The 115,343-nt window shown below is 37.6% G+C and carries 114 protein-coding genes, 9 tRNA genes, 4 rRNA genes, 1 riboswitch and 1 other annotated feature (2 of these 129 only partly in view); of the genes, 24 read left to right on the forward strand and 103 right to left on the reverse strand.

What is annotated here, in order from left to right:
- The 4 genes from QA539_RS09675 to QA539_RS09690 all read right to left on the reverse strand — a co-directional run.
- A protein-coding gene (locus tag QA539_RS09675; RefSeq protein ID WP_419895148.1) for a pyrimidine-nucleoside phosphorylase crosses the window boundary here: on the reverse strand, positions 1 to 474 show its 5' end (the start). Its footprint begins 828 nt before the window's first position; only the first 474 of its 1,302 coding nucleotides appear in the window; its start codon is at positions 472 to 474; the stop codon falls past the left edge of the window.
- A 54-nt stretch (positions 475 to 528) separates the two neighbouring features.
- Positions 529 to 1,191 (reverse strand): deoxyribose-phosphate aldolase, encoded by a 663-nt coding sequence (deoC, locus tag QA539_RS09680; RefSeq protein ID WP_219493226.1) that lies wholly within the window; start codon positions 1,189 to 1,191, stop codon positions 529 to 531.
- Positions 1,192 to 1,271: 80 nt separating this feature from the next.
- Positions 1,272 to 2,201 (reverse strand): sugar-binding transcriptional regulator, encoded by a 930-nt coding sequence (locus tag QA539_RS09685; RefSeq protein WP_219493227.1) that lies wholly within the window; start codon positions 2,199 to 2,201, stop codon positions 1,272 to 1,274.
- An 83-nt stretch (positions 2,202 to 2,284) separates the two neighbouring features.
- On the reverse strand, positions 2,285 to 2,737 hold the full coding sequence (locus tag QA539_RS09690) for a Dps family protein (RefSeq protein WP_219493229.1): 453 nt from the start codon (positions 2,735 to 2,737) through the stop codon (positions 2,285 to 2,287).
- Positions 2,738 to 2,854: 117 nt separating this feature from the next.
- On the opposite strand from QA539_RS09690, the gene QA539_RS09695 reads away from it, so the two are divergent.
- Positions 2,855 to 3,535 carry a hypothetical protein gene (locus QA539_RS09695; protein WP_283722204.1) on the forward strand — a complete coding sequence of 227 codons (681 nt, stop codon included), beginning with the start codon at positions 2,855 to 2,857 and terminating at the stop codon, positions 3,533 to 3,535.
- 44 nt (positions 3,536 to 3,579) lie between these two features.
- Here QA539_RS09695 and QA539_RS09700 read toward each other — a convergent pair whose 3' ends face one another.
- Complete coding sequence (locus QA539_RS09700) at positions 3,580 to 4,845, reverse strand: MFS transporter (RefSeq protein ID WP_219493232.1); 1,266 nt, start codon at positions 4,843 to 4,845, stop codon at positions 3,580 to 3,582.
- 320 nt (positions 4,846 to 5,165) lie between these two features.
- Between QA539_RS09700 and QA539_RS09705 the strand changes: the two genes are divergently transcribed.
- Positions 5,166 to 6,215, forward strand: coding sequence for a 2,3-butanediol dehydrogenase (locus QA539_RS09705; RefSeq protein WP_419895149.1), 1,050 nt, complete (start codon positions 5,166 to 5,168; stop codon positions 6,213 to 6,215).
- A 40-nt stretch (positions 6,216 to 6,255) separates the two neighbouring features.
- Here QA539_RS09705 and QA539_RS09710 read toward each other — a convergent pair whose 3' ends face one another.
- From QA539_RS09710 to QA539_RS09720, 3 genes are all read right to left on the reverse strand, one after another.
- The gene (locus QA539_RS09710; RefSeq protein ID WP_419895150.1) at positions 6,256 to 6,750 is read right to left on the reverse strand and encodes a universal stress protein; all 495 of its coding nucleotides are present in this window, start codon (positions 6,748 to 6,750) and stop codon (positions 6,256 to 6,258) included.
- 52 nt (positions 6,751 to 6,802) lie between these two features.
- On the reverse strand, positions 6,803 to 7,753 hold the full coding sequence (locus QA539_RS09715; RefSeq protein ID WP_419895151.1) for an LCP family protein: 951 nt from the start codon (positions 7,751 to 7,753) through the stop codon (positions 6,803 to 6,805).
- 122 nt (positions 7,754 to 7,875) lie between these two features.
- Positions 7,876 to 8,490 carry a GNAT family N-acetyltransferase gene (locus QA539_RS09720; RefSeq protein ID WP_419895152.1) on the reverse strand — a complete coding sequence of 205 codons (615 nt, stop codon included), beginning with the start codon at positions 8,488 to 8,490 and terminating at the stop codon, positions 7,876 to 7,878.
- Between the two features lie 139 nt (positions 8,491 to 8,629).
- Here QA539_RS09720 and QA539_RS09725 point away from each other — a divergent pair, with 139 nt between their 5' ends.
- Positions 8,630 to 9,067 carry a MarR family winged helix-turn-helix transcriptional regulator gene (locus QA539_RS09725; RefSeq protein ID WP_219493239.1) on the forward strand — a complete coding sequence of 146 codons (438 nt, stop codon included), beginning with the start codon at positions 8,630 to 8,632 and terminating at the stop codon, positions 9,065 to 9,067.
- Positions 9,068 to 9,101: 34 nt separating this feature from the next.
- On the opposite strand, the gene nhaC is transcribed toward QA539_RS09725, so the two are convergent.
- The 4 genes from nhaC to QA539_RS09745 all read right to left on the reverse strand — a co-directional run bounded on the left by nhaC (position 9,102) and on the right by QA539_RS09745 (position 13,841).
- Positions 9,102 to 10,547, reverse strand: a complete 1,446-nt coding sequence (nhaC, locus tag QA539_RS09730; protein ID WP_419895153.1) for a Na+/H+ antiporter NhaC — start codon at positions 10,545 to 10,547, stop codon at positions 9,102 to 9,104.
- A 147-nt stretch (positions 10,548 to 10,694) separates the two neighbouring features.
- On the reverse strand, positions 10,695 to 10,844 hold the full coding sequence (locus QA539_RS09735; RefSeq protein ID WP_219493241.1) for a hypothetical protein: 150 nt from the start codon (positions 10,842 to 10,844) through the stop codon (positions 10,695 to 10,697).
- 483 nt (positions 10,845 to 11,327) lie between these two features.
- Positions 11,328 to 12,764: an EVE domain-containing protein gene (locus QA539_RS09740; RefSeq protein ID WP_219493242.1), complete on the reverse strand. Its 1,437-nt coding sequence runs from the start codon at positions 12,762 to 12,764 to the stop codon at positions 11,328 to 11,330.
- Positions 12,765 to 12,881: 117 nt separating this feature from the next.
- Positions 12,882 to 13,841 (reverse strand): YeiH family protein, encoded by a 960-nt coding sequence (locus QA539_RS09745; protein ID WP_283722212.1) that lies wholly within the window; start codon positions 13,839 to 13,841, stop codon positions 12,882 to 12,884.
- Positions 13,842 to 13,979: 138 nt separating this feature from the next.
- Between QA539_RS09745 and QA539_RS09750 the strand changes: the two genes are divergently transcribed.
- Both QA539_RS09750 and QA539_RS09755 read left to right on the forward strand, forming a co-directional pair.
- Complete coding sequence (locus QA539_RS09750) at positions 13,980 to 14,597, forward strand: thermonuclease family protein (protein ID WP_419895154.1); 618 nt, start codon at positions 13,980 to 13,982, stop codon at positions 14,595 to 14,597.
- A gap of 42 nt (positions 14,598 to 14,639) precedes the next feature.
- Positions 14,640 to 14,739, forward strand: a riboswitch (SAM riboswitch).
- A gap of 68 nt (positions 14,740 to 14,807) precedes the next feature.
- A complete protein-coding gene (locus QA539_RS09755) occupies positions 14,808 to 15,074 on the forward strand; it encodes a hypothetical protein (protein WP_219493246.1) in 267 nt (88 codons plus the stop codon).
- Between the two features lie 38 nt (positions 15,075 to 15,112).
- Here the strand turns inward: QA539_RS09755 and QA539_RS09760 are convergent, their stop codons facing one another.
- Entirely contained in the window at positions 15,113 to 16,147 is a 1,035-nt protein-coding gene (locus QA539_RS09760) for a LysM peptidoglycan-binding domain-containing protein (RefSeq protein WP_219493247.1), read from the reverse strand.
- Positions 16,148 to 16,594: 447 nt separating this feature from the next.
- On the opposite strand from QA539_RS09760, the gene trhA reads away from it, so the two are divergent.
- Positions 16,595 to 17,263 carry a PAQR family membrane homeostasis protein TrhA gene (gene trhA, locus QA539_RS09765; protein WP_419895155.1) on the forward strand — a complete coding sequence of 223 codons (669 nt, stop codon included), beginning with the start codon at positions 16,595 to 16,597 and terminating at the stop codon, positions 17,261 to 17,263.
- A 37-nt stretch (positions 17,264 to 17,300) separates the two neighbouring features.
- Here trhA and QA539_RS09770 read toward each other — a convergent pair whose 3' ends face one another.
- Entirely contained in the window at positions 17,301 to 18,047 is a 747-nt protein-coding gene (locus QA539_RS09770) for a TcaA NTF2-like domain-containing protein (protein WP_219493249.1), read from the reverse strand.
- Between the two features lie 261 nt (positions 18,048 to 18,308).
- Between QA539_RS09770 and QA539_RS09775 the strand changes: the two genes are divergently transcribed.
- Positions 18,309 to 18,479: a hypothetical protein gene (locus QA539_RS09775; protein ID WP_219493250.1), complete on the forward strand. Its 171-nt coding sequence runs from the start codon at positions 18,309 to 18,311 to the stop codon at positions 18,477 to 18,479.
- 53 nt (positions 18,480 to 18,532) lie between these two features.
- Here QA539_RS09775 and QA539_RS09780 read toward each other — a convergent pair whose 3' ends face one another.
- Positions 18,533 to 18,784: a hypothetical protein gene (locus tag QA539_RS09780; protein ID WP_101039928.1), complete on the reverse strand. Its 252-nt coding sequence runs from the start codon at positions 18,782 to 18,784 to the stop codon at positions 18,533 to 18,535.
- Between the two features lie 25 nt (positions 18,785 to 18,809).
- On the reverse strand, positions 18,810 to 19,808 hold the full coding sequence (locus QA539_RS09785) for a Rho termination factor N-terminal domain-containing protein (protein ID WP_419895156.1): 999 nt from the start codon (positions 19,806 to 19,808) through the stop codon (positions 18,810 to 18,812).
- Positions 19,809 to 20,110: 302 nt separating this feature from the next.
- On the opposite strand from QA539_RS09785, the gene nrdD reads away from it, so the two are divergent.
- Together nrdD and nrdG are read left to right on the forward strand one after the other, a co-directional pair.
- Positions 20,111 to 21,946: an anaerobic ribonucleoside-triphosphate reductase gene (gene nrdD, locus QA539_RS09790; protein WP_419895606.1), complete on the forward strand. Its 1,836-nt coding sequence runs from the start codon at positions 20,111 to 20,113 to the stop codon at positions 21,944 to 21,946.
- Positions 21,943 to 22,425: an anaerobic ribonucleoside-triphosphate reductase activating protein gene (nrdG, locus tag QA539_RS09795; RefSeq protein ID WP_419895157.1), complete on the forward strand. Its 483-nt coding sequence runs from the start codon at positions 21,943 to 21,945 to the stop codon at positions 22,423 to 22,425. Before nrdD ends, nrdG begins: the two co-directional genes overlap by 4 nt.
- A 27-nt stretch (positions 22,426 to 22,452) precedes the next feature.
- On the opposite strand, the gene QA539_RS09800 is transcribed toward nrdG, so the two are convergent.
- The 4 genes from QA539_RS09800 to QA539_RS09815 are packed head-to-tail and all read right to left on the reverse strand — an operon-like array spanning position 22,453 to position 25,315.
- On the reverse strand, positions 22,453 to 23,181 hold the full coding sequence (locus QA539_RS09800; RefSeq protein WP_219493253.1) for a class I SAM-dependent methyltransferase: 729 nt from the start codon (positions 23,179 to 23,181) through the stop codon (positions 22,453 to 22,455).
- 12 nt (positions 23,182 to 23,193) lie between these two features.
- The gene (locus tag QA539_RS09805) at positions 23,194 to 23,970 is read right to left on the reverse strand and encodes an alpha/beta fold hydrolase (protein WP_419895158.1); all 777 of its coding nucleotides are present in this window, start codon (positions 23,968 to 23,970) and stop codon (positions 23,194 to 23,196) included.
- Positions 23,971 to 23,981: 11 nt separating this feature from the next.
- Positions 23,982 to 24,695, reverse strand: a complete 714-nt coding sequence (locus QA539_RS09810) for a hypothetical protein (RefSeq protein ID WP_419895159.1) — start codon at positions 24,693 to 24,695, stop codon at positions 23,982 to 23,984.
- Positions 24,692 to 25,315 carry an HAD family hydrolase gene (locus tag QA539_RS09815; RefSeq protein WP_419895160.1) on the reverse strand — a complete coding sequence of 208 codons (624 nt, stop codon included), beginning with the start codon at positions 25,313 to 25,315 and terminating at the stop codon, positions 24,692 to 24,694. The genes QA539_RS09810 and QA539_RS09815 overlap by 4 nt, the downstream gene beginning before the upstream one ends.
- A gap of 70 nt (positions 25,316 to 25,385) precedes the next feature.
- Between QA539_RS09815 and QA539_RS09820 the strand changes: the two genes are divergently transcribed.
- Positions 25,386 to 25,925 carry an NUDIX hydrolase gene (locus tag QA539_RS09820; protein WP_283722214.1) on the forward strand — a complete coding sequence of 180 codons (540 nt, stop codon included), beginning with the start codon at positions 25,386 to 25,388 and terminating at the stop codon, positions 25,923 to 25,925.
- Here the strand turns inward: QA539_RS09820 and QA539_RS09825 are convergent.
- The 13 genes from QA539_RS09825 to pta all read right to left on the reverse strand — a co-directional run bounded on the left by QA539_RS09825 (position 25,881) and on the right by pta (position 37,811).
- On the reverse strand, positions 25,881 to 26,825 hold the full coding sequence (locus tag QA539_RS09825; protein ID WP_101039940.1) for a FecCD family ABC transporter permease: 945 nt from the start codon (positions 26,823 to 26,825) through the stop codon (positions 25,881 to 25,883). The genes QA539_RS09820 and QA539_RS09825 overlap by 45 nt on opposite strands.
- Positions 26,815 to 27,660 carry a heme/hemin ABC transporter substrate-binding protein gene (locus QA539_RS09830; RefSeq protein WP_419895161.1) on the reverse strand — a complete coding sequence of 282 codons (846 nt, stop codon included), beginning with the start codon at positions 27,658 to 27,660 and terminating at the stop codon, positions 26,815 to 26,817. The genes QA539_RS09825 and QA539_RS09830 overlap by 11 nt, the downstream gene beginning before the upstream one ends.
- 64 nt (positions 27,661 to 27,724) lie before the next feature.
- Complete coding sequence (argS, locus tag QA539_RS09835; protein WP_219493264.1) at positions 27,725 to 29,380, reverse strand: arginine--tRNA ligase; 1,656 nt, start codon at positions 29,378 to 29,380, stop codon at positions 27,725 to 27,727.
- On the reverse strand, positions 29,380 to 29,787 hold the full coding sequence (locus tag QA539_RS09840; protein ID WP_219493266.1) for a DUF1934 domain-containing protein: 408 nt from the start codon (positions 29,785 to 29,787) through the stop codon (positions 29,380 to 29,382). The genes argS and QA539_RS09840 overlap by 1 nt, the downstream gene beginning before the upstream one ends.
- Positions 29,788 to 29,968: 181 nt before the next feature.
- Entirely contained in the window at positions 29,969 to 30,469 is a 501-nt protein-coding gene (locus QA539_RS09845) for a YwhD family protein (RefSeq protein ID WP_219493267.1), read from the reverse strand.
- A gap of 11 nt (positions 30,470 to 30,480) precedes the next feature.
- Positions 30,481 to 31,776 carry an HD domain-containing protein gene (locus QA539_RS09850; protein ID WP_219493269.1) on the reverse strand — a complete coding sequence of 432 codons (1,296 nt, stop codon included), beginning with the start codon at positions 31,774 to 31,776 and terminating at the stop codon, positions 30,481 to 30,483.
- A 165-nt stretch (positions 31,777 to 31,941) separates the two neighbouring features.
- Positions 31,942 to 32,697, reverse strand: coding sequence for a 2-keto-4-pentenoate hydratase (locus QA539_RS09855; RefSeq protein ID WP_419895162.1), 756 nt, complete (start codon positions 32,695 to 32,697; stop codon positions 31,942 to 31,944).
- Between the two features lie 11 nt (positions 32,698 to 32,708).
- Positions 32,709 to 33,188: a GNAT family N-acetyltransferase gene (locus tag QA539_RS09860; RefSeq protein WP_015912328.1), complete on the reverse strand. Its 480-nt coding sequence runs from the start codon at positions 33,186 to 33,188 to the stop codon at positions 32,709 to 32,711.
- Between the two features lie 72 nt (positions 33,189 to 33,260).
- Complete coding sequence (locus QA539_RS09865) at positions 33,261 to 34,376, reverse strand: peptidogalycan biosysnthesis protein (RefSeq protein WP_419895163.1); 1,116 nt, start codon at positions 34,374 to 34,376, stop codon at positions 33,261 to 33,263.
- Between the two features lie 10 nt (positions 34,377 to 34,386).
- On the reverse strand, positions 34,387 to 35,499 hold the full coding sequence (locus tag QA539_RS09870; RefSeq protein WP_419895164.1) for an ATP-grasp domain-containing protein: 1,113 nt from the start codon (positions 35,497 to 35,499) through the stop codon (positions 34,387 to 34,389).
- Between the two features lie 163 nt (positions 35,500 to 35,662).
- Positions 35,663 to 35,992, reverse strand: coding sequence for a DUF1450 domain-containing protein (locus QA539_RS09875; protein ID WP_086039284.1), 330 nt, complete (start codon positions 35,990 to 35,992; stop codon positions 35,663 to 35,665).
- 5 nt (positions 35,993 to 35,997) lie between these two features.
- Positions 35,998 to 36,822, reverse strand: a complete 825-nt coding sequence (locus QA539_RS09880; RefSeq protein WP_120785955.1) for a lipoate--protein ligase family protein — start codon at positions 36,820 to 36,822, stop codon at positions 35,998 to 36,000.
- Positions 36,822 to 37,811, reverse strand: a complete 990-nt coding sequence (gene pta / locus QA539_RS09885) for a phosphate acetyltransferase (protein ID WP_099482339.1) — start codon at positions 37,809 to 37,811, stop codon at positions 36,822 to 36,824. The genes QA539_RS09880 and pta overlap by 1 nt, the downstream gene beginning before the upstream one ends.
- 151 nt (positions 37,812 to 37,962) lie before the next feature.
- Between pta and hemQ the strand changes: the two genes are divergently transcribed.
- Positions 37,963 to 38,712: a hydrogen peroxide-dependent heme synthase gene (hemQ, locus tag QA539_RS09890; RefSeq protein WP_219493274.1), complete on the forward strand. Its 750-nt coding sequence runs from the start codon at positions 37,963 to 37,965 to the stop codon at positions 38,710 to 38,712.
- Between the two features lie 36 nt (positions 38,713 to 38,748).
- On the opposite strand, the gene QA539_RS09895 is transcribed toward hemQ, so the two are convergent.
- The 4 genes from QA539_RS09895 to QA539_RS09910 all read right to left on the reverse strand — a co-directional run bounded on the left by QA539_RS09895 (position 38,749) and on the right by QA539_RS09910 (position 42,580).
- Complete coding sequence (locus tag QA539_RS09895) at positions 38,749 to 39,789, reverse strand: ferrated catecholamine ABC transporter substrate-binding lipoprotein SstD (protein ID WP_099482410.1); 1,041 nt, start codon at positions 39,787 to 39,789, stop codon at positions 38,749 to 38,751.
- A gap of 92 nt (positions 39,790 to 39,881) precedes the next feature.
- Positions 39,882 to 40,688, reverse strand: coding sequence for an ABC transporter ATP-binding protein (locus QA539_RS09900; protein ID WP_099482409.1), 807 nt, complete (start codon positions 40,686 to 40,688; stop codon positions 39,882 to 39,884).
- Positions 40,681 to 41,634 (reverse strand): iron chelate uptake ABC transporter family permease subunit, encoded by a 954-nt coding sequence (locus tag QA539_RS09905; protein ID WP_219493275.1) that lies wholly within the window; start codon positions 41,632 to 41,634, stop codon positions 40,681 to 40,683. The genes QA539_RS09900 and QA539_RS09905 overlap by 8 nt, the downstream gene beginning before the upstream one ends.
- Positions 41,627 to 42,580: an ABC transporter permease gene (locus tag QA539_RS09910; RefSeq protein ID WP_158552827.1), complete on the reverse strand. Its 954-nt coding sequence runs from the start codon at positions 42,578 to 42,580 to the stop codon at positions 41,627 to 41,629. The genes QA539_RS09905 and QA539_RS09910 overlap by 8 nt, the downstream gene beginning before the upstream one ends.
- A gap of 179 nt (positions 42,581 to 42,759) precedes the next feature.
- On the opposite strand from QA539_RS09910, the gene QA539_RS09915 reads away from it, so the two are divergent.
- The gene (locus QA539_RS09915; protein ID WP_219493276.1) at positions 42,760 to 44,112 is read left to right on the forward strand and encodes an APC family permease; all 1,353 of its coding nucleotides are present in this window, start codon (positions 42,760 to 42,762) and stop codon (positions 44,110 to 44,112) included.
- A gap of 181 nt (positions 44,113 to 44,293) precedes the next feature.
- Here QA539_RS09915 and QA539_RS09920 read toward each other — a convergent pair whose 3' ends face one another.
- From QA539_RS09920 to QA539_RS09935, 4 genes are all read right to left on the reverse strand, one after another.
- Complete coding sequence (locus QA539_RS09920; protein WP_419895165.1) at positions 44,294 to 45,751, reverse strand: APC family permease; 1,458 nt, start codon at positions 45,749 to 45,751, stop codon at positions 44,294 to 44,296.
- Positions 45,752 to 45,902: 151 nt separating this feature from the next.
- Positions 45,903 to 46,265: a DUF423 domain-containing protein gene (locus QA539_RS09925; RefSeq protein WP_120785942.1), complete on the reverse strand. Its 363-nt coding sequence runs from the start codon at positions 46,263 to 46,265 to the stop codon at positions 45,903 to 45,905.
- A 19-nt stretch (positions 46,266 to 46,284) separates the two neighbouring features.
- Entirely contained in the window at positions 46,285 to 46,593 is a 309-nt protein-coding gene (locus QA539_RS09930; protein WP_419895166.1) for a DUF5327 family protein, read from the reverse strand.
- Positions 46,590 to 47,249, reverse strand: a complete 660-nt coding sequence (locus QA539_RS09935; protein WP_419895167.1) for a uracil-DNA glycosylase — start codon at positions 47,247 to 47,249, stop codon at positions 46,590 to 46,592. The genes QA539_RS09930 and QA539_RS09935 overlap by 4 nt, the downstream gene beginning before the upstream one ends.
- A gap of 95 nt (positions 47,250 to 47,344) precedes the next feature.
- On the opposite strand from QA539_RS09935, the gene thiD reads away from it, so the two are divergent.
- The 5 genes from thiD (at position 47,345) to QA539_RS09960 (ending at position 50,902) form a co-directional block, all read left to right on the forward strand.
- The gene (gene thiD / locus QA539_RS09940; protein WP_283722222.1) at positions 47,345 to 48,175 is read left to right on the forward strand and encodes a bifunctional hydroxymethylpyrimidine kinase/phosphomethylpyrimidine kinase; all 831 of its coding nucleotides are present in this window, start codon (positions 47,345 to 47,347) and stop codon (positions 48,173 to 48,175) included.
- Positions 48,176 to 48,418: 243 nt separating this feature from the next.
- Positions 48,419 to 48,775 carry a YojF family protein gene (locus QA539_RS09945; RefSeq protein ID WP_211517734.1) on the forward strand — a complete coding sequence of 119 codons (357 nt, stop codon included), beginning with the start codon at positions 48,419 to 48,421 and terminating at the stop codon, positions 48,773 to 48,775.
- 13 nt (positions 48,776 to 48,788) lie between these two features.
- On the forward strand, positions 48,789 to 49,451 hold the full coding sequence (gene bshB2, locus QA539_RS09950) for a bacillithiol biosynthesis deacetylase BshB2 (RefSeq protein WP_211517738.1): 663 nt from the start codon (positions 48,789 to 48,791) through the stop codon (positions 49,449 to 49,451).
- A 13-nt stretch (positions 49,452 to 49,464) separates the two neighbouring features.
- Positions 49,465 to 50,343 carry a GTP cyclohydrolase FolE2 gene (folE2, locus tag QA539_RS09955; RefSeq protein ID WP_419895168.1) on the forward strand — a complete coding sequence of 293 codons (879 nt, stop codon included), beginning with the start codon at positions 49,465 to 49,467 and terminating at the stop codon, positions 50,341 to 50,343.
- Between the two features lies 1 nt (position 50,344).
- Positions 50,345 to 50,902, forward strand: a complete 558-nt coding sequence (locus QA539_RS09960; RefSeq protein WP_413475371.1) for a sugar O-acetyltransferase — start codon at positions 50,345 to 50,347, stop codon at positions 50,900 to 50,902.
- 16 nt (positions 50,903 to 50,918) lie between these two features.
- On the opposite strand, the gene QA539_RS09965 is transcribed toward QA539_RS09960, so the two are convergent.
- Both QA539_RS09965 and tadA read right to left on the reverse strand, forming a co-directional pair.
- Positions 50,919 to 51,788, reverse strand: coding sequence for a Cof-type HAD-IIB family hydrolase (locus QA539_RS09965; RefSeq protein ID WP_120785935.1), 870 nt, complete (start codon positions 51,786 to 51,788; stop codon positions 50,919 to 50,921).
- 63 nt (positions 51,789 to 51,851) lie between these two features.
- Complete coding sequence (tadA, locus tag QA539_RS09970) at positions 51,852 to 52,337, reverse strand: tRNA adenosine(34) deaminase TadA (protein ID WP_419895169.1); 486 nt, start codon at positions 52,335 to 52,337, stop codon at positions 51,852 to 51,854.
- A 72-nt stretch (positions 52,338 to 52,409) separates the two neighbouring features.
- Between tadA and QA539_RS09975 the strand changes: the two genes are divergently transcribed.
- Both QA539_RS09975 and QA539_RS09980 read left to right on the forward strand, forming a co-directional pair.
- Positions 52,410 to 53,009 (forward strand): deoxynucleoside kinase, encoded by a 600-nt coding sequence (locus tag QA539_RS09975; RefSeq protein WP_219493286.1) that lies wholly within the window; start codon positions 52,410 to 52,412, stop codon positions 53,007 to 53,009.
- A gap of 1 nt (position 53,010) precedes the next feature.
- Positions 53,011 to 53,667: a deoxynucleoside kinase gene (locus QA539_RS09980; protein ID WP_283722227.1), complete on the forward strand. Its 657-nt coding sequence runs from the start codon at positions 53,011 to 53,013 to the stop codon at positions 53,665 to 53,667.
- A 49-nt stretch (positions 53,668 to 53,716) separates the two neighbouring features.
- Here the strand turns inward: QA539_RS09980 and QA539_RS09985 are convergent, their stop codons facing one another.
- From QA539_RS09985 to QA539_RS10005, 5 genes are all read right to left on the reverse strand, one after another.
- Positions 53,717 to 54,409: an HAD family hydrolase gene (locus QA539_RS09985; protein WP_283722228.1), complete on the reverse strand. Its 693-nt coding sequence runs from the start codon at positions 54,407 to 54,409 to the stop codon at positions 53,717 to 53,719.
- A gap of 90 nt (positions 54,410 to 54,499) precedes the next feature.
- Entirely contained in the window at positions 54,500 to 55,534 is a 1,035-nt protein-coding gene (locus tag QA539_RS09990) for a PTS transporter subunit IIC (RefSeq protein ID WP_241427463.1), read from the reverse strand.
- A gap of 91 nt (positions 55,535 to 55,625) precedes the next feature.
- On the reverse strand, positions 55,626 to 56,696 hold the full coding sequence (locus tag QA539_RS09995) for a branched-chain amino acid aminotransferase (protein WP_283722229.1): 1,071 nt from the start codon (positions 56,694 to 56,696) through the stop codon (positions 55,626 to 55,628).
- Positions 56,697 to 56,888: 192 nt separating this feature from the next.
- Positions 56,889 to 57,842: an NAD-dependent epimerase/dehydratase family protein gene (locus QA539_RS10000; protein ID WP_120785931.1), complete on the reverse strand. Its 954-nt coding sequence runs from the start codon at positions 57,840 to 57,842 to the stop codon at positions 56,889 to 56,891.
- A 174-nt stretch (positions 57,843 to 58,016) separates the two neighbouring features.
- Entirely contained in the window at positions 58,017 to 59,207 is a 1,191-nt protein-coding gene (locus tag QA539_RS10005; protein ID WP_413475376.1) for a glycine C-acetyltransferase, read from the reverse strand.
- A 159-nt stretch (positions 59,208 to 59,366) separates the two neighbouring features.
- Here QA539_RS10005 and QA539_RS10010 point away from each other — a divergent pair, with 159 nt between their 5' ends.
- Genes QA539_RS10010 through QA539_RS10020 form a run of 3 tightly spaced genes read left to right on the forward strand, consistent with a single transcriptional unit; the run spans position 59,367 to position 62,870 of the window.
- Positions 59,367 to 60,545, forward strand: a complete 1,179-nt coding sequence (locus tag QA539_RS10010; protein ID WP_419895170.1) for an amidohydrolase — start codon at positions 59,367 to 59,369, stop codon at positions 60,543 to 60,545.
- On the forward strand, positions 60,526 to 61,698 hold the full coding sequence (locus QA539_RS10015) for an amidohydrolase (protein WP_423245827.1): 1,173 nt from the start codon (positions 60,526 to 60,528) through the stop codon (positions 61,696 to 61,698). The genes QA539_RS10010 and QA539_RS10015 overlap by 20 nt, the downstream gene beginning before the upstream one ends.
- A complete protein-coding gene (locus QA539_RS10020; protein WP_419895172.1) occupies positions 61,698 to 62,870 on the forward strand; it encodes a M20 metallopeptidase family protein in 1,173 nt (390 codons plus the stop codon). The genes QA539_RS10015 and QA539_RS10020 overlap by 1 nt, the downstream gene beginning before the upstream one ends.
- A 54-nt stretch (positions 62,871 to 62,924) precedes the next feature.
- Here the strand turns inward: QA539_RS10020 and tuf are convergent, their stop codons facing one another.
- The 29 genes from tuf to QA539_RS10165 form a co-directional block, all read right to left on the reverse strand.
- Positions 62,925 to 64,112 (reverse strand): elongation factor Tu, encoded by a 1,188-nt coding sequence (gene tuf / locus QA539_RS10025; protein ID WP_144781510.1) that lies wholly within the window; start codon positions 64,110 to 64,112, stop codon positions 62,925 to 62,927.
- Between the two features lie 144 nt (positions 64,113 to 64,256).
- Positions 64,257 to 66,338: an elongation factor G gene (fusA, locus tag QA539_RS10030; RefSeq protein ID WP_419895173.1), complete on the reverse strand. Its 2,082-nt coding sequence runs from the start codon at positions 66,336 to 66,338 to the stop codon at positions 64,257 to 64,259.
- Positions 66,339 to 66,445: 107 nt separating this feature from the next.
- Positions 66,446 to 66,916, reverse strand: a complete 471-nt coding sequence (gene rpsG, locus QA539_RS10035) for a 30S ribosomal protein S7 (RefSeq protein ID WP_015912362.1) — start codon at positions 66,914 to 66,916, stop codon at positions 66,446 to 66,448.
- Between the two features lie 109 nt (positions 66,917 to 67,025).
- Positions 67,026 to 67,445: a 30S ribosomal protein S12 gene (rpsL, locus tag QA539_RS10040; RefSeq protein ID WP_015912363.1), complete on the reverse strand. Its 420-nt coding sequence runs from the start codon at positions 67,443 to 67,445 to the stop codon at positions 67,026 to 67,028.
- Positions 67,446 to 67,531: 86 nt separating this feature from the next.
- Positions 67,532 to 67,789, reverse strand: a complete 258-nt coding sequence (locus QA539_RS10045; protein WP_219493300.1) for a ribosomal L7Ae/L30e/S12e/Gadd45 family protein — start codon at positions 67,787 to 67,789, stop codon at positions 67,532 to 67,534.
- A gap of 463 nt (positions 67,790 to 68,252) precedes the next feature.
- Positions 68,253 to 71,864 carry a DNA-directed RNA polymerase subunit beta' gene (rpoC, locus tag QA539_RS10050; RefSeq protein ID WP_419895174.1) on the reverse strand — a complete coding sequence of 1,204 codons (3,612 nt, stop codon included), beginning with the start codon at positions 71,862 to 71,864 and terminating at the stop codon, positions 68,253 to 68,255.
- A 103-nt stretch (positions 71,865 to 71,967) separates the two neighbouring features.
- Complete coding sequence (gene rpoB, locus QA539_RS10055) at positions 71,968 to 75,510, reverse strand: DNA-directed RNA polymerase subunit beta (RefSeq protein ID WP_219493303.1); 3,543 nt, start codon at positions 75,508 to 75,510, stop codon at positions 71,968 to 71,970.
- A gap of 192 nt (positions 75,511 to 75,702) precedes the next feature.
- Positions 75,703 to 76,299, reverse strand: coding sequence for a class I SAM-dependent methyltransferase (locus QA539_RS10060; RefSeq protein ID WP_423245828.1), 597 nt, complete (start codon positions 76,297 to 76,299; stop codon positions 75,703 to 75,705).
- 112 nt (positions 76,300 to 76,411) lie between these two features.
- Positions 76,412 to 76,777 carry a 50S ribosomal protein L7/L12 gene (rplL, locus tag QA539_RS10065; RefSeq protein ID WP_015912367.1) on the reverse strand — a complete coding sequence of 122 codons (366 nt, stop codon included), beginning with the start codon at positions 76,775 to 76,777 and terminating at the stop codon, positions 76,412 to 76,414.
- Positions 76,778 to 76,832: 55 nt separating this feature from the next.
- Positions 76,833 to 77,351 carry a 50S ribosomal protein L10 gene (gene rplJ / locus QA539_RS10070; RefSeq protein ID WP_419895175.1) on the reverse strand — a complete coding sequence of 173 codons (519 nt, stop codon included), beginning with the start codon at positions 77,349 to 77,351 and terminating at the stop codon, positions 76,833 to 76,835.
- Positions 77,352 to 77,388: 37 nt separating this feature from the next.
- Positions 77,389 to 77,514 (reverse strand) — a sequence feature (ribosomal protein L10 leader region).
- Positions 77,515 to 77,560: 46 nt separating this feature from the next.
- Positions 77,561 to 78,256 carry a 50S ribosomal protein L1 gene (gene rplA / locus QA539_RS10075; RefSeq protein ID WP_015912369.1) on the reverse strand — a complete coding sequence of 232 codons (696 nt, stop codon included), beginning with the start codon at positions 78,254 to 78,256 and terminating at the stop codon, positions 77,561 to 77,563.
- A 106-nt stretch (positions 78,257 to 78,362) separates the two neighbouring features.
- Positions 78,363 to 78,785, reverse strand: a complete 423-nt coding sequence (gene rplK / locus QA539_RS10080; RefSeq protein WP_041636217.1) for a 50S ribosomal protein L11 — start codon at positions 78,783 to 78,785, stop codon at positions 78,363 to 78,365.
- Positions 78,786 to 78,933: 148 nt separating this feature from the next.
- Positions 78,934 to 79,479 carry a transcription termination/antitermination protein NusG gene (nusG, locus tag QA539_RS10085; RefSeq protein WP_086043520.1) on the reverse strand — a complete coding sequence of 182 codons (546 nt, stop codon included), beginning with the start codon at positions 79,477 to 79,479 and terminating at the stop codon, positions 78,934 to 78,936.
- Positions 79,480 to 79,492: 13 nt separating this feature from the next.
- Complete coding sequence (secE, locus tag QA539_RS10090) at positions 79,493 to 79,672, reverse strand: preprotein translocase subunit SecE (RefSeq protein WP_086039301.1); 180 nt, start codon at positions 79,670 to 79,672, stop codon at positions 79,493 to 79,495.
- A 142-nt stretch (positions 79,673 to 79,814) separates the two neighbouring features.
- On the reverse strand, positions 79,815 to 80,441 hold the full coding sequence (locus QA539_RS10095; protein WP_219493307.1) for a hypothetical protein: 627 nt from the start codon (positions 80,439 to 80,441) through the stop codon (positions 79,815 to 79,817).
- 75 nt (positions 80,442 to 80,516) lie between these two features.
- Positions 80,517 to 81,035 carry an NYN domain-containing protein gene (locus QA539_RS10100; protein ID WP_283722235.1) on the reverse strand — a complete coding sequence of 173 codons (519 nt, stop codon included), beginning with the start codon at positions 81,033 to 81,035 and terminating at the stop codon, positions 80,517 to 80,519.
- The gene (gene rlmB / locus QA539_RS10105; protein WP_283722236.1) at positions 81,035 to 81,778 is read right to left on the reverse strand and encodes a 23S rRNA (guanosine(2251)-2'-O)-methyltransferase RlmB; all 744 of its coding nucleotides are present in this window, start codon (positions 81,776 to 81,778) and stop codon (positions 81,035 to 81,037) included. Before rlmB ends, QA539_RS10100 begins: the two co-directional genes overlap by 1 nt.
- Positions 81,765 to 82,175: a Mini-ribonuclease 3 gene (locus QA539_RS10110; protein ID WP_219493311.1), complete on the reverse strand. Its 411-nt coding sequence runs from the start codon at positions 82,173 to 82,175 to the stop codon at positions 81,765 to 81,767. Before QA539_RS10110 ends, rlmB begins: the two co-directional genes overlap by 14 nt.
- On the reverse strand, positions 82,168 to 83,562 hold the full coding sequence (cysS, locus tag QA539_RS10115) for a cysteine--tRNA ligase (RefSeq protein ID WP_419895176.1): 1,395 nt from the start codon (positions 83,560 to 83,562) through the stop codon (positions 82,168 to 82,170). The genes QA539_RS10110 and cysS overlap by 8 nt, the downstream gene beginning before the upstream one ends.
- Entirely contained in the window at positions 83,546 to 84,199 is a 654-nt protein-coding gene (cysE, locus tag QA539_RS10120; protein WP_219493313.1) for a serine O-acetyltransferase, read from the reverse strand. The genes cysS and cysE overlap by 17 nt, the downstream gene beginning before the upstream one ends.
- Positions 84,200 to 84,436: 237 nt before the next feature.
- On the reverse strand, positions 84,437 to 85,891 hold the full coding sequence (gene gltX, locus QA539_RS10125) for a glutamate--tRNA ligase (RefSeq protein WP_419895177.1): 1,455 nt from the start codon (positions 85,889 to 85,891) through the stop codon (positions 84,437 to 84,439).
- A 17-nt stretch (positions 85,892 to 85,908) separates the two neighbouring features.
- Complete coding sequence (gene ispF, locus QA539_RS10130; protein WP_147404566.1) at positions 85,909 to 86,388, reverse strand: 2-C-methyl-D-erythritol 2,4-cyclodiphosphate synthase; 480 nt, start codon at positions 86,386 to 86,388, stop codon at positions 85,909 to 85,911.
- Positions 86,385 to 87,065, reverse strand: coding sequence for a 2-C-methyl-D-erythritol 4-phosphate cytidylyltransferase (ispD, locus tag QA539_RS10135; protein ID WP_419895178.1), 681 nt, complete (start codon positions 87,063 to 87,065; stop codon positions 86,385 to 86,387). Before ispD ends, ispF begins: the two co-directional genes overlap by 4 nt.
- Positions 87,058 to 88,107, reverse strand: coding sequence for a PIN/TRAM domain-containing protein (locus QA539_RS10140; RefSeq protein ID WP_219493317.1), 1,050 nt, complete (start codon positions 88,105 to 88,107; stop codon positions 87,058 to 87,060). The genes ispD and QA539_RS10140 overlap by 8 nt, the downstream gene beginning before the upstream one ends.
- Positions 88,108 to 88,119: 12 nt before the next feature.
- Positions 88,120 to 89,481: a DNA repair protein RadA gene (gene radA / locus QA539_RS10145; protein ID WP_219493319.1), complete on the reverse strand. Its 1,362-nt coding sequence runs from the start codon at positions 89,479 to 89,481 to the stop codon at positions 88,120 to 88,122.
- A 223-nt stretch (positions 89,482 to 89,704) separates the two neighbouring features.
- Positions 89,705 to 92,131: an ATP-dependent Clp protease ATP-binding subunit gene (locus tag QA539_RS10150; RefSeq protein ID WP_219494863.1), complete on the reverse strand. Its 2,427-nt coding sequence runs from the start codon at positions 92,129 to 92,131 to the stop codon at positions 89,705 to 89,707.
- Between the two features lie 9 nt (positions 92,132 to 92,140).
- Entirely contained in the window at positions 92,141 to 93,145 is a 1,005-nt protein-coding gene (locus QA539_RS10155; protein WP_118003427.1) for a protein arginine kinase, read from the reverse strand.
- Positions 93,135 to 93,521, reverse strand: a complete 387-nt coding sequence (locus QA539_RS10160) for a UvrB/UvrC motif-containing protein (RefSeq protein ID WP_219493322.1) — start codon at positions 93,519 to 93,521, stop codon at positions 93,135 to 93,137. Before QA539_RS10160 ends, QA539_RS10155 begins: the two co-directional genes overlap by 11 nt.
- Before the next feature lie 10 nt (positions 93,522 to 93,531).
- The gene (locus QA539_RS10165; RefSeq protein ID WP_219493324.1) at positions 93,532 to 93,993 is read right to left on the reverse strand and encodes a CtsR family transcriptional regulator; all 462 of its coding nucleotides are present in this window, start codon (positions 93,991 to 93,993) and stop codon (positions 93,532 to 93,534) included.
- A 184-nt stretch (positions 93,994 to 94,177) separates the two neighbouring features.
- Between QA539_RS10165 and QA539_RS10170 the strand changes: the two genes are divergently transcribed.
- The gene (locus QA539_RS10170; protein ID WP_120786885.1) at positions 94,178 to 95,386 is read left to right on the forward strand and encodes a NupC/NupG family nucleoside CNT transporter; all 1,209 of its coding nucleotides are present in this window, start codon (positions 94,178 to 94,180) and stop codon (positions 95,384 to 95,386) included.
- A gap of 83 nt (positions 95,387 to 95,469) precedes the next feature.
- On the opposite strand, the gene QA539_RS10175 is transcribed toward QA539_RS10170, so the two are convergent.
- From QA539_RS10175 to pdxS, 3 genes are all read right to left on the reverse strand, one after another.
- Entirely contained in the window at positions 95,470 to 96,096 is a 627-nt protein-coding gene (locus QA539_RS10175; RefSeq protein WP_219493328.1) for a nitroreductase family protein, read from the reverse strand.
- 102 nt (positions 96,097 to 96,198) lie between these two features.
- Positions 96,199 to 96,759 carry a pyridoxal 5'-phosphate synthase glutaminase subunit PdxT gene (pdxT, locus tag QA539_RS10180; RefSeq protein WP_219494864.1) on the reverse strand — a complete coding sequence of 187 codons (561 nt, stop codon included), beginning with the start codon at positions 96,757 to 96,759 and terminating at the stop codon, positions 96,199 to 96,201.
- A 1-nt stretch (position 96,760) separates the two neighbouring features.
- Positions 96,761 to 97,648, reverse strand: coding sequence for a pyridoxal 5'-phosphate synthase lyase subunit PdxS (gene pdxS, locus QA539_RS10185; RefSeq protein WP_413475389.1), 888 nt, complete (start codon positions 97,646 to 97,648; stop codon positions 96,761 to 96,763).
- 104 nt (positions 97,649 to 97,752) lie between these two features.
- Here pdxS and QA539_RS10190 point away from each other — a divergent pair, with 104 nt between their 5' ends.
- Entirely contained in the window at positions 97,753 to 99,087 is a 1,335-nt protein-coding gene (locus QA539_RS10190) for a PLP-dependent aminotransferase family protein (RefSeq protein WP_219493329.1), read from the forward strand.
- A gap of 105 nt (positions 99,088 to 99,192) precedes the next feature.
- Here the strand turns inward: QA539_RS10190 and rrf (QA539_RS10195) are convergent.
- The 23 genes from rrf (QA539_RS10195) to tilS all read right to left on the reverse strand — a co-directional run.
- Positions 99,193 to 99,307 (reverse strand): 5S ribosomal RNA (gene rrf, locus QA539_RS10195).
- 211 nt (positions 99,308 to 99,518) lie between these two features.
- Positions 99,519 to 102,447: ribosomal RNA gene (locus QA539_RS10200) — 23S ribosomal RNA — on the reverse strand.
- A gap of 137 nt (positions 102,448 to 102,584) precedes the next feature.
- Positions 102,585 to 102,661: transfer RNA gene (locus tag QA539_RS10205), tRNA-Ile, on the reverse strand.
- A gap of 96 nt (positions 102,662 to 102,757) precedes the next feature.
- Positions 102,758 to 104,311 (reverse strand): 16S ribosomal RNA (locus tag QA539_RS10210).
- A 129-nt stretch (positions 104,312 to 104,440) separates the two neighbouring features.
- Positions 104,441 to 104,516, reverse strand: a tRNA-Ala gene (locus tag QA539_RS10215).
- Between the two features lie 12 nt (positions 104,517 to 104,528).
- A tRNA-Pro gene (locus tag QA539_RS10220) sits at positions 104,529 to 104,602 on the reverse strand.
- Between the two features lie 13 nt (positions 104,603 to 104,615).
- Positions 104,616 to 104,692, reverse strand: a tRNA-Arg gene (locus QA539_RS10225).
- A gap of 17 nt (positions 104,693 to 104,709) precedes the next feature.
- Positions 104,710 to 104,798 (reverse strand) — tRNA-Leu (locus tag QA539_RS10230).
- A gap of 15 nt (positions 104,799 to 104,813) precedes the next feature.
- Positions 104,814 to 104,888, reverse strand: a tRNA-Gly gene (locus tag QA539_RS10235).
- A 20-nt stretch (positions 104,889 to 104,908) separates the two neighbouring features.
- Positions 104,909 to 104,981 (reverse strand) — tRNA-Lys (locus tag QA539_RS10240).
- A 5-nt stretch (positions 104,982 to 104,986) separates the two neighbouring features.
- Positions 104,987 to 105,062: transfer RNA gene (locus tag QA539_RS10245), tRNA-Thr, on the reverse strand.
- An 11-nt stretch (positions 105,063 to 105,073) separates the two neighbouring features.
- Positions 105,074 to 105,149, reverse strand: a tRNA-Val gene (locus QA539_RS10250).
- Positions 105,150 to 105,161: 12 nt separating this feature from the next.
- A 5S ribosomal RNA gene (rrf, locus tag QA539_RS10255) occupies positions 105,162 to 105,276 on the reverse strand.
- The 16S, 23S and 5S rRNA genes sit together here with 9 tRNA genes alongside, the layout of an rRNA operon.
- Before the next feature lie 270 nt (positions 105,277 to 105,546).
- Entirely contained in the window at positions 105,547 to 107,034 is a 1,488-nt protein-coding gene (gene lysS, locus QA539_RS10260; protein WP_219493331.1) for a lysine--tRNA ligase, read from the reverse strand.
- 1 nt (position 107,035) lies between these two features.
- On the reverse strand, positions 107,036 to 108,040 hold the full coding sequence (dusB, locus tag QA539_RS10265; RefSeq protein WP_419895179.1) for a tRNA dihydrouridine synthase DusB: 1,005 nt from the start codon (positions 108,038 to 108,040) through the stop codon (positions 107,036 to 107,038).
- A gap of 10 nt (positions 108,041 to 108,050) precedes the next feature.
- Positions 108,051 to 108,524 carry a 2-amino-4-hydroxy-6-hydroxymethyldihydropteridine diphosphokinase gene (folK, locus tag QA539_RS10270; RefSeq protein WP_219493333.1) on the reverse strand — a complete coding sequence of 158 codons (474 nt, stop codon included), beginning with the start codon at positions 108,522 to 108,524 and terminating at the stop codon, positions 108,051 to 108,053.
- On the reverse strand, positions 108,525 to 108,887 hold the full coding sequence (gene folB, locus QA539_RS10275; protein ID WP_219493335.1) for a dihydroneopterin aldolase: 363 nt from the start codon (positions 108,885 to 108,887) through the stop codon (positions 108,525 to 108,527).
- The gene (gene folP, locus QA539_RS10280; RefSeq protein WP_219493337.1) at positions 108,877 to 109,665 is read right to left on the reverse strand and encodes a dihydropteroate synthase; all 789 of its coding nucleotides are present in this window, start codon (positions 109,663 to 109,665) and stop codon (positions 108,877 to 108,879) included. The genes folB and folP overlap by 11 nt, the downstream gene beginning before the upstream one ends.
- A 111-nt stretch (positions 109,666 to 109,776) precedes the next feature.
- Positions 109,777 to 110,709: a cysteine synthase A gene (cysK, locus tag QA539_RS10285; protein ID WP_419895180.1), complete on the reverse strand. Its 933-nt coding sequence runs from the start codon at positions 110,707 to 110,709 to the stop codon at positions 109,777 to 109,779.
- 93 nt (positions 110,710 to 110,802) lie between these two features.
- A complete protein-coding gene (gene hslO, locus QA539_RS10290) occupies positions 110,803 to 111,678 on the reverse strand; it encodes an Hsp33 family molecular chaperone HslO (protein ID WP_219493340.1) in 876 nt (291 codons plus the stop codon).
- A 62-nt stretch (positions 111,679 to 111,740) separates the two neighbouring features.
- The gene (gene ftsH, locus QA539_RS10295; RefSeq protein ID WP_413475481.1) at positions 111,741 to 113,813 is read right to left on the reverse strand and encodes an ATP-dependent zinc metalloprotease FtsH; all 2,073 of its coding nucleotides are present in this window, start codon (positions 113,811 to 113,813) and stop codon (positions 111,741 to 111,743) included.
- A 106-nt stretch (positions 113,814 to 113,919) separates the two neighbouring features.
- The gene (gene hpt, locus QA539_RS10300) at positions 113,920 to 114,459 is read right to left on the reverse strand and encodes a hypoxanthine phosphoribosyltransferase (RefSeq protein WP_283722615.1); all 540 of its coding nucleotides are present in this window, start codon (positions 114,457 to 114,459) and stop codon (positions 113,920 to 113,922) included.
- Position 114,460: 1 nt separating this feature from the next.
- Positions 114,461 to 115,343 carry the 3' portion of a tRNA lysidine(34) synthetase TilS gene (gene tilS, locus QA539_RS10305; protein WP_419895181.1) on the reverse strand. Its footprint extends 329 nt past the window's final position, so only the last 883 of its 1,212 coding nucleotides appear in the window; its start codon lies beyond the right edge, outside the window; its stop codon occupies positions 114,461 to 114,463.

Raw genomic sequence — 115,343 nt, forward strand, 5'->3', positions numbered from 1 at the left:
TGTTAAATTACCTGTCTGTCCGATAACCGCAAGTTTGTCTTCATTTACAAGTTTCATGAAATCATCTTCCGAAATTTCTACATGGAAACCTTCAACTGCTTCCAGCTTATCAATCGTACCACCTGTATGTCCCAGTCCACGACCACTCATCTTCGCAACTGGAATATCAAGCGCTGCAACTAAGGGTCCAAGTACTAAAGTTGTCGTATCACCTACACCACCTGTTGAGTGTTTATCAACTTTAATCCCTTCAATTGCTGATAAGTCGATCTGGTCGCCACTTTCAACCATTGCCATCGTTAAGTTTGCTCGTTCTTCGTCATTCATATCCTGGAAGAAAATCGCCATCGCTAAACTTGATGCTTGATAATCTGGAACTTCACCATTCGTATAACCTTTGATGAAAAACTCGATTTCTTCTTTCGTAAGCGCACGTCCATCTCGTTTCTTTGCAATAATGTCTACCATTCTCATTATAATTTCCTCCTTTTTGTAAACGCTTTCTATAAATTTATAAGGGAAAGGGAATTAATAATCCCCTTTAGCTTCTTCACCTTTTAAAATTTGTACACCTGCACTTGCACCGATACGTGTTGCACCCGCTTCAACCATCGCCATAACGTCTTCATAAGAACGCACACCACCTGAAGCTTTAACACCCATATCAGGGCCCACAGTTTTTCGCATTAATGCGATATCTTCTTTCGTTGCACCACCAGATGAAAATCCAGTAGATGTCTTCACGAAATCTGCACCTTGCGCTTGCGCAATTTCACATGCTTTTACTTTCTCTTCATCGGTCAATAGCGCTGTTTCGATGATCACCTTTGTCGTAACATCTCCTGCAGCATCAACTACTGCTTTAATATCTTCAGCTACTAAGTCATAGTTCTTATCTTTAAGCGCACCTATATTAATAACCATATCAACTTCACCGGCACCATTTGCAATCGCATCTTTCGTTTCAAATGCTTTCACAGCAGGTGTATTCGCACCTAATGGGAAGCCGATAACTGTACACACAAGAACATCAGTTCCTTCTAATAAAGATTTAGCATACTTTACGTGTGAAGGGTTGACACACACACTCATAAATTCATATTCGCGTGCTTCCTGTGCTAATTGAGCTATCTGTGCCTTCGTTGTTTCAGGCTTTAATGCTGTATGATCAATATACTTTGCTAAGTTCATGATTCATCCTCCTTTAATTTCACTTCTATTATATCAGATACTGAACAAAAGTAAAAATCATAAATGAACTTATGTTCAAATCAAAGTAATTTCCTGGCTGTAATACTATCGGTAATGAGCACATTAGGAATATTTCCATTTAGTGCACCACGTATTGCTTCAACTTTATGGTTTCCTCCAGCAACAAGTATGCTCGTTGGTATTTTGCGTAATGTATCGAGCGTAACACCCATCGTACGATCATCTACCCATCTGTCTGCTATTTTACCATCTTTCGTATAGAATCTCGAACAAATATCGCCTACAGCACTCGTTTTCAATCGTTTCACTTCATCTTCAGAGAAAAAACCGAGCTTAAAAAGTAACGCCTCATCTCTAACTGTCCCTGTTGTATAAATCGCAACATTACATTTCGGCGCCATCTTCAATATACTTTTAATATGACGATCGGCACTAACAAGTCTCTTTACTTCCTTATTATCAAATATGACTGGAACCGGTAAGTCTCTCGGAATGGAATTAAAGCTACGCGCAAATAAGGACAACGTTTCATGCGAATGGGTCACCACATCAGAATATGAGACTCCACCTTTAAGCTGAATCGTTTCTACACCATTTAAATTCAATGGTTTCATAAGTTCAGCAACGCGAAACATTGTCTTACCCCAGCTGATACCTACAATATCATTATTCTTCACAGTTCGAGATAAATATTCCGCAGCACATTCAGATATTGCCTTTATCACTGTTTCATTACGATCATTTGTTACATCTTTAATGATCACTTCCTTCAGACCATATTTCTCCCGAATTAAATGTGCTAATTCATCACTCTTCTCGTATGGATCATGAATGATGATTTCAACAATCCCCATATCTCTGGCATGGTTTAATTGTCTTGATACAGTAGGTCTTGATATATCCAGCTCATCCGCAATTTCTTTTTGACCAAGGTTTTCCTCATAGTACATCTTTGCAATCTTTATACATTGCTTCATCTTATCTTCCATTCTCTTCACCTCTACTCTTCAATTCTATATAAAAACAAAAAAAAATACACTCCAAACTATTTGGAGCGTACCAAGTAAATTTATTATTTCAAGAATGATTTAAGCATCCAATTATGTTTCTCAAGGTTACTAATCATACCTAGGAACATATCTGCAGTCATCTCATCATCTGCTTCTTCGGCTGCTGCTTTACCTTCTTCTAATTGTTTAATAATCTTATCGAAGTCTCTCGATAAATCTTTAACCATATCCTCAGCCGTTAAATCTTTCTTCGCTTCTTTAACTACAGATAATTCAAGCGATTCTTTCAATGTCGCAATTGGATGTCCTTGAATTGCTAAAATACGTTCAGCTAGTTCATCGATATATGTACTAGCTTCATTATAAAATTCTTCAAATTTTACGTGTAAGCTAAAGAAGTGAGGCCCTTTAACATACCAGTGATAATTATGAATTTTAGTATATAATACCGTCCAGTTTGCTACTTGCTGGTTTAAAGCTGTTACTACTTTGTTATCATTTGATTTTTTTGCCATTATAAATCTCTCCTCTATCTTGTTTATATTAATTATTATATTATAATCATTCTAATTAATAAAGTATTATGTCTTATTCGAATTTATTTGGGTATACTAATTAAAAAGGAGGGCATTATGCTAAAAAAATACATATTACCAACCATCATAGCAGTTATCGTCTTTTTTATCTTATTCACAATCGATCTCTGGAAAGTACTGTTAATGGACATACTTACTTCTACCCCTTTTATTATACTTTTATGCATTTGCGCATTATTTGCTGCTTTGCTAGCTTATCTCTTCAGCAAACTTGCCTATAAAGTTGATAACGACCCATCACTTGAACATTACGAACAGGATCGTGCAAGCTTTAAGAAATTCTCAGAAATGAATATATTCTTAATCATTTCATTTTATTTTGCACTTGGCTCAATTATGTTAATCAGTTTAAACCATGCACCTTTCTATTTAGGGATTATCAGTATCGTAACACTTATGATCGCAATCGTAATGCGCTATTATGGTTACAGTATGATCAATAAACTTTATCCAGAACGCGACCTTCCAGAAAACTTCGAATCAGACTTTGATGATAAACTCATCGACTCATTAACCAAAGAAGAAATGATTACAATATTTACGGGTCTCTACAATGCATTTAAGTTAACAAATATCATCTTACCTGCAGCAATGTTGTTAATAACAATTTACGGATATGCAACAGGTATCCCTCAACATTTTGCATTAAGTGTTATAGCAGGATGTGCGATTGCAATTAATATTATGTATCAGGTAACGGTAAGAAAATTGATATAAAAATAGCAGTTATCCATTCAAGGATAGCTGCTATTTTTTAACTCTTATTTTTCTTCTACTATTAATGGTTGGTCAGGCTTAACAAAGAACCATAATACAATTGCTACAACAGCTGGAATAATCATCAAATAGAATGTCGTATCCCAACCATAATGCTGTACAAGGTATCCACCAAGCATCGGACTTAAGAAAGCACCCACGTTACCCCATAAGTTCATCCATCCTGATACAGTTCCAGAGAAGTTACGTCCAAGGTCAGTAGCAGAAGCCCAGCTCATACCCATAGATAAACCTACACCACCAAGACATAATGATAAGTAGATTAAATTCATAACCATGTCATTTGTCTGAACAGATAAGAATAATGAAACTGCAAATACGATAAATCCAAAGATTGCAATCAACGCACGCGCTCTAAAACGTGAATAGCCTCTAGAGATAATTGCATCTGAAATTGTGCCACCCGCCATAATCAGTATAAACATCATTAACCACGGCGCTGCTGCTAAGAACTTCATATCCTTTAATACAACATGGTATTCCTCTTGTAAATATGTCGGTAACCAAATTAAGAATAAAGTAATAACAAACTGTACTACAAAGTATTGTCCAGCAATCGCAAAGAAACTGAAGCGCTTGAAGAATAGTCCCCAAGGTGCAGATGTCTTATCTGTCTGAACCACATCACGGTTTTCCATGATGTATGCTTTCTCTGCTTCGTTAACCATCTTATGATGTTCCGGTAAGTCTTTAGCAATGATTGCCCAGATTGCAGCAATAATGATACCAATCGCACCGAAAATAAAGAATACTGCTTCCCAACCGAAAGCTTGATAAATAGCTATTGTTACAAACGGTGCAATAACAGGACCAAAGTATGATCCTGCAAGCAATGCACTTGATGCACGACCTTTTTCACTTTTGGCAAACCAATATGTATTAAATACTGCATTTGAAGGATACATCGGTCCTTCCCCTACACCAAATAAGAAACGCATTGTGTATAATAATCCGTGATTTTTGACAACCCCTGTTAGAATTGTGAATGCACTCCACCAAACAAGTGCAAATGTTAACATTTTCTTAGGGCCAAACTTCTCCGCCATAATACCTGCTGGCACTTGCATTAATGCATAACCTGCTGCAAATACCGAAGCTAACATACCAAACTGTGTCTTATTCATATTCAGATCTTCCATCATTGGTTGCGCAATATATGAGATATTGGCTCTATCCATATATGCAATAACTCCAATCAGAAAGAACATCAGTGCAAACATCCATCTTACTTTAGTAGCTTTTTGACTCATTTAATTCACCTCATTAATTTGTATAGTCATCCTATGACCAATTGACTAGATTAAAAATAACACATGCTGAAAACGATTACAATAACTTTGTGAAATTTTAGCTCAAAAATAAAATATTTGTTATATAACACTGTGAAAAAATACCAAAAAAGCTATTTTTGAAAGAAAATTTCTAATATATATCAGTTTTATTACAAGGTATTTTCGGGATAAATTACACCTCAAAAATTCACAGACTTTCCTTAAGGATATATATTTTGTGAATTTAGTATCAAAGTTGTATACTAATATTGTAAATAAATATTTGGAGGGATTATTACATGAAAGCAGCAGTATGGCATGGTAAAAAAGACATTCGAGTTGAAGACAGAGAAATCCGTGAAATGCGTGATAATGAGGTACGCGTTAAGGTCGGATATGCTGGAATTTGCGGTAGTGACTTACATGAGTATCAAGAAGGACCAGTATTCGTTCCCGTAGACAAAGAGGATGATCTTACTGGGGGTAAAGCACCTCTAATCATGGGACATGAGTTTTCAGGTACAGTCGTTGAAGTTGGTAAAGAGGTTAAAGACTTCAAAGTTGGCGATCGTGTTTCAGTAAACCCAACTGTGACATATGGTAAAAATACAGATGAACTAGATGTCTATGATGGCTTCAGTTTCCTCGGCCTACATACAGATGGTGGTTTTACTGACTTAGTTAATGTACCAGAAACTAATCTTTACCACTTACCAGATTCATTATCTTTACGTGTAGCAGCAACTATCGAGCCTTTAGCGGTAGGCGTTCAAGCTGTTAAAGAAAGTGGCTTAGAGTTCGGAGACACTGTGGCAATCTTTGGCGCGGGTCCTATTGGTATCTATACGACCCTTGCAGCTCGTGCGGCTGGTGCAAGTAAAATTATTGTACTAGATCTTTCTAAAGAACGTTTAGAAAAAGCAAAAGAATGCGGCGCAACGCATGTCATTAACTCAGGCGAGGTAAACGCGGTAGAAGCAATCAAAGAAATCGTACCAGGTGGAGTAGACCGTTCATTTGAAGTAGCCGGGGTAACACCTACATTTGTACAAGCGATCGATGCTACACGTCCTCGTGGCACAATGGTAATCGTTTCTATTTTTGCTGGTGACATTACCTGGCCACCATTACAATTGACTAATGCTGGTGTGAAAATCACTTCAACAATCGCTTATTCAAGAGCATCTTACCAACAAACAATCGATTTAATGGGTAGTGGTCAAATTGATACAGAGAGTACTATTACCGGGGAAATTGAGCTTGATGATATCGTAGAACACGGTTTCGAAAAATTAACAAATGATAAATCTCAAGTTAAGATCTTAGTTAAGCTTAATGGAGAAGACTAAAAAATAAAAAGTGCTGAGACAAGGTGTCTCAGCACTTTTTTTATATTAACTTTTCTCTAAAATTCCTTGTATAATCGTTTAGTTTATAGTCTTCAGGTACCTGTTCTGTTCTGACCACAAGTACGTCACACTTTGCATATCTAACGATCGCTTCAGACACACTTCCCATAACGAAACGCTCAAATGCATTGTAGCCACTTGATCCGCACATTATTAAATCAACCTTGTAACCTACTGCAATTTGTTTCGGAATAATATTTTTAGCTGCGCCATGCGCTATAACGATTTCAACATCCTTTACACCTCGGTCTAACGCGATTGCTTTGTACCCTTCTAGCAATTCTTGTGCATAGATATCAGCGTTCTCAGCAAGTGATCCACCTTTGGCATCAACGTTAGCATAAGTTCTAATATCAACAATATGTGTAAGTACAAGTTTTGCATCATTCCTTACAGCTACCCCAATCCCTTTCTCAAACGCATACTCACTGACCTTAGAACCATCTAACGGGATTAATATTGTATTATATTTCATAGTATTCCCTCCGAATCATATTTTCTTATACTTATTGTAACATCCAAGTGTTTTATAATCCTAGATTCTTCATATATTGTTCACGTACATCTGCTTTCAATGTCTCATTAGGCAGGAAATACCAAAGCCCATCTTCTAATATCTCACCGTCTCCTTGAAGCTGAACTTTCTTCACATTGCGAACTGCGCCATTATAACCAGTAGCTAATCCTTTTAAATCATCAAATGATAAATCAGTTACAACATTTCCTTCGATACTTTTCAATAAAGAATCTAATTTCGTTACAGAATCTACGCTTAATACTTTTGTTGCTAATGCCTGAATCACAAGCTGCTGTCTTTCCTGGCGACCGAAATCGCCTCCCGCACCTTCTTGTTTACGACTTCTAATAAATGCCATAGCTCCATCACCATCTAGATGAATTTCTTGTCCTTTTACAAAATTGAATCCACCATAACTGAAAGTAGAATTGCTGACAACATCGATACCACCGACTTTATCTACCATTTCATGCATACCATCCATATTAATCGTCGCATAATAATCGATAGGAACATTCATAAATTTCTCTACAGATGCTACCGCCATCTTTGCCCCACCGTATGCGTATGCATGTGCGATTTTCTCGTTCGTTCCTTTACCTACCATTTCACTGTATGTATCACGAGGGATACTTACCATTTGTGATTTGTTCGTCTTTGGATTGATGCTCATCAGAATAATCGAGTCACTACGTCCAGCATCGCCAGTTGCAAGTCTTTGCTGATTTGAATCAACCCCGAATAATGCAACACTGATTGCATCTTTATTACCGATGTCAACTTTGTCACCACGCAGTTCTGACTTGTCCCTACCTTCTATTTTGTGCTGAATATGCTCTGCCGTTTGTTTCACCTTAAAATATGATCCACCTACAAACCATGCAGCTATTAATAACATGAGTACAAATACGATTAAAAATATTGAAAGACATCCCAGTCTTCTCTTTCTTCTCTTTTCCATAAATCCACCTCGTTTACTTAATAATACAACAATACAAGCCAATATTCATAAGGCTTAAGTATGACTTGTTCCTTTTCTTATGCACTTAAAAGTATACTAATAAAATTTTGATTACACAAAATTTATTTAGTAAAAATAAGTAAATTCCCTCTTAAATTTATACCTTTATATCCCTCACTCAGTAAGCGTCTGATTTCCATATCATCAGTCATTTTCACAGCAACTTCTTCTTCATATATGCAATCTCTATCACGGAATAACGCAAAGATATAGCGAATTTTATCATCATATACGTTATCTAGCGCTACAATCTTCATACCATGGTGAAACTTATCTTTGATGCTCGCGATATTGTCTGGGTGTACTGTAGCCATTATTATCGTATATTTGTCATCGATCTCCTGAAACAGCCATTCTCCTAATTTTTTCTGTAACCCTCTTCCACGATAGTCTGGATGTACAACTGTAATATCAGAGTAGATGAGCCGATCTCTATCAGATGGATCAAGTGCTATATATTTTCCTAGGTAATCGTCTACTGGTATATGCATTGAACGAAATGCTACAATCCTTTCGTCAATCTGACAAATACATAACACACCATCATTCACGTTTTGAGCAATCTCTTCTTCAGATAAAGTTACGAGCATATCTTTATTGCCAATTTCCTGTATAGCAGCTTTTTGAACATCTAGTATAGCTTGAATATTAGTATTATTAGCGAATTTAATTTTCATTACATTCTCCTTTTAAGAAAAATTTTACTTGCATATTACATAGATATCATGCAAAATATTATACATTGACCGTAATTATTTCGTTCTATCGTCTCAATCAGTCATAATTTTAATATACGTCAAAAAAGAGGGAGTTAAAATGATAAAATTAGAACAGTCAATATTCAAGACAGCAAGCCAAGTCGAGCATGTTTTAAATGCTATACTTTTAAAACGATTCGGAATCACATTTGCTGAATTTCTTATTCTATACAAAGTATATAAAGATAGTAATAGCTCAGTGACAGACATACAAGATGACATTCAATATAAGATGGATTCTGCAAGCATAAAGACTAAGAAACTTAGGGACTTAGGGTTCGTCGTTAAAGAACGTCGTAAAGATGATGAACGTAAAGTATGTGTGAAAATTACAGATAGTGGCTGTGAAATCGTCAAACTAGTCATGGTGGAGCATCAACAATGTATTTATGATAGTATAGGAAATACTTTCACAAAAGAGGACGGTGAAACCCTATTTATCCTTCTTGATAAATACAGAAAAGCTTTCCATCAATATACCGATACGATTAACTAAAAAACTGGGTGCACTTCAATGTGCATCCAGTTTTTTACAGTTCTGCAGATTGTACTTGTTGTCGTAAAAATCCCTGCTGTTCTTCTTTATTGATCTTAACAATCTTGAACCCAGTATAACCATAAACAAGTGAAATGATTGGTACTACAAAATTTAGAATTGCATATGGTGCATAGTCAAATACATGTACACCTAGTGTTGCTAAAATGAATACACCACATGTATTCCACGGTACGAATACACTTGTTAGTGTACCACTATCTTCTAAACAACGTGATAAGTTTTTCGGGTGTAAACCTTTATCAATAAACGCCTTTAAGTACATACGACTTGGTACTACGATACTAATATATTGTTCTGAACATGTTGCATTCACTGTAAAGCAGCTTAACAATGTTGCTGCAATCAAACTACCCGTAGATTTCGCCACAAGTAAAATCTTTGAAATCAATGCTTGTAACATGCCACTGAACTCTAGAATTCCACCAAACGTCATGGCAACAATCGTCATCGAAATCGTAAAGAACATAGATTCCAGACCACCTTTGTTGAATAACTCCATTACAAGTGCATTATCCGACTTCATCACATAACCTTCCTGTAACGTCTTCGCGATGATTTGTAAACTATCTCCTTGAATAAAGAATTGACACCCTGCCCCTAATATTATACCGACGACAAGTGCTGGGACTGCCGGGACTTTAAGCGCCACAAGTACAATGACAGCCACAGGCACTAACAATAACCATGGTGATAATGTAAACTGCACTTCCATTGCTTTCGTGATTGAATCAATTTTTGTCGTATCTAAATGACCACCACTAAACTGACGACCAATAAAAAAGTATGCAATCAATGCAATAATAATACCCGGTATTGTTGTGAAAAACATATGCTTAATATGATCAAATAAATCTGTACCCGTTAAACCTGAAGCTAAATTCGTCGTGTCTGATAACGGACTCATCTTATCTCCAAAGTAGCTTCCTGAAATAACTGCACCCGCAATCATACCCGCTGGAATATCCATACTCAAACCGATTCCCATACCTGCAACACCTACTGTCGCCATTGTAGACCAGCTAGAACCAATTGCAAGTGCAACAATGCTACAAATAATACAAATTGTTACAAGGAACATTGAAGGAGAAATCATCTTCAAACCATAATAGATCATTGTTGCAACGATACCCCCACCAATCCATGCTCCAATGACTAAACCAACAAGGATGATGATGACAATTGCCGGTAGCGCCATCTTAATCCCTCTATACATCATTTCTTCAATTTGTTCCCAAGTAAAACCATGTCTATGTGCTACGATTGCTGCGACAGCAGTGCCGATCATCAATGGAATATGTGGTGCTTGCTTAAGTTTTACAACCCAAAGTAGCATACAGACAATCATAACAAGTAAAGGCACTAATGCCCAAAAAACATTAATATCTTTTCTTTCAAATGCTTTCTTTTCTTTCCCCATCCGTCATTCTCCCCTTTGTGAAAACGCTTTCTTGTTACATTTTAAAGTAATAAAGAAGAAAAATCTATAATAATTTTTCAAATCACTCCAAAAAAATAAATCTTCCTATAAAACATCTTTTTAATAGGAAGATTATCAAAATATTTGTTATTTTTCATCTGACTTAAGTTTGTCTACAACAATTGTAATAGCCATGCCAATCATAGTAATAAATGAGGCAGCAATTGCATTATCAGGGCCCACGAACATTTGGAGGAATAAATTATTATACATATCTAATTGCATTAAAACATCCATAAACGGCCTCCTATTTTTCATGCTATAATAAGTATACCTATTTTATCAGAAAATTCAAATTACAATTATATTACAAAATATAACCAAATGTATAAAGAATGGAAAACTAAAAAGGGGGGTAAAGTAATATTCAGTGGTATCGCTATTATCATGTCACTTATTCTCGTTTGATTTATTTATCATCGTATTCATTACTTCTCTACTTAAATTTAAAAGCACTAAAAATCAGGAGTTTCGCATCCTATGTTTTAGTGCTTTTAAATATTTTATATCTCAGGGTTGATTCGAACGTTCGTTAGCGACTTCTGGAGATTTTATATTTTTAGCGGCTGAACTCAGCAATAGTAAAGTGTAGTAAATTGAGTATTGACTCTAACTAAGATGTATATGTAGAAGATATCGAGTTAATCACAACTTTCCATCACATTAAATCAATATAAATATCATTATGTAATATCATAAAAAATATTAATTAAGAATTTTTTAATATTTATAGAATTTCATTGCTGCAGTAATATACTCTGGAAATGCAGCTTTAAATTCTGTCACATCAGAGGTTGTAATTCCTATAACCCTAAAATTTTTTGGTACTTCAAAGGTTGCGCCGCTTCCAACTGGTCCAATTGTCGCACGCTGTTGTTCTTCTAGCACAGGCAGCGATACTGTCGTTCCTTGTGATGCATAAACTAATGGTTTAAGTTGCTCAGTCGTCACATGGTCAATATGCTCTATGATAATTGTATCTGGCACTTCAGTGGCAAGTGCTTCAGTGATGATTCCGCGATTATATGTATAGTGTTGACCTGACTTAATATATTCCCCGTAAAGGTTTGCTTGTTTCCAAGTTGCATCCGCAATAAATAATTTAACTGCATGCGCATCTAATTTCATAAATTTAACAACTGTTTTCATCCCGTTTACATGCTGTGGCAGACTGAAGATATGAAAGAGCTTTTGCTGCACTGTTACGTCATGTTGTTCTAATGCAATGTTTTTTGTTGTATCTGATAATCGCTTTGCTTCAAAGAACTTCTTATCCATTGCTGCTTTTCGCGCGCTGTATTGTGCTGTTTCTATCACTTCATTTATGGAAGGTGCTGTAGGCGTCGCTTTCGTTTCAGAAGGTTCTAACATGGCTTGATATTGATTTTTAGTAATCTCTGTCACAGATTCATTCCATTTTTCGTCTAAGAAATATTGTGCACGCAACATCAGTTCACGATCTAATTCATAAATTGTTCGAGGTGTCACATCTTCGATATATTTAATGATAATTGCAGTTGCATCTGTTCTCCCAGGCACGGGTTTATTCCCATGCTTTCCTTTAACGACTTCTGCAATACCATATATCCCACGTTCCGGCTTCGTTTTATAGATAATGACCTTATCTTCTGGTTGCATCTCTCCATAATGTTTATAGCCTAAACGATGTACACCGTTAACGTTGCTGACATAAATGGTATACTCCATACCTGATTCAAATGGTATTTCTTCTTTCATTAAGAAGTAACGGTTAATTTTTTCTTTATACTGGCCGACATTAATAATTTTGTTATAGTCCGCTTCTGAGATCGGATTCAGCAACTGCTCTTTCATGCTTTGTATCGTCTCTTTTAAATTTTCATCTCGAATTAAATAGTCTTTCGTAAAAGGTGCAAGCTTTGTATCATATTTAAAATGAATTTTAATTTGTCCACGTCTTGGCTCTTCGACTTTAAGTACTTCTCCAGCCCCAAGTAAACCAATTTTATTTTGTACAAGGTAAAAGATGACGCGATCTCCAGGGTTTGCACGTTTAAATGCCTGGTATCCCTCATTCGGATTAAAATGCACTGTCGAATCAAAAACTGAGACTTGGTTCATCAAATCCTCAAAATGATTAAATCTATTATAACCGCAATTCAACCAAAAATAATTCACACAAATTCCTCCTAAATCCACTTATAATTCTTTTTATTTTACATTATCCTTCTTAAATAATACTGCAAGAAACGCAAGTAACACTGAAAATGACAGTTTCTTTTTCATTATACTCACCTACCATATATGTAATACTTGCTGCATGACTAAACTCATTACGATTACAACCATCCATGTGATTGCACCTAACGCTAGCGGTTTGATACCAACTTTGAAAAACTTGCCTATATCTACCGTCATACCTATTCCAGCTAAAGCTGTACTCATTAAGAATGTAGATAAAGTCTTAATATATGATGTGATATATTCCGGTATCGGAATAATACTTGCAACGATACTCGCTATGAAAAAATACAATATAAACCAAGGGAAGACCTTTTTTAAATTTACAGAGGATTGACCTGCCTGCAATAATGCGAATATTAAACAAATCGGTACTATCATAAGTGCACGTACAAGTTTGACGACCGTTGCTGTATCTCCAGCATCCTCACTAAATGCATAACCTGCTGCAACTACACTACTCGTATCGTTTATCGCTGTACCGGCAAAATATCCAAAGCCTGTATCACTAAATTGTAACCAGTGACCGACTGTCGGAAAGACAAATACTGCAATAATGTTAAATAGGAAAATTGTAGCAATAGAAAATGCAATCTCTTCATCTTTCGCTTTAATTATTGGACTTACTGCTGCAATTGCTGATCCCCCACAAATTGCTGTGCCTACGCCAATTAAAGTACTTAAACGCTGATTAACACCAAATAACTTGCCCACTAAAACACCCACACTTAAAGCGGCAGCGATGCTCGTGATGATGAGCGGAAAGGATGATGCACCTAGACTCAATGCTGCTTTAAAACTAAGCGTAAATCCCATCAGAATAATGCCGTATTGAAGTAACTTCTTACCACTATACTTAATACCTTCTTCATAAGGTGCTGTATTTATTAAATTGCCTATGATTATACCAATAATAATACTGAAGATCATACTACCAACTAACGGGAAAATATAACCCAAGTATGTGGCAATCAGTGCGACCAATAGACACAAAAACACTCCTTTAACCTTCATCACATCGCCTCCACTTTCTAGTTGAGTCTATTATATCTAACATGTGATGATATCTAAAGCACGAATTCATTATACCTATTGATTACGAACGTATGTTTGTTTATAATTAAAGGATATTGCTAAAAACGAGGTTTTAAATTGAATTTATTATTATTGTTTCTCACATTAAACTTTTCATCCTTTCAAAGTGATATGCCAAAGGTACCGGCGACCTTCGATCGTGCTATTGATGGAGACACAGTTTCATTGAAAATTAATAACCGCAAAAAGACAGTCCGTCTATTACTCATTGATACGCCTGAGTCAAAAAAACCAAATACACCCGTTCAGCCATATGCTCTTGAAGCGGCACGTTATACAGAATCACTTGTAAAGACTTGCGATCTTAGTGTCCAATACGACACAAAAGGGAAGAGAGATCGATACGGGAGAGAGTTAGTCTATCTTTACTGTGGTAATACAATGATTAATGAACAGCTGGTCAGACAAGGATACGCTCGAGTCGGCTATGTGTATCAACAGAAAGATTATTTAAATCGAATGCTGGCGGCAGAACGAAAGGCCAAAGCTGAAAGTTTAAAAATATGGTCTCTTAAAGGATATGTGAACGTTGACGGAGAAGGTTTTAATTCTACTAAAGAAGAAAGACAGCAAGAGACAGATATTATGCTGAAGATTAGAGAATCACTGCATCGCATACTAGATGCAGCGATAGATGGATTAATCAAAGGAATAAAGTCCGCCTTCACATCATAAGAAAATATGTTATAATGGAATAGAAAATAATTAAATAACGCATTCTTATAAAGAGAGATTGAGGGACAGGCCCAATGATATCTCAGCAACCGGTTCGCAAGAACACGGTGCTAATTCCTGCGGAGTAATCCGACTATAAGAACCTTACAACGCTTCTTATAGGAGGCGTTGTTTTTTTATCTTCAATACAATAAAAAGGGAGCGTTAATCATGAGAAATTTAGAAGATTATAGAGCATTAAAGCAGGAACTCACAAAATGGAACAGCATTACACCAACTAGTTATGCAGCGAGCATTGCACGAACAAACAAAATAAAAGAACTGAAACGCCAACTCGGTAATGATCAGTATGATGAGGCAGATGCACGTAACGATGAATTTCTATTACGCCATGAAATCAAATCGTTACATATCGAACTCGCACGAATCGAAAAACAACTCATCGATAAGTATCAAGCACTTCACAGTATTTCCTAAGCAGAATAAAATAAGAGATAGCAGACGCTATCTCTTTTTTAATGTATAAATACATATCTTGATACTTGCCATTGATTAAGCGTACGGTAACCAATCACCCCTACACCCGTTGCATAGTTCATCTCTGAAACAAGAATCGTGCCATCTGCGTTTACTCTTTCAACAAAAGCAACATGTCCATAATATCCATCAGACGTTTGTGCAATCGCACCATAGGCCGGCGTTTTATTTACAGTATAACCGTCTTTAATCGCACCATTTGCCCAATTACGTGCATGCCACCAATAAGTAGAAATTCCTTTTCCCATGGATGCTCGTTTATTAAACACGTACCATGTACATTGTCCGTTATCATATAAATTAGAATGTGCAAATACCGGTGTAACGAAATTGGTAACTGTAGTTGAAACAGGCGCATGTGATGCTACCGGACGCACAGTAGGTGTGCTTTGTACTCCATTACCTTTAACAACTAATCTCTGATTCGGAAATATTAAATCTGATGTCAGACCATTCAATGATTTAAGTTGTGCAACGGTGATGCCATAACGATTAGCAATTAAAGATAAATACTCACCAGGCTTCACAACATGGGATGTTGCATTACTTGTCACTGCAATTGGCCTTGTTGTGGATACTGCCGTTGTCGTTGTAGTTCCAGATACTTTAAGTCTTTGCCCAGGAAAAATTAAGTATCCTGTTAAATTATTCAGACGCATAAGTTCATTTACAGATGTATTGTAACGATACGCTATCAAAGATAAGCTATCTCCAGATACTACAGTATGTATCTTCCCACCACTCTGTACTGCAGGACGATTCACTGTTTGTACAGTAGTTGGTCTTGTATTGCTTACAGATCTTGATACTTGTAATGATTGATTCGGAAAAATCAAATTTGAAGACAAGTTGTTCAGTGTCTTAAGTTGAGCAACTGATGTGTTATATTGATTGGCAATAGACCATAGTGATTCCCCAGCTTTGACTCTGTGTTCCGCTGCGTCTGCTTGGTAAGAATAAGCTGATGCGGCGGCTGTAGCTGTTATAGCAGCGAAAGTTAATTTCTTCTTCATACAAGTCCTCCGTATAATAATTGTTAAAAAATAAGATATTTATATTATTACACAAAATATATATGCATAATATTACAGTTTCCTTTCAATTTTAAAGTTTTCTCCAAAAACGAACTATTTTAGCACATATACCTATTAAAACATTTAGCTTTGAAAAACGTTGATATATCAATAATTAGATCGATTCATTAAAATAAAGCCATTATAATATTTCGACATTTTTTAAGTATCTCAATAACAATCTTTACATTTCCTTGTTACGATAAGTATTAATAATACAATATTCTGATTAAATTTTATTGTTTTACTATCATATCAATAAAACTTGTAACAATTTTGCAATATTATATATGAGGTTCATTATTTTATCATTTTATGGCTAATTTTCGTATCTATTCGTTAACCATGATATAATTGTCTCATCATTTAAGAAAAAGGATGAATTGTATGAAGCCTACTGCACCAAAATATAATTTCCATGACATAAAAGAACTAAAATTCGGAGAAGAAATTGGTAACTCTGTATCTCATGGTGTGCCTGCCCTACTCATCTTATTTACTCTTCCTTATTTTGCGGTACAGTCATATGTACAGCACGGTAGCCTTTTTTCTTTCGGTATCAGTGTGTTTTTAATCAGCATATTCCTAATGTTTATCTCATCATCTATCTATCACTTAATGCCACCGAAGTCTGTTCATAAATTAGTGATGAGAATCATAGATCATGCGATGATCTATATCGCTATCGCCGGCACATATACACCTGTCGCATTAAATCTGGTTGGAGGGAAGCTCGGCATCACAATTATGATCACCCAGTGGGTTATTACTATTGTTGGTATCGTCTATAAGGCAACAGCAAAACATGTGAATCCAAAAATTAGCCTTGCCATGTACTTAGGAATGGGCTGGCTTGGTGTCCTACTGTTTCCATCGTTAATCAGTAAAGCAAGTTTGACTTTTATACTGCTCATCATCGCCGGTGGGTTAATGTATACGATAGGTGCATGGTTCTATGCACAGAAAAACCGTCACTACTTCCATATGATCTGGCATTTCTTTATAATCCTAGGTGCTTTATGTCATTTCATCGCTTTGCTTTATTTTATACAATAAATAAACGTGACACGAGCAAACACTCGTGTCACGCTTGTTATTCTCCGACTAGCAATCCATTATGTTTATATATTTTAAACGTCTGGATTAAAAAATTATTATGTTTATCTATTGCTTTCACTTTGAAATAACTGCCACCTGCATCTTCTTCATCATTTCCAGCAATTAAGACGACCTGTTTATCTGGATTCTCTTTTATTAAACGTGCCATATGTTCTGTTCTGACTTTTTCTATTGCGCCATCAATATTTGCAACTTGCTGTGTGCGCTGTTTTACTACAGGCGTCACACTATAATCATTAAAGTCGTAAACCTCCATTCTTTTATGTTTTTTATTATAAGAGAGATCATATACAGTGACCACTTTACTTTCAATATTATTTGTTCCATTAGATTTCATTATTCTTGATACCTTTACATGGACGTGATGCTTATTATCTTCTTCTATAGATTCAATGTTATATGATCGAATCTGATAATTATCAAACATACCTGTCTTCAGTTTATTTTTAATATACTTATCCGCTTCTGAACCCGCTTTAATATAAGGCTGAATTAATTGATATTTACGTATATTATATGCTTCCGGCATTTTCCTCATCAATTGCTTCATTGTTGACTCAGCAAGATCCTTATATGCTACTTTATAAATCTGCTTAACAGGTACACTTTCCTGTGCATTTGTCGTACTTTTTTTCACTGTCTTACTTATTTGATTGTCATCTTGACTGCATGCTGTAAGTAATAATATTATTAATGGCCATTGATACTTTATTAATTTCATAAGCATCCCCCTTTATTAGCTTTATAATATCACAATCTTCTCAACTTCTGATCTGTGACATTTATCACGCAAATATATTGTGCAACATCATATTTTTATATTAATGTATTATTTTTTCATTTTACATGTTATATTCTAATAAAATAGAAGGAGGTGCCTACGATAGAAGCATTAAAAGCCTATGAAATCTTCGATCGTTTTAATAATAAATGGAGCTGTACTATATATAGAAATTTACAGTACCAGGAGGCCCCTTCTTTTATGCGATTGCGTTGTAGTGCGCTCAACTATAATCGTATCATGGAAACAAATAATGACGAACAAACTTTACTTCGATTATTACGTTATATTACAATTTATCTCGACGAACTCCAGTTTGTGAGTCATGATACTGTGCGACTAGTAGATGTCTCTCCTTTACCTGAACAATAAAAAATTGTGAAGAATATCCAACATTCTTCACAATTTTTTATTTCATAATGCGATTAACCTCCAAAATACAGTGAACTAAATAATATAAGCAGTATAAGATCGAACACGTGTCTGAACATATTTTCTTTAAATGCATTTCTATCGAGACTATCTAGTAATCCTAATATCAATAGTGCTGCGAAAGATAATACGATTAATAAATTCAGGTTTACTTGTGTTACTAATCTTATGATAATCATAAAAATAACAGCAATATTTAATATATTATATGCTCTATTCCAAATTGTTGTAGTTGTTTTATTCAAAGGTACTTTTCCTCCTCAGTGTATATTATTTCTTCTTTCTTTTTTTCTTTTTCTGTTTAACCTGAACGACTTTACGTTCCTTTTTCTGCTGTGTCTTATGCCCATTTAAAGACCAAAGACGTGTATCAATGATCGCACGAACGATATACTCAGGTAATGTAAGATCCTCTACTTTTAAAAATCCACTATTTTCAATCTGCTGTATATGCTTCAATATGAATTCCGGTGTATCATTTGCACGTAGACCAAATATAATTGTGTCTGTGATTAATTGTGCTGTATATGTTCCTCTATATTCTTCTGTTACCATGTCATCTAACAATGTTCTCAGTGCCTCTATCGCTTCTGATGGTTCAGTAAAGTAAGGATCTTTGTAGTTCAGAAACTCCGATTCAGTAGCTGGCTCATAGTACTTCTTACCATGCGTTAAAGCTTTCATATTCAAGTTAACTTGTGCTAAATCGCGATGTTTAACACTTCTATGTTGAATTAAATCTTTATATTCAGGTAATAGGCGTGTTATTTCTTCTTTGATTGTCTGTTCATCTTTTTGAAGTCCTTTATATTTATATTGAAGTTTTGCGAGCTGCTTTAAACTTACAAATCCATATAAATTGAACGCACTATGATAGAACTCTATCAGCTGGATATCACTGTTAATATCCGGATGAGTTTCGATAAATTGCTTGAAATGTTGTTTCACATCTTTTGGAATTACGAGATGTTCATCTGCTTCAGGATAGAATAGAAATAATGTATCCGGAATATCTCGATTAAACCTCACAGTTTCATTATCACTTACTGCAAGCTCATAAAAGATGAGCTTATAATCGCTCGATAATTCTTGTAATAATCGTGTCAATAGTTGGTCATCTTCAAAGTACGTACTTTGAATCAACTCAATAAGTTCATCTTTATTCTTTGAAGAAAATCCTTTAATATCAAAATTTCTGCAAATATCTTTAAGTTCTTCTTTAGATAATGACTCTAAATACCATGTTAAATTCTGAACATTATGTGTCATATATGCCTCCGTATAATAATCGTCTTCATTCAGACATGCAAACTTACTTAATTGTACCAAAAATAAATTCTATATAAAACTTTCTGAATCATAAGAGCAATGAGATAAAGCAATTCTATCTTAACCCATCACTTTCTTCTAACGTACAAATTGAATTATTTGTACCAAAAATCACGCAATTCAAAGGAATTATGACGAATTATTGTAGTAATTGTGAATATCCAAAAAAGCACATTATATAGTGATAATATATTAATCAAATACTATATATAGTGATAAGGAGTACGAATATGAGTGAAGTTATAGAACGTTTACAAGAAGATCTCACCCGTTTAACAAATGAAGTGAGTGACGTAATCCATGAGAATGCAAATAAAGATCCAAAGCGATTCACTACGATGCGAGATTTAACCGCAGGGACTGTCGCACGTCATATTGGATTAAGCATGTTACCTAAGCATGTCAAGGACGCTCACGTTAAAGGAGAAATCCACTTTCATGATTTAGATTATCATCCTTACCAACCTATGACAAATTGTTGTTTAATAGATGTCGGCCACATGTTACAGAACGGCTTTATTATGGGAAATGCACATGTCAATCCGCCACAATCCATTCAAACCGCTGCAGCACAGATCAGTCAGATTATTGCGAATGTTAGCAGTAGCCAATATGGCGGCTGTTCTATAGATCGTATCGATGAAGTATTGAGCAAATTTGCTCATCTTAACGCATTAAAGCACAGGCGTAACGCTGAGCAGTTCGTTACGCTGCATTTGCAGGATGACTATGTTAAGAGAATGACAGAAAAAGATATATATGATGCAATGCAGTCATTAGAATATGAAATAAACACTTTATATACGAGCAATGGTCAGACTCCATTTGTAACATTTGGTTTTGGACTTGGTACAGATGTTTATGCGAGAATGATTCAGCGCGCAATTCTAAGTAATAGACTAGTAGGTTTAGGTAAAGAAAAGGTTACTGCAATATTCCCTAAACTTGTCTTCAGTATTAAAGACGGCATTAATTTCAAAGCAGGAGATCCAAATTACGATATTAAACAGCTTGCATTACAATGTTCTTCTAAGAGAATGTATCCAGACATATTGAATTACAAAGCACTTACCGATCTCATCGGCGACTTCAAAGTACCGATGGGCTGCCGCAGTTTCTTAAATCTATACGAAGAAGATGGGCAGATTGTTAATAGCGGTCGTTGTAATTTAGGTGTTGTAACGTTGAATCTTCCCAGAATCGCCCTCGAATCAAGGGATACAGAACAGTTCTTATCCATATTAAGGACACGATTAGACATCGCAAAAGATGCTTGTTTATATCGTATCCATCGCCTTAAAGATGCTACCCCTGAAAATGCACCGATACTTTATCTACACGGTGCATTCGGTAAATTACTGCGTCCAGACGATGATATTACACAACTATTCACGCAAAGACGAGCAACTATAAGTATCGGTTATATCGGACTGTATGAAGTCGGAGCGGCCTTATTCCACCCGAACTGGGAAACTGATGAGAAAGCTAAATCCTTTGTGGAGCAAGTACTAATTACGATGAAACAGTATGTAGCACAATTAACGGAGCAGTACGACGTACAATTCAGTATATATGGTACACCAAGCGAGTCACTTACACACCGCTTCTGCACTTTAGATTACGAGAAATTTGGTCCGTTAGAGCATATTACGGATAAAGGCTATTATACGAATTCCTTTCACTACGACACAAGAAAGGCCGTTACTCCATTTGAGAAACTGACATTTGAACAACGCTTTGCAAAACATTCGTTAGGTGGCTTTATACATTACTGTGAATACCCTGATTTGAAGCATAACTTAAAAGCGCTTGAAGCAGTATGGGATTATTCCTATGATAAAGTCGGTTACTTAGGAACGAACTTACCGATTGATAAATGTTTTGCGTGTGGGTTTGAAGGGGAATTCGAAGCGACTGCAGATGGCTTTATGTGTCCGCACTGCCATAATACTGATCCTGAAACGACCGATGTGATTAAGCGCACTTGCGGTTATTTAGGACAACCACTTAAACGACCGATGATTAAAGGCCGTCATAAGGAAATACAATCTCGAGTTAAACATATGTGTTCAGTATGAGCAATATCGCAAAGATTATGCCAGCATCAATGGTTGATGGTGAAGGTGTACGCGTCAGCGTATACATTTCAGGATGCAATTTTCACTGTCCAGGTTGTTACAATGCAAGTATATGGGACTTCCATAAAGGTACGCCTTGGTCAGAAGCGCTTAAACTTGAAATTATAGCATTATTAGACCACGACTATATCCAAGGTCTTTCTATTCTCGGTGGAGAACCATTGCAGAATGCTGAACTTACACACGAACTCATACGTTCAGTAAGAGAACATTTCGGACATTCTAAAGACATATGGCTCTGGTCCGGTTATATGATTGAATGGATATCACGTTCGTCTTTTGCGTTTATATTAGATGATATTGATGTCCTCATTGATGGACCCTTTGTAAAGTCTCTTTATAGACATAACTTAAAGTTTAGAGGTTCTCTTAATCAGCGAATACACGACTTAAGTAAAAAACGCACACCTTTCAAATGAATTGGAGGGTGTGCATTGTATTTATTACTACTTTCTTCTAGCAGATATAATTAGCATCATCGGTCTTCTGAGTTCATCTTTCATTTCAGGATTGGACTCAAGCATATCTTTACTAGGTTCAGGTTCATCAATGCCCTTAATAACAAAGTTGTTATCAATCAGCACACTCAAATAATGTGATAATGTACGATGGTATTTACGAACTTCTTCTCCAAGAAAATTCGTCTCACGTTCTCCTTCTTTATAGTAATTGTCTACCGGCCAATATAATTTATTCCCTTCCTCATCATATATCCACTGTTGAGAGCCTTCAGCTGTATAAACAGGATGTTCTATACTAAAAATAAATGTGCCATTAATCGTGAGCACTTCTTTTACTTGTTCAACGACATCTTTGAATGAAGGCATATAATGAATGGCAAGTGAACTCATCACTACTTCAAACTCGTGGGGCTCAAAATGCATTTCGTCCATAGACTGCTCAAGAAATGTTATTTTATCGGCATCAGGTTGTTGCCTGGCATGTTTTAACATCTTTTCAGAAACATCTATTCCTACTACTTTTGAAGCACCAGCCTCAACTGCATATTGACAATGCCAGCCATAACCACACCCTAAATCTAATACCGCTGCATCTTCTAGATTGGGTAACAATGATTTAAACGCTTCCCATTCACCGGCGGCCTCTAATCCATTTTTCGAACGTTCCATCTCACTATAGTTTTGGAATAAGGTGTCATCGTATCGTTTATCCATATTTTTCCCCTTTTATTCTTGTTTCAAGAAATCCAAAGCTTCTTTTTCAAAGTTTTCTTTTTCTTCAAACAGCATCGCATGCCCACTCTTTTCAAATGTAATAAGTTTGCTACCCGAGATATATTGATGTATCGTTTCAGCTTCATCTTGAGGAATAAGTTCATCATACTTCCCATTTAAAATCAGCGTCGGTGCTGTAATGGACTTAAAGTCTTCTACATTAAAATCAATTGTAGATAATATTACTGCATCTTCTTCCTTGTCTGTCAGTCCATTAGATGTTTCAATCATTTTCTTATAATATTTCTTAATAGCCTTAACATCATGATACATATAATCCATCAACACTTCGTTACGCTTAGAGCGTGATAATGTTCTTAGTATACTTGCATACTTGTAATGAAATTTCTGTTCTGCTTCGTAATAACTCTGTTGACCGATGCTCATAACTACAAGGTGATTCACGTACTCTGGATACTTTGCAGCGATACTACCTGCAACCATTCCACCGAGGCCAAAGCCCATGAAATGTGCATTTTTAATAAACAATTTATCCAGAACTGTTAGCACATCCTCAATATAACCATCCATTGTTATCGTCGTGAGTTTATCAGACAGGCCATGCCCTCTTAGGTCGATCTTTATTAATTGAAAATCTTTAAAGGCATCGTTAAATGCGTCAAACATTGACGTATTCATAAATTGGCCATGAATCATGACAAGCGGATAACCTTTCCCTCTAATTGTATAGTGTATTGCAACATCGTTATTTGTTAATGCAAGCTCCATAAAACACCTCGTTATCTTATAATCTTCGCAAATTCATGTACATCTGATGATTCATCATAATTATAATTTTCAGTGTACTCTACTGTCTTTATTGTACAGTTATTTTTAATTGTAACATTATCTCCACGTACAAGTTCTGCAACAATATTTTCTAGCGTCACGACCGAACCATCGATTGCTCTTACTGATAATCTCGAATCTTTGTCTTTAAGTAGTAACATTTCACGTTCTGCTTTCACTTGTACTTCCTCGCCATTTAAATAACGGATATTACTGACCTCACTGACAATAATCTCCGCCGCTTGCACTGTCAGATCATTATCGAGCTGTAATGAGCCTGTTGACCTAAAACGTTCCGAGTTTATTGGTCCACGTGCAACCACTACCCCTGTTGAATCGAATTTTTCACTTCTCAGTCCACCTTCAGTCTGTAGACGCCCTTTATTATGAATAGATGCGGATATTGTATCACGATTCACTCTAAGCTCTGCATCTTTATCGATTGTCAGCTGCTCTGTTTCAAGGGTATCTTCTATATTCAATGTACCAGAAACACGAATAAATGGTGCATTGACTTTTCCTTGTACAGTGAGGGTTCCTGTTTCATGTATCATTATTTCATTTGCTTCAATGCTCGAAGTTACAGTTACAGGAGCACTTACTTCTATCTTCTCAAATATTCCACCTTCTACGCTTGCAGGTTCGTTCCAATTGATCATTGTCATGTAATCGTCTCCTCGTCTAAAATATTTAATATTTCTATCATTGTATGTGTTTTCATTTCTTTAGTATTTATCAGTCGTATTCCTGTACCGACTGCATCCACAATTTCATCACCTGTTACAAATAATGTATCTTGAGGGCGTGTGTCTAATGAACGACACATCTCAATCAACTGTGTTTCACCAATCGTATTTTCTTCTGTAATGATTGTATGCGTAATATAATTTTCTATACCCAGAACATCGATAATATAACGCTCATGCTCATACTCACCGGTGGCAATCACTCCAATTTTATAACCTCTATTTTGCAGTCTGGTCACGGTTTCTTTCATATTATTAGTTTCTGAAGCGAATTTAGGGAAATTTAACGTATAATCCTGCATAAGCTCACGTGTTTCAATGTATGTAATACCAAGCTTATCAATAACAGCCTGATACACACGCTTAACCGGAACTGCACCTTCTTTATCATATGTTATAAAGTAGTTGATAAAATCTTGCTTTTGCACTTCAGTAAAGTAGGTTCTGTAATATTCATACTGTGCATCTAAAAAACGCTCAAGTGATAACTTCCTATCTAACAATACTGATTCCATATCAAATATTATAGCCTTAACCATATTATCCCTCCGTTAGCAGTATTATACCCTATCTGATACACTGTTATCATATAAAAAGGAGGGAGAAACGATGTGGACAAAAAGAAAATTAATTGGAAAGCAAGATTATAAGGTCTTTAAAGTCATGACCGCTCAATTTAGCTATTACTCAAATACTGCTGAATTCTATCAAATTGAGGCACCACATTGGATTAATATTATCGCACGATGTAAAGATGATATCATTATGATTCATCAGTATAGAATCGGTATCGAAGATTACAGTTTAGAGTTACCCGGAGGAATTATAGAAGAACAAGATATTATCACAGCCGGAATGCGCGAGCTTGAAGAAGAAACAGGTTATACAGGTACGCCTGAAATTATTGGCACGATGCACCCTAATCCAGCACTTTTTACAAATCATCTCTATACGTTATATGTGAAGGATGCATATTATATAGCGACAAATAAGCTAGAAACATTTGAAGATATCACTGTATATCATGTGCCCTTATCAGAAATACACAGAAAAATAGCGCATGGTGAAATTACCAATGCGCTGACACTTGCGAGTTTAATGCAATTAATCTCGAGATATCCTCATTTGTTTGACTGTAGTAATGAATAATAAAGGCAATCCAATGAGACACATCATAATACTCACTGGAATTTGTACAGGAGGCACGATAACTTTTCCCAGGAAATCTCCAAGTAATATAAGTATAGTGCCAAGTAAGGCTGTCGTATGCATTTTACTTAAGAAATTTCCACGCATAAAGAAACGCACAAATGGTGGAATAACCATTCCGACGAATCCAATAATACCTGTGAAACTAATCAAAATTGCTGTTGTAATACTTGCAATCGTTAATAATAAATACATAAAACGCGTGGCTTCTAATCCTAATACATGTGCATGCTCCTGCCCTAGTGACAATAATTCTAACGGTTTATGGTAATAATAAAGTAATAGTATTCCTATGATACTGATAGGGAGTACAATGATCACTTCATTCAAAGATACATTATCAAGAGTGCCAAAAAGATAATTCATAATATCCCTAGTTTTATCAGGAAAAAAAAGTATAAGCATATACAGTACACTAGAACAGAACAGATTAATGAACATTCCAGTTAGCACAACCCATACCGACTGATGACTTACTTTAATCATCATGCTAAGCAGTATTACAACGAGCAACGTGATTAAACTCATCACGATTCCACTGACCGCAATCATCACAAGCGACAGTCCTGTAATTACACCAAATGCACTACCAAGACTGGCACCACTTGCAATACCAAGGGAAAAGCTGTCCGCAAGATTATTCCTTAATATAATCTGAAAAGTTAAACCACTTAACGACAAAACAGTACCTGCAACAATTCCCATAATGACACGCGGGATTCGTACTTCCAATAATATAGACCGATTAAGTGGATCCGTTAAATCTAGCCATCCATTATCAAAGAACAAATGACCACAAATGATGCATAATATGATACAAAACAAGTGTTTATTGTGCATCTTGTATCGTTTCAGCAAGTTCTTTTAACCCTTGTGCGATACGTGGACCCGGCCTTGAAATTTCATCCTCATGGATCGTGTATACAGCACCATGCTTCACTGCATTCACATTGCTGAATCCCCCACGTTTTTCTACTGAAGCTTTATATGCTTCATCCGATAAGTCACTTGTTGCAATGATGACATCAGGATTCCGTTTAATAATGGCCTCTGAATTTACTGGCTGCCATCCATTGATATCATGGAAGACATTGACACTACCGAGCTGGTGAATCATGTCATCGAACAACGTCCCTTTACCACCTGTATAAATCTCAGGCGCCGGAGACACTTCTACTAATACCTTTTTATCAGCCAGTTTGTTGTGATACTCAGCAATCACTTGTTTTATATCTTCTTTAATTTTCGCTTCAAGTTGATTCGCTTCTTTTTCTTTATGTATAGCTTTACCGATCTGATCGATACTGGTATACATTTCATCGAAGTTTTGAGCATCTTTTACCGTTACCACCGTAATTCCTTTATCACTTAGACGCTTTAAGACCTTTTCTTGAGAGGTCATCGATTCATGCGCAAAGATTATCGTCGGTTTTGCTTTTAACAACGCCTCGTAGTTCAACTGCATCGCATCAAATTTTTCAAGGTTTTTAACTTCTTTGGGATAGTCGTCAACGGTTGACACACCAATCATTTCTTCTTCCATACCCAGTGCATAAAGAATCTCAGTATTACTTGGCATCAATGAAATAATACGTTCTTCCTTTACTTTGTTTGTTTGTCCGTTGCATCCCGTTAATACGCATAAAGTTATCAATAGAATAATTATTCTTTTCATTTTAGGCTCCTCGTAATAAAAGGGTGGGACAACTAAATGTTCCACCCTTCATATTTAATAGGAATTACATCTTCTCTGGACTAGACACACCCACTAATGTCAATGCATTCTGTAATGTAATTCTAACTGCTTCAATCATTGCTACATGTGCACTTGATTTTTCGATATCATCTGTTAATACTTTTTCAGCATTATAGAACTTATGGAAATGTGCTGCAAGATCCTGTATATAATTTGTAATGCGGTGTGGTGCACGGTGTTCTGCAGCTTGCTCAATAACACTTTCAAAGTCTGCGACACGCTTTAATAATTCAAATGCTTTTTCATTTGTAATTAAAGCATAGTTCGCGTCTCGACTTGGTGTGATACCTGTTTCTTTCGCCTGACGTAACATCGAGCATATTCTCGCATGTGCATATTGTGCATAGTAAACTGGATTGTCACTAGATTCACTTTTCGCAAGTTCCATGTCGAAATCAAAGTGTGAGTCTGGACTTCTCATCGTTAAGAAATAACGTGCTGCATCAATTCCCACTTCGTCCATAATATCACGAAGGGTAATTGCATTCCCTGTACGTTTACTCATCTTCACTTCCTGGCCATCTTGTAATAGACGTACCATCTGCATGACTTGAATTTCAAGACGTTTTGAATCAACACCAAATGTTTCAAGTGATGCTTTTAATCGATTAATATAACCATGGTGATCCGCACCGAATAAATTAATTAACGTATCATAGCCTCGTTCAATCTTATCATAGTGATAGGCGATGTCCGGTAAGAAGTACGTATAAGAACCATCTTTCTTAATCAGTACACGATCTTTGTCATCGCCGAACTCCGTCGTACGTAACCAAGTTGCACCGTCTTCTTCAAAGATATAACCGTGTTGTCTCATCTGTTCTAACGCTTTATCGATTTCTTTATTCTCATACAACGATGTTTCACTGAACCAGTTATCGAAATGTACATTAAATTCCGTTAAATCTTTCTTTAACTTCTCCATTTCGTAATCTAATCCAAGTTTACGGAATGCTTTAATACGTTCAGCTTCCTCAACATCTTTATATTCAGGATGCTTCTCTGCTAGATCTTTACCGATTTCGATAATATCTTTACCATGATAACCGTCAGCCGGTAACGCTTTGTCTTCACCTAACGCTTGTAAAAATCTAGCTTCAATTGAGTATGCTAAGTTTTCAATTTGTTTTCCAGCATCGTTAATGTAGTATTCACGTAACACATCATATCCTGCAGCAGATAACACATTACATAACGTATCTCCTACAGCTGCGTTACGCGCATGTCCGATGTGGAGGCTACCTGTAGGATTCGCAGATACATATTCCACTAAGATGCGTTCATCCTTCGGTTCACCTTTTCCAAAATCTTCTTTTTTCGTTAATGCTTCTGTAATAATTCCTGTTAAATACGCATTATCCATGTAGAAGTTAATAAATCCAGGCCCTGCAATATCGATCTTTGATACGTCTGCTTTTTGAACATCTAAGTTGTCGACAATGGCTTGTGCAATCTCTCTTGGATTACGCTTTGCGAGTTTTGTTAATACCATCGCAATATTTGTTGCGTAGTCTCCGTTTTTTGTATCTTTTGGATTTTCAATTTTTATTTCAGGCACTTCTGTTACAAGTTCCGCTTTTAATATGGCTTGCTTTATTTCTTCAATTAACGTTTCCTTCTGCTTTTGTACGATATTCATCATGCTCTCTCCTTATATGTCAGTTCATAAGAATATGTTCCTATGACCGTGTTGTTTGTTGTGATTGAATATTGTATATAGATATGGCCAGATGTGCCTTCTCTTTTTATAACGAGCTGATTTGTCGTTATATCCATAACAGCTTTCTGATTTGCCATATGATAAATATTCTGCGTTGTTTCTGTAGGTACAAATAAGAAATCCATCGATAATTCGCCGATACGCCGAATCCGGATACGATTCTCCTCTAATTTTACACGAACGCTTGTTGCAATATTATCAAGCTTCTCTGTATACGTAATATATGAATGCTGCTTGTCGATCAGTTGTCCAACTGTGTTAACTTCAAACATTTCAGTCTCTTCTTCAGTCTTAATACTTTGTAATACATGAATATCAATGTCCATACTGTTCACCACTCTTTTAGTATAGCTTATATTATATAAAAAATTAAAGAAAGCAGGTATAAAAATACCTGCTTTCTTTAGTGTCCTAGCTATTTTTATAGCTATTCATATCTTACTTCTCTTAAGCAAAAAAAACAACCGTTAAATCAGAAGTTCATAATTGTCATAATTTTGACAAATTTTACTCTGCAAGTATCGTTTTTAATGCATCATCAGACAATTCCCACATACGTGCATCATGTTGCATTAAAAATTCTTTTAATACACGACGACTGTCTGCATCAATATGTTCGAGGATATAGTGGTGTTTCATCGATTTATCCATCATATTCACATGTTCTGCCATCACTTTATAGCCACGCTTACGCACTTTGTTCACCGCCATATAGCATGCTGTGACGCCTGCATAATATGGTCCTCGTTCACCACGTTCAGTTGTCACCCATACGAGCCAGTATTCCTGTTGATCTGGACCTTCTGTTTCAGATTTATCACTGACCCATTTCACGCGTTTTTCAACTTCACTTCTTGCATGCATCGCTCCGATATCTATAAAGGCATGCTGCTCTTTAATATCAATAAATACAGGTGCCACGTTATCAAGACTTATTGCACCGATATTAGTGCCTTTATGTCCATCTAATGGATCATTCTTTATAATGTTAAACTGAAAATCTGCCATATTTTTCACCTCTAATTTAATTCATTGAGTAAGTTAATAATGGATCCTTTTAATTCTGGATCTCGAATATTAAGTATAAGCTCTTTTGGATAATAAAGCTTATAATCCTTTCTATCTAACCCGGTAATACTATTAATAATAACAGATTGCGTACTGATTTCCTTAATTTTGTTATTGCGTGTTAACAGATGGATTGGCTTTCGTTTATTAATGCCGGGTCGGTTGTAATCATAGGGTAAGTCACTGAAAGCATCAAATACTAAATAGTATTCAGAGTCAATTCCTGCTTTTTCAAACAAATCAGTCAGCTCTGCAATGGTAATCTGGCTGCCGTCAAATGGTAAGTACTTAAAGAGATCACGATTAACAAAACGGCGAGACAAATCACTCAGTATCGCATCTTCTTCATCAATCCACTCCTGAAGATAATAGTTAATTACCATCTCATCTAACTTCAAATAATGTGTAACATCAACATCCTTCGAGTTAAAGAACGGTACTAAATATTTTGGCGGCTCTTTAAACTTATATCCTTCGTCATACAGTAGCTTGGCACGCTTAAAAACGCGATTAAGTAGTACTTCTCCACCTCGACTTACCGGATGAAAGTAGACCTGCCAGTACATCTGGTAACGGCTCATCAAATAATCTTCTACAGCGTGCATACCACTTTCTTTAATCACAACTTCATCTTCTGTCGGACGCATCAGCCTTAACACACGTTCCATATCGAAACTACCATAGCTTACCCCTGTATAATATGCATCGCGCTGAAGGTAATCCATTCTATCTGCATCAATTTGAGATGAAATCATAGATATGACAAGCTTATTTGCATGTGTCTTATTAATTACATCCGCCACTTCTTTAGGGAAGTCAGAATGCACTCTAGATAACACTTCATTGACTTCAGTAGGTCCAAGAATGATTTTTTGCGTATACGCTTCATGATCAGTGTCGAATATTTTCTCAAAGCAATGTGAGAATGGTCCATGTCCTAAATCATGCAGTAATGCAGCACACAGTGCTAACGGACGATCTTCCTCATTCCATGCAGAGCGTCCCATAAAGATTTCATCAATCATGCGACGTACAATTTCATAGACACCTAATGAATGATTAAAGCGAGAATGCTCCGCAGAATGAAATGCCAGATAGAGCGTTCCAAGCTGCTTTATGCGACGCAATCTCTGAAATTCTTTTGTTTTAATTAAATCCCAGATAATCTGATCGCGGACATGTATGTAGCGATGTACGGGATCTTTAAAAACTTTTTCTTCAGGCATTTTCTTAAACTGGTAGCTCATAGGGTCCTCCTAAACATTCTTATCAACTTCATCTTATCATAGAATGTTGATATCTATAATTTTTAAGAATTATTATAATATTTTAAGAAATATTCAATGTTTCTTAATGGGTCCCTATTTACAAAAAAATAGCCCAATAAAAAACTCTGCATATGCAGAGCTTTTTTATTGGACTTCTATCTTTACTTCGCCTACTGTCTCATAGACCGCTTTATAAATCCCTTTTTCAAGACGCTTTGGCAAAATAAATGTTCCAGATGAGACAAACATTCCTTGTGTAAGTTTTCTGTCGTATTCAGCAATCGCTTCAACGAGCCATTTCACACTTTCTACTGGATGTCCTAATACTTCAGACGAACGCCCTTCAGCAATCACTTCATCATTTAAATATAGTGTTCCTTTTATATCTTTAATGTCATCATAACTGCAAACCTTACCTTCACCAAAGACAACGGCTCCGCTCACGGCGCTATCAGTAACAATTTCGGCTACGCTCATATTTGGAAACCAATTCGTATAACGCGCATCCGGAAGTTCAATTCCTGGTGCTATAACACATTTCCTCATGATATCAGATACACTATCTCCTTGCTCTAATGTTTCTTTCACAATAAACACGAGTTCAAGTTCTAGTAATCCTTCATTGAATTCACCTAGAGCGACACGTTCCGATAATATCGTTTTATCTGTCATCGCACCATATAATGGACTATCACTATTAAACATACGCTGTGTCTCTTCGCTCGTAAGAGAAACTTTATAGCCTTTTAACGTTTCTGTTTGCTCTTTTAATTTCAAAACCTCATGCTGTACATCATATGCTGTTGCTAGAGACATCGTTTCAGGAACAATATGTTCTTCTAGCACCTTTCTTTGCTGATATGCATCAAACAATGGTTCAACATATTGATTGCTACTCATAAAAACACTCCCTATAATGTCTTTTTAAGCAGACCAGATAATACTTTCTCACCAAGAATGTCTTCTTCATACTCACGTACAAGCTCGAACCCTTCTCTATAATAAAACTTCGTTGCACGTTCATTGTCCAGTGCAACCTCAACAAAGACTGCATCATACGTGTCGAAATAAGACAGACCATTATGCAGGAGTGCCCTACCGATCGCATGACGCTGATGCTCTGGCAAGACATAGATAGCAGATAAATTCAGAGCTTTTCCGTAGATGAAATTTGCGAATCCTACGATTTCTCCATCTACTTCCGCTACTAAAAATAGTGTCTCTTTAATTCTCTTTTCTAGTCTTGAAGTGCTGAACGATGCTTCTAAAAATTGAACACTTGTGCTCGCTGTCATTATATTCTTATATGTATCGTGCCATGCTTTTGTGACCACATTTTTGATTTGAACAATATCATCTTGTGCTGCTTTACGAATACTTACCATTTCCATTCTCTCCTACTTCAGTTTAAAAAATTAATATCTTTTAATTATACCATTTAATTATCAGAATTGCACGACAACTTAATTGAACTGTGTTCGCTTTAAAGCTGGAGTCCCTATTGTTGTCGCACACTTAATAAACGTTAAATAGTTCAACTGTTTCATCGGAGAGAGATGTTTAATATAGATATAATGATATTCTAGATATGGTCTTGATCCTCGCGCTAATTTATAATCTTTGGCACCTGCACTGTTATTAATAGCATATCCATTACGCTTAGCAAATTCATATAACAATCCACTCGTTATAAAATAGAGGTGTTTAATGGATTGATTCATACCAAAATAAGCTGGAAATAATGTGTTCCCCGCTTCCTGTACAGCCATAAACGATACGATGCGCTCTTCATCCTTTAAGACAAACCACTGCAAATTCGTAGACTCATACATAAACTTAAAGAATTCAGCTGTATAGTGTGGATTAAAATGAGAATACTTATCTAAATATACTTGTTCATATAATGGAACTAATTGCGCAAAGTCATCATCTTCAAGCGTCATCGTAAATGTTAATCCACTCTTATTAAATTTCTTAATATCTTTCTTTAAATCTTTACGTTCGTTCTTATTGTGCTGTTCATTGCTATCATATATGTATACTGCTCGAGATATAAGACGTTCGTAACCCGCGTTATTAAGCAATTTCATTTCATGCTTATGAAATTTATCATTTAATGTACGGAAGCAGATGGCATGCTTTGGATAACGCTCTGATAGCAGCTTTGTAATCAACTCAATTTGGTCAAATTCACACCCTTCATACATTGTTGTCGACATAAAAGAAGGGAATACCGTTACTGTTTTTTCACATGCTGGATTCAGCACAAAGCGCCCGACTGTAAGCATTGCATTCGTTACAGGTTTTAAATATGCAGGCAGGTTCATACGGTTTGTTTCGCTTACCATTTCATCAATATACTGACCCCTAAACGAATGAATCCACGATTGATTCATTCCGCCGTCTTTAATGCTGAACGGGATAAGCTGTCCATTCAATATCATAACTTCTACACGGGCATGCACATTCCTGATGCCACGCGTAATACCTTCCATCATATAACGTAAATATTCACGCTCTTTAATGCCAATAACAATCTGTTCAAATGGTATCTCTGTATAAGTGCTATAGAATGTCATACACAATCCTCTATTTCTTTGTCATAAGGTCATCGTTCCACTCAATATCATAAGTCGTAATCGTATTCACAGTCGTCTTCAGTGACTTCGCTGTTAACCACCACTGCGCACCACTGATAAGCTGCTCAAAGAATATCCCTTTTTCACTCGGATGCCAGAATATATCCTTGCCGTACTTCAAACGTTCTAAGTTATGTTTCTTAGGTCGCATAATGAAGTTATAGAGGGATACGAATATTAGCTGACGCGCTTCATATTTCGGTGTGCACGACTTTAACTCCCATACTTCAGGTTGCATAAATAAGGCACCATTAGTTGCACGCGGGTTACACTCAATAAAGTAATATTCACCGGTTGTATCACAATGAATCACATCAAATGCGATTTGATATGACCAGTTTAAATTGCGAATAACGCTTTCGATAATTTCCTGTAGTGTCTCATTTTTCTGCGAATGAAAGTGTGTTGAACAATTGTAACTATCATGTGTGTTCGATAAATATAACGATGTACTTAAACTTCTTCCTTCATACGCAAAGCTATAAGAACACCATTCTGTCCCTTTAATTAATGTCTGAATCATAAACGGAAATTCGATTAATCGCTGATTCTCTAACTCCATACGTGATAATTTACGTACGGATTGTCCGAAGCGTCCATATGGCTGCTTAACAATATATTCATTTCCTGGGTAATCATTCATAAACTCTGTTAAATCCTGATGATTCATAATATATTCTGTATCCGGGACTTTAAATCCCATCGCATCGATTAACTTTGTAAAGTTATATTTATTATGTACTGAAAGCATCTTCTGAATTTCTTCAACATAAATAGGTGCATTAATTTGTAATTTCATATAAGAAAGATAGAACGACTCTTCATTCAATGGTATAACAAGATCAATGTGATATGTGTCGATAATATCATTAATATCCTGAATATAGAGTTCTGTAGAAAATCGTGGAGAAGTGGTTATTATAAATTGCTCAATAAACTTTGACTTCTTAATACTTACTTTCTTCGTAGAGTCCGATAGGTAAACCTTTCTACCAAGCGCGACCTGCTGTTGCACTACTTCATACGAAATTGGTGCACGAGCACCAGTAATCAATATATTCACGAAATCTTCCACCTTTCATGTATGACACTTTATATTTATCGTAACAGAGAGATATTAAACACGTGTTAATTTGCATTAAAGAAATATGTGGAATATTAAGCTGTATATTTAAAAGTATAAAAAAGCACAGAAAATATCATTCATTTTCTGTGCTTTAGTGCATCTAACCTTTATTTAATTTCGCTTTTAGCTTCGCGTTCTGCTCATCCAGTCTGCGTTTACGTTCGGCATTACGCTTCGCTAAACGTGCCTCTTCTTCTGGATCACGTTTTTGAGAAAGACGTTTCTTCACTTTCTCCATCAGCTCATCTTCAGTAAGTGCTGCAAGCGGGCGATTGTTCACAAATGCAAAAGTTTTCTTACGTCCTGGTCCACAGTAAGACTGGCATGCAATTTCCACTTCAGCATCTGGGTCTAACTTTTCTAATTTTGGTAACAACGTTCTTAAACACACACCTTGGCAGTCATCACATACCTGAAACTTATTACGCATTTATGTCACCCTTCCTGATTTATCTTCAATTTACTATTACGTTCAATCATGCGCTCGAAATATATATTATACAATGTCCACATGTCGTTTGTCATCTCATTATTTGAAAGTGTTGCACCCAGTGCTTTCATCGCAAACAATAATTTAAACAGCACTTCTTCAACAGACAACTTTGTCTCGAGCAATTCTTCAAGGCTTGCCATGCATGATGGATCAATATCCGGATAATGAAACTTCGTCTCTTGCCCGTTCAATGCAATGTCATAAAACTGACGCATCAGCTCGGCGCGCTCGCCGCCACTGCCCTCAATACACAAATAAATCTGGACTGCAATTCCACCTTTAACACGGCGTTGCGATATGCCTGCAAACTTCTTACCATCAATGCTTAAGTCATAGCTCCCCGGACAATACGAGCGCGTAATTTCTTTCGCTTCAATACGTTTACCGTACGACGCAAACATCTCCTGCACAAGTTCGTACATGTACTCATAACCTGCATCAATCGAAAAGCTGATATCCCCTTTAAATATGAGAGAAATATTCAGCACACCTGCATCAAGCACAACACCTAACCCTCCGGAATTACGTACAATCGCACCATATCCTTGATTATTCAAGTATTCTATCCCTTCAGCTAAATATGGTAATCTCGCATCATGAATTCCAAGTATAACGACATGATTATGTACCCACGTTCTCACTACAGAATCATTACCTTGACCCACTAAATGACAGTACATATCATCAAAACTAAAGGACTGCATCGGCTGCAGTCCTGTCGTATGATCAACATATTGCCATTTTCCTTCGAAAATGGAACCTGTCATTATAGTGATTGTGCTGCAGTAATGATTGATAATGATACTACATCTTCAGTAGAACATCCGCGTGATAAATCATTTACTGGTGCATTTAATCCTTGTAAGATTGGTCCAACTGCGTCGAATCCACCTAAACGTTGTGCAATTTTGTAACCGATGTTACCCGCTTCTAATGAAGGGAATACGAATACATTTGCATCACCTTGAATTGGAGACTCAGGTGCTTTCTTCGCTGCAACTGAAGGAACAAACGCTGCATCAAACTGGAATTCACCATCAATTACGACACCTTGTAAATCGCTTTCTGAAGCTAACTTCTCCTGTGCTAATTTCGTTGCTTCTGTTACTTTCTCAGTTTCAGGTGTTTTTGCTGAACCTTTCGTTGAGAAGCTTAACATTGCAACTTTCGGTTCCATACCGAATTGTTTTGCAGTCTTCGCTGATTCAATCGCAATCTCGGCTAATGCTTGTGAATCTAATTGAGGGTTAATTGCACAGTCACCCATAACGTACTGTTCTTCTCCACGCATCATGAAGAATACACCTGATGTACGAGATACGCCTGGCTTCGTCTTAATAATTTGTAATGCAGGACGTACAGTATCCGCTGTAGAATGTGCTGCACCTGATACTAAGCCAGCTGCATGACCAGCATATACTAACATCGTACCAAAATAGTTCGGATCCTTTAACATTTCAGTCGCTTGTTCTTCTGTCGCTTTACCTTTACGGCGCTCTACAAACTTCGCAATTAAGTCTTCACGTAATTCGCTCGTAGCCGGGTCCATTATTTCAATACCATCAATCGCAACACCTAACTTTGTAGCAAGTGCTTCGATTTCAGCTTTATCACCTAGAACGATAGGTGCAACTTTATCACCTTTATGTAACTCAACTGCAGCTTGTAATACTCTCTCATCGTTACCTTCAGGTAGTACAATCTTCACATTCTTCCCTGAAAGTTTCTCGTTTAATACTTCTAATAAATTAGCCATAATAGCCTCCCGAATGAATTAAATTATTTCCGTACCTATTATAAACCTAATTGCATTATTTTTCACGTCATCAATTTGTAGATTATAAGAAATTACTTATACCATTATATATGTTAGAATAAACATGATTAAATTTAAGGAGAGATGGATAATGAATGAAGCAGCAAAGACATTAGACGGATGGTATAGTTTACATCTATTCTATGCAATCGATTTTACAAGCCTTAAAATTTTAGAACAAAGCGAAAGAACTGCGATGGTTGAAGAGTTTAAAGCGTTTATCAACACTTTAGAAGACAACCATAGTGCAAAGGAAGGTTCATATGCGTTATACAACATTACAGGACAGAAAGCTGACTTAATGCTCTGGGTTTTACGCCCTGAAATGAAAGACTTAACAGCACTTGAAAACAAATTCAACAAACTTGCAATTAGAGATTTCTTAATCCCTACATATTCATACGTTTCAGTAATTGAGTTAAGCAACTACTTAGCGGGTGACTCAAATGAAGACCCATATGAAAACCCACATATTAAAGCAAGATTATACCCGGAATTACCACGCTCTGAATATGTATGTTTCTATCCAATGGATAAACGTCGTCAAGGTGAAGACAATTGGTATATGTTAGATATGGATCACCGCAAAGGACTTATGCGTTCACACGGCATGATCGGTCGTGGCTATGCAGGCATCGTTAAACAATTTATCACAGGATCTGTAGGATTCGACGATTATGAATGGGGTGTTACACTCTTCTCAGACGATGTATTACAATTTAAGAAACTTGTATACGAAATGAGATTCGACGAAGTATCAGCACGTTACGGTGAGTTTGGCGGCTTCTACGTCGGAAACATTCTTACAGTAAATGACCTTCAAGATTTATTTGCATTATAAAAATAATGCGTGTGTCAAAAGACACACGCATTATTTTTATTTATAAGCTTTCTCTACTTCTTCAATTTGTTTCACAATCGTTACTGCACCACCGCTTGAGAAGTACCATAAGTATGGATCTACTTCTACGACTTTATTATCTTTAATTGCGTTAACGTTTTTAATAACATCATTTGATAACGCTTGTTCAGCTGAAGACTTACCACCTACAGCTACTCCACGGTCCATCGCAAAGATAATATCCGGATTCTTCTTGTTGATATATTCAAAGTTAATTACTTGTCCGTGACCTTTTGCTGTAATATTTTCATCCGTTTCTTTCACGCCTAATACATCATGAATAAACCCGAAACGTCCGCCTTTACCGAATACAGAAAGTTCACCTTCATTTGCTAACACGAACAATCCTTTTTTATCTGATTTCTCAGTCATTGCTTTAACTTCTTTGATTTTTTTATCTATGTCTGCAATAAGCTTTTCAGTTTCTTTCTCTTTACCGAAGATTTTGCCGATATTTTCAGTATTCACTTTAATACTATCGATATAGTTCTTATCATCTGCACCAACATATACAATTTGTGCTTTCGGTGCTGCTTTTTTCATTTCATCCATTACCTTCTGGTTAGCCTGACGACCTGAGATTAAGATAAGGTCTGGTTGCATTTCAGCTAATTTTTCAAAGTTTGGTTCTTTTAGGCTTCCTAAGTTTGCATATTTATCATCTTTATATTCTTTTAAGAATTCAGGTAAGCTACGGTTCCCTTCACCTTTTGGCATACCTTTTACGTTTTTATCCGCGCCAATTTCCTTTAATGTTGTAAGTGTTCCGTAATCAAATACTGCAACGCTTTTTGGGTTTTTAATTACTTCCACAGTTTCAGATACTTCTTTTGCGTCACTACCGTCTTCTTTTTCACCCATTAACTTATATTTATTATCGATTTTTACTGTTTCAGCTTTGTCATTTGAACCACTTGATGTTTTGTCATCTGTTTTAGAAGTATCCTTCGTTCCTCCACATGCTGCTAATACTAAAATTAATGATAATGTGATAACTAATCCAATAATACGTTTCATTTTCCAGTCTCCTTAGTGTAATGTATTTCCCCCGTTTTATCGCTGCCCCATAGTAGTAATAACCCGGCAACACTCCTTTCGATGATTTAAGTTTATACCGCCTGAACTTCTTCTATAAATTCATCTACCGTCATACTTTCATCATCGAAGTATACACAAATTTGCTGTCCGAATATGCACTCGATATTAATGTCCATATCGTATACAGTCTTCAAGTTTTCTGTTGTGATACATTCGTTTTTCGTTCCATCCAGCAGTACTTCACCGTCTTTCAGGGCGATAATGTAATCTGCGTAACATGATGCGAAGTTAATGTCGTGTATTACGATTACAATCGTTTTTCCTTTTTCGCGTACTAAACGACGTAATAGCTGCATCATTTGTACCGAATGTTTCATATCAAGATTATTTAGTGGTTCATCAAGGAAGATATAGTCTGTATCTTGTGCTAATGTCATCGCAATATATGCGCGTTGTCTTTGTCCACCTGATAATTCATCAAGAAATCTTGTTTCAAAAGATTCTAACTCTAAATAGTCGATTGCTTCGTTAACGATACGTTCGTCTTCTTTCGTGAGACGTCCTTTTGAATATGGAAATCGTCCGAAGTTTACAAGATCACGTACTGTTATCTTTAAATTCGTATGGTTACTTTGTTTCAATACTGCAAGCTGCATCGCGATATCATCGCTTTTCATCTTACTGATTTCTTGATTATTTAACTGCACTGTCCCTTTATCAAAATCAGACAGTCTCGTAATGGCTGATAACAATGTACTCTTACCAGCACCGTTTGGGCCGATAATCGCTGTGATTGCACCTTTCTTAATTTCCGTTGATACGTCTTTTAATATTGTTTTATTACCGATATTTTTATACAAATTGTTAACTTTAATCATGAGCGCCCTCCTTGAATAATAAGTATATGAAGTAAATCCCTCCGATAAAGTTGATAAGTATCGTAATCTCTGTCGTTCCATCGAAGAAATATTGATTGATCATTTGGCCAAGTAACAATGTAATTGCGGATACTGCAATTACAGAAATGATTAAATATTGGTGTTTAAATGTCTGCATGAGCTGATAAGTTACGTTACATACGATAATACCTAAAAACGTAATCGGTCCAACGAGTGCTGTTGAAATGCTGACTAGTATTGCAATTACAAGCAGCATGTTACGTGTAAGCCTGTCGACATTTACACCAAGATTGGTTGCATGGGTCTTTCCGAGGCTTAACACATCTAATTCATATGATTTCTTGTAAATATATATCAGTAATATGATGATGAGTGCACAGCTGATAATTAATAGTTTCTCATTCACTGTATTAAAGCTCGCAAACAATTTATCCTGTAACAGCAAGAAGTCATCTGGATTCATAACCATATGCATAAAGCTTGATAAGCTTGAAAAACATGTCCCCATTACAATACCAAAAAGTAGTACAAAGTATACGGACGTATTCTTCTTAAATACGAGGTTGAATAAACCTAATGTAAAACCAATCATTAATATTACAGAGACGAAGAAGTTCGTATATACGTTAAACACGGCATCTCCCATCTTCCCGAACAAGAAGATAATAATCGTCTGAATAAATAAGTACACAGCGTCTAACCCAATGACTGAAGGAGTTAATAAATGATTCTCAGTAATCGACTGGAATACGAGTGATGATACACCAATTGCTGCACCTACAAGTAATATCGCTGCAAGTTTTCTTAATCTTGAAGGGAGAACGTAATCAAGAATTGCAAAATTCAACTGAATCAGCACAAACCCTGTCATAAGGAGCAGCATTACAATAATGAGTGCACTCGCCTTTTTCATTTGGCTAGACATATGACTTCCTCCTTTTCAGAAGAATCGCCATGAAGATAACACTTCCTACGATCCCGAGTGTGAGACCAATCGGAATCTCATAAGGAAAGATAATTAATCGACTGAATATATCTGCTACCATAACAAGAATTGCACCAAACAGTGCTGTATATGGTAAAGCTTTATTCATATGATCGCCGACAAACAGTCCGACGATATTCGGAATAATCAATCCTAAAAATGGTAATACACCGACTGTTACAACTACTGTCGCCGAAACGATTGCAGCAATAACAACTCCTAAATTCATCATCTTCGCGTAAGATATACCTAAGTTTTTACTGAAGGACTCCCCCATTCCGACGATGGTAAAGTGATGCGCAAAGAGGTAAATCAGCACTACCATAGGAATAATAACAAATAATACTTCATAGCGTCCTTTCGTAATCATCGAGAAGTCTCCCACAAAGAAGTTAGAAATACTTTGCATAGCATTGAAACGTAGTGCCATAAACGTCGCTAAACTTGAAACGATGTTACCGAGCATGAGCCCTACAAGGGGAATAAAGATAGCATCTTTAAACTTGATACGATTGACAATCCACATAAACATCATCGTACCGATAATCGCTGAAACAATACTGAATGATAATTTAACAAGTAGTGGTGCTTGTGCAAAGAATATCATTGCGATGAGTACACCAAACTTCGCAAAATCCATCGTCCCCGCTGTTGTTGGTGACACGAATTTATTACGTGTGAGCTGCTGCATCAACAAACCCGCCACACTTAGTGCTACACCGGCTAATATAATAGCAAATGTTCTCGGCAATCGACTGTTCAACAAAATATTCTTTTGATTCTCATCCAAGTTTAGTAAATTTGATGGGCTCAAATCTACAACACCAATAAACATTGAAATTATAGACAAAACCAGCAACAGTAATGTGGTGTAAATTATTTTCATGAACAAAAGCTCCTGTCATCATTGATAATAGTTATCAATGAGAAAAATTCTCAATTACAATATTATCAAAAATCTGAAATAAATCAATACGTATTATAAAAAAATACTTTATTGAATTACTATTCTTTATATTCTGATTTCATGATATATTGATAAAAACTATAAAAAGAGGTGGCGTTATGAATAAACATCATGGAGAACAAGCACTCGAAAAAACGATAGGATTCTGGACTGCTATAACGATAGTTATCGGAACGATTATTGGTTCTGGCGTGTTCGTTAAACCTTCCGTAGTGCTCAATCATGCAGGTACAAGTGATCTTGCAATCTGGGCCTGGGTTGTCGGAGGTGTATTAACTTTAGCAGCAGGTCTGACTATTTCAGAAGTAGGCGCACAAATACCAAAAACCGGAGGATTGTATGCTTATATTAGAGATATTTATGGTCCCTTCTGGGGATTTTTAACAGGTTGGATGCAGACGGTCATCTATGGCCCCGCAATTATCGCTTCACTTTCATTATTCTTCGGCATACTCGTAACGAACTTTTTTGGAATCGATCCAGCCCTAGGTATATGGATTGGTGTCGCAGCATTTACTTTTCTTGTCATTCTTAATATTCTTGGTACAAATGCTGGTGGTGCGATGCAGACCTTTACTACAATCTGTAAACTGATTCCTGTATTCGCTATTATTATCTTCGGTTTGTTGTGGGGTAAAGAAGGTGTATTCGGACATAACGTGACAAGCTTAATTGAGAATAAAGGAGAAGTTAATTTCGGTCGTGCCGTACTAGCTACGTTATTTGCATACGATGGATGGATTCTACTGACAAACTTAACAGGTGAAATGAAAAATGCAAAGCGCAATCTGCCACTTGCGATGCTTATAGGACTAAGCGTTGTTACATTCGCATATGTACTCATCAATATCGCTGTCTTTAAAGTCATCCCTGCTGAAACGCTTGTTGGACTAGGAAACACTTCATCTGCGGAAGCCGCTAAAATATTATTCGGTGACCTCGGTTCTAAATTTGTTAATATCGGCGTTATTATCTCGATATTCGGTTGCTTGAACGGAAAAATTATGACTTTCCCTCGTATTCCATTTGCAATGGCTGATGATAACTTATTGCCCTTCGCGAAATTTATCAGCTATGTAAGCCCTAAATTTAAAACACCCATCGGTGCAATGATTACAATGTATGTTGTAAGTATGATTCTACTTTTACTTACAATCGTAATTCCTGAAGTCGTGAACGCCGACTACTTATCTGAAGTATGTATATTCGTAATTTATATCTTCTATATCGCTAGCTTTATCGGACTGTTTATATTACGCAAACAAAATAAAGGACAAAAACGCGATTATTCAGTACCGTTATATCCAATCGTCCCTATCGTTGCGATGGGTGGAGGTCTATTTATTATCATCAGTACATTAATGAGTGATTTCACCGGTTCAATGCTCGGTGTACTTTTCGTAGTCATCGGAATTCCATTTTATTTCATGTTGCGCAAAAAACATGTTTAATATACGCAATAACGGTTATATAACTACTAATACATTACAGAAATGAGGATATACTATGAAACGTTTAGTTCGACTAATCATTAAATTAAGTCCCATCCTAATTCCAATCGTAAAAAAACAATTAGAGAAACGTTCGCACCAACAAAATACAACACGTAAATAAACAAAAGCAGCTAAAGTTTTAGCTGCTTTTGTTTATTTCCTTATCTAAAATTAGGTGATCTAATGTCTCTTTAGACATTGCTTTAAGTTTACGAAAACGAATCATAAAGAATATAATCCCTATTATCAACCAAACTGCTAATGCAATATAACTAGGTAGTTTAAGTGATGCCGGAGACCCTGGAAAGAGTAATAAAATGAGGAACGTGGCGCTCACAATTACTCCAAGTAACGCCATCCATTTATATTTCAGGTCATAGTGTAGTGTATTACGTTGTCCAAAAAGACGATAAGCACTTAAACATGTCACTAAATACGCAATAGACACTCCTGTAGAACTCATATCGACAATCCACGTCAACGCTGTTCTACCTAGCCATGGAGAACAAAGCGCCAGTAATGTAATGAATGCTATTGCTATGTATGGTGTATTGTATTTTGGATGAATACGGCTAAATATTCTTGGCATAACACCCGAACGCCCCATCGAAAACAACAATCTGCTTGAACTCATCAGAAATCCATTCAATCCAGTAAATATCCCCATCAGTATTGCAACTGATAGTATTCCCACACCAATATATCCAAATGCAGACTGGATAACTGATCCTGTAACAAATAAATCTCCGCCTAATCTAGATGCATCTTTAACTGTCCAACCCGTCAGTAAAATCATTGCAACATATGTAAATGCACTTGCAGATAAACTAAAAACAATTAATTTAAATGTTTTGCTAGGCGCAAAATTAAATTCTTCTGCAGTTTGAGGAATATTATCAAATCCCACAAAAGCCCAAGGTGCGACTGCTAAGATCATAAGTATCGATTGTAAAGCTCCCATGTTTTCGTTGAAAATTGGTGATAAATATCCAAATGAAAAATCCTTTGTAAACATTGAACTGATAAATAGCATGATTACTACGACTGCTAATATGACACAAAATACGTATTGTAAGTTTCCTGAAAAACTTGCTCCTTTAACACTTATCCATCCAAATATAATAAGTATTACTGAAGATAATATAATCTCTGTAACATATACATCCCATCCGGCGACCGTATATAATTTACCTCTTGTCATAAGTCCCGGGAATAAGAATTTAAAGATTAAACTAAACGCTGATGCATTTAATGCGACAATGCATATATATCCAAAAGTTAAGAACCAGCTTGAAAAAAATGCAATGTATTTTCCGAATCCTAAGTAACCAAATGCAAATGCACCCCCTGATACCGGAAATTTCTCAACTAAAGCACCATAACTTACTGCAATGACAATCATAAGTAATGCGCCAAGGAGTATGCCGATTGTAGCACCTATTGGGCCAGCGCTTTTTATCCAGTCACCTGGTAAAATAAATGCACCCCATCCTATACTTGAACCATATGCTATAGCCCATACAAATTTTTCAGAAAGATTCTTCTCAAGTTCCTTACGTACAGGTTTTTGCGGTTTTTTAATAATTTCCCCTCTCATAAAATCACCTCAGAAATGCTTTACCCTAATCTATCTATTCCATAACATGTAAATTCCTACTTATACTTTTCTGAAGACTTATATAAAAAAGCATCCCTTAACATAAAATATAGTTTAAGGGATGCTCGTCAAAATTTTCTTTATGATAAGCCTAATATTTAATTGCTGCAATCATCAGCATAACCCAGCTTGCAATAAACAGGACACCACCAATTGGAGTAATCGCACCAAGCACTTTAATTTGCGTTAATGCCAATAGATAAAGTGACCCACTAAAAAGTACAATACCTATCGTCATCAACCATCCTGCTGTATTTAAGTTCATCTTCGTAGTACCATTTAAAATTGCAATCGCAATAATACCAAGCGCATGATACATTTGATACGCCGTCGCTTTATCCCATATATCCATGTACTTCTCACTTAACTTACCCTCTAAACCATGTGCACCGAATGCACCAAGTGCCACTGCTAACATTGCGTTAAATGCACCTATAATCAAGAATAATTTCATGTTAATGCCCTCCTATTTATTAAAAATCAAAGATTGAATCTCCATTACCAAAACCATCATCTGTTTTTATCTTACTATCATTCGATACAACTTTAGCACCCATCATCTTCAGTTCTTCTGGTGAAACCGCTTCGTGCGGTCCAGTTTGTTTTACTGGTGGTGATTCTGCAGGCATATATGCAGGTTTAGGTATCGATTTCGTTTCGCTTTGTCCGATATTTGCCATCATTTCTATCGCATAGAGATGTTTATTAAATTCTACAACAGTTGAAGCGCGTTTAAGCGCTTCAACTTCTTCGGACAATTTCTGAATGAGTTTATCGTTCACTGAACATCCTCCCTTCCCCAATCTATTGGCGTCTTATTGTGTGCAACTAAATATTCATTCGTCTGACTATATGGTTTTGATCCAAAGAATCCTCTATAGGCACTCAATGGACTTGGATGGACACTTTTAATGACTTTATGTTTCGTCTTATCAATTAAAGGCTCAAGTTTCTGTGCTGGTTTACCCCATAGTATGAAGACCACGTTTTCTCTATATTGCGAAACAGCTTTTATAATTTCAGTTGTAAACTGCTCCCACCCAATACCTTTATGCGAATGTGCCTGGCCACCTAAAACAGTCAATACATTATTCAATAATAACACACCTTCATATGCCCATCCTGTCAATTCACCTGTATGTCTTCGAATGTTTAAATCGTTTTCCAGCTCCTGATACATGTTACGTAATGATGGCGGAAGTTTTGTTCCATTCATTACAGAAAAAGCCAAGCCATGTGCCTGATTTGGACCATGATAAGGATCTTGACCTATAATCACAACTTTAACGTCATTAAATGGCGTAAACTTAAACGCATTATATATATTCTCACGTGTTGGATATACTGTCTGTGTTGCATATGCTTTTTCTAATATTTCATCCATTTCATCAAAGTTATATTTCTCTTTAATTCCATGAAAAATCTGCTCCCATTCCATACTATCCACCTCATATATATTATAAATATATCATTTTGAATTAAACGTATTCATGATATGATATTAACAAACAAACAAGAATAGGGGAAATGAAAATGAGCTTAAAAAAGATTTTAACAATTGCCGGATCTGATACAAGTGCTGGAGCTGGTATGCAAGCTGACTTAAAAACTTTCCAGGAATATAACACATACGGTATGGTGGCATTAACCGCTGTAGTCGCAATGGATCCAGAAACTTGGGGCCATGATGTTACACCACTGCCAATTGAATTATTAGATAAACAAATTAAAACTGCATTATCTATCGGCCCTGATGCCATTAAAACAGGTATGTTAGGAACTGAAGAAATCATCCAGCGTGCGGCCAAAGCTTTTGAAGATTCTGATGCTGCGTATTTCGTAGTGGACCCTGTTATGGTATGCAAAGGGGAAGATGAAGTGCTTAATCCTGGCAACACGGATGCTATGATTAAATATTTATTACCACTTGCTACAATTGTGACACCGAACTTGTTCGAAGCAGGTCAATTATCTGGTTTAGGTAAACTAACAACAATCGAACAAATGAAAGAAGCTGCTGAAATCATTCATCAACGTGGTGCAAAACACGTTATTATCAAAGGTGGAAAAGCTTTAGAATCTGATAAAGCATTAGATTTATATTACGATGGTGATAATTATACATTACTGACAACTGATAAATTCCAATCATCATATAATCACGGTGCAGGTTGTACATTTGCCGCTGCTACAACAGCAAACTTAGCATTAGGTAAATCTCCACGTGAAGCGGTAATTGCTGCTAAAGGATTTGTCGCATCAGCAATTAAACACGGATGGAAAATGAACGAATTTGTAGGACCAGTACAGCATGGTGCTTACAATAACGTTGAGAAGATTGAAGTAACAACTAAAGAAGTGTAAAAAAAGATTGTGACATGAGTAATATTATGAAAAGATGGCAGGAAATGTTCTTTGTTTCCAGTCATCTTTTTTGATTTAACTCGTGCCTGAGCGTGGAACGCCGTTAGTTCGAGCGTACCGCATTATAAGTACGGATATCGCTCAGTTTTTTTATGTCTTTTTTTCTTATACAAGCTCAAAAGGTATAATTTTTACAATTTATTTAGTAAAATAGTTTAGTATAAACTTTGAGGAGTAATGAAAATGGAATTAATCGACAAACAACAAGTACAGGAGCTATTGAATCAATTTCAAGAGAAACCTGTCTATTTACATGTAGAAACAACGAATGGTGCTTATGCAAGTCACTTTGATCAAAAAGTGTTCAATGCAGGTACATTCTTACGTAATATTCAAGTATCATATATTCAAGGGATTATTACTGGCGGCGGAAAAGAACCTTTCCGTGTCGGTTTGAAATTAAATAGTGGCTGGATTTATGTACAAGGTTTAACACACTTTGAAATTGACGAAGAAGGCCGTTTCTTAATGGCTGGTTTAAACTATCAAGGTCAGCTTGCCGCAGCTCTTGAAATAAGCGAAACGCCATTTGAGGTTTAAGGGGGAAATGATGATGGAACAAGAAAGACAAGTGCTCGTAATCTTCCCTCATCCGGATGATGAAGCATTCGGTGTATCAGGTACGATTATGAAACATATAGATGCAGGCACGCCAGTTACTTATGCATGCCTAACACTAGGGCAAATGGGGAGAAACCTAGGTAATCCGCCCTTTGCAACCCGTGAATCATTACCAAAGATTCGTGAGAAAGAATTAGAAGAAGCTTGTCGCGTAATGGGAATTACCGACTTACGCAAAATGGGTTACCGTGATAAGACATTAGAATTTGAATTATTAGATGACTTAGTCGACATGGTAACAGGATTAATCAATGAATTAAATCCTTCAAAAATCATTTCGTTCTATCCAGGTTACTCTGTACATCCAGACCACGAAGCCACAGCAGATGCAGTAGTTGAAGCGGTGCGTCGTATGGAGGGTGAAAAGCCTAAATTACATTTAGTCGCTTTTAGTAATGATACTGTTGAGAATATCGGAGAACCAAATGTTGAATATGATATTACGGGATATGAAGAAAGAAAGATGAATGTATTAGGTGCACATGCATCGCAAACAGGACCAATGCTAGAAAATTTAGCGGCAAATACACAAGAAGCAGAAGCAGCAAAAGATATGTGGCTTCGAAAAGAACGCTTCTACGAATACGAAGTTTAATTAGGAGAATGAGATGGATCAATATAATTTAAATACACGTGAAGGTCGATGGAAACATTTCGGTTCGGTAGATCCTATTAAAGGGAATAAACCTACTGAGAAAGAAAAAATGACAGACCTGCAAAGTTCGAAAAAAGATTTTTTATTTGAAATCGATCATGTAGGTATTAAAAATTTAACATATCCCGTCCGACTGGATAGTTATCAAACAGCAGGAACATTTAGCCTATCCACGCATTTGGCTAAAGATGAAAAAGGCATTAACATGAGCCGTATTTTAGAATCAGTTGAAGCCCATTATGATAATGGTTTATCGCTTGATTTTGATACATTAAAAACAGTATTAATTACTTTACAGACAGTAATGCATCAAAAAGATGCGACTGTTGATGTAGATGCAAAATGGTTCTTTGACCGTTTCAGTCCAGTAACAAACCTACGTGCAATCGGACATGCTGATACACGTTTTTCTATGACAGTTGAAGGTGATACGACAATTAATAAATCGTTAACATTGACTGCAATGGTAACAACACTTTGCCCATGCTCTAAAGAAATCAGCGAATACTCTGCTCATAACCAACGCGGTATCGTGACAGTTAAAGCTGACTTTGCACCAGAAGGTGAATTACCAGCAAACTTCAAAGAACGTATCTTAGAAGCGATGGAAGTCAACGCTAGTTCAATGCTATACCCAATATTAAAACGTACAGATGAAAAATCAGTAACGGAACGTGCATATGAAAACCCACGTTTTGTCGAAGACTTATTACGATTAATTGCAGCTGATTTAGTAGAACTTGATTTCATTACAGGTTTTACAATCGAATGTCGCAATGAAGAATCCATCCATCAGCATGATGCCTTTGCACGTCTGACGTATAATAAATAATATGCTCACTGAAAAAGAAAAGATGCTACAAGGTACTATATATAATCCCTCTGACGCACAACTTGCGCACGATAGAATGAATGCAAAGCTTATGACACGTCGTTACAATAATCTGCCAGAAGATGAAGTAAATGCTCGCTGTCAGCTCATTAAAGAAATCTTCGGAACCACGGGCGAGCACATTCATGTCGAAGCAAATATACGTGTTGATTATGGCTATAATATTCACGTAGGTGAAAACTTTTATTCAAATCATGATTTAACGATTTTAGATGGCGCGTCAGTTACAATTGGCGATAACTGTATGATAGCTCCAGGTGTGCATATCTATACAGCCACTCATCCGATTGATCCTATTCAACGTAATAGCGGTTTAGAGTATGCAAAGTCTGTTGTGATTGGTGATAATTGCTGGATTGGTGGACGCAGTATCATTAATCCAGGTGTAAAGATAGGTAATAATGTCGTTATTGCGAGCGGTGCAGTTGTAACAAAAGACATACCAGATAATGCTGTCGTTGCAGGCATTCCTGCAACAGTAATCAGGCAAATAAAATAAGCAGCCAGACGGCTGCTTATTTTATTTCTCCATTCATAACTTGCATAATTGCGCGTCCTACACCGCTTTCTTCATTGTCCCCGGCCATGTATTTAGCAACCTGCTTAACTTCCTCTGCTCCATTAGACATAGCGAATGAATATTTAGCACGTTCTAACATTGAAACATCATTTAAGTTATCACCAATGGCCATCACTTCATCCATCGTAATATTCAGTTTTTCACATATGGATTCCAATGCAATTCCTTTTTGTGCATTAGTATGCGTAATTTCTATATTCCCTCTTGATGATGATGATATTGCTAAACTATTATATTCAGCAAGTTCAGCCTTTGCTGCATCTATCTTTGACAAATCACTAGAAAACGCCAGGAATTTCAGAACAACCTCACCCTCACGTTTATATATTTCTTCATAACTATCGACTTCTTTTAAAGAGCCGTTATCTATACGCTTTTGTATTGATTTACGAATCTTTTCAACATCTGGAGTATGCCCCATTTTCTCCGCAATATCTATGTAAATTTCAAGATCCTTCTCTTTATCTTCAGTATAGATACGTGCACTCGTATATACCTGATAGTATAGATGATGTTTTTTAAGAGTTTCTGTGATGAGCCTAATCTGTTCATCACTAATCTTAGAAGTGTATATTATATTGAAGGCTTCATCACGTACTTCCGCCCCATTCAGACAAATAAAAGGAACTTTAAGTCCAGTTGGTTTCACAGGCGTATTTGCTTCATAGAATGCGCGTCCCGTCGCAATAGCCACAGTGACACCTTTCGATTGTGCATATTTAATCGCTTGAATATTTTCTTCTGAGATTTCATGCGCACTATTCAATAATGTACCATCCATATCTGTTGCGATTAGTCTAATCATCATTTCATCTCCTATTATTAATACATATAGTGTATCAAATTCAGTGGCTTTTATCTAAAGATGTTACTCTTTTAGTTTCTTATTCTTCTCGAGTAATTTATTATTTCTAAGTGTTTTAAAGAAATCTTTAAGCAATATACTGCATTCTTCATGTTTGATACCTGCAATTACTGTTGCCTGATGATTGAATCGTGATTCATGCAACAAGTTCATGAGCGATCCACTGCAACCACCTTTTGCATCATGAGCACCGTATACGACAGTCGGAATCCTACTCATTACAATTGCTCCGCTACACATTACACAAGGTTCAAGTGTCACATACAATACACATTCCTCTAAACGCCATGAGCCAATATTTTTACTTGCTTCATTTATCGCAACAACTTCTGCATGCATCAGTGGATTTTGTAACGATTCTCGTAAATTATGGCCACGGCCAATAACTTCCCCATGCTTTACAACGATTGCTCCAATAGGTACTTCATTGATTTTATATGCTTTTTTTGCTTCATCAATCGCCATCTGCATAAAGATTTCATGATTCATTTCTTCATCCGCCTTATTTATTTTATGGTACAATACAAATACTATTTTATTTTAACATTCGAGGAGAGAAATATGGCACCTTTATTTATAGCAATAGAAGGACCGATCGGTGTCGGCAAAAGTTCACTGACTAAGAAGCTATCATCCACTTTAAATTTAACCCCCATCTATGAAATCGTTGAAGAAAATCCTTTCTTATCTGACTTTTATGAAGATATCGATAAGTGGAGCTTTCAGACAGAAATGTTTTTCCTATGCAACAGATATAAGGTTTTAACAGAATTATCAAATGATATATCTGTAGTTAGCGATTATCATATTCTTAAAAATAAAGTATTCGCAAACAACACTTTAAATGATAAAGAATATAAGATGTTCGAAGAAATTTACGATATATTGACGCGAGAAGTTCGCAGACCTGACGTTACTGTGTTCTTAACAGCAGATCTAGATGTACTTAAACAACGCATTCAGCTACGTAATCGCGACTTTGAATCTCATATCGAAGATGATTATTTATTAAAGTTAACCGAGGATTATAGACGTGTATATGAATCAATGAAACATGATCATCAGACGATACTTATCGATACAAGCGATACAGACTTTGTAAATAATGCAGCAGATTATGAGTATATCGTACAACAAATAAAAGATATTATAGGAGCTTAATATGTATACAATCCCTAATGATGCAATCATCACTATTGCAGGTACTGTCGGAGTCGGAAAAAGTTCGTTAACAAAAGCACTGGCTGAGAAGCTAAACTTCAGAACTTCTTTTGAAAAAGTAGATAACAATCCTTACTTAGAAAAATTCTACAATGATTTTGATCGCTGGAGCTTTCATTTACAAATCTATTTTCTTGCAGAACGTTTTAAAGAACAAAAACGTATGTTTGAATATGGCGGCGGTTTTATACAGGATCGCTCCATCTATGAAGATGTAGATATCTTTGCTAAGATGCATGAAGAAGGCGGCACGATGACGAAAGAAGACTTCGCAACTTATTATCAGTTATACGAAGCAATGGTAATGACGCCATACTTCCCGCAACCCGACTGTTTAATCTTCTTAGAAAGCGATTATGAAGATGTGATTAATCGTATCGCGGAACGTGGTCGTCAAATGGAAATAGAAACAGATGAAACTTATTGGCGTGCATTATATACGCGTTATGTCGAATGGATTGAGAACTTCAATGCATGCCCTGTCGTAAGAATTAATATCAATGAATATGATGTATATGGAGATATCGATTCACTTGATCCAGTGATTGAGAAGATTGCTAAAGTAATCCACACACATCGTGCAATGCATAAAAGATAAATATTAAAAATGGTACGGTAAAACATTACCGCACCATTTTTATATTGGTTTATAACCCTAACCTATCAACAATCTCAGCCACACTATTTAATACTATATCCGCATTTCGCAAATCTTGTGCATCACCAGAGCCTGATAATACGCCTACTATTTTTCTGACTTCAGCATTCTGACCAAGTTCAACATCCATCTCAGTATCTCCTACCATCATCGTATCCTCTTTTTCAACATTTAACTCATCCATTATAAGCTGCACCAACTCTTTTTGTGGTTTATGATAATCTGATGAATCACTCGTAATAATCTTATCGAAATATTCACGAATACCATATTTATCTATGAATAAATCCATCGATGCATTGTCATCTGCTGATACGATAGCAAGAAGGTAACCTTTATCGTGTAGAGATTTCAATGTTTCCTCGACACCTTCAATAATTTCGATGTCTTCCACTTCATTGTCAGACGTTGCATGTTCAATCTTTTTAAGTAACCAGCTGGCCATCGCATCACCATTCGGAAGCTTTTCTAAACTGGATACGATTGCCTTTGTTGTTTGTGCACCAAGCAATTTATCAACTTGATCATCGACAATACCGAATGCGTCTTTTATTTCAGATTTTGGCACATGAATATCTGTACGCACTGAAAATTCATTGATCAAATCATCAGCTAACTTCACCACCGGATGTCCTAATTTCATTAATGTCCCATCTTTATCAAAAATGATTAATTTCGTCATAATTTTTGTCTACTCCCTAACTTCACTTTTATTATTTTATAACCTTTTCACGCAAAAATATCTCACTCTAACTTGAGCGAGATATTTTATTTATTTGATTTCTAAAGTTAAGTCCCCTGCTTTCACATGATTAAAACGTCGTGCAACACCGTAGTGTAATACATACGTTACGACAAGCGGTAGAAAGACGCCTGCAATCATAAACTGCGTAAATGCGACAATGCCTTGATCATTTAAAATTTGCATCGGTGCGATGAAGCCGCATAAACCGATACCACCAATTTCATAGGGTACGCCCAGCTTAAACCACAGAATTGCAACTGGACCACTGATTGCAGATGCTACGAGAGGCGCAATCGTAATTTTAGGGTTGTTTACAATGTTCGGGAACTGAACCTTAGGCGTACACACGAGTTGCGCTAAGAAGCCACCTAGATCATTATCCTTTAGCCCCATCGCTGTGTATCCGACGAATTGTGCTGAGATACCGACGAGTGCTGCCGCAGAAGATGCTGGATCAAGTTGTAAGACAATAACCAGTGCTGCTGACGATGCTGGGGTCATTACGATAACTGCAAATACGAGCGCGATCACTACAGACGAGATGAGTGGTTGTCCTTCTACAGATTGAGCGATTGATTTCGAAATAACAACTAATGCAGGTTCCACAACGCGTGCTAGATAATAACCTACTAAACTACCAGCAAGCACTGCAGATACTGGCACTGCCATCATATCGAGAATGGTCTTTCCGGTTACTTTCTTACCGACATAAGTTGCTACGATTGCACCGATAATTGCTCCGATAGGTAGTCCTGTCTGGATTGTAAAAGCTCCATCTACTTCTTTCAGTGCATTACCACCGATTGTTGCAGCAACCATAGCAGAAACTAATGTAATTCCATTTGCGCCTAAACTATAAGCGATAGCTCCTCCTAGTGCCGGTGCTAAAATTAACATCGAAATCGTACCGAAAAGAACTAATAAATCAATATGCAATAAACCTCCAATTGACTTCAATAACATTCCTACCCCGAGCGCTACAAAGATTCCTGCCGAGATACCTTGTGCTCCCTTTTCGAATCGATCTTTAAAATAGTCTTTTCTACTCATCTCATGTTCCATAATCATCCACTCCTATTTTTAGTTTTTACATAATATGACCTTCTTTATCGTTACAAATATGAATATCCATAGTTGAACCACTCCTTAATAATTATTCTGCTGATACACACCATCCAAACGGATCTTCTTTCGAACCACTTTGAATACTAGTATAAGCACTATATAGTTCTTCAGTAATCTTACCTGTATTGCCATCACCAATCGTCAATACATCATCTTTATATTTAATCTCGCCAACCGGTGAGATAACGACTGCTGTTCCTGCACCGAATACTTCTGTTAAACTACCATTCTTTGCATTATCCACAACCTCCTGGATACTAATGCGGCGCTCTTCCACTTCGTACCCTAGATGCTCTGCAAGCTCTAAAATAGATTTTCGTGTAATCCCCGGTAATATACTACCATTCAGTTCAGGTGTAACGAGTTTATTGTTGATAACAAAGAAAATATTCATACTTCCTACTTCTTCAATATAAGCCTGTTCTACACCATCTAGCCACAACACTTGATCATAGCCTAATTTTTCAGCTCTAGACTGTGCAATTAAACTTGCAGCATAGTTTCCTGCTGCTTTAGCAAATCCCACACCACCTCTAACAGCTCTAACATATTCATCTTCAACATAGATTTTCGTTGGCGTTAATTGCCCACCACCATAATATGCACCGACTGGAGATAAAAGAATCAGAAATTTATAGCTGATCGCTGGTCGTACACCTAGGAAAGGTTCATTCGCAAATACAATCGGTCTAATGTATAAAGATTGACCTGCACCACTTGGAATCCAATCTTTCTCGAGTTCAACAAGCTGTTTGAGCGCTTGTACCATTTCTTCAACATCTATCTGGGGTATTTCTAAACGCTCACATGATTGATTCATTCGTTTAAAATTTTGATCAGGTCGAAATAACTGAACACCGTGTTGCGTCTTGTAAGCTTTCAGCCCTTCAAATACTGCCTGACCATAATGAAGCACTTGTGAAGCAGGGCTCATGGAGATTTCTTGATAAGGGATAATTTTTTTGTTATGCCAACCTTCTTCATTTGAGTAATCCATTGAAAACATATAATCTGTAAAAAACTTACCAAATCCTAAGTTTTCAGGATTAGGTTTTTGCTGTTTGTGCATTCGTTCTTCCACTTCAAATACTACTACCATTTCATCCAATCCCTTCAAAATTTATTATTAATGTCACTTAGTATAGCAACTCCAAATTCCTTTTTCAATAAGTTTTTAGAAAATTCTAATTCTTATATACAATTAAAACGCTTTCATTATGCTATTAAAAAAATCCAAAGAGATGGGTAGCTGATACTACTCATTTCTTTGGATTTTTATGAGATTCATCAATTATTTATTTTCTTTTAATTTAATTGCATTTAACATTTCCTTCGTCATTGCATCTAAATCAAACTTAGGATCAAATCCCCACTGTTTCTTTGCTTCTGTTGCATCAATTGAGTCTGGCCAGCTTTGTGCAATACCTTCACGCACTGGATCTACATCATAATCAAGTTCGAAGTCTGGCACTAATTTACGAATGCTTGCAGCAATCATTTCCGGATCAACACTCATTGCAGTTACATTAAAAGCATTACGGTCTTTTAGGTTTTTAGAAGGTGCCTCCATTAATTTAATAATTGCATCAATCGCATCATCCATAAACATCATATCCATGAAAGTACCACTGTTTATGTATGAAGTATATTTACCTTCACGAATTGCTTTGAAGTAAATCTCTACTGCATAATCCGTTGTACCACCACCCGGTTCTTTGACATGTGAGATAAGTCCCGGGAAACGTACGCCACGCGTATCCACATTAAAGCGGTGGAAGTAATAGTCACATAATAACTCACCAGAAACTTTATTTACACCGTACATTGTTGTAGGACGTTGAACTGTAACTTGTGGTGTGTTGTCAGCTGGTGTACTTGGTCCAAATGCACCAATCGAAGACGGTGTAAAGAATTGCATATTATATTTACGTGCAACTTCCAAAGCGTTAAGTAAGCCGCCCATATTTAAGTTCCACGCAAATACCGGATCCTTTTCAGCTGTTGCGGATAAGAGTGCTGCCATATGCATAATCGTGTCAGCATTAAAGTCTGAAGCTAATTTATCCATGCGCTCAGCATCCGTTACATCTAGTTCTTCAAATGGCCCTTCTAATACTTTAGCACCTGCTTCAGGATGACGTAAATCAGTAGCTAATACATTATCCACCCCATAGATTTCTCTTAATTTTAATGTTAATTCTGTACCAATTTGACCCAAAGCACCCGTAATCATAATCTTTTCCATTTCATTCTCCCCTTATACAACTGTATTCTCGAAACGAACAAATAATTAATATATTGACTATTACCCCCTAGATTCTATATTAAAAACGCTTACATGTCCACCATAAGAATACATTTATTTATCTTTTTACATGAACATATATAAAAAAGCTGGAGGTGCACTCCAGCCAATAAACTATTTAATAATGTTTAATTCTTTCCCTACTCGCTCATAGATTGCTAACGCTTCTTCAAGCATTTCTTTCGTATGTGCTGCTGTCGGCATGTTACGTACACGCCCTGTTCCACGTGGCACTGTTGGGAAGACGATAGATTTTGCATATACGCCTTCTTCCATTAAACGTCTAGAGAATTCTTGAGTTGTCTTCTCATCACCGATAATACATGGTGTGATGGGTGTTTCAGAATGACCGATATCAAAGCCTAATTTTTCTAACCCTGCTTTTAAGTAGTCTCCATTTTCCCATAATTTATCATGTAATTCTGTAGATTCCATAAGTATTGTTACTGCTTCCGTAATTGCACGTGTATCAGCTGGTGCTAGAGAAGTAGAGAATAAGAATGGTCGTGAAGCCACTTTTAACCAGTCGATTAAATCTTTAGTTCCTGCTACATATCCACCTACGACGCCGATTGCTTTAGATAATGTCCCGATTTGGAAGTCAATCTTATCTTGAAGACCAAAGTGCTTAACTGTTCCTGCCCCTTTACCCATAACACCTGATCCATGTGCATCATCTACATACGTAATTAATCCAAATTCTTCAGCAATTTCTACGATTTCAGGGAGTTTTGCAACATCTCCATCCATTGAGAAAACACCATCAGTAATATACATCACTTTATTGTATAAACCAGACTCAACCGCTTCTTTTGCTTTTATACGTAAATCAGCCATATCCGAGTGATTAACACGAATAACTTTCGCTTTTGACAAACGACAACCATCAATGATTGAAGCGTGGTTTAATTCATCAGAAAGAATTGCATCATTTTTGTCCATTACTGCGCTAATAGCAGCCATGTTACAGTTGAAACCAGATTGATATGCAATCGCAGCTTCTGTCCCTTTGAACTCTGCTAATTTCTCTTCTAATTGCACATGTAAGTCTAAAGTACCATTAATCGTACGAACTGCCCCCGCACCTACGCCATGAGAATCTACCGCTTCTTTTGCAACTTTCTTTAAACGCTCATGTGTTGCTAACCCTAAATAGTTATTAGAAGATAGGTTGATAAGTTCTTTACCATCAATCTTAATTTTAGCACCATTTGGTCCTTGTACTACATTAATTTCATTGTATAAACCATTGTCCTTTAGTTCGTCTAAACGCTCCGTTAAGAACGATTGTAAAGCTTTAGTCATAAATTGACACCCCTTTTCATTTTCACTATCATCATAACACAACTATTTTAGGAGTTCTAATGAACGCACTATTGAAATTTTGGTGTTAAGAAGTTTAAATATTCTAAACTTTTTGATACACTAGAAATATTAAATTTTTTTAAAGTAAGGAGCGTTGAAATGGACATTGAACAATTAATCGCTAATGATTTTGATAAGATGGTGGAGATCAGAAGATATCTTCATCAACATCCTGAAATTAGTTTTCATGAAGAAAAGACATATGCATACATATTAAATTCTTTAACGCATCTCAAACATTTCAAAATTAGAGAACATGTGGGTGGTAAAGGTATTGTAGCAAACATATCAAATGGTGAAGGACCATCTATCGCTCTACGTGCGGACTTTGATGCACTGCCGATACAAGACCAGAAAGATGTAGATTATCGTTCTAAAAATGATGGCGTTATGCATGCTTGTGGACATGACGGACATACTTCAATTTTACTCTCTGTTGCAAGACTTCTAAATTCAACTTATGAATTAATAACAGGTTCGGTCACGCTAATTTTTCAATTTGCTGAAGAAGTCGCCCCAGGTGGTGCACATGATATGGTGAATGATGGAGCACTAGCCGGTGTTGATAAAGTTTATGGTAATCATCTATGGTCTCCTTATGAACAGGGTGCTATCTATTCAAGAAATGGTGCGCTAATGGCTAGCCCAGATACATTTCATATTACTGTGCAAGGAAAGGGAGGTCATGGAGCTCACCCCGATACAACAGTAGACGCCATTGTTGTTCTAGCCGAACTCATTATCAATTTGCAGACAATCGTTTCACGTAATGTGGCCCCCACTGAACAAGCTGTCCTGACAATAGGTAAAGTCGTCGCAGGCGATACTTTTAACGTCATCAGTGATAGCGCTTATTGTACAGGTACAGTACGGACTTTTAATCCTGAAGTTAAGGAACTGATTAAGAAAGCGATGGACAGAGAGATTAAAGGCATTACTGCAGCTAAAGGAGCAACGTACACATTCAATTATATCGATGGCTATCCTGCTGTTATTAATGACACGCAATCTGTAGAAGTCATACAGCGTGCTGCACAACATGCAGGTATTGAATACAAAGAAACAGAGCAATTGATGATTGGTGAAGACTTTTCATACTACATACAGCATAAACCAGGTGCATTCTTCTTAACAGCAGCAGGAAATAAAGCAAAAGGGATAACTGCACCTCATCATCATCCACTCTTTGACTTTGATGAACAGGCAATGATTGATGCTGTAAAGTTATTCTTATGTATATTAAAAGAGGAGCATGTGTATGATAAACCTAGTCAATGAATACTATGATGAATTAGTAGCAATAAGAAGACATTTGCACATGCACCCGGAACTCTCTTTCCAAGAAGAAAAAACACCTGAGTATATCGCAGCATTTCTTGAGGAGCAAGGTATTACAGTAGAACGTAATGTCGGTGGTAGAGGCGTTGTCGGTCGGTTAATCAAAGATGAATCACTTCCGACGCTTGCGATACGTGCAGATTTTGATGCATTACCAATACAAGATGAGAAAGATGCACCTTATAAATCGCAAGTCCCTGGTGTGATGCATGCTTGTGGACATGATGCACACACAGCCATACTTATGATCACTGCAAAGATTCTTGCAAAGAACTTCGATAAAATAAACGGGAATCTTGTTTTTATACACCAGCATGCTGAAGAAGTAGACCCTGGTGGCGCGATACAAATGATTGCGGACAATTGTTTGAAAGGCGTAGATGCTATCATTGGTCAACACGTCTCCAGTGATCTAGAAGTAGGAAAATTAGGCTATAAATACGGCACTGCAACTGGCATACCTGATGATTTCTGGATTACAATAAACGGGAAAGGTGGACATGCTGCACATCCTGACACTACAATCGATCCTGTTGCTGCTACTATTAGACTCTGTAATGATCTTCAGTATATCGTTTCACGTAAAACAAGCGCTACTACACCTGCTGTCATATCCGTAACACAGCTACAAGCTGGAGACCAAAATAATGTCATCCCTGATAGTGCTAAAATAGCCGGTACGATAAGAACATTTAATCCGACGACACAAAGATTGATGATAGATGAATTAAAAAGATGTCTCGAAGGACTGGTTACTACGATGGGTATTACTTATGAACTTAAGTATAGTAAAGGCTATCCACCTGTAGTAAATACTATCAATGAGACTGACCTTATTGTTAATGCCGCGAGAAAGATAGAAGATATCGAGGAACTTGTCGAACTAAAACCTTCTCTTGGCGGAGAAGATTTCTCTTACTATTTACAACGTGTTCCGGGTTCTTTCTTCTATACAGGGACACGTAACGAAAACTTTAAAGCCGATTTCCCACATCATCACCCGAAATTTGATATTGATGAGACGGGCATGCTCAATGCCGTTAAAGTATTTTTACAAGCGACTGAAGACTTTTTCAACAAGGAGGATAAATAATGAACTGGACAGATGAGGTCATTAACTATAGGGAAGAACTTATAGAAATTAGACGTTACTTACATATGAATCCGGAACTCTCTTTTCAAGAAAAAAATACTTCTAAATTTATCGAAGATTATTTAACTGAACTTAATATTCCAGTAGTAACAAATGTCGGAGGATATGGCCTATACGGTAAACTTTCAGGACAAGGCGATGGACCAACAGTATTACTCAGAGCAGACTTTGATGCATTACCAATTAATGATCAAAAAGATGTACCTTATCGCTCACGAGTGCAAGGCGTAATGCATGCATGTGGTCATGACGGGCATACTGCAATGTTACTGATTACTGCAAAAATTTTAAAGAAATATGAATCCGAAATTAAAGGGAATGTTATATTATGCTTCCAGCATGCTGAAGAAGTGCTGCCTGGCGGTGCAAAGTCCATGATTGAAGCTGGGATATTAGAAGGTGTAGACTTCGTGTTTGGTACACATTCATCTAGCAGTATGGAAACCGGTGATGTTGGCTTTATTACAGGACCGTCATACGGTAATGCAGATTCATTGAAGATTACTATACAAGGTAAAGGTGGACATGGTGCGACACCTCATGTAACACATGATTCTATAGTAGCAGCAAGCCACTTAATCTCTCAGCTTCAGACAATCATATCACGCAGCGTAGATCCTATAGAGACGGGCGTTGTAACCATTGGTGAGTTTAAAGGTGGAGATGCGTTTAATGTTATTGCAGATCGTGTTACATTAACAGGTACAGTACGCACATACAAAGAGGAGATCAAAAATGTAATTATTCAGCGATTGCATGAAATTTCCAATGGAATAGAAAAAAGCTTCAATGTAGAAATTAATCTTGAATACACCCACGGATATCCTGCACTTGTCAATAGCGAGAAAGAAACATTATGGCTCAAGAATATTGCTGAAAACATTTCATCCATCAATAATGTTGTTACTACCGCTCCTAGTTTAGGCGGTGAAGACTTCGCTTATTTCTTAAAAGAACGTCCGGGATGTTACTTTAATACTGGAGTAAAAAACACGGCAATACAAGCAGATTATCCTCATCATCATCCAAAGTTTGATATGGATGAAAATGGTCTGTTAAATGGTCCCAAAATATTCTTAGCACTCATACAAAAAATGAATGAACTAAAATAAAAAAAAGCTATGAGGCACGCCTCATAGCTTTTTCTATATCACAAAAAGTGATTATTATTTTTCGATTACAGATACAACGCCTGATCCTACAGTACGTCCACCTTCACGAATTGAGAAACGAGTTCCGTCTTCAATCGCGATTGGAGAAATTAATTCAACGTTCATTTCGATGTTATCTCCAGGCATTACCATTTCAGTACCTTCTGGTAAGTTAACTACACCAGTTACGTCAGTTGTACGGAAGTAGAACTGAGGGCGGTAGTTAGTGAAGAATGGAGTATGACGTCCACCCTCTTCTTTAGATAATACGTAAACTTCAGCTTTGAATTTAGTATGTGGAGTAATTGAACCTGGTTTAGCTAATACTTGTCCACGTTGTACGTCTTCACGAGAAACACCACGTAATAAAGCACCGATGTTATCTCCAGCTTCAGCGTAATCTAATAATTTACGGAACATTTCTACACCTGTAACTGTAGTTTTTGATGGCTCTTCAGTTAAACCAATGATTTCAACTTCTTCACCAACTTTAACTTGTCCACGCTCAACACGTCCAGTTGCAACTGTACCACGACCAGTGATTGAGAATACGTCCTCAACTGGCATCATGAATGGTTTGTCAGAATCACGTTCTGGAGTTGGGATGTACTCATCAACTGCGTCCATTAATTCCATGATTTTGTCTTCGTACTCTTCAACGCCTTCTAATGCTTTTAAAGCAGATCCAGCGATTACAGGTACATCGTCACCAGGGAAGTCATATTCAGATAATAAGTCACGAACTTCCATTTCAACTAATTCTAATAATTCTTCATCGTCAACCATGTCAACTTTGTTTAAGAATACTACTAATGCTGGTACACCAACGTTACGTGATAAAAGGATATGTTCACGAGTTTGTGGCATTGGACCATCAGCAGCAGATACTACTAAGATACCGCCGTCCATTTGAGCAGCACCAGTGATCATGTTTTTAACGTAGTCCGCGTGACCTGGGCAGTCAACGTGAGCATAGTGACGTTTGTCAGTTTCATACTCGATGTGTGAAGTATTGATTGTGATACCACGTTCTTTTTCTTCAGGTGCGTTATCGATTTGGTCGTAAGAACGAGCTTCTCCACCTAATTTTTTTGATAAAACAGTTGCGATAGCAGCTGTTAAAGTAGTTTTACCGTGGTCAACGTGACCGATTGTACCAATATTGGCATGTGTTTTCGAGCGATCAAATTTTTCTTTAGCCATTTTGAAATCTCTCCTTAGTTTTAAGTTAATAGTATTTATTACTCATGAGGGATTCTCACCCTCATGAGGGAATTCATAATTCATTTATAAAACATTTAGTGATAAATTGCAATATATTAAGCACGAATGCGTAATAAATACAGATTATTCACCTTTGTTTTTCTTAATGATGTCTTCAGCAATTGATTTAGGCACTTCTTCATAGTGATCAAATACCATTGAGTAAGTACCGCGACCTTGCGTATTAGAACGTAAGTTAGTCGCATAACCGAACATTTCTGCTAATGGTACGAATGCACGAACAACTTGAGCGTTACCACGAGCTTCCATACCTTCAACACGTCCACGACGGCTTGTTACGTCACCCATAATATCTCCCATGTATTCCTCAGGCATAACAATTTCTACCTTCATCATAGGTTCTAAAATTACAGGATCACATTTTTTAGCAGCTTCTTTAAGTGCTAATGAAGCAGCTACTTTGAAGGCCATCTCAGATGAATCGACATCATGGTAAGAACCATCGAATAATTTCGCTTTAACGTCGATTAATGGATAACCAGCTAATACACCGTTTTCCATAGAATCTCTAAGACCTGCTTCAACTGAAGGAATATATTCACGTGGAATTACCCCTCCGACGATAGCGTTTTCGAATACGAATCCGCCGCCAACTTCGTTTGGTGAGAATTCGATATGAACGTCACCATATTGTCCACGACCACCAGATTGACGTGAGAATTTACCTTGAACAGCTGCAGTTGTTTTGAACGTCTCACGGTAAGATACCATTGGCGCACCAACTGTTGCTTCAACTTTAAATTCACGTTTCATACGGTCAACTAAGATATCTAAGTGTAACTCACCCATACCACCGATAATAACTTGTCCAGTTTCCGGATCAGTATGCGCGTGGAAAGTCGGATCTTCTTCTTGTAATTTTACAAGAGCGTTCGTCATTTTATCTTGGTCAGCTTTAGATTTAGGCTCAACAGATAAGTGAATAACTGGTTCCGGGAATTCCATAGATTCTAAGATTACTTGGTTCTTCTCGTCACATAAAGTGTCACCCGTTGTAGTATCTTTTAAACCTACTGCAGCAGCGATATCACCAGAGTAAACTGTTGAAATCTCTTCACGTGAGTTGGCATGCATTTGTAAAATACGTCCAACACGTTCACGTTTACCTTTAGTAGCATTTTGTACATAAGAACCTGAGTTTAATGTACCAGAATATACACGGAAGAATGTTAATTTACCAACGAATGGGTCTGTCATAACTTTAAACGCTAATGCAGCGAAAGGTGCTGAATCATCAGGTTTAGCTATGATTTCTTCATTTTCATCATCAGCAGCATGTCCAACAATTGGCTTAACATCTAATGGTGATGGTAAGTATTCAATTGCAGCATCAAGCATTAACTGAACACCTTTATTTTTGAATGCAGTACCAGCTAATACTGGATAGAATTCAACGTCACAAGTTGCTTGACGAATAGCAGATTTCAATTCTTCAACAGAAATCTCTTCGCCACCTAAGTACTTATCCATTAAATCTTCATTAACATCCGCTACTGCTTCAATTAGTTGTTCACGCATAGCTTCTGCATCTGCTAAATATTCTTCAGGAACATCTGATACTTCAATGTCAGTACCTAAATCATTTGTAAAAGTGTGAAGCTTCATTTCAACTAAATCAACGATTGCATTGAATTGATCTTCAGCACCAATTGGCATTTGAATAGGATGTGCATTTGCTTGTAATCTGTCATGTAACGTGCCTACAGAGTAATTAAAATCCGCACCAGTTTTATCCATCTTATTGATGAATACGATACGAGGTACTCCATAAGTCGTTGCTTGACGCCATACAGTTTCAGTTTGTGGTTCAACACCTGATTGTGCATCAAGTACTGTAACCGCACCATCAAGTACACGTAATGAACGTTCAACTTCAACAGTGAAGTCTACGTGTCCAGGTGTATCGATGATGTTGATACGATGGCCATTCCACTGAGCTGTTGTAGCAGCTGAAGTGATTGTGATACCACGTTCTTGTTCTTGTTCCATCCAGTCCATTTGTGAAGCACCTTCATGTGTTTCACCAATTTTATGGATACGACCAGTATAATAAAGAATACGTTCAGTAGTCGTCGTTTTACCAGCATCGATGTGAGCCATGATACCGATATTACGCGTGTTCTTCAAAGAGAATTCTCTTGCCATGGGTATTCTTTCTCCTTCCAGGATTGGTTTATTTTATAGAAGTATAGCCTAACAGTCACATATAGACAGCAAGCTGCCATGTGCGACTGGAAAGGCTATAATTCATCTTACCAACGATAGTGAGCAAATGCTTTGTTTGCTTCTGCCATTTTATGAGTATCTTCACGCTTCTTAACAGCACCACCAGTGTTGTTAGCAGCATCTAAGATTTCATTAGCTAAACGCTCTTCCATAGTTTTCTCACCACGAAGACGTGAGTAGTTTACTAACCAACGTAAACCTAAAGTCGTACGACGCTCAGCGCGAACTTCTACAGGTACTTGGTAGTTAGAACCCCCAACACGACGAGCTTTAACTTCTAATACAGGCATAATATTGTTGATTGCTTCTTCGAAAACTTCCATTGCATCACGACCAGAACGTTCTTGAACTAAATCGAATGCATTGTATAAGATTTTTTGAGCAGTACCACGTTTTCCGTCAATCATAATTTTATTGATTAATTTAGTAACTAATTTAGAATTATGAATTGGATCTGGTAATACATCTCTTTTTGCAACAGGACCTTTACGAGGCATATTAATATCCTCCTTTCTTAAGTATATTTTTTTGATTGTTTTATGTCTATTAAGAAGGCATCATTTACACAAATGAAATACTGTTAATAGAATTTATCGTTTTTAATGCTTATTTTTTCTCTTTAGGTTTTTTAGCACCGTATAAAGAACGTCCTTGCATACGGCCGTCAACACCTGAAGTATCTAATGCTCCACGTACGATATGGTAACGTACCCCCGGTAAATCTTTTACACGACCTCCACGAATAAGTACTACACTATGTTCTTGTAAGTTATGTCCGATACCAGGAATATAAGCATTAACTTCGATATTATTTGATAAACGCACACGTGCATATTTACGTAACGCTGAGTTAGGTTTTTTAGGTGTCATAGTTCCTACACGAGTACAAACACCACGTTTTTGTGGAGATGCTAAATCTGTAGCTTTTTTCTTATGACTGTTATAACCTTTGTTTAATGCAGGCGCAGTTGATTTTTTAACTTTAGAAGTTCTTGGCTTTTTAACTAATTGGTTAATAGTTGGCATTCTAAATGTCCTCCTCTCTCTTCTTTAATTCCACACATCCAGGTGGTTCATTTTTAAGGTAAATAAAAATTTGTAAGAATACCGCCTTACAAAGCGGGTTTCAAGTGTGCAACGACTGTTGCCCGAACTTGAATTCCATATTGTTTACCCAGCGTTTCTTTCGAATCACTGAATTCAATAGGTATTTCTTGCTGGTATGCTAGTAATAGCACATTAGTTAATAAGTGGATCTCGGTATTCTGTGCAATCACAATATAATCGACAGTTCCTTTCCTAAGTGACTTTAATGTCTCCTTAAGTCCCACAACATATTGACTAGAGTGCATAACTTTTTCATTAGACATCATTATCCTCCAAAGCTATAGAGCTACTCATCAACCTAAACAATATTATCATCTTTTAAGCCATACGTCAACTATATAAAAAATAACATTTAAACAAATCGTTTAAATGTTATTTAAGTGTTATAGGATCATTAACAATTCTTCTATAATCGATGGTGCCATAAGGATGTTCTTTCACGTTTTTCATAGTATCTAGAATTAATACTTCTCTTTTATGAGTAAATATCGGTATCATATATTCTATTTGCACAACTTTCTAAAATTCTATCCTTATTTTCATCAAATGACAAAAAAAGCGACAATTCTACATAATAATGTCGTCTTTTATAAGAATCTTGAGTTTTAATTAGCACTCTACATCACTTATTTTTTAGCATTATAGCATATTATTTAAAATTTGAGTGATTTTTTACTTCTCAAAAATATAAAAAAGACGAGACACGAATGTCTCGTCTTCTTTCACTTAATTATTAACAGTTGTTTCTTCAGTTTCTGCTACAACCTTATCATATTCAACGTCTCTGTAACGTCTCATACCTGTACCAGCTGGAATCAATTTACCGATAATAACGTTCTCTTTAAGTCCAAGTAAGTCATCTCGCTTACCTTTAATTGCAGCATCCGTTAACACACGTGTTGTTTCCTGGAATGAAGCTGCTGATAAGAAACTTTCTGTCTCAAGAGAAGCTTTCGTAATACCAAGTAATACTGGCTTCGCTGTTGCTGGGTGTTTTCTTTCTTTAAACACTTTTCTGTTTGCATCTGTAAATGTATGGATATCTACTAATGCACCAGGAAGTAATGAAGTGTCTCCTGCTTCGATGATACGTACTTTACGTAACATTTGACGTACCATTACTTCTACGTGTTTATCAGAAATTTCTACCCCTTGCATACGGTAAACTTTTTGTACTTCTTTTAGTAAGTAACTTTGTGTTGCATTTAAACCTGCGATTGCAAGTAACTCTTTAGGCTCAATTGAACCTTCAGTCATTACTTCTCCACGCGCGATTTTCTGACCGATTTCAACTTTAAGTCTTGCGTTACCAGGCGCTAAGTACGTACGTACTTCATTTTCACCTTTAACTTTAATTTCTTGCATACGATCTTTTACGATATTAATATCGATGATTTCACCGTTAATTTCAGAAATTACAGCTTGACCTTTCGGATTACGCGCTTCGAATAACTCTTGAATACGCGGTAAACCTTGAGTGATATCGGCACCGGCTACCCCACCTGTATGGAACGTACGCATTGTAAGCTGTGTACCAGGTTCACCGATAGATTGTGCAGCAATTGTTCCAACTGCTTCACCAACTTCAACTTTTTCACCTGTTGCAAGGTTTTTACCGTAACATTTTTCACATACACCGTGACGTGTATTACAAGTAAATGCTGAACGGATATGCATTTCTTCAATGCCAGCATCAACAATTGATTTCGCAATTTCAGGTGTGATTAATTCGTTAGATTGGACTAATATTTCTTTTGTTTCTGGGTGTCTAACTGTCTCTCTTGAATAACGACCTTCAAGACGTTCAATAAATGGTTCAATAAGTTCTGAACCTTCACGAATCGCTGATACAAGTAATCCACGGTCTGTACCACAATCCGGTTCACGAACAATCACATCTTGTGCCACGTCAACAAGACGACGTGTTAAGTAACCAGAATCGGCTGTTTTAAGTGCTGTATCGGCAAGACCTTTACGGGCACCATGTGTCGAGATAAAGTATTCTAATACCGTTAAACCTTCACGGAATGATGATTTGATTGGTAACTCAATGATTCGTCCAGATGGGTTGGCCATCAGTCCACGCATACCTGCTAGCTGCGTAAAGTTAGATGCGTTACCACGGGCACCAGAATCACTCATCATGAAGATTGGGTTTAAGTCATCTAAAGAGTTCATTAACTTCGCTTGAATATCATCTTTTGCTTTTGTCCAGATTTCGATAACAGCTGCATAACGTTCACTCTCAGTAATTAAACCACGCGTGAATTGTTTTGTAACTCTATCTACTTTCTCTTCTGCAGCATCAATAATTTCCTGCTTATCTGGTAATACTACGATATCAGATACACCTACAGTAATACCTGCACGTGATGAATACTTAAATCCTAAGTCTTTCATTCTATCTAACATCATTGAAGTATCTGTTATATGGAACTTATTAAATACTTCTGCAATGATCTGACCTAAGAATTTCTTATTAAAAGGTCTAACAAGTGGTGTTTCATCCAATAATTTGAGAAGTCCTTCTTCAGTAATATCAGTTGCATTGATAAAGTATCTGTCTGGTGTTCTTGTTTCTAAGTTAGATAAAGTTGGTTCATTAATATATGGGAAAGATTCCGGCATAATTTCATTGAATATTACTTTACCAACAGATGTTAACAATAACTGTTTGTTTTGTTCGTCTGTAAATGTAGGATTATTAAATGACCCTGCATAAACGGCGATTCTTGAATGTAAATGAACATAACCATTCACATAAGCCATGATAACTTCATTTGCGTCTTTAAAGATTTTACCTTCACCAATAGAACCTACACGCTCTAATGTTAAGTAATAGTTTCCAAGTACCATATCCTGAGATGGTGTAACTACTGGCTTACCATCTTTCGGGTTTAAGATGTTTTGTGCTGCTAACATTAACATACGTGCTTCAGCTTGTGCTTCTTTTGATAAAGGTACGTGAACGGCCATTTGGTCACCATCGAAATCGGCATTGTAAGCAGTTGTTACAAGCGGGTGAAGACGAATTGCACGTCCTTCAACTAATGTTGGTTCAAACGCCTGGATACCTAAACGGTGAAGTGTTGGTGCACGGTTTAACAGTACTGGATGTTCACGAATAACATCTTCTAACACATCCCATACTTCTGCTTCCATGCGCTCAATTTTACCTTTAGCATTCTTAATGTTTGTAGCAATTTCACGTTCAACAAGCTCTTTCATAACAAATGGCTTAAATAATTCAAGTGCCATTTCTTTAGGAAGACCACATTGATACATCTTTAAGTTAGGTCCTACTACGATAACCGAACGACCAGAGTAGTCTACACGTTTACCAAGTAAGTTTTGACGGAAACGACCTTGTTTCCCCTTAAGCATATGTGACAAAGATTTTAATGGGCGGTTACCTGGTCCAGTAACCGGACGGCCACGACGACCATTATCGATTAACGCATCAACTGCTTCTTGTAACATACGTTTTTCGTTTTGAACGATGATGCCAGGAGCACCTAAATCTAATAAACGTTTTAAACGGTTGTTACGGTTAATGACACGACGATATAAATCGTTCAAGTCACTTGTCGCAAAACGTCCACCATCTAATTGAACCATCGGACGAATTTCAGGTGGGATAATCGGCAGTACATCTAAAATCATCCATGAAGGATCATTTCCTGAGTTACGGAATGATTCTACTACTTCAAGACGTTTAATTGCACGTGTTAAACGTTGACCAGTTGCAGATTCTAGTTCTTCACGTAATGAACGCAACTCTTGATCTAAATCGATATCAAGAAGTAAATCTTTAATCGCTTCAGCACCCATTTTTGCAGTAAATTGACCTGGGAATTTATCATAGTATTCACGATATTCTCTTTCAGATAATAACGTTTTCTTCTCTAGACCCGTTGGCCCTGGATTAATTACCGCATAAGAAGCAAAGTAGATGACTTCTTCTAAAGAACGTGGTGACATGTCTAGTAATAATCCCATACGTGATGGAATGCCTTTAAAGTACCAGATATGTGATACTGGTGCTGCAAGTTCAATGTGACCCATACGTTCGCGACGTACTTTTGATTTTGTTACTTCAACGCCACAACGGTCACAGACCATACCTTTGTAACGTACACGTTTATATTTTCCACAGCTACATTCCCAGTCTTTTGTCGGACCAAAAATCTTCTCACAGAATAAACCATCTCTTTCAGGTTTTAATGTACGGTAGTTAATTGTTTCTGGCTTTTTAACTTCACCGAAACTCCAAGAACGGATTTTTTCAGGTGAAGCGAGACCTATCTTCATGTAATGAAAGTTATTTACATCAATCAAAGCCCTACCTCCTTAGTATATTAAAAATTTTTCTATATCATAATGAAATTTAGAGATGATTCAGCCTCGGCCGAATCATCGGTTAATTCTTCCGAGACAGTGATTATTCAGTGATCTCAGCTTCTGGCATCGGCGCTTTAGCAATATTAATCTTAGAATCAACGAAATCGTCATCTTCTAAATCACGCATTTCAATTTCTTCATCTTTGTTATCCATTACTTTAACGTCTAAACCTAAACTTTGTAACTCTTTCATAAGTACACGGAATGATTCTGGAACACCTGGACGTGGAATGTTTTCACCTTTAACAATTGCTTCATAAGTTTTAACACGCCCTACAGTATCATCTGATTTGTACGTTAAGATTTCTTGTAAAGTATACGCCGCACCGTAAGCTTCAAGTGCCCATACTTCCATCTCACCAAAACGTTGTCCACCAAATTGCGCTTTACCACCAAGTGGTTGTTGTGTAACAAGTGAGTAAGGTCCAGTTGAACGTGCATGTAACTTATCATCAACCATGTGGGCTAATTTAAGCATGTACATTACACCAACTGATACACGGTTATCGAATGGTTCACCAGTACGTCCATCATAAAGTACTGTTTTACCGTCACGTGCCATACCAGCTTCTTCGATTGTTGACCAAACATCTTCATCGTTCGCTCCATCAAATACTGGAGACGCAACATGCAGACCTAAGTTTTTAGCAGCCATACCTAAGTGTAACTCTAATACTTGTCCGATATTCATACGAGAAGGTACCCCAAGTGGGTTTAACATGATGTCGATTGGTGTTCCGTCAGGCATAAATGGCATATCTTCTTCTGGTAAGATACGTGAGATAACCCCTTTATTTCCGTGACGTCCACACATTTTATCCCCAACGTGAATTTTACGTTTTTGAACGATGTAAACACGTACTAATTGGTTAACACCTGGTGGTAACTCGTCGCCATCTTCACGATTGAAGACTTTAACGTCTAATACGATACCATCAGCACCGTGTGGTACACGTAATGAAGTATCACGTACTTCACGCGCTTTTTCACCGAAGATTGCATGTAATAAACGTTCTTCAGCCGTTAATTCAGTAACCCCTTTAGGCGTTACTTTACCAACTAAGATGTCACCATCACGTACTTCAGCTCCAACGAAAATGATACCACGATCATCTAAGTTTTTCAGTGCATTATCTGAAACGTTCGGAATGTCACGTGTGATTTCTTCAGGTCCAAGCTTCGTATCACGCGCTTCTGATTCATATTCTTCAATATGGATAGAAGTATATACGTCGTCTTTCACAAGACGTTCGCTCATGATTACAGCATCCTCATAGTTATAACCATCCCAAGTCATAAATCCAACAACTACGTTACGTCCAAGTGCCATCTCACCAAGTTCCATAGAAGGACCATCTGCTAAGATTTCACCTTTCGTTACGATGTCACCAGCTTCAACGATTGGACGTTGGTTGTAACAAGTACCAGAGTTTGAACGTGCGAATTTCGCTAATTTGTATACATCTAAATCTGTTTCGATTTCTTTTCCGCCTTCTTCAACAATACGGCGAACTTTAATTTGACGTGCTTCTACGTGTTCCACACGACCTTTATATTTCGAAACTACTGCAGCTCCAGAGTCACGCGCAGCTACGTGTTCCATACCCGTACCAACAAATGGCGCTTCTGGATTCATTAAAGGTACTGCTTGACGTTGCATGTTCGCACCCATTAATGCACGGTTCGAGTCATCGTTTTCTAAGAATGGGATACATGCAGTCGCTGCAGAAACAACCTGTTTCGGCGATACATCCATGTAATCCATACGTTCACGTGCCATGACTGTGTTATCTCCACGGAAACGACATACAACTTCATCGTCTAAGAACTTACCATTGTCATCTAAACGCGCATTCGCCTGAGCAACTACGTAAGCATCTTCTTCATCTGCTGTTAAGTAGTCAATTTGGCTTGTTACTGTATTGGTCTCGATATCAACTTTTCTATATGGTGTTTCAATGAAACCAAATTCATTTACTCGCGCATAACTTGAAAGTGAGTTGATTAACCCGATGTTTGGCCCCTCAGGTGTTTCAATCGGACACATACGGCCATAGTGAGAATAGTGAACGTCACGTACTTCCATACCAGCACGTTCTCTTGTTAAACCACCAGGTCCTAATGCAGATAAACGACGTTTATGTGTAAGCTCGGCTAATGGATTTGCCTGGTCCATGAACTGAGATAATTGAGAGCTACCAAAGAATTCTTTGATAGATGCAATTACAGGGCGGATATTGATTAATTGTTGTGGTGTTACAGATTCAGTATCTTGCAAACTCATACGTTCGCGCACAACACGCTCCATACGACTTAACCCAATACGGAATTGATTTTGTAGCAATTCACCTACCGAACGTAAACGACGGTTACCTAAGTGGTCAATATCATCCGTAAATCCAACACCTGCTAGTAAGTTAAAGAAGTAACTTACAGAAGATAAGATATCTGCTGGGGTAATACATTTCACCTCATCATCTGGGAAAGCATTACCAATAATTGTCGTTGTACGTTTCTCTTCATCTCCAGGAACGTAAACTTTAACGGACTGAATTTCGATCGGTTCATCTAATAAGCCATTATCTAAATCATAAACTTTTTGGTTTGCATTGCTTTCTAGCACATCCATAATTTGATCTAAATTACGACGGTCTAATAGTGTACCTTCTTCAGCTACGATTTCACCTGTCTCAGTATTCACAATCGGCTCAGCTAACACTTGGTTAAATAGACGATGTTTTAAATGTAATTTTTTGTTCATTTTATAACGCCCAACGCTTGCTAAGTCATAGCGTTTTGGATCAAAGAAGCGAGAGTATAATAAACTCTTAGCATTCTCAACTGTCGGTGGTTCACCTGGACGTAAGCGTTCATAAATTTCAAGCAATGCAGCTTCTGTTGATTCAGTGTTATCTTTATCTAATGCGTTACGCAAATATTCATTATCACCTAATAGGTCAATAATTTCTTGATCCGTACTAAATCCTAACGCACGGAGCAACACTGTAATTGGAAGTTTACGTGTACGATCAATACGTACAAATACAACATCCTTCGCATCAGTTTCATATTCAAGCCATGCACCACGGTTAGGGATTACAGTCGCACCGAAGCTGACTTTACCGTTTTTGTCTACTTTGTCATTGAAATAAACTGACGGTGAACGAACAAGCTGAGACACGATAACACGTTCGGCACCGTTAATAACGAACGTACCTGTATCAGTCATTAATGGGAAATCACCCATAAATACTTCTTGTTCTTTCACTTCACCTGTTTCTTTGATGATTAAACGAACCTTAACACGAAGTGGTGCAGCATAAGTTGCATCACGGTTTTTCGATTCATCTAAATCGTACTTTGGTTCACCTAATTTGTAATCTACAAACTCTAATGATAAGTTACCTGTGAAGTCTTCAATCGGAGAAATGTCTTTAAACATTTCGATTAAACCTTCTTTTAGGAACCAATCATAAGATTTCGTTTGAATCTCGATTAAGTTAGGTAGTTCTAGAATTTCGGAAATTCTCGCATAACTTCTACGTTTACGATGTCTTCCGTATTGGATAAGTTGACCTGTCAACAGATTCACCCCTCAAAAAATTGTGGTGCACACTTATTCATATAGCGTTGTTAAGACAAAAAGAAAACGGAAATCAGATCATTCCATTTTCATTTTCTTTTGCTCATCCGACATCTATAAAAGATAGAAAAGTGCACACTTATTCATTTAAAATTTTACATTCTATTACTATAACAGACAGATTGTATAAGGTCAACCTTTTACACTCTTTAATATATAGTAGCCTTTATCTTTCTTAAGCACTGTGACATTACCAAAAACCTCATCCATCTTTTTCCTCGCTGATGGCATCCCTTGTTTCTTTTGTATTACAACATATAGTGCACCTCGATGTTCTAATATGTTATAACTATCTGAAAGAATGCGATGTACAACATCTTTACCCGCACGAATAGGCGGGTTTGTAATAACTGCATCAAACTGTTCAGTTACTTCATTTAAACCATCGCTTTTATAAATCATGGCGTTATTAATTTTGTTTGTCACGGCGTTTCTTTCTGATAAAGCTAACGCACGCGTATTCACATCCACCATATGTACTGTTGATTCTGGGAAATGATTTGCTACCATCAATCCCATCGTACCGTATCCACACCCTACATCTAAAATACGTTTAGGTTGTGCATCATCCAAAAATGTTTGTACAAGTAATTTTGATCCGAAATCGACGCCGCCTTTAGAAAACACACCGGCATCGGTCGTAAGTTTTAAGCTATGACTCCCCATATTAAAATCGATTGTACTTTCATGACTTGCTACCGTTTGTTCTTCACTATAATAATGACTCACTCTGACACCTCACTTATTTCAACTCAGCGCAATGCGCGCTCAGTTGAAATTATACTAATATAAAGCAAGAAAAACCCGTTATATACATAACGGGTTTTAAACAAAAGAGAAATTATTTAACTTCTACAGTTGCTCCAGCTTCTTCTAATTTAGCTTTTAATTCTTCAGCTTCGTCTTTAGAAACAGCTTCTTTAACAACTTTAGGAGCGTTGTCAACTAAGTCTTTAGCGTCTTTTAATCCTAAACCAGTTGCTTCTTTAACAGCTTTAACAACTTTGATTTTTGAAGAACCAGCAGATACTAATTCTACGTCAAATTCAGTTTTCTCAGCAGCAGCACCTTCGCCACCAGCAGCACCAGCTACAGCTACAGGAGCAGCAGCAGTTACACCAAATTCTTCTTCGATTGCTTTAACTAAATCGTTTAATTCTAAAACTGACATTTCTTTAATCATTTCGATAATTTTTTCGTTAGACATGTTTTATTCCTCCATTTAAATTTTAATTAGTTTTTATGAAACTTGTTTTAAGAGCTTACGCTTCTTCAGCAGCAGTTTCTTCTCCGCCTTGTTGCTCTCCAACCGCTTTAACTGCATATGCGAAGTTGCGGATTGGTGCTTGTAATACTGAAAGAACCATAGAAATAAGTCCTTCTTTTGATGGTAAAGATGCAATAGCTTTAACATCTTCAGCAGACGTTACAGTTCCTTCGATGATACCAGCTTTAATTTCTAACGCTTCGTTTTCTTTAGCGAAATCAGCGATAATTTTAGCTGGAGCAACAACTTCCTCAGTTGAGAATGCGATAGCGTTTGGACCTGTTAAGAATTCATCAATTCCTTCAATTCCAGCAGCAACAGCAGAACGACGAACTAAAGTGTTTTTATATACTTTGAATTCCACGCCAGCTTCACGAAGTTGTTTACGTAGTTCTGTTACTTGCGCAACTGTTAAACCACGGTAGTCAACGATGATTGTTGATACTGAATTTTTTAACTGTTCAGTAATCACGTCAGCTTTTTGTTGTTTGATTTCGATCGCTTTTGTACTCATTGTGACACCTCCATTAAGATTTTCGTGCTTTTCTAATAAGAGTATTAAAAAAGCACTTTTCACCCATGGCAAAAAGTGCTTGAAATGTTCAAGTCAAATTTCACCTCGGTAGGATTATTAAGCTTAACGCCCCTACTGTCTTAGGTTATTTATAAAATACAAATTACACTATATCGTGAAACTTGAATCTTGTCAATTGTTTTTAAAAATTAGTTTCTTACTTCTGATGGGTCGATTTTAATACCAGGGCCCATAGTTGTTGTTACAGCAACTGTTTTGAAGTAAGTACCTTTAGATGAAGCTGGTTTAGCTTTAGCTAAAACATCTTTAAGTGTGTTAAAGTTTTCAACTAATTTATCAGCATCAAATGATACTTTACCGATTGCAGCATGAACGATACCAGATTTCTCAGCACGGTATTCTACTTTACCAGCTTTGATTTCTTGAACCGCTTTCGTTACATCCATAGTAACTGTTCCAGTTTTAGGGTTTGGCATTAAACCTTTAGGTCCAAGTACACGACCAAGTTTACCAACTTCTCCCATCATATCTGGAGTTGCAACGATAACATCAAAATCGAACCATCCTTGGTTAATTTTATTGATGTATTCTGAATCACCAACGAAGTCAGCACCTGCTGCTTCAGCTTCTTTTAATTTTTCACCTTTAGCAAATACTAATACACGTTGAGTTTTACCAGTACCATTTGGAAGTACTACAGCCCCACGGATTTGCTGATCGTTTTTACGCACGTCAATTCCTAGACGGAATGCAACTTCAACAGATGCATCAAAGTTAACAGTGCTCGTTTCTTTCGCAAGTTTGATTGCTTCTTCTACAGAGTAGAATTTTGTGCTATCAACTTTTTGAGCGGCTTCTTGATATTTTTTACCTTTTTTAGCCATTGTTCATTTCCTCCTTATAGTGGTTTTAGCGGAATTTCCTCCCACGGGCATTGCTATATACAATGCAAGAGCAGACGAGTTAACGTCTGCTTAAATCTTGATTCTATTATTTAATTTCTACACCCATACTACGAGCAGTACCAGCAACAATTCTCATTGCCGCTTCTACGCTTGCTGCATTTAAATCTTCCATTTTAGCTTCAGCGATTTCACGTACTTGATCTTCAGTTACTGTAGCAACTTTATTTTTGTTAGGTTCACCAGAACCTTTCTCAATTTTAGCTGCTTTCTTAAGTAATACTGCTGCAGGTGGTGTTTTAGTGATAAATGTAAATGAACGGTCTTCAAATACAGAAATTTCAACCGGAATAATTAAACCTGCTTGTTCTTGTGTACGTGCGTTAAATTCCTTACAGAATCCCATAATGTTTACACCCGCTTGACCTAATGCTGGTCCAACTGGTGGTGCTGGATTTGCTTTCCCCGCAGGGATTTGTAATTTAACAACTTTGATTACTTTTTTAGCCACGATGTGCACCTCCTTGATATCGTGATGTGGTCACAGGGTATGATATTTACCCTCCCACTCATATACGTGCATTTGCACGACTATAAAATATTACCACTTTAAACCCATTTTGGCAAGTGAAAATTTACAATTATTTATAAAATGAATATTATAATTTTTCAATCTGGTCAAATTCAACTTCAACAGGTGTTTCTCGTCCAAACATATCAACGAGCACTGTTAATTTATATTTCTCTGCATCGATTTCTTTTACTTCACCAACCTGATTCGTGAACGGTCCACTTGTAACACGCACTTGTTCACCAAGTTCAATCTCAACATCGATTGTCTTTTCATTCATACCCATAGATTTCAAGATAAATCTTGCTTCTTCAGGTAATAATGGATTTGGTTTAGATCCAGCGCCAGCCGAACCTACAAACCCAGTAACTCCTGGAGTATTACGTACGACATACCACGATTCATCTGTCATCACAAGTTCTACAAGGACATATCCAGGGAACGTCTTTTTGAGACTCGTTTTCTTTTTCCCGTCTTTAATCGTTGTTTCTTCCTCTTCAGGAATTACTACACGAAAAATTTGATCCTGCATGTTCATTGATTCAAGACGTTTTTCTAAATTGTCTTTTACTTTATTTTCATATCCTGAGTATGTATGAACCGCATACCAGTGTTTTTTACTTTCCTCAGACATTTAATATGCCTCCTTATTTAATTAATCGAATTAATTCCGTAATCCCCATATCGATAAGGAAAAAGAAAATGATAAAGAAGATAACTGTCGCTACAACAATTGATGTGTCTCTTACAACTTCTTGTCCCGTAGGCCAAGTCGTCTTTTTCATCTCAGAAACTACACCTTGAAAAAAGTTTTCTTTATTTTCCATTTGGTCTTGCCTCCAATTTTATTGAATGATAAAAAATATACCGAACGTGAACATCCGATATATTTTTATTTATATTCACTTATTATACTATGCATCGTTTTGTTATAATCCTAGTTAAATATACAAATTATCTTAAACTTTGTCAAACGTCTCCATCATCCAGTAAATGTTTTCTGATTTTACGTCTTAGTCTTACAATTGCATTTTGAATCGTCTTTATGGACTCATCTTCTAATAGTGCCATCGCTTTGACGGATAACCCATCTTGTACATAGTCTAAAACTTTACTTTCAAGCAGACTGAGTTTTAAGTTTGCTGGCGTAAGTGCGTCCGTCAATGCATAATACTCGCTCATAACTTCTGGCCTTAATGCATTGACATCGACAATATGTTCAGCAACCGGGCGATCATAACGATCCACCATATCAATACTGATTTCTTCTACATCACGTGAACCTTTATTTTGTTTCATCATATTTAATAGCGCGAATTTCAGCATATGATAGTAATAGCGTTCGAAAGAATCATTGCGCTCTTTTTTATAGTTCAGTGCAGTTTCATACAATGTTATTAAACATTGCTGATAGACTATAGCACGTTCAATGTAGTAATACTTTCTAATATAAACTTCCATTCCATTTTGCATACGCACAACTAAAGTATCAAAGCAATCCAGATTTCCATTTTGTATTTCATACACAATTTCCTCTAAAGTCATTACAACGTAAGGAGAAGATTTTTCACATAGTGTTAAGTATGTTATAAGCATGACGGCCCTCTAGTTTTTAACTATAGCGTAAATTGTTTTAAAGATTATTACAAACAATAGTTTTTACTCAAAAAATTATTGTTTTCCTCTTCGTATACGTTCTAACTTTTGCAAAGTTTCTTTATCTAGCACGATTCTAGTTCTTGGTTTCACTTCATGCATCTGCTTCATATCTTTTTCCACGATCATTTTTTCTTCTTCAAGATTTGTAATAAATTCACGTGATGGTATGCGTAGTGCACCACTGCCAAAGATTGCATGCTGTTCTGACATATCACTTGTTACGACTTTAATGGTCGTAATATGTTTTTTGTACAACTCAAAAGTTAAACGCTCAATCACTGCATCCGCGGTTTCATTCTCTTTAGAATAAATCACACGGATACCATGGAATAATTCTTCTTGTTCATGAGATTTTACATCATACGCATCGAAGACCACAATGACATCATCTTGAATCCTGGCATTATAATTCGCAAGTTCCAGTAATAAATTCACACGTGCTTCTTCTAGTGAATCCATAGCAATAGCAGATAGATGACGACTTTGCCCTATTACGTTATAGCCGTCTATAATTGTATAAAATTCTTTCATCAGTCTACTGGGTTCCTTTTACGATACACTTCGTACATCAGCAAGCTTGCCGCAACAGAAGCATTTAAACTGTTAACATGACCAACCATCGGCAAATGAACCAAGAAGTCGCATTTCTCTTTCACTAGTCGGCTCATTCCTTCGCCTTCTGAGCCAATAACGATTGCCAAATCCATATCAGCATTCATTTTACGATAGTCTACTGATTGCTTGGCGTCCGTTCCCGCTATCCAGTAACCCGCATCCTTTAACTTATCTATCGCCTGATTAATATTATTCACTCGCATTACTGGCACATGCTCCACTGCACCTGTAGAAGCTTTGACAACCGTTTGATTCAGACTTACAGAACGGCGCTTTGGTATCATGATACCATCTATACCAATAGCATCGGCAGTTCTAATAATTGAACCTAAGTTGTGTGGGTCCTCCAGTCCATCTAATATCATAATTGTATTTAACTTATCAGACGCTTTATTGCTCAGAAAATCTTCCAGTTCCGTATACTCATAAGGAGATATCATTGCCAGTACCCCTTGATGCGGAACATCTGATAAATAATCCAGTTTTGATTTAGGAACTGTTTGAACGACAATCTTTTTTTCTTTACACAGATTCAAAAGACTGCTGATTTGAGACTTATTAATACCTTCTTGAATTAATACTTTATTGATTTCATGGTCTGAAGTTACAGCGCTTTTTACAGCATGCCTGCCTACGATTATTTCATCAGTTGCTTTCATCTTTACCCCTCTTTTCACACAGTGATATGATTTCATTGAGCAGTGCATCGAGCCTTTCATTATCTTCATTCAAATGCAAGTACCCGATAACCGCTTCTAATCCCGTACTTTTTTTGTAAGTTACGACGTCTGTATTTTTTGCTTTTGTATGGCTCTTAGCGTTACGTCCACGCATTAATATGTCCATTTCTTCCGTTGTAAAAAAGTTGTCTTCAACAAGTGAATCAAATGTCTGAGACTGACTCTTAGCAGAAACGAAGAATGTCGCATATCGATGCAGTTCATTGGGTTTACGATTTTTTTCGCGCACAATGTAATTGCGTATATATAAATCTAGAACTGCATCGCCTAAATATGCAAGCGTCAACGGATTATATAAACTTGCCTGATTAACCACGTTTGTACCTCACACCTTGCGCTGTATCTTCAAGAATAATATTTTGCTCTTTTAATGCATCACGAATCTCATCTGCACGTTTAAAGTCTTTATTCTTTCTCGCCGCTTGACGCTCTTCAATTAATCGTTCAACCTCTTCATCTAGCAATGTATCACTTGTATTCAGTTTCACACCTAGGACTTCACTAAAAATTTCAAACACTTCGATAAATCGATTAATGACTTTTAAATCTGTAGATGAATTCTGATTATATATATTTGCCTGTTTCGCAAGTTCATACCATGCAGTAATCGCATTAGCAGTATTGAAATCATCATCCATGGCAGTTTCAAATTGTTTCAATATGTTATCAATCACAAGGATTGTTTCAGCATGATCTACAACATCCACCGATATTGCCTGACGTTCTTTCATCGCCTGGTACGCATTTTGAATACGCTCAAGCCCTGCTTTAGCGCTAGCAACAAGCTCCATATTATAGTTGATAGGATTTCTGTAGTGGACACTGATCATAAAGAAACGTAATACATTCGGATCAATTTCTTTAATAATGTCATGTACAAGAATGAAGTTTCCTAAAGATTTACTCATCTTCTCATTGTCTATATTAATAAATCCATTGTGTAGCCAATAATTAGCAAAAGTCGTGTCGTTGTGCGCTTCTGATTGTGCAATTTCATTTTCATGATGCGGGAATGTTAAATCACTTCCTCCAGCATGGATATCGATAGAATCTCCTAAATGCTTCTTTGCCATTACAGAACACTCAATATGCCACCCCGGTCGTCCTTCTCCCCAAGGCGACTGCCAGCTGATTTCTCCCGGCTTTGCTGTTTTCCATAATGCAAAGTCAAGCGCATCATCTTTAAGTTCTCCAGTCTGGATACGTGCACCTATTTTAAGTTCATCGATTGACTGGTGGCTAAGCTTACCATAACCATCGAACTTACGTGTTCTAAAATAAACATCGCCACCACTTTCATAAGCGTAGCCTTTCTTAATTAATTCATCGATAAATTCAATAATGTCCTCCATATGATCCATTACACGAGGGTGGTGTGTTGCAGTCTTACAGTTTAAAGCATGTGTGTCCTCAAAGTATGCTTCAATAAAACGGTCTGCTATCTCTGGCACCGTCTCTCCAAGTTCATTTGCCGCTTTAATCAGCTTATCGTCTACATCGGTGAAGTTAGAGACATAATCAACCTCATATCCTCGATATTCAAAATAACGACGTACCACATCAAAACTGATAGCCGGACGGGCATTTCCGATATGAATATAATTGTAGACAGTCGGTCCACACACATACATTTTTACTCTTCCTTCTTCAATGGGTACAAACTTCTCTTTACTTCGAGTCAATGTATTATATAACGTAATCATCCTGAATCTCTCCATTTCTTGACGCCTCTATATGACGTTCTAGTTCTTTTAATTTTTCATATACCGGGTCGGGCAAATTCGTATGTTCAAACGACTTACCGACCTTTACCTTGACCCCATTTTGTCTTACAATACGTCCCGGTATTCCTACGACAGTAGAATAATCGGGAACACATTTCAGAACAACAGAATTCGCTCCAATATTTACATTATTCCCAATCTGTATATTTCCCAGCACCTTAGCCCCAGCTGCAATTAATACGTTATCTCCTATATCAGGATGACGTTTTCCGCGTTCTTTACCCGTACCACCAAGCGTTACTCCTTGATAGATTGTAACGTTATCTCCAATCGTACACGTTTCACCAATGACAATACCCATACCATGGTCAATAAATAAACGCCTTCCTATCTTTGCACCTGGATGGATCTCAATTCCAGAGAAGAATCTTGAAATCTGACTGATACTTCGTGCAATGAAGTACATTCTACGCTTGAAGAACCAATGGGCAATTAAATGCCACCACACTGCGTGTAATCCCGAATATGTCAAAAATACCTCAATACTACTTCTCGCTGCCGGATCCTGTTCAAAGACCATTGCAATATCATCTTTAATACGTTTAAACAACGGCATCCTCCCCTCTAAATAAAAAGAAGCACCTCTTATTACAGAGGTGCTTCAGCACGGTTCCACTCTTATTAATAGATAGCATCTATTCACTCGTATTATATTCAATTTCATACATGAGGTGCATTCAGTCATCTATTTATCGTATTCTTCCACCAGCCGAATACTCTCTAAAAGATAAATTGAAGACTTACTTAGTCTCATACCTTGATTATAAAGGATAGCGATAATTTTTCAACGATTTTATTTCACGTACTTTTGAACACGTGCAATAACTTTTTCTTTACCAAGTAATTCTAATGTATTTGGTAGCTCTGGACCATGCATTTGTCCTGTTGTCATAACACGAATCGGCATAAATAAATTTTTCCCTTTGATACCTGTTTCTTTCTGTACAGATTTAATTGCCCCTTTAATACTTGGCGCATCAAATGTTTCTAATGTTTCTAACTGACCAATTAAACTTTGAGCAAGTTCAGGGACCTGTTCTCCATTTACGACCTCAGACTCTGCTTCTCCAAGTTCAATTTCATCACGGAAGAATAACTCACTTAGTTCAACAATTTCACCGGCGTAACTCATCTGCTCCTGATATAATCCAACTAAAGCTTTTGCCCAAGCAAGCTCTTCATCTGTCGGTTGTTCAGAAACAAGTTCAGCTTTTTTCATATGTGGTAACGTCATTTCAAATACAGTATCTAAATCTTTCTTTTTCATATACTGATTGTTGATCCACGCTAGTTTTTGTTTATCAAAGAATGCTGGTGATTTGCTTAGACGTTTCTCGTCAAACATTTCAATGAATTGTTCTTTTGTAAAGATTTCCTCTTCACCTTCAGGAGACCAGCCAAGCAGTCCAATAAAATTAAATAACGCTTCTGGTAAGTATCCAAGATCGTGGTATTGTTCAATAAACTGAATGATTGAACCGTCACGTTTAGACAATTTCTTACGGTCTTCGTTCACGATTAACGTCATATGACCAAACGTCGGGATTTCATATCCTAGCGCTTCATAGACCATCATTTGTTTTGGTGTGTTTGAAATATGGTCGTCACCGCGAATGACATGAGTAATCTCCATAAAGTGATCATCGATTGCTACTGCAAAGTTATACGTTGGGATACCATCCTTCTTAACAATAACCCAGTCACCGATACCGTTAGAATCAAATGAAACTTCTCCTTTAACCATATCATTAAACGTGTATACCTTATCTTTCGGCACACGGATACGAATTGCAGGTTGTCTACCTTCAGCGATCAGTGCTGCTTCTTCTTCTTTCGTTAAATGCGCATGCTTACCACCATATCTTGGCATTTCTCCACGCGTAAGTTGTGCCTCGCGTTCTGCTTCTAATTCTTCGGCAGTCATATAGCAGCGATAAGCTTTGTCTTCAGCTAATAATTTCTCGATAATTGGATTATAAATATCAGCACGCTCAGATTGACGATAAGGACCAAATCCTCCATCTTTATCAATTGATTCATCCCAGTCCATTCCTAACCATTGTAAGAACTTTAACTGGCTCGCTTCTCCACCTTCTACGTTACGCGCAGTATCTGTATCTTCAATTCGGATAATAAAATCTCCACCGTTATGTCTGGCAAATAAATAGTTAAATAATGCCGTACGCGCATTTCCAATATGTAAGAACCCCGTTGGACTTGGTGCATATCTTACTCTTACTTTACTCATCTTGTTCACTCCATTAATTAGTTTGTTTTTAATAATAATACCACAGCTTGTGCCTGTATACCTTCTTGTCGTCCTAAATAACCCATCTTCTCGTTCGTTGTCGCTTTGACGTTCACGTTGAAAATGTCTGTATTTAAGACATTCGCAATCGACTCTCGCATAGCATCGATATGCGGACGGAATTTCGGTTTTTCTGCAATAATTGTCGCATCTAAATTGCCTATTTCATATCCTAACTTAAGAACATGCTGGTACGCCTCTTTTAATAAAATCTTAGAATCCGCACCTTTGTACTTCGGATCATCATCCGGAAAAAATTTGCCGATGTCACCAAGAGAGACAGCACCTAAAATTGCATCTGTAATCGCATGGAGTAATACGTCGGCATCACTATGTCCAAGTAATCCTTTATCGTGTTCCAGTTCGATGCCGCCGATGATTAAAGGTCGACCTTCGACTAATTGGTGTACATCATATCCATATCCAATTCTCATCAAATCCCTCTTTTCTTCAGTATTGCTTCCGCAAAGAACATATCTTCCGGCGTTGTAATCTTAATATTATCATAATCACTTTCAACGATGTTAACTGGGTACAGCCGTTCAACAAGCGACGCATCGTCAGTACCTAAAAAGTCATCTTCATTTGCTTTATTATATGCTTCAAGTAATAAATGATAGCTGAATGCTTGTGGTGTTTGAATCTGCCAAAGTTCTTCTCTATTTAACGTTTCTTCTACCTGGAAATCAATCACACGCTTAACCGTATCTTTCACTTTAACAGCGGCAACAACACTTTTATATTGTTGTACTTTTGTATATAACTTATACAATGTTTCTGGTGTAACAAAAGGTCTTGCCGCATCATGTATAAACACATAATCGCACGGCTGAATTGCTTTGAGCACATTATAGATGCTATATTGTCTTTCACTACCGCCTACAGTCACTACTTCTATTTTGTTATAAGCTTTAGACATTGCTTTAAGCATTTCCAATTCATCTTTTTGTGCTGCTAAATGAATGGCACGGCAATTATCATCACTCTGAAACGTTTCAAGTGTGTGTTCAAGAATCGATTTACTGTGTAGTTGTAATAGAATTTTATTTTTATCAGCCTGCATTCTTTTGCCCATACCGGCTGCGGGAATAATTACATCATACATATTAGTCATTCACTTTCTTCGTAAAAATAATTCGACCTGAAGATGTCTGCAATATGGATTGCACTTCCACTTGAATTTGTTTGTTGATATACTTCTTACCGTGTTCTACAACAACCATCGTACCATCTTCCATGTAGCCTACACCTTGATCTTCTTCTTTTCCTGATTTAGTGACATTTAATAACATCTTATCTCCTTGAGCGACAACAGGTTTAATTGCTTCTGACAGATCATTTACATTCAGCACTTGGATACCTTGCACTTGGCAGACTTTATTCAAATTGAAATCTGTAGTGATCACACTCGCCTTCATGTCTTTCGCCATCGTAACAAGCAACTGGTCCACTTCTTTAATGTTTTTATTCCCTGGAATAATATTCAAAGGATGTCCTGTCTCTTGCAGTTCACTTAATATATCTAACCCACGTTGCCCCTTATCTCTCTTTATTCCATCTGTCGAATCAGCTATTAATTGTAATTCATCCAGCACACCTTGTGGCACTACAATCGTACCATCTAAAAAACCGCACTTTACGATTGATAAAATACGCCCATCGATAATTGCAGAAGTATCTAATAGTTTTGGGAAATCGAATGATTTTCTCTTATTAGGCTGAAAACGTTCAGGCAAGAAACTTAATATCTCACCACGTTTTTGAATACCCACTTGAAAACCTAAATATCCTAATACAACTGCTAAAATAATCGGTACCGTATTCTTAAGAAAAGGAAACCCCATAAAGTTAAAGATTAAACTGATCATTGAAGCAATCATCAGACCAATAATCATACCAAAAGTTGCGATAATCAAATCAATAAAATTGATCTTAAGGAGGAGTTTCTCACCTCTTATAATTAAAGCCACAACACGATCGACAAGCCAGTAAAATAAAAGAAAAAAGACAGCGATACCTACGGCCCCATCGATATATGGATTAGATAATATATCAGGAACTTTAAAATCAAACAGTCCAACAAGCTCAGGTATCAAGAAGATACCTGCTGAAGCACCTACAACGAAAAATATTAATAAAACAAGCTTTCTTAACATCTATACACCTCCTTAAAATGCCATTTTTAATGCTTCGTTAATATTTGTTACACCAATCACTTCAATATTTCCGGGGAAATCCCAGCCACCAATATTATTTTTTGGGATGATGACACGTTTAAAACCGAGTTTTTCAGCTTCTTGTACACGTTGTTCAATACGTGCAACACGTCTCACTTCACCAGTCAGACCGACTTCTCCGATAAAACAGTCATCGCCTCGTGTCGGTTTATCATTATAGCTTGAAGCGATGCTTACGATAACACTTAAATCAACAGCAGGTTCATCAAGTTTTACACCACCCGCAACTTTCACATATGCATCCTGTTGCTGTAATAAATATCCTTGTTTTTTCTCTAGTACAGCCATCAATAGGTTCAGTCGATTATGGTCGACACCTGATGCCATTCTTCTTGGATTATGAAAAGATGTCGGCGTTACAAGTGACTGAACTTCAACTAGTAATGGACGCGTGCCTTCCATCGTTGCAACGATAGTTGAACCTGCTACATTTTTTGTACGTTCTTCAAGGAACATTTCTGAAGGATTCAGGACTTCTTTAAGGCCTGTATTCTTCATTTCAAATATACCCATTTCATTTGTCGAACCAAAACGATTCTTCACTGCGCGTAATATTCTGTAGCTATGATGAGTATCTCCTTCAAAGTAAAGAACTGTATCAACCATATGTTCTAGTAACCTTGGACCTGCGATCTGTCCTTCTTTTGTCACGTGCCCTACGATAAATGTTGCAATGTTCATCTGCTTTGCGATACGCATTAACTCTTGTGTACATTCTCTGACTTGCGATACAGAACCAGGTGCGCTTGTAACCTCTGGATGAAATATTGTTTGAATTGAATCGATAACCAAAAATTTCGGTTTTGTTTTCCTTACCGTTTCGTGGATAATCTGAAGGTTGGTTTCTGCATATACATCAAGCTCACCTGCATCCTCTAATAGACGATCGGCACGTAATTTCGTTTGTCTTACCGATTCCTCTCCAGAAATATAGAGTACGGGATGGTTTTGTGAAAGCATTGCACAAACTTGTAGTAGTAATGTGGACTTACCAATCCCCGGGTCTCCGCCGATAAGTATCAATGAACCCGGAACGATTCCTCCTCCAAGTACACGATCCAGTTCTTTCATCTGCGTATGATCACGAGGAACACTTTCTTTCGTTATATCTTTTAGTTTTTCAACTTTATTACCACTTTGTGATTCAGAAATCGCATTTTTAGGGCCCTTCTGTTTATGCTCAATAACTTCTTCCATTTGATTCCATGCACCACAATTCGGACACTTTCCCATCCATTTCGGTGACTGATAACCACAGGCCATACATTCAAATGTGCTTTTCACCTTTACCAAAGCGATTCCTCCTCATTATGTATCTATTTATTTTAAAGCTTTTTAACTAATTAAACAATTATAACGAAAAAGTCGGTACAGAAGTGTTCTACCATAAGTAAAACCCGAATGATGCTAAGAAAATATTCTTTATTTCCAGCACTATTCGGGTTTGATTATAGTAATTTCTGTACCGCTATTAATTAAAGATTATTAATCTGAAACTTATGTCCCTACTCATCAATTATGCTTTTGCTTTATCAATTTTAAATGCATCATCCACATAATCTATAGTAATGTGATGTCCAGTTAATTCTTCACCCTTTAATAGTTCTTCAGATAACTGATCTTCAATATGTTTTTGAATTGCTCTAGCAAGTGGTCTTGCTCCGTACTCAGGATCATAGCCTTCATCTGCGATTTTCTCTTTCGCTGCATCTGTCAATGAAATATGGATATCTTGCTCTTTCAGTCTGTTTGCAAGCCCTTCGACCATTAATGTCACAATTTCTTTCAATTGATCTTTCTCCAATTTATGGAATACGATGATATCATCAATTCTGTTTAAAAACTCAGGGCGGAATTGTTTCTTAAGCTCATCCATCATCGTTTTACGGATTGTTTCATAATCCTGAGCTGCAGTCTGCCCCCCGAACCCAACAAATTTATTATCTTTAATTTCTTGAGCTCCGACGTTACTCGTCATAATAATAACCGTATTTCTGAAATCTACCGTACGACCTTTCGAATCTGTAAGACGCCCATCATCGAGTACTTGTAACAGAATGTTAAAGACATCTGGATGTGCTTTTTCTATTTCGTCAAATAAGATAACTGAATAAGGTTTACGACGTACCTTTTCTGTTAATTGACCGCCATCATCATGACCTACATATCCTGGAGGAGAACCTACCATACGTGAGACGCTATGTTTCTCCATAAACTCACTCATATCTACGCGAATCATCGCATCCTCTTCACCAAACATTGCCTCAGCTAGTGCTTTCGCAAGTTCTGTTTTACCTACACCAGTAGGTCCTAAGAAGATAAAGCTCCCAATCGGACGTTTCGGATCTTTAAGACCAGCACGTGCACGACGCACAGCTTTAGAAATAGATGATACGGCATCAGCTTGACCAATGACACGATTATGCAAGATTTCTTCCAGGTTCAATAGCTTTTGTGATTCAGTTTCTGCAATTTTAGCAATCGGAATACCTGTCCATTGCGCTACAACATTGGCAATGTCATCTGCAGTTACTGAAGTATTGTTTGAACCTTGTGTTTTTTGCCATTCTTTTTTAGTTTCTTCTAACTTTTTCTCAAGCTGTGTCTGTTTATCACGTAAACTTGCTGCCTGTTCGAACTCTTGAGAATGTACTGCAGCGTCTTTTTCATTCTTCACTTTTTCTAATTCCGCTTCAAGCTCTTTTAAGCTTGGAGGTGTTGTATAATTGCGTAAGCGTACTTTAGAACCTGCTTCATCGATTAAGTCTATCGCTTTATCTGGTAAGAAGCGATCTGATATATAACGATCACTCATCTTAACTGCAGCTACAAGTGCTTCATCAGAAATCTTAATTCTGTGATGTGCTTCATAACGGTCACGCAACCCTTTTAATATTTCTATTGCATCTTCTACATTCGGCTGATCCACTTGAACAGGTTGGAATCGACGTTCAAGTGCTGCATCTTTCTCTATATATTTACGGTACTCTTCCAATGTTGTCGCACCAATACATTGTAACTCACCACGTGCAAGTGCAGGCTTTAATATGTTAGAAGCATCGATTGCTCCTTCTGCACCTCCAGCTCCAATTAAAGTGTGTAATTCATCGATGAATAAGATAATATTACCTGCCTGATGAATTTCTTCCATCACTTTCTTAAGACGCTCTTCGAATTCGCCTCGATATTTAGTACCAGCAACAACAGTACCCATATCTAAACTCATTACACGTTTTCCTTTTAATGTTTCTGGCACTTCATTATTGATAATTGCTTGTGCTAATCCTTCTACAATCGCCGTTTTACCTACACCCGGTTCCCCAATAAGCACAGGATTATTTTTTGTACGACGACTCAACACTTCAATAACACGCGTAATTTCAGCACTACGCCCAATCACTGGATCTAGTGTGCCATCTTTTGCAATGACTGTTAGATCGCGCGCAAGTTCATCAAGTGTCGGTGTATTTTGTGATTTTGAAGCATTCGTATCTTTGCCTGTCATCTCAGGACTACCAAGTAACTTCACCACTTGAGATCTTGCTTTTGTAATGTTTAAGTCAAGATTCGCTAGTACGCGTGCTGCAACTCCTTCATTTTCACGGATTAAACCAAGTAGAATATGCTCTGTCCCTACAAAGTTATGATTTAATTTACGTGCTTCATCAAGTGATAATTCGATGACCTTCTTAGCGCGTGGTGTATATTGTATTGTGCCACCCATGTCTGTACCATGACCGATAAGTTGTTCTACTTCAGATACAACTTTATCTTCTGTGATATTGTAAGCCGCTAAGACTTTTGCAGCGATACCATCAGGCTCTTTTACAAGACCCAACAATAAATGTTCTGTTCCAATGTTGTTGTGATTTAAACGAATCGCTTCTTCTTGTGCATGTGCAAGTACTCTTTGAGCACGTTCTGTTAATCTACCAAACAATATAATTCCTCCTTATAGATGCGTTCGTAGCATCTCTGCTCTTTTTTCTTCTATTGTGCCTTGTGTATCATATACGGTATCTAAAAACGGTGCTTGAATTGCTACCATAAGTTCGTTAAACCTAAACGGAATATTGATGATATCCATATCAATTCCAAGCTTTACTTCACTTAGACGAAGGCTTGCTTCTTCTACTGAAATCTTACGGCTGTATTTCAAAATACCTAAACTACGATAAATTCTATCAATAGTTTCAATATGATCGTAATTATTCATTCGTTTGCGCATATTGAGTTCTTCCTCAATAATCTGTTCGACAACTTGCTGAAGATCTTCAATAATACTTTCTTCATCTTTACCGAGTGTCAACTGATTAGATACTTGGTATATATGACCTAATGCTTGTGTCCCTTCTCCATATATACCACGAATCGTAAAACCAAAACGATTGATAGCTTGAGCGATTCGATTCATACGATTCATAATAGAAAGTCCTGGTAAATGGAGCATTACACTAGCACGTAGACCTGTTCCTATATTAGTAGGACATGTCGTTAAATATCCATAATGCTCGTCAAAGGCCATTGTTAACTTTTCATCTAACCGCTTATCAATATCTTGAGCACGCATATATAACTTCTGAAGAGATAAATCTTTACCGAGCACTTGTATTCTGATATGATCTTCCTCATTTACCATAATGCTCTCTGATTCATCATCGTTAATATAGACGGCACCACCGTTATTATCCAATAATTCTTTACTCATCAAATGCTTTGCGACAAGCATTAAGCGCTCTCGTTCAGATATTTTGCTCATCTTTATTTCTTCATAATCATGAAGCACACTCCCCACCGCTTCAATAACACGTTCTGCATCTCCCTCACTAAACATCATCGGATGCACAAAACCTTCTAAGTTACGCGCCAATCTGATTCTAGAACTCAAGATGACCGGTTCATCTTTACCACTTTGCATCCAGTCGCTAAGTTCACTTTGAAGGTGTTTACTCAACATGAGTATCACCACCTTCCTTTAATACTTTTATTTCGTCTCTTACATTTACAGCTTCTTCAAAGTTTTGTACTTCTATTAATTGCTGTAGTTGTTCTTCCAGTGCTTCAATACGCTTTTTAAGTGCAATCTTTTCTTGAGACTTAAAAGGTTGCTGTCCGACATGTTCCAGATTACCTGCTTGAACTCTCTCTATTACTTGAGGGACATATTGACTAAATGCGTCGTAACATTCACTACAACCAAACTTGCCGATATGCAACGCCTCTCTTAGTGAAAGACCACAGTTAGGACATTTATCAGGATGTGTTTGAAATTCTCCGCTATTAAGTAAATGTTTCAATAGCTGATTCATCGAAAATTCTTCTTCATAAGCCATACTGTACCTCCTAGTTGTATTGGATGATTGCAAGTACATTTTGTAATATATTCGCTCTAATATAATCACGGTACGGTACTTCCATCCTTAAAGTATCTCTGTGAATCGTTGACATGATCAACTTCTTCTCTCTTAATGTAATCAATTCGTTATCATATAGACCCGCAATAATGCGCTCAGCGTTTTGCTGGGAAATCTGCTTACTTGTAAGCTCTTTAAGATGATTTAAAAAAGCTGACTTATCGTTTGATTCAATCTTTGTAATACGGATATAGCCACCGCCACCACGTTTACTTTCGATTTGATAACCATGTTCATTTGTAAACCTTGTTTTAATGACATAATTTAACTGTGAAGGTACACAATCAAACTTCTCTGCAATATGGGCACGCTTAATTTCCACGACGTCATCTGTCGCTTCTTCAAGCAGTTGCTTTAAATATTGTTCAATTATATCCGACATATTGTGCATGACATCACCCACCTTTGACCTTCTTTGACTTTATTATATTTTGATTTGTCATTTAGTGCAAACAATATGTTTATCTTTCATATTTGAACATCTGTTCAAAATGAAATTAAAATTTGTTTAGCGCTTTCATAAATTATATAGTATGATATGTATAGTTAAAATTAATATTAAAAGGAGCGATATTATGAACTTTATAATAGGTATTATCGGACTTATTATCTTCTTGTCTCTCGCATGGATCATGAGTTCGGATAAAAAAGGCGTAAGATGGCAATATATTGGTATCATGCTTGTAATTCAATTCATACTTGCTTTCGTCTTGCTAAAAACAACAGCTGGGATTTGGCTCGTTACACAACTAGCAACTGGATTTGGTTATTTACTTAAGTATGCAGCAGAAGGTGTATATTTTGTATTCCCAGGTGTTAAAAATGATGGCGTAGCTAATTCATTTTTCTTTGATGTATTGTTACCAATCACTTTTATTTCAGCATTAATAGGTATCCTTCAATATTTAAAAATCTTACCTTTTATCATCAAATATTTAGGATTAGTTATTTCTAAAGTAAACGGGATGGGCAAACTTGAATCCTTCAATGCAGTAGCCGCAGCAATTCTTGGGCAATCTGAAGTATTCATTTCATTAAAGAAGCAACTACCGTTTATACCGAAGCATAGGCTGTATACTTTAACAGCGTCGGCAATGTCTACCGTTTCGTTATCAATTGTCGGAGCTTACTTTCAGATGATTGAACCACGATTTGTTGTTACAGCCATCGTACTTAATTTATTTGGTGGATTTATTATCGCTTCAATCATCAATCCTTATAGAGTATCTGCTGAAGAAGAAGATGCGGTGATTATGACTGAAGATGAAAAGAAACAATCATTCTTCGAGATGCTTGGCGAATATATTCTTGATGGATTTAAAGTTGCTATTATCGTTGCAGCAATGTTAATCGGTTATATCGCCTTAATTGCAATGCTTAATGGAATCGTCGAGGCGTTTACACCAGGCGAAATGAACTTCCAGACTATACTTGGGTATTTGTTTGCACCTCTTGCATTCTTAACAGGAATCGCTTGGGACGATGCGGTTCGCGCAGGATCTATTATGGCGACTAAACTCGTTTCGAATGAATTTGTTGCAATGCTAGATATTCAGTCCATCGTTAAAGGAAAGACTGGCGAATTATCAGAACATGCGGTCGGAATCGTTTCTGTATTCTTAGTATCTTTTGCTAACTTCTCATCTATCGGTATTATCGCAGGGGCTATTAAGTCACTTAACGATAAGCAAGGTGATGTGGTCGCTAGGTTCGGTCTGAAATTATTATACGGCGCTACACTTGTATCATTCATTTCAGCAACAATTGCAGGTTTCTTTATATAAAAGATAAGTGGACTGTTTCATAAACAGTCCACTCTTTTTTATGATAATATTGATTGTTTTGTTCCTACAAAATTCGTCTCTAATTAATTATATGTCAATATTTCTGATACATCATATCTTGAGGATGGATAATGTTCTTTAGCTGCAATTCCAATTGCGATGAACATTACAGGTGTGTATCGTCCTCCATCAATATTTAACGCTTGTAATACCGCTCCTCTGTCAAAACCACCAATTGGATTTGTATCGAAGCCATAATCTTTTGCGACAAGCATAAACTGCATTGCCGCCATGGCAGAATCCATCATTCCTTGAGTATACATAGATTCATCTGGCGTCTGATCCAGAAGCTGTTGAATCACCTTCGTATTTTCATCTTTTATATTTTGATCCATATATCCTTCTTTTACATTTTGCTGCATAATTCTATCTAAGTCATTTTTATGGTTATTATCCGATAATACTAGTACAAAAGCTGAGCTTGTATCTAATTGACGCGTATTAAAATGAACGTGATTTCTTATTGCCGCTTTCGATTCATCGGATTCTACTACAACAAATCTCCAAGGTTGTAAATTTAAAGAAGACGGTGCCTTCGTTGCTAAAGTAATCATTTCTTCCATTATTTCATGAGGAATTGTGATATCTGGATTAAACTCTTTTATTGAATGACGTGATTCGATTGCTTGTTTTAATGATAAGTCTTTCATGTAAGATACTCCTTTTTTATAATGATTGATTATAACATGCATCTGAAATGTCACAAAATGAAAAAGCCTACATTTTTCAAATGTAGCCTTTTTACAAAAATATTATTTCATTACCATTTCTTCTATAAAATATTTCATGATTTTAAAATCTTCAGTAAGTTCCGGATGAAATGATATACCGAGATATTTCCCTTGTTTGACTGCTACCATCTTATCGTCTACTATGCTCAGTACTTCCACTTCTGGCCCAACAGACACAATATGTGGTGCACGGATAAAAACTGCATTTACTCGATCTTCAATACCCTTAACATCAAGATCAGCTTCAAAGCTATCGACTTGACGCCCAAATGAATTACGTTCAACTGTAATATCTATCTTCCTTAAATGACCTTCCTCATAACCGACGATATCATTTGCAAGTAAGATTAACCCTGCGCATGTGCCATACATCGGTAATTCACTTTGGCGTAACGTTTCAGTAAAGCCATATAGATCCATCAGACGACGCATCGTTGTTGATTCTCCACCAGGCAATACTAATCCATCGATATCTTCTAGTTGTTCTACACGCTTTACAGGTAAACCTGTATGACCTGCTAGTTCAATATGATGAATATGCTCTCTTACAGCACCTTGCAATGCTAATACACCAATCTTCATATTACCAGCCACGTTCCTGCATTCTTTCTTCTAAAGAAAGCTTATTAATATCTAAACCTTTCATCGCTGCTCCTAACTCTTTAGAAAGTTCACCGATTAATTTATAGTCTTGATAATGTGTTGTCGCTTGAACAATTGCTTTTGCAAATTTTTCAGGTGATTCTGATTTAAAGATACCAGAACCTACGAATACACCATCAGCTCCTAGCTCCATCATTAATGCTGCATCCGCTGGTGTAGCAACACCACCTGCTGCAAAGTTCACAACTGGTAACTTACCTAAAGCTTTAATCTCTTTTAATACCTCATAAGGTGCGCCTAAAAGTTTAGCTTCCGTCATAATTTCATCATCGTTCATTACAGATAGTTTACGCACTTGTGCATTTACTTTACGTAAGTGACATACAGCTTCAACGATATTTCCTGTACCAGGTTCACCTTTTGTACGTAACATCGCTGCTCCTTCACCGATACGACGCGCTGCTTCACCTAAATCACGACATCCACATACGAATGGTACTGTAAATTCATCTTTCTTTAAATGAAACTCTTCATCTGCTGGAGTTAATACTTCTGACTCATCGATATAGTCAACGCCCATTGCTTCTAATACACGTGCTTCAGTAATGTGACCAATACGACCTTTTGCCATAACAGGTATAGATACTGCATTCATTACCTCTTCAACGATACGAGGGTCAGCCATACGAGCAACGCCGCCTGCTGCACGAATATCACTAGGCACACGTTCTAATGCCATTACAGCTACTGCACCAGCAGCTTCAGCAATTTTTGCTTGTTCAGCGTTGACAACATCCATAATAACGCCGCCTTTTTGCATTTCTGCCATACCACGTTTAACTTTATCTGATCCTACGATTTTACTCATTAATATACACCTCATATTCTGAATTTACACTACAATTACTAATGTATAATATTATCTGATATTATAAAAGTATCAGTTATTAATAAAATAAAGGGGTCAGTTTCATGGAGATACTTACATACAAATTCAGTGATCAAAAATATTTATATACGCAATTATATGAAAACATTAAAAGAGATATTTTATCTGGCAAATTAAAACATAAAGAAAAACTCCCTTCGAAACGTAAACTCAGTACACATCTGAACTTAAGTGGAACCACAATCGAGATCGCATATCAGCAATTACTGGATGAAGGATATATATATTCAGTACCAAAAGTAGGTTTTTTTGTAGAAGATATTCAGACGATAAATATAGCACCTGAAAGTAAATCAGACATGCCAAATCATCATCATAAACAAAGACAGTTATCTCTTAAAATAGAAGACAGTCACATAAAATCATTTCCATTTCACAAATTCAGAAAGTACGCACGAGATGCATTTGAACAAGAGCAATATCATTTACTGGAACTTGGTGATGTTCAGGGAGAAGAAATATTGCGCAATGAAATTAGACGCTATCTATATCATTCTCGCGGAGTGAACTGCGAAAATTATCAAATCATTATCGGCAGTTCTACAGAACAGCTGTTTACCCTCCTTACTAAAATATTAGGTAACAGCTCATATATATTAGAAAACCCTGGTTACCCACTCATTCGAAAAGTATTACAAAGCGAACACAAAGACTATCAGTATATCGATGTTGATGAAGAAGGACTCATCGTTTCATCACTTCCTGAAGATGTTGAAATTGTGCACGTTACACCAAGTCATCAGTTCCCAACAGGTGTCGTACTCAGCGCAAAGCGCAGAACTGAACTGATTAATTGGTCAAAGCAAAAACAAAATCGCTATATTATTGAAGACGATTACGATAGTGAGTTTAGATATAAAGGAAGGCCTCTCGCTGCATTACAAGGTATGAGCAATGATTGTGTGATATATATGAGTACATTCTCAAAATCTATCTATCCAAGCATCAGATGTGCCTATTTAGTACTGCCTGATAAACTGCTGAAATTGTATAAAGCGATGTCAAAGCCAAATAACACTGTTCCAAGACATATTCAATATATGATAGCTGCATTTATGAAAGATGGTGAATTTGAACGGAATATTAACAGGATGAGAAAGGAATATAAGAAGAAATTAGAGCTTGTACTTCAGTCTGTTAAAGAGACCTTTAAGCAAAGCAATATAACTGGCAGTGATGCGGGTATGCACTTCGTACTCGAGACGAAAGAAATTATCAATAAAGATAGTATTGCAATTAATACGATAGATGATTACTATTCTGGAGAAAAAACAAGTTATAAAAATAAGTATATTATCGGATTTGGAAGTATCGAAGACGATGAAATCTCTTCCATTATTAAACGACTAAAAAATTAAACCCATAATAAGTAAAAGTAACTGCACTATGCAGTTACTTTTTTGTATAAAAAAAGAGACCTAACAGGTCCCCAATGTGCGGCTCATCGCATCCATTTATATATTGCCCGGCAACGTCCTACTCTCGCGGATCGTAAGACCAACTACCATCGGCGCTAGAGAGCTTAACTTCTGTGTTCGGTATGGGAACAGGTGTGACCTCTCTGCCATCGTCACCAGACAAATGAAAGAATATGATATCCAGTTTCAACTCGCTGTCCCTATTCATTTTCTAGATCTCATATCGAATCTTGCGATTCTCAGTCGATCTATCAAAAATGATACGGACCATGACGCGCGTCTCAACCTTTAGTTTATACTTTCAAAACTAGATAAAGTAAGTAAGATATATTAGATTCTACCCGGCAATCCCGAATAAAAAATCTATAAAATTGATTAAGTCTTCGATCGATTAGTATTCGTCAGCTCCATACATCACTGTACTTCCACCTCGAACCTATTAACCTCATCATCTTTGAGGGATCTTATAACCGAAGTTGGGAAATCTCATCTTGAGGGGGGCTTCATGCTTAGATGCTTTCAGCACTTATCCCGTCCATACATAGCTACCCAGCTATGCCGCTGGCGCGACAACTGGTACACCAGAGGTATGTCCATCCCGGTCCTCTCGTACTAAGGACAGCTCCTCTCAAATTTCCTACGCCCACGACGGATAGGGACCGAACTGTCTCACGACGTTCTGAACCCGAGCTCGCGTACCGCTTTAATGGGCGAACAGCCCAACCCTTGGGACCGACTACAGCCCCAGGATGCGATGAGCCGACATCGAGGTGCCAAACCTCCCCGTCGATGTGAACTCTTGGGGGAGATAAGCCTGTTATCCCCGGGGTAGCTTTTATCCGTTGAGCGATGGCCCTTCCATGCGGAACCACCGGATCACTAAGTCCGTCTTTCGACCCTGCTCGACTTGTAGGTCTCGCAGTCAAGCTCCCTTGTGCCTTTACACTCTGCGAATGATTTCCAACCATTCTGAGGGAACCTTTGAGCGCCTCCGTTACTCTTTAGGAGGCGACCGCCCCAGTCAAACTGCCCGCCTGACACTGTCTCCCGCCACGATAAGTGGCGCGGGTTAGAAAGTCAACACAGCCAGGGTAGTATCCCACCAGCGCCTCCACGTAAGCTGACGCTCACGCTTCAAAGGCTCCTACCTATCCTGTACAAGCTGTGCCGAATTTCAATATCAGGCTGCAGTAAAGCTCCACGGGGTCTTTCCGTCCTGTCGCGGGTAACCTCGCATCTTCACAGGTACTATGATTTCACCGAGTCTCTCGTTGAGACAGTGCCCAAATCGTTACGCCTTTCGTGCGGGTCGGAACTTACCCGACAAGGAATTTCGCTACCTTAGGACCGTTATAGTTACGGCCGCCGTTTACTGGGGCTTCAATTCGTAGCTTCGCATACGCTAACCACTCCTTTTAACCTTCCAAAGACCGGGCAGGCGTCAGCCCCTATACTTCACCTTACGGTTTTGCAGAGACCTGTGTTTTTGATAAACAGTCGCTTGGGCCTATTCACTGCGGCTCTTCAAGGCTTGCACCCTAAAAAGCACCCCTTCTCCCGAAGTTACGGGGTCATTTTGCCGAGTTCCTTAACGAGAGTTCGCTCGCTCACCTTAGAATTCTCATCTTGACTACCTGTGTCGGTTTGCGGTACGGGCACCTAATTTCTAACTAGAGGCTTTTCTTGGCAGTGTGAAATCAACGACTTCGCTACTATAATTTCGCTCCCCATCACACCTTGATCTTGGTGAGTACCGGATTTGCCTCGATACTCAATCTCAGTGCTTGGACGTACATAACCAACAGTACGCTTCGCCTATCCTACTGCGTCCCCCCATCGTTCAAACAATCTTAGGTGGTACAGGAATATCTACCTGTTGTCCATCGCCTACGCCATTCGGCCTCGGCTTAGGTCCCGACTAACCCAGAGCGGACGAGCCTTCCTCTGGAAACCTTAGTCAATCGGTGGACGGGATTCTCACCCGTCTTTCGCTACTCACACCGGCATTCTCACTTCTAAGCGCTCCACATGTCCTTACGATCATGCTTCGACGCCCTTAGAACGCTCTCCTACCATTGTCCTACGGACAATCCACAGCTTCGGTAATATGTTTAGCCCCGGTACATTTTCGGCGCAGCGTCACTCGACTAGTGAGCTATTACGCACTCTTTAAATGATGGCTGCTTCTAAGCCAACATCCTAGTTGTCTGGGCAACGCCACATCCTTTTCCACTTAACATATATTTTGGGACCTTAGTCGGTGGTCTGGGCTGTTTCCCTCTCGACTACGGACCTTATCACCCGCAGTCTGACTCCCGCATTAAATTATCTGGCATTCGGAGTTTGTCTGAATTCGGTAACCCGAGGGGGGCCCCTAGTCCAAACAGTGCTCTACCTCCAGTAATCATCATGCGAGGCTAGCCCTAAAGCTATTTCGGAGAGAACCAGCTATCTCCAGGTTCGATTGGAATTTCTCCGCTACCCACACCTCATCCGCTCACTTTTCAACGTAAGTCGGTTCGGTCCTCCATTCAGTGTTACCTGAACTTCAACCTGGACATGGGTAGATCACCTGGTTTCGGGTCTACGACCTGATACTCATTCGCCCTATTCAGACTCGCTTTCGCTACGGCTCCACATATACTGCTTAACCTTGCATCAAATCGTAACTCGCCGGTTCATTCTACAAAAGGCACGCCATCACCCATTAACGGGCTCTGACTACTTGTAAGCACACGGTTTCAGGTTCTATTTCACTCCCCTTCCGGGGTGCTTTTCACCTTTCCCTCACGGTACTGGTTCACTATCGGTCACTAGAGAGTATTTAGCCTTGGGAGATGGTCCTCCCGGATTCCGACGGAATTCCACGTGTTCCGCCGTACTCAGGATCCACTCAGGAGAGAATAACTTTTCGACTACAGGGCCTTTACCTTCTATGGCTGACTTTTCCAAAGTCATTCGTCTAAACTATTCCTTTGTAACTCCGTGTTGAGTGTCCTACAACCCCAGAGTGCAAGCACTCTGGTTTGGGCTCTTCCCGTTTCGCTCGCCGCTACTAAGGGAATCGAATTTTCTTTCTCTTCCTCCGGGTACTTAGATGTTTCAGTTCTCCGGGTGTGCCTTCTCATATGCTATGTATTCACATATGGATAACATGACATAACTCATGCTGGGTTTCCCCATTCGGAAATCTCTGGATCAAAGCTTACTTACAGCTCCCCAGAGCATATCGTCGTTAGTAACGTCCTTCTTCGGCTTCTAGTGCCAAGGCATCCACCGTGCGCCCTTAATAACTTAATCTGTTATTAATATTGTGATGTCTGCATAAATGCAGACGCGCGATTTTTTCAAGAATTCAAATATGAACTCACTCGGTTTTGCTTGGTAAAATCTTTATATCTTCTTACTTTATCTAGTTTTCAAAGTACAATATTTAATGGTGGGCCTAAATGGACTCGAACCATCGACCTCACGCTTATCAGGCGTGCGCTCTAACCAGCTGAGCTATAGGCCCATTATTAATTTGAATGTATAAACATTCAAAACTGAATACAATATGTCAATGTCAATTCCTACAGACCTGATGGTCTGTTTCCGTAATTATCCTTAGAAAGGAGGTGATCCAGCCGCACCTTCCGATACGGCTACCTTGTTACGACTTCACCCCAATCATCTGTCCCACCTTCGACGGCTAGCTCCTAAAAGGTTACTCCACCGGCTTCGGGTGTTACAAACTCTCGTGGTGTGACGGGCGGTGTGTACAAGACCCGGGAACGTATTCACCGTAGCATGCTGATCTACGATTACTAGCGATTCCAACTTCATGTAGTCGAGTTGCAGACTACAATCCGAACTGAGAATGGTTTTATGGGATTTGCTTGACCTCGCGGTTTTGCTGCCCTTTGTACCATCCATTGTAGCACGTGTGTAGCCCAAATCATAAGGGGCATGATGATTTGACGTCATCCCCACCTTCCTCCGGTTTGTCACCGGCAGTCTCTCTAGAGTGCCCAACCTAATGATGGCAACTAAAGATAAGGGTTGCGCTCGTTGCGGGACTTAACCCAACATCTCACGACACGAGCTGACGACAACCATGCACCACCTGTCACTTTGTCCCCCGAAGGGGAAAGCTCTATCTCTAGAGTTGTCAAAGGATGTCAAGATTTGGTAAGGTTCTTCGCGTTGCTTCGAATTAAACCACATGCTCCACCGCTTGTGCGGGTCCCCGTCAATTCCTTTGAGTTTCAGTCTTGCGACCGTACTCCCCAGGCGGAGTGCTTAATGCGTTAGCTGCAGCACTGAGGGGCGGAAACCCCCCAACACTTAGCACTCATCGTTTACGGCGTGGACTACCAGGGTATCTAATCCTGTTTGATCCCCACGCTTTCGCACCTCAGCGTCAGTTACAGACCAGAGAGCCGCCTTCGCCACTGGTGTTCCTCCATATCTCTGCGCATTTCACCGCTACACATGGAATTCCACTCTCCTCTTCTGCACTCAAGTCTCCCAGTTTCCAATGACCCTCCCCGGTTGAGCCGGGGGCTTTCACATCAGACTTAAGAGACCGCCTACGCGCGCTTTACGCCCAATAATTCCGGATAACGCTTGCCACCTACGTATTACCGCGGCTGCGGGCACGTAGTTAGCCGTGGCTTTCTGGTAAGGTACCGTCAAGGTACGTTCAGTTACTAACGTACTTGTTCTTCCCTTACAACAGAGTTTTACGATCCGAAAACCTTCTTCACTCACGCGGCGTTGCTCCGTCAGACTTTCGTCCATTGCGGAAGATTCCCTACTGCTGCCTCCCGTAGGAGTCTGGGCCGTGTCTCAGTCCCAGTGTGGCCGATCACCCTCTCAGGTCGGCTATGTATCGTTGCCTTGGTGAGCCGTTACCTCACCAACTAGCTAATACACCGCGGGTCCATCTATAAGTGACAGCAGAACCGTCTTTCACTATCGCTTCATGCGAAGCTAGATATTATCCGGTATTAGCTCCGGTTTCCCGAAGTTATCCCAGTCTTATAGGTAGGTTACCCACGTGTTACTCACCCGTCCGCCGCTAACATCAGAGAGTGCAAGCACTCTCGTCCGTTCGCTCGACTTGCATGTATTAGGCACGCCGCCAGCGTTCATCCTGAGCCAGGATCAAACTCTCCATAATAGATTGCTTGATAAAGCTCTTTGATTGCTTGAGGCAATCACTCTTGGGAGTGAACTTAATCACTCAAATTATTGGAATTAACGTTGACATATTGTCATTCAGTTTTCAATGTTCATTTTTAAATAATAATGGTGGAGACTAGCGGGATCGAACCGCTGACCTCCTGCGTGCAAAGCAGGCGCTCTCCCAGCTGAGCTAAGCCCCCATATTAAGTAAGTCGGGAAGACAGGATTCGAACCTGCGACCCCTTGGTCCCAAACCAAGTGCTCTACCAAGCTGAGCTACTTCCCGTAGCTAATAATAATGGCGCGCCCGAGAGGAGTCGAACCCCTAACCTTTTGATCCGTAGTCAAACGCTCTATCCAATTGAGCTACGGGCGCATATTATAAAAATTAAATGGTGCCGAGGACCGGAATCGAACCGGTACGGTAATCACTTACCGCAGGATTTTAAGTCCTGTGCGTCTGCCAGTTCCGCCACCCCGGCATTTAATTTCTCCAATGGAGCGAAAGACGGGATTCGAACCCGCGACCCCAACCTTGGCAAGGTTGTATTCTACCACTGAACTACTTTCGCGCACTTATTAAAAATAATTATGAGCCATAGAGGATTCGAACCTCTGACCCTTTGATTAAAAGTCAAATGCTCTACCAACTGAGCTAATGGCTCAAAAATGGTGCCGGAAAAAGGACTTGAACCCTCAACCTACTGATTACAAGTCAGTTGCTCTACCAGTTGAGCTATTCCGGCGTAATATTAAATGGTGGAGGATGACGGGCTCGAACCGCCGACCCTCTGCTTGTAAGGCAGATGCTCTCCCAGCTGAGCTAATCCTCCTGGGTATATATTGCCCGGCAACGTCCTACTCTCGCGGATCGTAAGACCAACTACCATCGGCGCTAGAGAGCTTAACTTCTGTGTTCGGTATGGGAACAGGTGTGACCTCTCTGCCATCGTCACCAGACAAATTTTCAATACTTATATAAGTATAACAGCTTCGAAGATATTTTCAATAGTAAATTTTACACTGCGTTCATGAACTTTACAATTGATTCATTTTCTTTAATGCCACTCGTTTCAAGCGACTTTTATATCTTACAAAATACTCATGTTAAAGTCAACACTTTTTCAATACTTTTTTTCTCATTCTTAAAGTTTTATTTTTCTGATAAATAATCTCGCAATAAAAAAACGCTAAAAACCCTTGTTTAAAGGGATTTAGCGCTTAAATTCATTATTTATGTCTCATGTATGGGAATAATAATACATCTCGGATTGATGCACTATCTGTAAGCAACATTACTAAACGGTCAATACCGATACCGAGTCCTCCTGTTGGTGGCATACCATATTCTAATGCTTCGATGTAATCTTCATCCATTTCGTGCGCTTCGTCATTGCCTTGGGCTTTCTCTTCCATTTGCGCTAAGAAACGTTGTTTTTGGTCAATCGGGTCATTTAACTCAGTAAATGCATTCGCGTGTTCACGACGTACAATAAACAATTCAAAACGATCTGTGAAACGTTTATCTTCGGGATTTTGTTTTGCAAGTGGTGATACTTCAACAGGATGGCCATATATAAATGTTGGCTGCACTAAATTTTCTTCTACTTTTTGTTCGAAGAATTCATTTAATACGTGACCGTATTTCATATTCGGCTTTACTTCTACACCATGTTCTTTTGCAAGCGCATGTGCTTCTTCGTCTGTATTTACATTATAGAAATCAACACCTGTAAATTCTTTTACAGCATCAACCATATGCCATCTACGCCATTTTGGTGCAAGGTGAATCTCTTCACCATCATACGTTACTGTTGTAGATCCAGTTACTTTCTCCGCAATATAAGCTACCATCTCTTCAGTTAAATCCATAATATCGTTATAGTCAGCATAAGCTTCATATAATTCGATCATTGTAAATTCAGGATTGTGACGTGTTGAAATTCCTTCGTTACGGAACACGCGTCCAATTTCATAAACTTTCTCTAATCCACCAACGATTAATCGTTTTAAGTGTAATTCAATCGCAATACGCATGTATAATTCCATGTCTAACGCATTATGATGTGTAACGAACGGACGTGCTGCGGCACCTCCGGCAATTGTATGCATCATTGGCGTTTCTACTTCTAAGAAGCCTTTTGCATTTAAGTAGCTACGCATCTCCTGAATAATTTTACTACGTGTAATGAACGTCTGTGTTGATTCATCGCTTGTAATTAAATCAAGATAACGTTGACGGTAACGTTGTTCTACGTCTTGTAAGCCGTGGAATTTGTCAGGTAATGGGCGTAAAGCTTTCGCAAGCATCGTAAATGATGTTGCCTTAACTGAAAGTTCTCCAGTATTCGTCTTAAACATTACACCTTCAACACCTACAATATCTCCTAAGTCAGCACTGTTCCATAAATCGAACTGTTCATCACCCACTGCGTCTTTGCGAACGTAAATCTGAATTTGTCCTTCTAAATCTTTGACATGGGCAAATCCTGCCTTACCTTTACCACGCTTCGTCATAATACGTCCTGCAATCGAGACGTGAGACTCCGCTTCTTTATCATGTAATTCTTCTTTAGAAAAAGCATCCCAATCTTCTTTTAAGCTTTTAGATGTTGCCGTTCTTTCAAATTTCTGTCCGAATGGATCGATTCCTAAATCCAATAAATCTTGCATTTTTTGACGGCGAACCAGCATTTGGTCATTTAATTCTTCAGTCATATTATTCTACTCCTTCTAAAATTTTAGATTCTGATGCTTCTACTTCTTGTTCGAATGTTCTAAGTATATCAACTAATTCATCGCGTGTCTCAGCCTGATTGATTAATTTTCTTGCTTTACCGTTACCTCTAATACCTTTTAAATACCATGATGCATGTTTACGCATTTCCATTACCGCTACCTTTTCACCTTTTAAATTGATCAGACGGTCTAAATGCAATACTGCAACATCCATCTTCTCTGAAATCGGTGGTTCTGGCATGAGTTCTCCAGTTTCTAAATAATGTACTGTTCTATAAATCATCCATGGATTACCCAGTGCTTCACGTCCAATCATCACTGCATCCACGCCTGTCTCATCCAGCATCTTCTTAGCAAGTTCCGGACTTGTAACATCACCATTACCAATAACCGGGATATTTACCGCTTCTTTTACTTGGCGAATGACGTCCCAGTCTGCATGACCTTCATACATTTGCACGCGTGTTCTACCGTGTACTGCGATTGCTGATGCTCCTGCTTTTTCAATCATCTTTGCATTCTCCACAGCGTAAATATGTTCATCATCCCATCCAATGCGCATCTTTACAGTTACCGGCTTATTTACTGCTTCGACTACAGCAGAAACCATTTCATAAATTTTCGGTGGGTCCAATAACCATCTGGCACCCGCTTCACACTTAATAATTTTAGAAACCGGGCAACCCATATTTATATCGATAATATCTGCAGTTGTATTTTGGTCAACATATTTCGCTGCTTCAACAAGCGTCTCTTTTTCTCCACCAAAGATTTGAAGTGACAATGGGCGTTCATTTTCATCAATATACAGCATCTTCATCGTTTTTTCATTGTTAAACAAAATTGCTTTATCACTTACCATTTCAGCGCATACTAATCCTGCACCAAATTCTTTAACCGTCAATCTAAATGCCGCATTACATACACCAGCCATAGGCGCAAGCACTACTTTGTTATTAATTTCAATATCTCCAATTTTCCACATATCATTACCCTCACTTATATTGTCTTACTTCCGGGTCCATAGTTACAAGTTCTCTAATTTTCTTATTTAAGACAGGATGTACTGCTTCAGATGCAATTTCAGCTAACGGGATGAGTACGAAGCTTCGCTCATGCATAAAAGGATGTGGTACTTTCAACCTATCATGTTCAATAACAATCTCATCTATTAACAATACGTCTAAATCTATCGTTCTCGGACCCCAATGAATTTTACGTTCGCGACCTAATTCAAGTTCAATACGCTGAATTTCATTTAAAAATGAAATCGGTGTTAAACTCGTTTCAACAACCGCTGCACCATTTAAAAAGTCGTCCTGCTCAACCCCACCAACAGGGACAGTTTCATACAAAGATGATACTGCTAAAAGCTTTGTATCTTGAATTTGCTCAAGCTTTCGCAATGCTTCGTTTATTTGATATTCTCTATCACCTATATTGCTACCAAAGCTAATATAAACTTTCATTTATTGACGCTCCCTAACAATTTCTACACCCACACCATCATACACACCAGGTATTGGTGGATTTTGTTTTGTAATCTTTACTTTTAACGCCATTATCTGATTATAGTGATTGAAGAGTGTTTTTGCAATACGTTCTGCTACATGCTCAAGTAGTTTAGACTGAATTTGCATCTCGCGCTTCACATCTTCATATACTGCACCGTAGTTTACAGTATGTTCCAGATCATCTGTTTCCCCTGCATGCTTCAAATCTACATCAAGAGAAACGTCTACGATAAAGATCTGACCTATTTCATTTTCCGCTTCAAACACACCATGATACGCATAGAATTGCATTCCATCTATAAATATTCTATCCATCACAATCTCCTTTTAGTTGATCCATTACACGTAAAAATCTACTATTCATCAAAACATTATGAACGCGCACCGCATCTACACCTGCATTCACACCAATTGCCGTTGTTGCAAGTGTCCCTTCATCACGATCGGCAGGTACTGAGTTGTCGTTCAGTAATTCTTTCACCATACGTTTACGACTAGTAGCTAACAATACTTTATATCCTATTTGCGTAAGTTCTTCAAGCCTTCTCATAACCTCAACTTCTTGATTACGGTTCTTTGCAAACCCAATACCTGGATCAAGCCAAATTTTATCTCTTTCAATGCCAGCTTGTTCTGCTGCTCTTGCTTGTGTACATAAATCTGTGATCATATGTTCCATCACATCACCAACGACTTCCGTCTCTGCATTGTGCATCAATACAATGTCTGCATCGTACTGTGCTACAACATCGAACATCGACTGATCAAACTTTCCAGCCCATTGGTCATTAATAATACTGCATCCTGCCTTCAGAGCTTCACGCGCTACTTCACTACGAAAAGTATCTACTGAAAGCAGTACCTTTTCATCTTTCAGCGCTTCTATCACCGGAATAACGCGATTTAATTCTTCTTCGATAGAAATCTCTGTATATCCAGGTCGCGTTGAATAGCCACCGATATCGATAATATCCGCACCTTCTTCAATCATCTCTCGCGCATGACTTACCGCGGTTTGTAAAGTATTATATTTTCCACCATCCGAAAATGAATCAGGCGTTACATTCAGGATTCCCATTACTTGTGTTCGTTTCACTTATCTCACCTCATCTTAGTTTGTAAATATTATATCAAAAATAGACAAGGTATAAAAAAATAACAAAATCCCACAAAAATCAATCGATTTAAGTGGGATTCAATAAGGTTATTAATCCGCTAAGTTAGCAAATAATACTGTTGATAAATAACGCTCCCCGTTACTTGGGATGATTGCAATAACATTTTTATCTTCACCAAGTTCGACCGCTTTATCAATTGCAGCTTTGACCGCAGCACCTGATGAAATTCCTACAAGAATACCTTCTTCTTTGGCTATTTTTCGACTCATTTCCATCGCTTCATCATTCGTTACTTGCTGAATGCTTGTATAAACCTCTGTATCTAAAGTTTGAGGTACAAAGCCTGCGCCGATACCTTGTATTTTATGCGGTCCAGGTTGTCCGCCACCTAATACTGGAGAATCAGCAGGTTCTACCGCGACAATCTCAACATCTGGATTATGTTTTTTTAATACGCGTCCAGCACCTGTTAGTGTTCCGCCCGTACCAACACCTGAAATAAAGGCATCAATCGATAACCCTTCCATCGCTTCAATAATCTCAGGTCCTGTCGTCAGTTCGTGCACTTTAGGGTTGGACATGTTTTCAAATTGTTGCGGCATAAAGTAACCATTTTGTTCTTTAAGTTCATTCGCTTTTTGAATTGCGCCCTTCATTCCTTCAGCGCCAGGAGTAAGTACGAGCTCAGCACCATATGCACGTAACAATGTACGACGCTCTTGACTCATCGTATCCGGCATAACTAAAGTCGCTTTATAACCTTTTGCTGCTGCCACCATTGCAAGACCAATTCCAGTATTTCCTGACGTCGGTTCGACAATTGTATCACCAGGTTTAATAATACCTTCTTTTTCGGCTGCTTCAATCATCGCAAGTGCGATTCTATCTTTCACTGAGCTTCCTGGATTTTGATACTCTAACTTTACATAAATATTTGCTGCTCCAGCTGGAACAATATTATTCAACTTAACTAAAGGTGTATTCCCGATTAAGTCTGTGATGCGTTCAACTCTTTGTGTCATGATAATTCCTCCAAATTGTAATTTTATTCTTATTACACTTATCGGATTTATTATATCAAATTCACACACAAGATAAAAATATTCAAGCTTATATTAATCTGTAATCAATGCTCTAAGATCTTCTTCAGAATAATGATATTGTTCTCTACAGAAATGACACTCTACTTCTGCACCATGATCTTCTTCAATCATGCTTACAATTTCCGCCTCTCCTAAGCCTTTAATAGCAGCAAGAAACTTCTCTCTACCACAATTACATTTAAATTCTATAGGCATCTGATCGAGTATACGAATATTGTCTTCTCCAAGCACTTCTTCAAGCACTTGTTCAGGAGACAAACCACGATCAATCAAAGTTGAGATTGGAGTTAAGTTCGCAAGACGCTCTTCTAATAAAGAGATTGTTTCTTCGCTCGCACCAGGCATCAGCTGAATGATAAAACCACCTGCTGCTTCAGTAACTTCTTCAGGTGTACATAATACACCGAGACCTACAGCACTTGGTACTTGTTCACTTGTCGCAAAATAGTAGGTAAAATCTTCAGCAATTTCACCATTATGCAATTCAGTAGATCCTGTAAAGTAGTCTCTCATCCCTATATCTTTAACCACTCGTAAAAACCCATTTGCTCCCACTGCGGCACCAACATTCATCTTACCTGGACGAATAGATTCAACTTCTATATGTGGATTTTCTACGTAACCTCTTACTTCACCTTTACCATTCGCATCAACAACGATTTGTCCTAATGGTCCGCCACCATTAATCGTTATCGTCAATTTTTCTTCATTTTTTAACATTGCACCCATCATCGCTCCAGCAGTAATCGTTCTACCTAACGCCGCTGTTCCTACACGCCATGTGTCATGCTTTTGTCTTGCAGTTTCAACTGTATTTGTAGTACGTACACTAAAGGCACGTACTTCATCATTAAATGCTAAGGCTCTTACTAAATAATCTTGTGTCATCTTGACTCTCCTTTAAAAAATCCCTTTTCATCTCATAGTAAAGAAGAAAAGGGATTGGTTTGTTAAAATTTGTCTTTATCTAATCTATCTACTTTAGGTTCTGGTTCTTGTTCATTTTCTTCAACAGGTACATCTGGATTTTTTAACTGCTCTTTCACTTCTTCATAAGATGAGCCTGTTTCTTCTTCATCTTCATCCTTAATCGTAACACGGCTATTATCTGAAGTATTGTCCATTACTTTCTCATCTTTTTCTTTAATATGATATAAATGAGAATCATCGTAGCTTACTTCTGGTAGTGTCCCGTTTTCAAATAAGCTATTGATTTGGTTGGCAACTAGTGTTTCTTCTGTTAATAACGTCTTAGCAATTAAATTAAGTTTGTCTTGATTTTCAAGTAAAATCTGTTTACAACGTTCGTAACTTTCTTTGATGATACGTTGTACTTCAAGGTCAATCTCATAAGCAATCTGATCTGAATAATTAGCTTCGTGACCCATATCACGTCCAAGGAATACTTCACCTTGTGATTGGCCGAATTGTAATGGTCCAAGCTTATCGCTCATACCATATTCAGTTACCATTTTACGAGCAATTCCTGTCGCACGCTGGAAGTCATTGTGTGCACCTGTAGATACTTCACCGAATGTAATTTCTTCTGCTACTCGTCCACCAAGTAAACCAACAATCTTGTCTAACAACTCAGGCTTCGTCATGAAATAACGATCTTGCTTCGGTAACATCATTGCATATCCACCGGCATTTCCACGTGGAACGATTGTTACTTTGTGAACCATCTCTGCTTCATCAAGTACACAACCGATAATGGTATGACCTGCTTCGTGCCATGCAACAATATTTCGTTCTTTTACCGAGATAACACGTGATTTCTTCGCTGGACCAGCAATTACACGGTCTGTTGCTTCATCAATATCACGCATATCAATTTTAGTCTTACCTTGACGTGCCGCAACAAGTGCTGCTTCATTTAATAGATTTTCTAAATCTGCTCCAGAGAACCCAGGAGTACGTTGGCTAAGTGCCTTTAAGTCTACTGTTTCATCGAATGGTTTGTTACGTGCATGTACTTTAAGTACTGCTTCACGACCCTTAACGTCCGGTGCACCTACTTGAATTTGACGATCAAAACGTCCTGGACGAAGTAAGGCAGGGTCAAGTATATCCGGTCTGTTCGTAGCTGCAATCATAATGATTCCTTCGTTTTCACCGAAACCATCCATTTCAACTAATAACTGGTTTAATGTTTGTTCACGTTCATCGTGACCGCCACCGACACCAGCACCACGTTGACGTCCTACTGCATCAATTTCATCGATAAAGATAATACATGGTGCATTCTTCTTTGCATTTTCAAATAAATCACGTACACGACTAGCACCAACACCGACAAACATTTCCACGAAGTCAGAACCACTAATTGAGAAGAATGGTACGCCTGCTTCACCAGCAACTGCACGTGCAAGCAATGTCTTACCTGTACCAGGAGGTCCTACTAAAAGAACACCTTTAGGAATTCTTGCACCCATCTTCTTAAATTTACGATTGTCTTTTAAGAAATCGACAATTTCAACAAGCTCTTGCTTCTCTTCATCAGCTCCAGCAACATCGCTGAAACGTACTTTTTTCTTCTTATCGTCATATAATTTGGCTTTCGATTTACCGAAATTCATAACACGGCCACCGCCGCCGCCACCTTGTGATTGAGAGAGGAAGAAGATAAAGACGAATGCTAATAATAAAATCGGGATTAGTGTACTTAACATACCTAAAAATACATTTTCTTTATCAGCTGGTTTAATATCAAACTTTAAATCACCTTTTTGATCTTCGGCAATTTTAGTAATCTTCTCTAAATCTTTCTGGTTGTTATACATCAGTACAGAAGTAAATGTTTCATTTGCTTTTGCACCTTTTAACTTTCCTTTTACGAGGTAAACTTCCTGTCCTGGCTGAATTGTCATTTCTTCAACTTCGCCTTTTTCAAGTTCGGACATGAGTTTTGTATATGTCATTTGCTTGGGCATTGATCCAGTGCCGTTAATCATCGAGAACACACCGAATATTACAATACCAACAAGCGCTACCATTAAAATACTACGAAAGGCTTTTTGCATTCAAATTTTCCTCCTACTCCATATATAAAGCTAAAAAGCATTTTACCATATTTAACTATATTCAATCTACTATTTAAACTTAAGGGGAAATAACAACATTTGAGTGTTATTTAGTATATACTTCTTCTTTCAGCAAACCGATATACGGCAGATTTCTATAATGCTCTTGATAGTCAAGGCCATATCCTACTACAAACTCATCCGGTATTTTTTCACCTACATATTTTGCTTCGATATCTACCTTTCTGCGCATTGGTTTATCGAGTAATGTGACGATTTCGATTGAGTTAGCCTTGCGATACTTTAATAAGTCTACAATAGCATTTAACGTAGTACCTGTCTCAAGAATATCTTCTATGATGATCAAATCACGACCTTCTACAGAAACATCTAAATCCTTCAAAATCTTTACTTCTCCAGTGGATTCCATTCCGCCATGATAACTAGACACATCCATAAATTCTAATTCAACATGGGTATCAATATTTTTAATAAGATCTGCCATGAATAAAATTGATCCCTTTAATATACCGATACACAGCGGGTTTTTCCCAGCGTAATCTTTAGTGATTTCACTTCCTAACCGTTTGCAAGTATCTTGAATTTGTTCGCTCGTTAAAATTGTACTTTTAATATCATTGTGCATATTAATACTCCTTTGAAATTTTTATATGTTGATTCATAAAATGGTTACTCGACTTTAAATTTCCAATAGCAATGATTATTCCCTCATATACTATGAGCGGAATAGTGTCTCTTTCATATATGGGAATCTTTAAATCTTTCATTATTCTAGAAACCTTTTGATGATGACCATCAGTAGAGAGCACATCTCCTTCTTGACGATTCCTTACTATTATATCACTTTTTAAATAATTTACTTGAATCATATATTCATTAAATTTATACTTCCCTGGTAACGAAATGTGAAGAAAGTTATTCTTCTCTTCTTGTTTACGCACCGTAATGTGGTCATAGGCCATATACAATGTATATTCTCCAAATGTATATGACGCGTGCGTAGCCTCCGTCTTCATCACTCGTATGATCTCATCAACTTCACGCACACTGATAGATTCATCTATAAAATGACTTAATAATGACTGGATGACATATTGCTGCACAAGATGATTCTCTTTCTTTAGCTGCGTACGGTTAACACTGTTAATTTCTATACCTTCTGAATACTTCACCGCACATTGTCTGACCAATGATTGTGCCAAGTCTATGTAATGGGCAACGTGTAGCAAGTTATCTTTTGAAAGCTTTGCCTCATCTAACTTATCTATAATTTCATTCCTTATGTAATTACGAGTATACTTTATCTCTTCGTTTGATTCATCTTCCATAAATGGAACACGTTCACGCTCTGCATATTGATACAATTCTGATTTAGAATAATTTAATAGTGGCTTCCCGTAATTCACCGTACCCTTTACAATCATCTGCATACTTGGAGGCTGAAAAGTAAAACGGTTAGATAGCAACCTGAAGAATATCGTTTCAATCTGATCATCTTTATGATGCGCG

Origin of the sequence: Macrococcus psychrotolerans (assembly GCF_038095555.1) — a bacterium.
Taxonomy (GTDB): domain Bacteria; phylum Bacillota; class Bacilli; order Staphylococcales; family Staphylococcaceae; genus Macrococcoides; species Macrococcoides psychrotolerans.

Bases quoted from the DNA above. Each gene is read 5' to 3' on its own strand.
- deoC (WP_219493226.1), bottom strand. From the start codon at position 1,191: ATGAACTTAGCAAAGTATATTGATCATACAGCATTAAAGCCTGAAACA.
- QA539_RS09685 (WP_219493227.1), bottom strand. From the start codon at position 2,201: ATGGAAGATAAGATGAAGCAATGTATAAAGATTGCAAAGATGTACTAT.
- QA539_RS09690 (WP_219493229.1), bottom strand. From the start codon at position 2,737: ATGGCAAAAAAATCAAATGATAACAAAGTAGTAACAGCTTTAAACCAG.
- QA539_RS09695 (WP_283722204.1), top strand. From the start codon at position 2,855: ATGCTAAAAAAATACATATTACCAACCATCATAGCAGTTATCGTCTTT.
- QA539_RS09700 (WP_219493232.1), bottom strand. From the start codon at position 4,845: ATGAGTCAAAAAGCTACTAAAGTAAGATGGATGTTTGCACTGATGTTC.
- QA539_RS09705 (WP_419895149.1), top strand. From the start codon at position 5,166: ATGAAAGCAGCAGTATGGCATGGTAAAAAAGACATTCGAGTTGAAGAC.
- QA539_RS09710 (WP_419895150.1), bottom strand. From the start codon at position 6,750: ATGAAATATAATACAATATTAATCCCGTTAGATGGTTCTAAGGTCAGT.
- QA539_RS09715 (WP_419895151.1), bottom strand. From the start codon at position 7,753: ATGGAAAAGAGAAGAAAGAGAAGACTGGGATGTCTTTCAATATTTTTA.
- QA539_RS09720 (WP_419895152.1), bottom strand. From the start codon at position 8,490: ATGAAAATTAAATTCGCTAATAATACTAATATTCAAGCTATACTAGAT.
- QA539_RS09725 (WP_219493239.1), top strand. From the start codon at position 8,630: ATGATAAAATTAGAACAGTCAATATTCAAGACAGCAAGCCAAGTCGAG.
- nhaC (WP_419895153.1), bottom strand. From the start codon at position 10,547: ATGGGGAAAGAAAAGAAAGCATTTGAAAGAAAAGATATTAATGTTTTT.
- QA539_RS09735 (WP_219493241.1), bottom strand. From the start codon at position 10,844: ATGGATGTTTTAATGCAATTAGATATGTATAATAATTTATTCCTCCAA.
- QA539_RS09745 (WP_283722212.1), bottom strand. From the start codon at position 13,841: ATGAAGGTTAAAGGAGTGTTTTTGTGTCTATTGGTCGCACTGATTGCC.
- QA539_RS09755 (WP_219493246.1), top strand. From the start codon at position 14,808: ATGAGAAATTTAGAAGATTATAGAGCATTAAAGCAGGAACTCACAAAA.
- QA539_RS09760 (WP_219493247.1), bottom strand. From the start codon at position 16,147: ATGAAGAAGAAATTAACTTTCGCTGCTATAACAGCTACAGCCGCCGCA.
- trhA (WP_419895155.1), top strand. From the start codon at position 16,595: ATGAAGCCTACTGCACCAAAATATAATTTCCATGACATAAAAGAACTA.
- QA539_RS09770 (WP_219493249.1), bottom strand. From the start codon at position 18,047: ATGAAATTAATAAAGTATCAATGGCCATTAATAATATTATTACTTACA.
- QA539_RS09775 (WP_219493250.1), top strand. From the start codon at position 18,309: ATGCGATTGCGTTGTAGTGCGCTCAACTATAATCGTATCATGGAAACA.
- QA539_RS09785 (WP_419895156.1), bottom strand. From the start codon at position 19,808: ATGACACATAATGTTCAGAATTTAACATGGTATTTAGAGTCATTATCT.
- nrdG (WP_419895157.1), top strand. From the start codon at position 21,943: ATGAGCAATATCGCAAAGATTATGCCAGCATCAATGGTTGATGGTGAA.
- QA539_RS09800 (WP_219493253.1), bottom strand. From the start codon at position 23,181: ATGGATAAACGATACGATGACACCTTATTCCAAAACTATAGTGAGATG.
- QA539_RS09805 (WP_419895158.1), bottom strand. From the start codon at position 23,970: ATGGAGCTTGCATTAACAAATAACGATGTTGCAATACACTATACAATT.
- QA539_RS09810 (WP_419895159.1), bottom strand. From the start codon at position 24,695: ATGACAATGATCAATTGGAACGAACCTGCAAGCGTAGAAGGTGGAATA.
- QA539_RS09815 (WP_419895160.1), bottom strand. From the start codon at position 25,315: ATGGTTAAGGCTATAATATTTGATATGGAATCAGTATTGTTAGATAGG.
- QA539_RS09820 (WP_283722214.1), top strand. From the start codon at position 25,386: ATGTGGACAAAAAGAAAATTAATTGGAAAGCAAGATTATAAGGTCTTT.
- QA539_RS09825 (WP_101039940.1), bottom strand. From the start codon at position 26,825: ATGCACAATAAACACTTGTTTTGTATCATATTATGCATCATTTGTGGT.
- QA539_RS09830 (WP_419895161.1), bottom strand. From the start codon at position 27,660: ATGAAAAGAATAATTATTCTATTGATAACTTTATGCGTATTAACGGGA.
- argS (WP_219493264.1), bottom strand. From the start codon at position 29,380: ATGAATATCGTACAAAAGCAGAAGGAAACGTTAATTGAAGAAATAAAG.
- QA539_RS09840 (WP_219493266.1), bottom strand. From the start codon at position 29,787: ATGGACATTGATATTCATGTATTACAAAGTATTAAGACTGAAGAAGAG.
- QA539_RS09845 (WP_219493267.1), bottom strand. From the start codon at position 30,469: ATGGCAGATTTTCAGTTTAACATTATAAAGAATGATCCATTAGATGGA.
- QA539_RS09850 (WP_219493269.1), bottom strand. From the start codon at position 31,776: ATGAGCTACCAGTTTAAGAAAATGCCTGAAGAAAAAGTTTTTAAAGAT.
- QA539_RS09855 (WP_419895162.1), bottom strand. From the start codon at position 32,697: ATGAGTAGCAATCAATATGTTGAACCATTGTTTGATGCATATCAGCAA.
- QA539_RS09860 (WP_015912328.1), bottom strand. From the start codon at position 33,188: ATGGAAATGGTAAGTATTCGTAAAGCAGCACAAGATGATATTGTTCAA.
- QA539_RS09865 (WP_419895163.1), bottom strand. From the start codon at position 34,376: ATGACATTCTATAGCACTTATACAGAGATACCATTTGAACAGATTGTT.
- QA539_RS09875 (WP_086039284.1), bottom strand. From the start codon at position 35,992: ATGCGTAATAAGTTTCAGGTATGTGATGACTGCCAAGGTGTGTGTTTA.
- QA539_RS09880 (WP_120785955.1), bottom strand. From the start codon at position 36,822: ATGACAGGTTCCATTTTCGAAGGAAAATGGCAATATGTTGATCATACG.
- pta (WP_099482339.1), bottom strand. From the start codon at position 37,811: ATGGCTAATTTATTAGAAGTATTAAACGAGAAACTTTCAGGGAAGAAT.
- hemQ (WP_219493274.1), top strand. From the start codon at position 37,963: ATGAATGAAGCAGCAAAGACATTAGACGGATGGTATAGTTTACATCTA.
- QA539_RS09895 (WP_099482410.1), bottom strand. From the start codon at position 39,789: ATGAAACGTATTATTGGATTAGTTATCACATTATCATTAATTTTAGTA.
- QA539_RS09900 (WP_099482409.1), bottom strand. From the start codon at position 40,688: ATGATTAAAGTTAACAATTTGTATAAAAATATCGGTAATAAAACAATA.
- QA539_RS09905 (WP_219493275.1), bottom strand. From the start codon at position 41,634: ATGTCTAGCCAAATGAAAAAGGCGAGTGCACTCATTATTGTAATGCTG.
- QA539_RS09910 (WP_158552827.1), bottom strand. From the start codon at position 42,580: ATGAAAATAATTTACACCACATTACTGTTGCTGGTTTTGTCTATAATT.
- QA539_RS09915 (WP_219493276.1), top strand. From the start codon at position 42,760: ATGAATAAACATCATGGAGAACAAGCACTCGAAAAAACGATAGGATTC.
- QA539_RS09920 (WP_419895165.1), bottom strand. From the start codon at position 45,751: ATGAGAGGGGAAATTATTAAAAAACCGCAAAAACCTGTACGTAAGGAA.
- QA539_RS09925 (WP_120785942.1), bottom strand. From the start codon at position 46,265: ATGAAATTATTCTTGATTATAGGTGCATTTAACGCAATGTTAGCAGTG.
- QA539_RS09935 (WP_419895167.1), bottom strand. From the start codon at position 47,249: ATGGAATGGGAGCAGATTTTTCATGGAATTAAAGAGAAATATAACTTT.
- thiD (WP_283722222.1), top strand. From the start codon at position 47,345: ATGAGCTTAAAAAAGATTTTAACAATTGCCGGATCTGATACAAGTGCT.
- QA539_RS09945 (WP_211517734.1), top strand. From the start codon at position 48,419: ATGGAATTAATCGACAAACAACAAGTACAGGAGCTATTGAATCAATTT.
- bshB2 (WP_211517738.1), top strand. From the start codon at position 48,789: ATGGAACAAGAAAGACAAGTGCTCGTAATCTTCCCTCATCCGGATGAT.
- folE2 (WP_419895168.1), top strand. From the start codon at position 49,465: ATGGATCAATATAATTTAAATACACGTGAAGGTCGATGGAAACATTTC.
- QA539_RS09960 (WP_413475371.1), top strand. From the start codon at position 50,345: ATGCTCACTGAAAAAGAAAAGATGCTACAAGGTACTATATATAATCCC.
- QA539_RS09965 (WP_120785935.1), bottom strand. From the start codon at position 51,788: ATGATTAGACTAATCGCAACAGATATGGATGGTACATTATTGAATAGT.
- tadA (WP_419895169.1), bottom strand. From the start codon at position 52,337: ATGAATCATGAAATCTTTATGCAGATGGCGATTGATGAAGCAAAAAAA.
- QA539_RS09975 (WP_219493286.1), top strand. From the start codon at position 52,410: ATGGCACCTTTATTTATAGCAATAGAAGGACCGATCGGTGTCGGCAAA.
- QA539_RS09980 (WP_283722227.1), top strand. From the start codon at position 53,011: ATGTATACAATCCCTAATGATGCAATCATCACTATTGCAGGTACTGTC.
- QA539_RS09985 (WP_283722228.1), bottom strand. From the start codon at position 54,409: ATGACGAAATTAATCATTTTTGATAAAGATGGGACATTAATGAAATTA.
- QA539_RS09990 (WP_241427463.1), bottom strand. From the start codon at position 55,534: ATGGAACATGAGATGAGTAGAAAAGACTATTTTAAAGATCGATTCGAA.
- QA539_RS09995 (WP_283722229.1), bottom strand. From the start codon at position 56,696: ATGGTAGTAGTATTTGAAGTGGAAGAACGAATGCACAAACAGCAAAAA.
- QA539_RS10000 (WP_120785931.1), bottom strand. From the start codon at position 57,842: ATGGAAAAGATTATGATTACGGGTGCTTTGGGTCAAATTGGTACAGAA.
- QA539_RS10005 (WP_413475376.1), bottom strand. From the start codon at position 59,207: ATGACTAAAGCTTTACAATCGTTCTTAACGGAGCGTTTAGACGAACTA.
- QA539_RS10010 (WP_419895170.1), top strand. From the start codon at position 59,367: ATGGACATTGAACAATTAATCGCTAATGATTTTGATAAGATGGTGGAG.
- QA539_RS10015 (WP_423245827.1), top strand. From the start codon at position 60,526: ATGATAAACCTAGTCAATGAATACTATGATGAATTAGTAGCAATAAGA.
- QA539_RS10020 (WP_419895172.1), top strand. From the start codon at position 61,698: ATGAACTGGACAGATGAGGTCATTAACTATAGGGAAGAACTTATAGAA.
- tuf (WP_144781510.1), bottom strand. From the start codon at position 64,112: ATGGCTAAAGAAAAATTTGATCGCTCGAAAACACATGCCAATATTGGT.
- fusA (WP_419895173.1), bottom strand. From the start codon at position 66,338: ATGGCAAGAGAATTCTCTTTGAAGAACACGCGTAATATCGGTATCATG.
- rpsG (WP_015912362.1), bottom strand. From the start codon at position 66,916: ATGCCTCGTAAAGGTCCTGTTGCAAAAAGAGATGTATTACCAGATCCA.
- rpsL (WP_015912363.1), bottom strand. From the start codon at position 67,445: ATGCCAACTATTAACCAATTAGTTAAAAAGCCAAGAACTTCTAAAGTT.
- QA539_RS10045 (WP_219493300.1), bottom strand. From the start codon at position 67,789: ATGTCTAATGAAAAAGTTATGCACTCTAGTCAATATGTTGTGGGACTT.
- rplL (WP_015912367.1), bottom strand. From the start codon at position 76,777: ATGTCTAACGAAAAAATTATCGAAATGATTAAAGAAATGTCAGTTTTA.
- rplJ (WP_419895175.1), bottom strand. From the start codon at position 77,351: ATGAGTACAAAAGCGATCGAAATCAAACAACAAAAAGCTGACGTGATT.
- rplA (WP_015912369.1), bottom strand. From the start codon at position 78,256: ATGGCTAAAAAAGGTAAAAAATATCAAGAAGCCGCTCAAAAAGTTGAT.
- nusG (WP_086043520.1), bottom strand. From the start codon at position 79,479: ATGTCTGAGGAAAGTAAAAAACACTGGTATGCGGTTCATACATACTCA.
- secE (WP_086039301.1), bottom strand. From the start codon at position 79,672: ATGGAAAATAAAGAAAACTTTTTTCAAGGTGTAGTTTCTGAGATGAAA.
- QA539_RS10095 (WP_219493307.1), bottom strand. From the start codon at position 80,441: ATGCTTATAACATACTTAACACTATGTGAAAAATCTTCTCCTTACGTT.
- QA539_RS10100 (WP_283722235.1), bottom strand. From the start codon at position 81,035: ATGAAAGAATTTTATACAATTATAGACGGCTATAACGTAATAGGGCAA.
- rlmB (WP_283722236.1), bottom strand. From the start codon at position 81,778: ATGAAAGCAACTGATGAAATAATCGTAGGCAGGCATGCTGTAAAAAGC.
- cysS (WP_419895176.1), bottom strand. From the start codon at position 83,562: ATGATTACGTTATATAATACATTGACTCGAAGTAAAGAGAAGTTTGTA.
- cysE (WP_219493313.1), bottom strand. From the start codon at position 84,199: ATGCCGTTGTTTAAACGTATTAAAGATGATATTGCAATGGTCTTTGAA.
- gltX (WP_419895177.1), bottom strand. From the start codon at position 85,891: ATGAGTAAAGTAAGAGTAAGATATGCACCAAGTCCAACGGGGTTCTTA.
- ispD (WP_419895178.1), bottom strand. From the start codon at position 87,065: ATGACTAATATGTATGATGTAATTATTCCCGCAGCCGGTATGGGCAAA.
- QA539_RS10140 (WP_219493317.1), bottom strand. From the start codon at position 88,107: ATGTTAAGAAAGCTTGTTTTATTAATATTTTTCGTTGTAGGTGCTTCA.
- QA539_RS10155 (WP_118003427.1), bottom strand. From the start codon at position 93,145: ATGTTGAGTAAACACCTTCAAAGTGAACTTAGCGACTGGATGCAAAGT.
- QA539_RS10160 (WP_219493322.1), bottom strand. From the start codon at position 93,521: ATGGCTTATGAAGAAGAATTTTCGATGAATCAGCTATTGAAACATTTA.
- QA539_RS10165 (WP_219493324.1), bottom strand. From the start codon at position 93,993: ATGCACAATATGTCGGATATAATTGAACAATATTTAAAGCAACTGCTT.
- QA539_RS10170 (WP_120786885.1), top strand. From the start codon at position 94,178: ATGAACTTTATAATAGGTATTATCGGACTTATTATCTTCTTGTCTCTC.
- QA539_RS10175 (WP_219493328.1), bottom strand. From the start codon at position 96,096: ATGAAAGACTTATCATTAAAACAAGCAATCGAATCACGTCATTCAATA.
- pdxT (WP_219494864.1), bottom strand. From the start codon at position 96,759: ATGAAGATTGGTGTATTAGCATTGCAAGGTGCTGTAAGAGAGCATATT.
- pdxS (WP_413475389.1), bottom strand. From the start codon at position 97,648: ATGAGTAAAATCGTAGGATCAGATAAAGTTAAACGTGGTATGGCAGAA.
- QA539_RS10190 (WP_219493329.1), top strand. From the start codon at position 97,753: ATGGAGATACTTACATACAAATTCAGTGATCAAAAATATTTATATACG.
- lysS (WP_219493331.1), bottom strand. From the start codon at position 107,034: ATGACTGAAGAATTAAATGACCAAATGCTGGTTCGCCGTCAAAAAATG.
- dusB (WP_419895179.1), bottom strand. From the start codon at position 108,040: ATGTGGAAAATTGGAGATATTGAAATTAATAACAAAGTAGTGCTTGCG.
- folK (WP_219493333.1), bottom strand. From the start codon at position 108,524: ATGAAAGTTTATATTAGCTTTGGTAGCAATATAGGTGATAGAGAATAT.
- cysK (WP_419895180.1), bottom strand. From the start codon at position 110,709: ATGACACAAAGAGTTGAACGCATCACAGACTTAATCGGGAATACACCT.
- hslO (WP_219493340.1), bottom strand. From the start codon at position 111,678: ATGACACAAGATTATTTAGTAAGAGCCTTAGCATTTAATGATGAAGTA.
- ftsH (WP_413475481.1), bottom strand. From the start codon at position 113,813: ATGCAAAAAGCCTTTCGTAGTATTTTAATGGTAGCGCTTGTTGGTATT.
- hpt (WP_283722615.1), bottom strand. From the start codon at position 114,459: ATGCACAATGATATTAAAAGTACAATTTTAACGAGCGAACAAATTCAA.